General features: G+C 69.2%; 104 protein-coding genes, 1 tRNA gene and 3 pseudogenes (2 of these 108 cut by a window edge). 36 read left to right on the forward strand and 72 right to left on the reverse strand.

Going from position 1 to position 113,108, the window contains the following annotated elements; translation table 11 throughout:
* Positions 1–163, reverse strand: partial view of a translation initiation factor IF-3 gene (gene infC / locus ACT89H_RS13680; protein ID WP_083863358.1) — the beginning only. The gene continues 503 nt to the left of window position 1, outside the view; the window shows 163 of its 666 coding nt (coding positions 1–163); the start codon lies at positions 161–163; the stop codon falls past the left edge of the window.
* Between the two features lie 337 nt (positions 164–500).
* Between infC and ACT89H_RS13685 the strand changes: the two genes are divergently transcribed.
* Together ACT89H_RS13685 and ACT89H_RS13690 are read left to right on the forward strand one after the other, a co-directional pair.
* Positions 501–1,019, forward strand: coding sequence for a DinB family protein (locus tag ACT89H_RS13685; protein WP_445108967.1), 519 nt, complete (start codon positions 501–503; stop codon positions 1,017–1,019).
* A gap of 4 nt (positions 1,020–1,023) precedes the next feature.
* Positions 1,024–1,365, forward strand: a complete 342-nt coding sequence (locus ACT89H_RS13690; protein WP_397078091.1) for a DUF1844 domain-containing protein — start codon at positions 1,024–1,026, stop codon at positions 1,363–1,365.
* A gap of 230 nt (positions 1,366–1,595) precedes the next feature.
* On the opposite strand, the gene uvrA is transcribed toward ACT89H_RS13690, so the two are convergent.
* Positions 1,596–4,547 (reverse strand): excinuclease ABC subunit UvrA, encoded by a 2,952-nt coding sequence (gene uvrA, locus ACT89H_RS13695; protein WP_445108968.1) that lies wholly within the window; start codon positions 4,545–4,547, stop codon positions 1,596–1,598.
* A 334-nt stretch (positions 4,548–4,881) separates the two neighbouring features.
* A complete protein-coding gene (locus ACT89H_RS13700; protein WP_445109323.1) occupies positions 4,882–6,024 on the reverse strand; it encodes a beta-ketoacyl synthase N-terminal-like domain-containing protein in 1,143 nt (380 codons plus the stop codon).
* 279 nt (positions 6,025–6,303) lie between these two features.
* Between ACT89H_RS13700 and ACT89H_RS13705 the strand changes: the two genes are divergently transcribed.
* The 3 genes and pseudogenes from ACT89H_RS13705 (at position 6,304) to ACT89H_RS13715 (ending at position 10,417) form a co-directional block, all read left to right on the forward strand.
* On the forward strand, positions 6,304–7,653 hold the full coding sequence (locus tag ACT89H_RS13705; protein ID WP_445108969.1) for a diguanylate cyclase domain-containing protein: 1,350 nt from the start codon (positions 6,304–6,306) through the stop codon (positions 7,651–7,653).
* 10 nt (positions 7,654–7,663) lie between these two features.
* Positions 7,664–7,951: pseudogene (locus ACT89H_RS13710) on the forward strand (antibiotic biosynthesis monooxygenase family protein); the annotation flags it as partial.
* A gap of 168 nt (positions 7,952–8,119) precedes the next feature.
* Positions 8,120–10,417, forward strand: coding sequence for a HelD family protein (locus ACT89H_RS13715; protein WP_445108970.1), 2,298 nt, complete (start codon positions 8,120–8,122; stop codon positions 10,415–10,417).
* Between the two features lie 81 nt (positions 10,418–10,498).
* Here ACT89H_RS13715 and ACT89H_RS13720 read toward each other — a convergent pair whose 3' ends face one another.
* The 3 genes from ACT89H_RS13720 to ACT89H_RS13730 form a co-directional block, all read right to left on the reverse strand.
* Positions 10,499–10,951 (reverse strand): universal stress protein, encoded by a 453-nt coding sequence (locus tag ACT89H_RS13720; protein ID WP_445108971.1) that lies wholly within the window; start codon positions 10,949–10,951, stop codon positions 10,499–10,501.
* A 253-nt stretch (positions 10,952–11,204) separates the two neighbouring features.
* A complete protein-coding gene (locus ACT89H_RS13725; protein ID WP_445108972.1) occupies positions 11,205–11,618 on the reverse strand; it encodes a DoxX family protein in 414 nt (137 codons plus the stop codon).
* Between the two features lie 28 nt (positions 11,619–11,646).
* The gene (locus ACT89H_RS13730; protein ID WP_445108973.1) at positions 11,647–12,549 is read right to left on the reverse strand and encodes a DUF6597 domain-containing transcriptional factor; all 903 of its coding nucleotides are present in this window, start codon (positions 12,547–12,549) and stop codon (positions 11,647–11,649) included.
* A gap of 52 nt (positions 12,550–12,601) precedes the next feature.
* Between ACT89H_RS13730 and ACT89H_RS13735 the strand changes: the two genes are divergently transcribed.
* Positions 12,602–13,072 carry a VOC family protein gene (locus ACT89H_RS13735; protein WP_445108974.1) on the forward strand — a complete coding sequence of 157 codons (471 nt, stop codon included), beginning with the start codon at positions 12,602–12,604 and terminating at the stop codon, positions 13,070–13,072.
* A gap of 65 nt (positions 13,073–13,137) precedes the next feature.
* Here ACT89H_RS13735 and uvrB read toward each other — a convergent pair whose 3' ends face one another.
* Entirely contained in the window at positions 13,138–15,327 is a 2,190-nt protein-coding gene (uvrB, locus tag ACT89H_RS13740) for an excinuclease ABC subunit UvrB (protein WP_445108975.1), read from the reverse strand.
* Between the two features lie 481 nt (positions 15,328–15,808).
* On the opposite strand from uvrB, the gene ACT89H_RS13745 reads away from it, so the two are divergent.
* Together ACT89H_RS13745 and ACT89H_RS13750 are read left to right on the forward strand one after the other, a co-directional pair.
* Positions 15,809–16,459, forward strand: coding sequence for a ribonuclease FAU-1 family protein (locus tag ACT89H_RS13745; protein WP_445108976.1), 651 nt, complete (start codon positions 15,809–15,811; stop codon positions 16,457–16,459).
* A 57-nt stretch (positions 16,460–16,516) separates the two neighbouring features.
* Positions 16,517–17,041 (forward strand): ribonuclease FAU-1 family protein, encoded by a 525-nt coding sequence (locus ACT89H_RS13750; protein WP_445108977.1) that lies wholly within the window; start codon positions 16,517–16,519, stop codon positions 17,039–17,041.
* 57 nt (positions 17,042–17,098) lie between these two features.
* On the opposite strand, the gene coaE is transcribed toward ACT89H_RS13750, so the two are convergent.
* Positions 17,099–18,310 (reverse strand): dephospho-CoA kinase, encoded by a 1,212-nt coding sequence (coaE, locus tag ACT89H_RS13755; protein WP_445108978.1) that lies wholly within the window; start codon positions 18,308–18,310, stop codon positions 17,099–17,101.
* Positions 18,311–19,862: 1,552 nt separating this feature from the next.
* Here coaE and ACT89H_RS13760 point away from each other — a divergent pair.
* A complete protein-coding gene (locus tag ACT89H_RS13760) occupies positions 19,863–20,012 on the forward strand; it encodes a hypothetical protein (protein ID WP_445108979.1) in 150 nt (49 codons plus the stop codon).
* Positions 20,013–20,139: 127 nt separating this feature from the next.
* Positions 20,140–20,679: a hypothetical protein gene (locus tag ACT89H_RS13765; protein ID WP_445108980.1), complete on the forward strand. Its 540-nt coding sequence runs from the start codon at positions 20,140–20,142 to the stop codon at positions 20,677–20,679.
* Positions 20,680–20,745: 66 nt separating this feature from the next.
* Here the strand turns inward: ACT89H_RS13765 and rpsA are convergent, their stop codons facing one another.
* On the reverse strand, positions 20,746–22,212 hold the full coding sequence (gene rpsA / locus ACT89H_RS13770; RefSeq protein ID WP_039797295.1) for a 30S ribosomal protein S1: 1,467 nt from the start codon (positions 22,210–22,212) through the stop codon (positions 20,746–20,748).
* A gap of 241 nt (positions 22,213–22,453) precedes the next feature.
* On the opposite strand from rpsA, the gene ACT89H_RS13775 reads away from it, so the two are divergent.
* On the forward strand, positions 22,454–23,305 hold the full coding sequence (locus tag ACT89H_RS13775) for a class I SAM-dependent methyltransferase (protein ID WP_445108981.1): 852 nt from the start codon (positions 22,454–22,456) through the stop codon (positions 23,303–23,305).
* Here the strand turns inward: ACT89H_RS13775 and ACT89H_RS13780 are convergent.
* The 4 genes from ACT89H_RS13780 to ACT89H_RS13795 form a co-directional block, all read right to left on the reverse strand.
* Positions 23,283–23,591 carry a hypothetical protein gene (locus ACT89H_RS13780; RefSeq protein ID WP_445108982.1) on the reverse strand — a complete coding sequence of 103 codons (309 nt, stop codon included), beginning with the start codon at positions 23,589–23,591 and terminating at the stop codon, positions 23,283–23,285. The two genes, ACT89H_RS13775 and ACT89H_RS13780, sit on opposite strands and share 23 nt — an antisense overlap.
* Positions 23,592–23,693: 102 nt before the next feature.
* On the reverse strand, positions 23,694–23,852 hold the full coding sequence (locus tag ACT89H_RS13785; protein WP_445108983.1) for a type II toxin-antitoxin system antitoxin: 159 nt from the start codon (positions 23,850–23,852) through the stop codon (positions 23,694–23,696).
* A 12-nt stretch (positions 23,853–23,864) separates the two neighbouring features.
* The gene (locus tag ACT89H_RS13790; protein WP_445108984.1) at positions 23,865–24,749 is read right to left on the reverse strand and encodes an SPFH domain-containing protein; all 885 of its coding nucleotides are present in this window, start codon (positions 24,747–24,749) and stop codon (positions 23,865–23,867) included.
* Positions 24,750–24,830: 81 nt separating this feature from the next.
* Positions 24,831–26,192, reverse strand: a complete 1,362-nt coding sequence (locus ACT89H_RS13795) for an FAD-binding oxidoreductase (RefSeq protein WP_445108985.1) — start codon at positions 26,190–26,192, stop codon at positions 24,831–24,833.
* Between the two features lie 71 nt (positions 26,193–26,263).
* Here ACT89H_RS13795 and ACT89H_RS13800 point away from each other — a divergent pair, with 71 nt between their 5' ends.
* Positions 26,264–27,163 (forward strand): LysR family transcriptional regulator, encoded by a 900-nt coding sequence (locus tag ACT89H_RS13800; RefSeq protein ID WP_445108986.1) that lies wholly within the window; start codon positions 26,264–26,266, stop codon positions 27,161–27,163.
* A gap of 16 nt (positions 27,164–27,179) precedes the next feature.
* Here the strand turns inward: ACT89H_RS13800 and ACT89H_RS13805 are convergent, their stop codons facing one another.
* From ACT89H_RS13805 to ACT89H_RS13815, 3 genes are read right to left on the reverse strand one after another with little or no spacing between them, the layout of a single operon-like run.
* Positions 27,180–27,932: an amino acid ABC transporter ATP-binding protein gene (locus tag ACT89H_RS13805; protein WP_445109324.1), complete on the reverse strand. Its 753-nt coding sequence runs from the start codon at positions 27,930–27,932 to the stop codon at positions 27,180–27,182.
* Between the two features lie 32 nt (positions 27,933–27,964).
* Positions 27,965–28,924 (reverse strand): amino acid ABC transporter permease, encoded by a 960-nt coding sequence (locus tag ACT89H_RS13810; RefSeq protein ID WP_445108987.1) that lies wholly within the window; start codon positions 28,922–28,924, stop codon positions 27,965–27,967.
* A gap of 3 nt (positions 28,925–28,927) precedes the next feature.
* Positions 28,928–29,851, reverse strand: coding sequence for an ABC transporter substrate-binding protein (locus tag ACT89H_RS13815; protein ID WP_445108988.1), 924 nt, complete (start codon positions 29,849–29,851; stop codon positions 28,928–28,930).
* 571 nt (positions 29,852–30,422) lie between these two features.
* Between ACT89H_RS13815 and ACT89H_RS13820 the strand changes: the two genes are divergently transcribed.
* On the forward strand, positions 30,423–30,887 hold the full coding sequence (locus ACT89H_RS13820; RefSeq protein ID WP_445108989.1) for an SHOCT domain-containing protein: 465 nt from the start codon (positions 30,423–30,425) through the stop codon (positions 30,885–30,887).
* Between the two features lie 23 nt (positions 30,888–30,910).
* On the opposite strand, the gene ACT89H_RS13825 is transcribed toward ACT89H_RS13820, so the two are convergent.
* Complete coding sequence (locus tag ACT89H_RS13825) at positions 30,911–31,219, reverse strand: SHOCT domain-containing protein (RefSeq protein WP_445108990.1); 309 nt, start codon at positions 31,217–31,219, stop codon at positions 30,911–30,913.
* A gap of 9 nt (positions 31,220–31,228) precedes the next feature.
* Positions 31,229–31,681, reverse strand: coding sequence for a DUF6325 family protein (locus ACT89H_RS13830; RefSeq protein ID WP_445108991.1), 453 nt, complete (start codon positions 31,679–31,681; stop codon positions 31,229–31,231).
* A gap of 285 nt (positions 31,682–31,966) precedes the next feature.
* On the opposite strand from ACT89H_RS13830, the gene ACT89H_RS13835 reads away from it, so the two are divergent.
* From ACT89H_RS13835 to ACT89H_RS13860, 6 genes are all read left to right on the forward strand, one after another.
* Positions 31,967–32,446: a DUF7144 family membrane protein gene (locus tag ACT89H_RS13835; RefSeq protein ID WP_445108992.1), complete on the forward strand. Its 480-nt coding sequence runs from the start codon at positions 31,967–31,969 to the stop codon at positions 32,444–32,446.
* A 57-nt stretch (positions 32,447–32,503) separates the two neighbouring features.
* Complete coding sequence (locus tag ACT89H_RS13840; protein ID WP_445108993.1) at positions 32,504–33,937, forward strand: hypothetical protein; 1,434 nt, start codon at positions 32,504–32,506, stop codon at positions 33,935–33,937.
* 420 nt (positions 33,938–34,357) lie between these two features.
* Positions 34,358–36,013, forward strand: coding sequence for an ABC transporter substrate-binding protein (locus ACT89H_RS13845; RefSeq protein WP_445108994.1), 1,656 nt, complete (start codon positions 34,358–34,360; stop codon positions 36,011–36,013).
* A 3-nt stretch (positions 36,014–36,016) separates the two neighbouring features.
* A complete protein-coding gene (locus ACT89H_RS13850; RefSeq protein WP_445108995.1) occupies positions 36,017–37,021 on the forward strand; it encodes an ABC transporter permease in 1,005 nt (334 codons plus the stop codon).
* A complete protein-coding gene (locus ACT89H_RS13855; protein WP_445108996.1) occupies positions 37,018–37,869 on the forward strand; it encodes an ABC transporter permease in 852 nt (283 codons plus the stop codon). Before ACT89H_RS13850 ends, ACT89H_RS13855 begins: the two co-directional genes overlap by 4 nt.
* Complete coding sequence (locus tag ACT89H_RS13860) at positions 37,869–39,518, forward strand: dipeptide ABC transporter ATP-binding protein (RefSeq protein ID WP_445108997.1); 1,650 nt, start codon at positions 37,869–37,871, stop codon at positions 39,516–39,518. Before ACT89H_RS13855 ends, ACT89H_RS13860 begins: the two co-directional genes overlap by 1 nt.
* Positions 39,519–39,675: 157 nt before the next feature.
* On the opposite strand, the gene ACT89H_RS13865 is transcribed toward ACT89H_RS13860, so the two are convergent.
* The 7 genes and pseudogenes from ACT89H_RS13865 to ACT89H_RS13895 all read right to left on the reverse strand — a co-directional run.
* Positions 39,676–40,230, reverse strand: coding sequence for an amidohydrolase family protein (locus tag ACT89H_RS13865; protein WP_445108998.1), 555 nt, complete (start codon positions 40,228–40,230; stop codon positions 39,676–39,678).
* A complete protein-coding gene (locus tag ACT89H_RS13870) occupies positions 40,227–41,579 on the reverse strand; it encodes an LLM class flavin-dependent oxidoreductase (protein ID WP_445108999.1) in 1,353 nt (450 codons plus the stop codon). Before ACT89H_RS13870 ends, ACT89H_RS13865 begins: the two co-directional genes overlap by 4 nt.
* A gap of 7 nt (positions 41,580–41,586) precedes the next feature.
* Positions 41,587–42,894, reverse strand: coding sequence for an NtaA/DmoA family FMN-dependent monooxygenase (locus ACT89H_RS13875; RefSeq protein ID WP_445109000.1), 1,308 nt, complete (start codon positions 42,892–42,894; stop codon positions 41,587–41,589).
* A 21-nt stretch (positions 42,895–42,915) separates the two neighbouring features.
* Entirely contained in the window at positions 42,916–43,725 is an 810-nt protein-coding gene (locus ACT89H_RS13880; RefSeq protein ID WP_445109001.1) for an ABC transporter ATP-binding protein, read from the reverse strand.
* A complete protein-coding gene (locus tag ACT89H_RS13885; protein WP_445109002.1) occupies positions 43,722–44,855 on the reverse strand; it encodes a FecCD family ABC transporter permease in 1,134 nt (377 codons plus the stop codon). Before ACT89H_RS13885 ends, ACT89H_RS13880 begins: the two co-directional genes overlap by 4 nt.
* A 3-nt stretch (positions 44,856–44,858) precedes the next feature.
* Positions 44,859–46,034 (reverse strand): ABC transporter substrate-binding protein, encoded by a 1,176-nt coding sequence (locus ACT89H_RS13890; RefSeq protein ID WP_445109003.1) that lies wholly within the window; start codon positions 46,032–46,034, stop codon positions 44,859–44,861.
* Positions 46,035–46,791: 757 nt separating this feature from the next.
* Positions 46,792–47,061: pseudogene (locus tag ACT89H_RS13895) on the reverse strand (isocitrate/isopropylmalate family dehydrogenase); the annotation flags it as partial.
* A gap of 94 nt (positions 47,062–47,155) precedes the next feature.
* On the opposite strand from ACT89H_RS13895, the gene ACT89H_RS13900 reads away from it, so the two are divergent.
* Both ACT89H_RS13900 and trxA read left to right on the forward strand, forming a co-directional pair.
* Positions 47,156–47,686 (forward strand): 2'-5' RNA ligase family protein, encoded by a 531-nt coding sequence (locus ACT89H_RS13900; RefSeq protein ID WP_445109004.1) that lies wholly within the window; start codon positions 47,156–47,158, stop codon positions 47,684–47,686.
* A 47-nt stretch (positions 47,687–47,733) separates the two neighbouring features.
* Entirely contained in the window at positions 47,734–48,105 is a 372-nt protein-coding gene (gene trxA, locus ACT89H_RS13905; protein WP_039797275.1) for a thioredoxin, read from the forward strand.
* Positions 48,106–48,261: 156 nt separating this feature from the next.
* Here the strand turns inward: trxA and ACT89H_RS13910 are convergent, their stop codons facing one another.
* Positions 48,262–48,699, reverse strand: a complete 438-nt coding sequence (locus ACT89H_RS13910; RefSeq protein ID WP_445109005.1) for a 2-isopropylmalate synthase — start codon at positions 48,697–48,699, stop codon at positions 48,262–48,264.
* A 426-nt stretch (positions 48,700–49,125) separates the two neighbouring features.
* Between ACT89H_RS13910 and ACT89H_RS13915 the strand changes: the two genes are divergently transcribed.
* A complete protein-coding gene (locus ACT89H_RS13915; RefSeq protein WP_445109006.1) occupies positions 49,126–49,440 on the forward strand; it encodes a DUF6191 domain-containing protein in 315 nt (104 codons plus the stop codon).
* Between the two features lie 70 nt (positions 49,441–49,510).
* On the opposite strand, the gene ACT89H_RS13920 is transcribed toward ACT89H_RS13915, so the two are convergent.
* The 9 genes and pseudogenes from ACT89H_RS13920 to ACT89H_RS13960 form a co-directional block, all read right to left on the reverse strand.
* Complete coding sequence (locus tag ACT89H_RS13920; protein ID WP_445109007.1) at positions 49,511–50,005, reverse strand: beta-class carbonic anhydrase; 495 nt, start codon at positions 50,003–50,005, stop codon at positions 49,511–49,513.
* Positions 50,006–50,194: 189 nt separating this feature from the next.
* Positions 50,195–52,939 (reverse strand): DNA polymerase I, encoded by a 2,745-nt coding sequence (gene polA, locus ACT89H_RS13925; protein WP_445109008.1) that lies wholly within the window; start codon positions 52,937–52,939, stop codon positions 50,195–50,197.
* A 114-nt stretch (positions 52,940–53,053) separates the two neighbouring features.
* Positions 53,054–54,730: a DUF885 domain-containing protein gene (locus ACT89H_RS13930; protein ID WP_445109009.1), complete on the reverse strand. Its 1,677-nt coding sequence runs from the start codon at positions 54,728–54,730 to the stop codon at positions 53,054–53,056.
* 132 nt (positions 54,731–54,862) lie between these two features.
* Complete coding sequence (locus tag ACT89H_RS13935; RefSeq protein ID WP_445109325.1) at positions 54,863–55,558, reverse strand: ABC transporter ATP-binding protein; 696 nt, start codon at positions 55,556–55,558, stop codon at positions 54,863–54,865.
* A 186-nt stretch (positions 55,559–55,744) separates the two neighbouring features.
* Positions 55,745–56,677, reverse strand: a pseudogene (locus tag ACT89H_RS13940) (ABC transporter ATP-binding protein); the annotation flags it as partial.
* On the reverse strand, positions 56,674–58,089 hold the full coding sequence (locus ACT89H_RS13945; RefSeq protein WP_445109010.1) for a branched-chain amino acid ABC transporter permease: 1,416 nt from the start codon (positions 58,087–58,089) through the stop codon (positions 56,674–56,676). The gene ACT89H_RS13945 and the pseudogene ACT89H_RS13940, both read right to left, overlap by 4 nt.
* Positions 58,086–59,123, reverse strand: coding sequence for a branched-chain amino acid ABC transporter permease (locus tag ACT89H_RS13950; RefSeq protein WP_445109011.1), 1,038 nt, complete (start codon positions 59,121–59,123; stop codon positions 58,086–58,088). Before ACT89H_RS13950 ends, ACT89H_RS13945 begins: the two co-directional genes overlap by 4 nt.
* Before the next feature lie 93 nt (positions 59,124–59,216).
* Positions 59,217–60,458 (reverse strand): branched-chain amino acid ABC transporter substrate-binding protein, encoded by a 1,242-nt coding sequence (locus ACT89H_RS13955; RefSeq protein ID WP_445109012.1) that lies wholly within the window; start codon positions 60,456–60,458, stop codon positions 59,217–59,219.
* Between the two features lie 186 nt (positions 60,459–60,644).
* Entirely contained in the window at positions 60,645–61,262 is a 618-nt protein-coding gene (locus ACT89H_RS13960) for an ANTAR domain-containing response regulator (RefSeq protein WP_039797267.1), read from the reverse strand.
* A 225-nt stretch (positions 61,263–61,487) separates the two neighbouring features.
* On the opposite strand from ACT89H_RS13960, the gene ACT89H_RS13965 reads away from it, so the two are divergent.
* The 4 genes from ACT89H_RS13965 to ACT89H_RS13980 all read left to right on the forward strand — a co-directional run bounded on the left by ACT89H_RS13965 (position 61,488) and on the right by ACT89H_RS13980 (position 63,872).
* Positions 61,488–61,571: transfer RNA gene (locus tag ACT89H_RS13965), tRNA-Leu, on the forward strand.
* A gap of 340 nt (positions 61,572–61,911) precedes the next feature.
* A complete protein-coding gene (locus ACT89H_RS13970) occupies positions 61,912–62,424 on the forward strand; it encodes a monooxygenase family protein (RefSeq protein WP_445109013.1) in 513 nt (170 codons plus the stop codon).
* A gap of 246 nt (positions 62,425–62,670) precedes the next feature.
* Positions 62,671–63,291 (forward strand): arsenate reductase/protein-tyrosine-phosphatase family protein, encoded by a 621-nt coding sequence (locus ACT89H_RS13975; RefSeq protein ID WP_445109014.1) that lies wholly within the window; start codon positions 62,671–62,673, stop codon positions 63,289–63,291.
* Between the two features lie 155 nt (positions 63,292–63,446).
* Positions 63,447–63,872 (forward strand): hypothetical protein, encoded by a 426-nt coding sequence (locus ACT89H_RS13980; protein WP_445109015.1) that lies wholly within the window; start codon positions 63,447–63,449, stop codon positions 63,870–63,872.
* A 3-nt stretch (positions 63,873–63,875) separates the two neighbouring features.
* Here the strand turns inward: ACT89H_RS13980 and ACT89H_RS13985 are convergent, their stop codons facing one another.
* The 10 genes from ACT89H_RS13985 to ACT89H_RS14030 form a co-directional block, all read right to left on the reverse strand.
* Positions 63,876–64,688 (reverse strand): acyl-CoA thioesterase, encoded by an 813-nt coding sequence (locus tag ACT89H_RS13985; RefSeq protein WP_445109326.1) that lies wholly within the window; start codon positions 64,686–64,688, stop codon positions 63,876–63,878.
* 92 nt (positions 64,689–64,780) lie between these two features.
* On the reverse strand, positions 64,781–66,199 hold the full coding sequence (gene pyk / locus ACT89H_RS13990; protein ID WP_445109016.1) for a pyruvate kinase: 1,419 nt from the start codon (positions 66,197–66,199) through the stop codon (positions 64,781–64,783).
* A 172-nt stretch (positions 66,200–66,371) separates the two neighbouring features.
* A complete protein-coding gene (locus tag ACT89H_RS13995; RefSeq protein WP_445109017.1) occupies positions 66,372–66,509 on the reverse strand; it encodes a hypothetical protein in 138 nt (45 codons plus the stop codon).
* An 84-nt stretch (positions 66,510–66,593) separates the two neighbouring features.
* Positions 66,594–67,091 carry a TM2 domain-containing protein gene (locus tag ACT89H_RS14000; RefSeq protein WP_445109018.1) on the reverse strand — a complete coding sequence of 166 codons (498 nt, stop codon included), beginning with the start codon at positions 67,089–67,091 and terminating at the stop codon, positions 66,594–66,596.
* Positions 67,092–67,333: 242 nt separating this feature from the next.
* Complete coding sequence (lgt, locus tag ACT89H_RS14005; RefSeq protein WP_445109019.1) at positions 67,334–68,446, reverse strand: prolipoprotein diacylglyceryl transferase; 1,113 nt, start codon at positions 68,444–68,446, stop codon at positions 67,334–67,336.
* Between the two features lie 358 nt (positions 68,447–68,804).
* Positions 68,805–69,605, reverse strand: coding sequence for a tryptophan synthase subunit alpha (gene trpA, locus ACT89H_RS14010; protein WP_445109020.1), 801 nt, complete (start codon positions 69,603–69,605; stop codon positions 68,805–68,807).
* Complete coding sequence (gene trpB, locus ACT89H_RS14015; RefSeq protein ID WP_445109021.1) at positions 69,602–70,894, reverse strand: tryptophan synthase subunit beta; 1,293 nt, start codon at positions 70,892–70,894, stop codon at positions 69,602–69,604. Before trpB ends, trpA begins: the two co-directional genes overlap by 4 nt.
* On the reverse strand, positions 70,864–71,682 hold the full coding sequence (gene trpC, locus ACT89H_RS14020; RefSeq protein ID WP_445109022.1) for an indole-3-glycerol phosphate synthase TrpC: 819 nt from the start codon (positions 71,680–71,682) through the stop codon (positions 70,864–70,866). The genes trpB and trpC overlap by 31 nt, the downstream gene beginning before the upstream one ends.
* 183 nt (positions 71,683–71,865) lie before the next feature.
* On the reverse strand, positions 71,866–72,699 hold the full coding sequence (locus ACT89H_RS14025) for a TIGR02234 family membrane protein (RefSeq protein WP_445109023.1): 834 nt from the start codon (positions 72,697–72,699) through the stop codon (positions 71,866–71,868).
* Positions 72,696–74,255, reverse strand: coding sequence for an anthranilate synthase component I (locus ACT89H_RS14030; protein WP_445109024.1), 1,560 nt, complete (start codon positions 74,253–74,255; stop codon positions 72,696–72,698). Before ACT89H_RS14030 ends, ACT89H_RS14025 begins: the two co-directional genes overlap by 4 nt.
* Positions 74,256–74,723: 468 nt before the next feature.
* Between ACT89H_RS14030 and ACT89H_RS14035 the strand changes: the two genes are divergently transcribed.
* The 3 genes from ACT89H_RS14035 (at position 74,724) to ACT89H_RS14045 (ending at position 76,716) form a co-directional block, all read left to right on the forward strand.
* Positions 74,724–75,179, forward strand: coding sequence for a peroxiredoxin (locus tag ACT89H_RS14035; protein WP_445109025.1), 456 nt, complete (start codon positions 74,724–74,726; stop codon positions 75,177–75,179).
* Between the two features lie 327 nt (positions 75,180–75,506).
* On the forward strand, positions 75,507–76,061 hold the full coding sequence (locus tag ACT89H_RS14040; RefSeq protein WP_445109026.1) for a permease: 555 nt from the start codon (positions 75,507–75,509) through the stop codon (positions 76,059–76,061).
* A gap of 202 nt (positions 76,062–76,263) precedes the next feature.
* Positions 76,264–76,716, forward strand: coding sequence for a MarR family winged helix-turn-helix transcriptional regulator (locus ACT89H_RS14045; protein ID WP_445109327.1), 453 nt, complete (start codon positions 76,264–76,266; stop codon positions 76,714–76,716).
* Positions 76,717–76,788: 72 nt separating this feature from the next.
* Here ACT89H_RS14045 and hisI read toward each other — a convergent pair whose 3' ends face one another.
* From hisI to priA, 5 genes are read right to left on the reverse strand one after another with little or no spacing between them, the layout of a single operon-like run.
* The gene (gene hisI / locus ACT89H_RS14050; RefSeq protein ID WP_445109027.1) at positions 76,789–77,136 is read right to left on the reverse strand and encodes a phosphoribosyl-AMP cyclohydrolase; all 348 of its coding nucleotides are present in this window, start codon (positions 77,134–77,136) and stop codon (positions 76,789–76,791) included.
* 51 nt (positions 77,137–77,187) lie between these two features.
* On the reverse strand, positions 77,188–78,132 hold the full coding sequence (locus ACT89H_RS14055) for a TIGR03564 family F420-dependent LLM class oxidoreductase (protein ID WP_445109028.1): 945 nt from the start codon (positions 78,130–78,132) through the stop codon (positions 77,188–77,190).
* Between the two features lie 60 nt (positions 78,133–78,192).
* Entirely contained in the window at positions 78,193–78,966 is a 774-nt protein-coding gene (gene hisF, locus ACT89H_RS14060) for an imidazole glycerol phosphate synthase subunit HisF (protein WP_445109029.1), read from the reverse strand.
* 4 nt (positions 78,967–78,970) lie between these two features.
* Entirely contained in the window at positions 78,971–79,786 is an 816-nt protein-coding gene (locus ACT89H_RS14065; RefSeq protein WP_445109030.1) for an inositol monophosphatase family protein, read from the reverse strand.
* On the reverse strand, positions 79,783–80,514 hold the full coding sequence (gene priA, locus ACT89H_RS14070; RefSeq protein ID WP_445109031.1) for a bifunctional 1-(5-phosphoribosyl)-5-((5-phosphoribosylamino)methylideneamino)imidazole-4-carboxamide isomerase/phosphoribosylanthranilate isomerase PriA: 732 nt from the start codon (positions 80,512–80,514) through the stop codon (positions 79,783–79,785). The genes ACT89H_RS14065 and priA overlap by 4 nt, the downstream gene beginning before the upstream one ends.
* 181 nt (positions 80,515–80,695) lie before the next feature.
* On the opposite strand from priA, the gene ACT89H_RS14075 reads away from it, so the two are divergent.
* Entirely contained in the window at positions 80,696–81,196 is a 501-nt protein-coding gene (locus ACT89H_RS14075) for a nuclear transport factor 2 family protein (RefSeq protein WP_445109032.1), read from the forward strand.
* Between the two features lie 111 nt (positions 81,197–81,307).
* Complete coding sequence (locus tag ACT89H_RS14080) at positions 81,308–81,769, forward strand: hypothetical protein (protein ID WP_445109033.1); 462 nt, start codon at positions 81,308–81,310, stop codon at positions 81,767–81,769.
* Between the two features lie 38 nt (positions 81,770–81,807).
* Here ACT89H_RS14080 and hisH read toward each other — a convergent pair whose 3' ends face one another.
* From hisH to ACT89H_RS14115, 7 genes are all read right to left on the reverse strand, one after another.
* Positions 81,808–82,443 (reverse strand): imidazole glycerol phosphate synthase subunit HisH, encoded by a 636-nt coding sequence (gene hisH, locus ACT89H_RS14085; RefSeq protein WP_445109034.1) that lies wholly within the window; start codon positions 82,441–82,443, stop codon positions 81,808–81,810.
* Positions 82,440–83,060 (reverse strand): imidazoleglycerol-phosphate dehydratase HisB, encoded by a 621-nt coding sequence (gene hisB, locus ACT89H_RS14090; protein WP_445109035.1) that lies wholly within the window; start codon positions 83,058–83,060, stop codon positions 82,440–82,442. The genes hisH and hisB overlap by 4 nt, the downstream gene beginning before the upstream one ends.
* A gap of 38 nt (positions 83,061–83,098) precedes the next feature.
* Positions 83,099–84,232 (reverse strand): histidinol-phosphate transaminase, encoded by a 1,134-nt coding sequence (locus ACT89H_RS14095; protein ID WP_445109036.1) that lies wholly within the window; start codon positions 84,230–84,232, stop codon positions 83,099–83,101.
* Positions 84,229–85,566 (reverse strand): histidinol dehydrogenase, encoded by a 1,338-nt coding sequence (gene hisD / locus ACT89H_RS14100; RefSeq protein WP_445109037.1) that lies wholly within the window; start codon positions 85,564–85,566, stop codon positions 84,229–84,231. Before hisD ends, ACT89H_RS14095 begins: the two co-directional genes overlap by 4 nt.
* 225 nt (positions 85,567–85,791) lie before the next feature.
* Positions 85,792–87,423 carry a serine/threonine-protein kinase gene (locus ACT89H_RS14105; protein ID WP_445109038.1) on the reverse strand — a complete coding sequence of 544 codons (1,632 nt, stop codon included), beginning with the start codon at positions 87,421–87,423 and terminating at the stop codon, positions 85,792–85,794.
* Positions 87,424–87,522: 99 nt separating this feature from the next.
* Entirely contained in the window at positions 87,523–89,286 is a 1,764-nt protein-coding gene (locus tag ACT89H_RS14110; RefSeq protein WP_445109039.1) for a penicillin-binding transpeptidase domain-containing protein, read from the reverse strand.
* A 78-nt stretch (positions 89,287–89,364) separates the two neighbouring features.
* On the reverse strand, positions 89,365–90,225 hold the full coding sequence (locus ACT89H_RS14115) for an arylamine N-acetyltransferase family protein (protein ID WP_445109040.1): 861 nt from the start codon (positions 90,223–90,225) through the stop codon (positions 89,365–89,367).
* Between the two features lie 363 nt (positions 90,226–90,588).
* Between ACT89H_RS14115 and ACT89H_RS14120 the strand changes: the two genes are divergently transcribed.
* The gene (locus ACT89H_RS14120) at positions 90,589–91,767 is read left to right on the forward strand and encodes a winged helix DNA-binding domain-containing protein (protein WP_445109041.1); all 1,179 of its coding nucleotides are present in this window, start codon (positions 90,589–90,591) and stop codon (positions 91,765–91,767) included.
* Between the two features lie 318 nt (positions 91,768–92,085).
* Here ACT89H_RS14120 and nadC read toward each other — a convergent pair whose 3' ends face one another.
* The 3 genes from nadC to nadA all read right to left on the reverse strand — a co-directional run bounded on the left by nadC (position 92,086) and on the right by nadA (position 95,732).
* Positions 92,086–92,946: a carboxylating nicotinate-nucleotide diphosphorylase gene (nadC, locus tag ACT89H_RS14125; RefSeq protein ID WP_445109042.1), complete on the reverse strand. Its 861-nt coding sequence runs from the start codon at positions 92,944–92,946 to the stop codon at positions 92,086–92,088.
* Positions 92,947–93,010: 64 nt separating this feature from the next.
* Positions 93,011–94,579, reverse strand: a complete 1,569-nt coding sequence (locus ACT89H_RS14130; protein WP_445109043.1) for an L-aspartate oxidase — start codon at positions 94,577–94,579, stop codon at positions 93,011–93,013.
* Positions 94,580–94,688: 109 nt separating this feature from the next.
* Positions 94,689–95,732 carry a quinolinate synthase NadA gene (gene nadA, locus ACT89H_RS14135; protein ID WP_445109044.1) on the reverse strand — a complete coding sequence of 348 codons (1,044 nt, stop codon included), beginning with the start codon at positions 95,730–95,732 and terminating at the stop codon, positions 94,689–94,691.
* Positions 95,733–95,809: 77 nt separating this feature from the next.
* On the opposite strand from nadA, the gene ACT89H_RS14140 reads away from it, so the two are divergent.
* Complete coding sequence (locus tag ACT89H_RS14140; RefSeq protein WP_445109045.1) at positions 95,810–96,574, forward strand: NUDIX hydrolase; 765 nt, start codon at positions 95,810–95,812, stop codon at positions 96,572–96,574.
* Positions 96,575–96,975: 401 nt separating this feature from the next.
* Here ACT89H_RS14140 and ACT89H_RS14145 read toward each other — a convergent pair whose 3' ends face one another.
* The 3 genes from ACT89H_RS14145 to bioB are packed head-to-tail and all read right to left on the reverse strand — an operon-like array spanning position 96,976 to position 98,936.
* On the reverse strand, positions 96,976–97,629 hold the full coding sequence (locus tag ACT89H_RS14145) for a DUF2567 domain-containing protein (RefSeq protein WP_445109046.1): 654 nt from the start codon (positions 97,627–97,629) through the stop codon (positions 96,976–96,978).
* A complete protein-coding gene (gene bsaP, locus ACT89H_RS14150) occupies positions 97,629–97,856 on the reverse strand; it encodes a biotin synthase auxiliary protein BsaP (protein WP_445109047.1) in 228 nt (75 codons plus the stop codon). Before bsaP ends, ACT89H_RS14145 begins: the two co-directional genes overlap by 1 nt.
* A 33-nt stretch (positions 97,857–97,889) precedes the next feature.
* Positions 97,890–98,936 carry a biotin synthase BioB gene (gene bioB / locus ACT89H_RS14155; RefSeq protein WP_445109048.1) on the reverse strand — a complete coding sequence of 349 codons (1,047 nt, stop codon included), beginning with the start codon at positions 98,934–98,936 and terminating at the stop codon, positions 97,890–97,892.
* A gap of 103 nt (positions 98,937–99,039) precedes the next feature.
* Between bioB and ACT89H_RS14160 the strand changes: the two genes are divergently transcribed.
* Positions 99,040–99,624, forward strand: coding sequence for a TetR/AcrR family transcriptional regulator C-terminal domain-containing protein (locus tag ACT89H_RS14160; RefSeq protein WP_445109049.1), 585 nt, complete (start codon positions 99,040–99,042; stop codon positions 99,622–99,624).
* A gap of 80 nt (positions 99,625–99,704) precedes the next feature.
* Here ACT89H_RS14160 and ACT89H_RS14165 read toward each other — a convergent pair whose 3' ends face one another.
* From ACT89H_RS14165 to ACT89H_RS14205, 9 genes are all read right to left on the reverse strand, one after another.
* Positions 99,705–100,934 carry an MFS transporter gene (locus ACT89H_RS14165; protein WP_445109050.1) on the reverse strand — a complete coding sequence of 410 codons (1,230 nt, stop codon included), beginning with the start codon at positions 100,932–100,934 and terminating at the stop codon, positions 99,705–99,707.
* A 103-nt stretch (positions 100,935–101,037) separates the two neighbouring features.
* Entirely contained in the window at positions 101,038–102,387 is a 1,350-nt protein-coding gene (locus ACT89H_RS14170; RefSeq protein ID WP_445109051.1) for an LLM class flavin-dependent oxidoreductase, read from the reverse strand.
* On the reverse strand, positions 102,384–103,136 hold the full coding sequence (locus ACT89H_RS14175; RefSeq protein WP_445109052.1) for an ABC transporter ATP-binding protein: 753 nt from the start codon (positions 103,134–103,136) through the stop codon (positions 102,384–102,386). The genes ACT89H_RS14170 and ACT89H_RS14175 overlap by 4 nt, the downstream gene beginning before the upstream one ends.
* The gene (locus ACT89H_RS14180; RefSeq protein WP_445109053.1) at positions 103,112–103,975 is read right to left on the reverse strand and encodes an ABC transporter permease; all 864 of its coding nucleotides are present in this window, start codon (positions 103,973–103,975) and stop codon (positions 103,112–103,114) included. Before ACT89H_RS14180 ends, ACT89H_RS14175 begins: the two co-directional genes overlap by 25 nt.
* Positions 103,975–105,066 (reverse strand): ABC transporter substrate-binding protein, encoded by a 1,092-nt coding sequence (locus tag ACT89H_RS14185; RefSeq protein WP_445109054.1) that lies wholly within the window; start codon positions 105,064–105,066, stop codon positions 103,975–103,977. Before ACT89H_RS14185 ends, ACT89H_RS14180 begins: the two co-directional genes overlap by 1 nt.
* Positions 105,067–105,129: 63 nt before the next feature.
* Positions 105,130–106,293, reverse strand: a complete 1,164-nt coding sequence (locus ACT89H_RS14190) for an alpha/beta fold hydrolase (RefSeq protein ID WP_445109055.1) — start codon at positions 106,291–106,293, stop codon at positions 105,130–105,132.
* Between the two features lie 223 nt (positions 106,294–106,516).
* Positions 106,517–107,191: a dethiobiotin synthase gene (gene bioD / locus ACT89H_RS14195; protein ID WP_445109056.1), complete on the reverse strand. Its 675-nt coding sequence runs from the start codon at positions 107,189–107,191 to the stop codon at positions 106,517–106,519.
* The gene (locus tag ACT89H_RS14200) at positions 107,188–108,336 is read right to left on the reverse strand and encodes an 8-amino-7-oxononanoate synthase (RefSeq protein WP_445109057.1); all 1,149 of its coding nucleotides are present in this window, start codon (positions 108,334–108,336) and stop codon (positions 107,188–107,190) included. The genes bioD and ACT89H_RS14200 overlap by 4 nt, the downstream gene beginning before the upstream one ends.
* Positions 108,337–108,463: 127 nt before the next feature.
* On the reverse strand, positions 108,464–109,744 hold the full coding sequence (locus ACT89H_RS14205; protein WP_445109058.1) for an adenosylmethionine--8-amino-7-oxononanoate transaminase: 1,281 nt from the start codon (positions 109,742–109,744) through the stop codon (positions 108,464–108,466).
* Between the two features lie 351 nt (positions 109,745–110,095).
* Here ACT89H_RS14205 and glgX point away from each other — a divergent pair, with 351 nt between their 5' ends.
* Entirely contained in the window at positions 110,096–112,216 is a 2,121-nt protein-coding gene (gene glgX, locus ACT89H_RS14210) for a glycogen debranching protein GlgX (RefSeq protein WP_445109059.1), read from the forward strand.
* Between the two features lie 35 nt (positions 112,217–112,251).
* Positions 112,252–113,108 carry the beginning of a malto-oligosyltrehalose synthase gene (treY, locus tag ACT89H_RS14215; protein WP_445109328.1) on the forward strand. 1,552 nt of this gene lie beyond the right edge of the window, so the window shows 857 of its 2,409 coding nt (coding positions 1–857); its start codon is at positions 112,252–112,254; its stop codon lies off the right edge, out of view.

The raw sequence follows: 113,108 nt of genomic DNA on the forward strand, positions 1-113,108 counted from the left end.
CGAGGGCGACGCGTAGTGCATCTTCAACACGCACGATCCCAACCTGCTCGCCGCCAGGTCCGATGAGCCGGACCTCGGGAACACGGATGCGATCGTTGATGCGGGTCTCAGTGCTGATGGGGCCTCCTAGGTCAAGCGGTGTCGTCGGACGACCGCGCGCAATAACTGCAACCCCTGTTCAACACGAAGGCCCCGGTGCGGTATTCCGCGCACGGGGCCCGATGTCGACCGATCGCCGACCGCGAGCGAACTCGAGTCGACTCTCGCGCGGCGGGTTCTCCAGGAGAACCACAGCACGAGAAACCCGCCTCGAGGGCGGGTGACCGGACCGCTGGACCGTACGATCACTCGTCGGCAACGGTGGGAGTCGGGCTCCACTTATCAGCCCCGGGGTGGCCCCGGGGCGGTCGTCAGCGGAAAGTCTAACATTCCGTTCGGCTATCGCCGAATCGGGTCGAAAATACCTTGCCCGGCCACCAGAGGCGTGCCACGCTCGCCCGGTGCTCACACCACGCCGCGACCTGCTGCGATGGCAGTTCGACCTGACCTGGTCGCTCGCCGGGATCCACCTCGACGCGCTGACATCGGAGGATTTCCTCTGGGAACCCGCCGATCTCACCTGGACAGTACGCCCCGACGCCGACGGTGTATGGCGGCCGGACTGGGCCGACGCGGAGCCCGACCCGGTCCCCGTCCCGACGATCGGCTGGCTGACCTGGCACATCGGCTGGTGGTGGGGTACCGCCATCGACCATGTCGAGGGTGTCACCCCGCCCGCGCGGGAGGACGTGCACTGGCCCGGTGACGGCGCCGCGGCCGTCGCCTGCCTCCGCGAACTGCGCATCGAGTGGGAGCGGGTACTCGACGAGGCCGAGTTGGACCGGCCCTCCGCCTATCCGTGGCCCGCCGACGCGGGGCTGACCATCGCGCATCTGGCGGGCTGGGTGAACGCGGAGCTGATGAAGAACATCGCGGAGATCGGCCACCTCCGGATGCTCCGCGCGGCGTCGCTAGCCTGAAGGCATGACTGACGAGCTCGACGCCTCCGTACGCGAACTGGCCGACATCCCCGCGGTCGAGGTGATCAGCCGCGCCGCCGTGATGCTGATGAGTTCGGCGGCGGAGAAGCTCGGGCTCGCCGACGAGGACCCCGACACCAGCCCGCGCCGCGACTTGGACGAGGCGCGCCGCGTGATCACGGCACTGGCCGGACTCGTTACGGCCTCGGTGGAGTACCTGGGACCGCATGCGGGACCGATGCGCGAGGGGTTGCAGTCGCTGCAACGCGCCTTCCGCGAATCCTCCGCGCATCCCGACGAGCCCGGCAAGGGCCCCGGCGAGAAGTACACCGGCCCGGTGTACTGACCTCGACCGGCTCCCGGGCCGCGCGGTCGGCGACGACGCCGGGCACCCCCGCGCTGGACCATTGACCAGCCGGTGGCGGAGTCGCGCAGGCAGACCCGCCGCCACGTGCGCGCGTCGTTCGATGTGGTCCACGCCGAAGGAACTCGCCGAACTGGTCCACACCATCGCCAACCGCTGAACACAGAGCGGCGCGGCCCGGCACACCCGGATCGCGCCGCTCCGCAACAGCGTCAGCCGACCGCCGCGGCCTTCTTCGCAGGGCGCTTGGTGGCCTTGGCCGCGGTCTTCTTCGCCGGGGCCTTCTTCGCGGCGCTCTGCGGCGTGGGCGGCTGGTCCAGCACTTCCTTGAGGAACTGGCCGGTATAGCTGTGCGCTACCGCCGCGACCTGCTCCGGCGTGCCCGCCGCCACCACGGTGCCGCCGCCGGAGCCACCTTCGGGCCCCATGTCGATCACCCAGTCGGAGGTCTTGATGACGTCCAGGTTGTGCTCGATGACGATCACCGTGTTGCCCTTGTCCACCAGGCCGTTGATGACGTTGAGCAGTTTGCGGATGTCCTCGAAGTGCAGGCCCGTGGTCGGCTCGTCGAGGATGTACACCGTGCGGCCGGTGGACCGCTTCTGCAACTCGGCGGCGAGCTTCACCCGCTGGGCCTCACCACCGGAGAGGGTCGGAGCGCTCTGGCCGAGGCGCACGTAGCCCAGCCCGACGTCCACCAGGGTCTTGAGGTAGCGGTGGATCGAGGTGACCGGTTCGAAGAACTCGGCGGCCTCCTCGATGGACATGTCCAGCACCTCGGCGATGGTTTTGCCCTTGTAGTGCACCTCGAGGGTTTCCCGGTTGTAGCGGGCGCCGTGGCAGACCTCGCAGGGGACGTAGACATCCGGCAGGAAGTTCATCTCGATCTTCAGCGTGCCGTCGCCGGAGCAGGCCTCACAGCGACCGCCCTTGACGTTGAACGAGAACCGGCCGGGCTGGTAACCGCGCACCTTCGCCTCGGTGGTGGCCGCGAACAGTGTGCGGATCTTGTCGAAGACGCCGGTGTAGGTGGCCGGGTTGGACCGCGGCGTCCGGCCGATCGGCGACTGGTCCACCTGCACCAGTTTGTCCAGGTGATCGAGCCCGTTGACCCGGGTGTGCCTGCCGGGCACCTGCCGCGCACCGTTGAGCCGATTCGCCAGCACCGTCGCCAGGATGTCGTTCACCAAGGTCGACTTGCCCGACCCGGAGACACCGGTCACCGAGGTGAGCACGCCGAGCGGGAACGCGACATCGATGCCCCCGAGGTTGTGCTCGCTCGCCCCGACGACGGTGAGCTGCCGCTGCTTGGTGACCGGGCGACGCACCAACGGCACCTCGATACGCTCCCGGCCCGACAGATACGCTCCGGTGAGCGAGTTCGGATCGGTGAGCAATTCTTCGTAAGGCCCGCTGTGCACCACTGTGCCGCCGTGCTCGCCGGCCAGCGGGCCGATGTCGACCACCCAGTCCGAGGCGCGGATGGTGTCCTCGTCGTGCTCGACCACGATCAGCGTGTTTCCCAGATCGCGCAACCGCGTCAGGGTTTCGATGAGTCTGCGGTTGTCCCGCTGGTGCAGGCCGATGGACGGCTCGTCGAGCACGTAGAGCACACCGACCAGGCCGGAGCCGATCTGGGTGGCGAGCCGGATCCGCTGCGCCTCACCGCCGGAGAGGGTGGCGGCCGCGCGGGACAGCGAGAGGTACTCCAGGCCGACATCGAGCAGGAAGCCCAGCCGCGCCTGCACCTCGTTCAGCACGTGCCCGGCGATCGCCGCCTCGCGCTCTCCCAGGGTGAGCGAATTCAGGAACGCCGAGCACTCGCCGATGGACAGGTCACTGACGTCGGCGATGGACTTCTTGTCGCCGTTGGCGGCGATGGTGACGGCGAGGATCTCCGGGCGCAGCCGGGCGCCTTTGCAGACCGGGCACGGGATGTCCCGCATGTACCCGTCGTAGTGCTCTTTCATCTGCTCGGACTCGGTGTTCTCCAGGCGCCGCTGCAGGAACGGCATCACGCCCTCGAAGTCCGCGTAATACGAGCGTTTGCGGCCGTAGCGGTTGGTGTAGGAGACGTGCACCTGGTCGGCGCTGCCCTCCAGCACGGCCTTGCGCGCCTTCGGCGGCAGATCCCGCCACGGGGTGTCCATGGAGAAGCCGATGGAATCGGCGAGGCCGGACAGCAGCCTGGTGAAGTACTCGGCGGTCTGGCCGCGCGACCACGGCGCGATGGCACCTTCGTTCAGGCTCAGCGCCGGATCGGGCACCACCAGCTCCGGGTCGACCTCCTTGCGGATGCCGAGGCCGGTGCAGTCCGGGCAGGCGCCGTAGGGCGAGTTGAACGAGAACGAGCGCGGCTCCAGGTCCTCGATGTCGAGTGGATGGCCGTTCGGGCAAGCGAGGCGCTCGGAGAAGCGGCGCTCCCGGTCGTGCGCGTGCTCGTCGCGATCGACGAAGTCGAGCACCACGATGCCGTCGGCCAGGCGCAGCGCGGTCTCGATCGAATCGGTCAGGCGCTGCTTGGAACCCGGCTTGACCGCCAGCCGGTCGACGACGACCTCGACGTCGTGCTTCTCCTGCTTCTTCAGCTTCGGCGGATCGGTGAGCGGATACACCACGCCGTCCACCCGCACGCGGGAGTAACCCTGGGTGTTGAGCTGGTCGAACAGGTCGACGAACTCGCCCTTGCGGGTGCGCACCACCGGCGCGAGCACCTGGAAGCGGATCCCCTCGTCCATCGCCAGCACCTGATCGACGATCTGCTGCGGGGTCTGCTTGGCGATCAGCTCGCCGCATACGGGGCAGTGCGGAGTGCCCGCTCGCGCGTAGAGCAGCCGCAGATAGTCGTAGACCTCGGTGATGGTGCCCACGGTCGAGCGCGGATTGCGGTTGGTCGACTTCTGGTCGATGGACACCGCGGGCGAGAGACCTTCGATGAAGTCGACGTCGGGCTTGTCCATCTGACCGAGGAACTGCCGTGCGTACGCCGACAGCGACTCGACATAGCGCCGCTGGCCCTCCGCGAAGATCGTGTCGAAAGCCAGGCTCGACTTGCCGGAGCCGGACAGGCCGGTGAACACGATCAGGCTGTCGCGGGGCAGGTCGAGATCGACACCTTTGAGGTTGTGTTCCCGAGCTCCGCGCACAATGAGGCATTCCGCCACAGGCCGTCCCTTCTCCTTCGTGTTCGGCGTCCAGACATACCCCCGCCCGCCATGCTAGGCATGGGCACCGACAAGTTTCGCGGACCGCCCGTCACCTGGACGAATGGCGGGAACCCGGCGGCCGGACGTTACGGATGAGCCGGGAAAACAGGCCAGGACGCCTCCGTAGCATCGCCCGCCCGGCACCACAGGTCAACAGCGCGACACGATTCGGCATTCCGCTGGTCGCCGCCGTTACCGCGGGCAGGCCCGACGCAGCGGACAAGTGATCGGTCACCGGGGCCGACGGGCGCGCGGCCCGCACCCACCGGCCTCCGTCGTTGCGCCATGGCGGTCACGCGTCGCCGAGCACCACGGCCGAGTTGTTGCCACCCATGCCGAGGGAGAGCTTCACGGTGATGCCGCCCTCGAACGGCGCGGGGCCGTCCAGCAGCCGTGGATGCGCGGCAGCGACGATCGGGGCCGCGGGCACGATGCCGCGCTCGTAGCCGAGGGCGGCGACCGCGACCTCGACGGCGGCGGCCGCGCCCTGGCAGTGCCCCGCCAGCGGCTTCAGCGCGTAGATGTGCGGGCGGTCGGCGAACAGCTGCTCGAGCAGATGGTGTTCGGCCATGTCGCACTGCCGGGTTCCGGTGCCGTGCGCGTTGAAATAACGCACGTCGGCAGCGGTGACCTCCGCGGCGGCGAGCGCGCGGCGAGTGCAGTCGAGAATCTGCTCGTGCGTCGGGTCGACCGAGACCACGTGATAGGCGTCGTTAGACATAGCGCCGCCGAGCACGGCGGCGTAGGGCCGATCCACCGAACGGGTCAGCACGAACGCCACCGAGGCCTCACCCATGCTGAACCCGCGGCTACCCTCCTGGAAGGGCCTGCACGCGTCCAGGGGTTCGGCGTCGGTGACCGCGGCGCCGAGCCGCACGAAACTCTCCACCATGTCCGGGGTGGCCGACAGATCGGTCGCCACGACAACCACGTCGTCGGCCATACCGGCGTCCAGCCAGAGCTTCGCGGTGACGAGCGCGACGTTGGCGGAACTGCACGCGGCGGAGATGTTCATCGCCGGGCCGTGAAAGCCGAACTCCTGCATCAGCATCGAGACCGGCGTGGACGGCAGCAGCCGCAGATAGTCCCTGGACCGGCGGCGGCCCCCGTCGACGAGGTAGAAGTCGCGCCAGTTCACCACGTCCCCGAGCACGATGGCGTGCAGCAGGCCGACGGTGCGGCCGGGCCGCCAGCCCCGGTCGCCGGCGTCCGCGACGGCCTCCCGCGCCGCCTCGTGCACGGCTCGCCCGTACCGGCTCGTGCTGACCTCGGGGTCCCCGGCGTCGGGGACCAGCGCGACCCACGCGTCGTCGGCGCGGCCGGGCCCGTAGCCCGGTTGCAGGGACGCCGCCGACTTGCCGCTGAGCAAGCCGTCCCACAGCCGTTCACGTCCCCATCCGTATCCGGTGATCGCGCCGATCCCGGCGATGGCCATATGGTCTCGAGGCCGCCGCGAATCGGTGCGGAACCGCGTGGCGGTGTTCTGGTCGGCGCCCGGCATGTATCGCTCCTTCACCGGCTCACTGGGCGGGACCAACCGTCCGCCCCGCCTCGACCCAGAAACCGGTCTCTGCCATGATCACCGGATCCGGCCCGAGAACGTGCCGTTACTGTGATCGAAGCCATAGCGTGGACGATGTGATCTTGTCCACGTCGATACCAGAATAATCCCGTGTTCCAATGGCCATAATGGGGTCGATGATCGGGGGTTCGAGTGGGTGACGACGAGCTGGCCGCCGCGGTCGACGCCGCCGAACAGCTGGCCGCGCGCTACCGCTCTCTGGTCGAGCACACTCCGGACGGGATCTGCGTGCACGAACGCGGCCGGGTGGTCTACGTCAACCCGGCCACCGTCCGGCTGCTCGCCGCGGAGGACGCCGAGGAGATCATCGGCCGTCCGCTCACCGATTTCGTCCATCCCGCCTCGATCCCGGCGATGCTCGACCGCATCAGCACCCTCAGCACCGCGGGCGCGGCCTCGATCCCCACCGAGATGACCCTGATGCGGGTCGACGGCGGCACCGTCCCGGTGGAGACGGTGTCGGTGCTGACCGCCTGGCACGACCACCTCGCCTACCAGGTGGTCATCCACGACCTCACCGCCCAGCGGCACGCCGAGGCCGCACAGCGCAAGGCCGAGCACTACTTCACCACCGTCGTGTCCCAGTTGGAGGAGGGCGTCGTGGTGATCGCTCCGGAGGGCCGGATCGAGTCGATGAACCCGGCCGCCAAGCGGATTTTCGGTACCGAGGGACCCGACGGCATGGTCATCGGGCGCACCATCCAGTCGCTGCCGCTGGTGCTGCTGGACGTGAATGCCCAGCCGCTGCCGCCGAGCCGCCATCCGGTGGCGCGCACGCTGGCCACGGGCGAGACCATCACCGGCTATGTCTTCGGCGTCGACCGGGTGGACGGCCAGCGGCGCTGGCTGTCGGGCAGCAGCCGCCTGCTCAATCCCGGCGACCCGGGCTCGTCGGCGGTGTCCTCCTTCGCCGACATCACCGAATTCCGCGCCAGCAGAAGACAATTGGAGTACCAAGCCACGCACGACTCGCTCACCGGGCTGGCCAACCGCTCGCTGATCCTGTCCCAGCTGGCCGCCGCGCTGGCCAGTACCGAGGAACTGCTGCCGGTATCCACCGTGCTGTTCATCGACCTGGACGGGTTCAAGGCGATCAACGACACACTCGGGCACGCGATCGGCGATACCGTGCTGCAGATCGTCGCCCAGCGCTTGCAGCGCGCGCTGCGCGGCGACGACATCGTCGGCAGGCTCGGTGGCGACGAGTTCCTGGTCCTGCTGTCCGGCCGCACCCGCCGCGTCGACATCGCGGCACTGGTGAACCGACTGCGCTCCACCATGGCCGAGCCGATCATCGCACGCGGGCACCGGATCGAGGTGAACGCCTCGATCGGCGTCACCGAACTCGGGGTGGGCGACCGGCGCAGCCCGGAGGCGGTGCTGCACGACGCGGACCTGGCGATGTACCGTGCGAAGCCGCCCGGACGGCGAGAAGTCACCGTCACCAAGGGCCGCAGGCCCAACAGCACCCACGCGTCCTGACGAGTTCGCCATGATCATCGAACACGCACTGCTGCCGGTTCGCCCCGAACTGGCCGCCGATTTCGAAGCCGCATTCGCCGTGGCACGGCCGATCATCGAAGGCATGCCGGGCTTCCGGTCGCTGTCGCTGTCCCGCGGGGTCGAGTCGCCGGGCAGCTACCTGCTGCGGGTGGTATGGGACCGGCTCGAGGATCACGTCGCCGGATTCCGCGGCTCGCCGGAGTACCAGCGCTGGAAGGACCTGCTACACCACTTCTACGACCCGTTCCCGGTGGTCGAGCACTTCACGCCGGTGCAGCTCGCACCGCCCGCCGACCTCGCCTCCGTCCCGGCACCGGGGGCCTCACCTGCGGTTACGGCGAGTCCGTCGCAACCCCAGTAGACTCGACAACTCTGCTTTCCGTGCGCGCACCTGCCCGACCTCGGCGGCGTGCGCGCGCCTGTTCGCGGTGACAAGGAGTTCAGTTTGCCCGACCTCACTCAGGACCGTGCCGCCCATGACGGCACGCCCGAGCGGACCCGCGAAACCGATCAGGAGCAGGCCTACCTGTCGGTGCTGTACGAGCGGCTCGACGAAATGCGCGACTACGCGCGCAACCGGCTGCGCACCGTGCTGCTGGAGACCGGCGGTACCCCGCAGGCCCGCAGCGAACGGGAGTCGTTCACCCAGCTCTACTCCGAGGACCTGGCGAAATACGATGCCGCCGAGCACGGCCTGTGTTTCGGACGCATCGATCTGGACGGTGAGCAGGACGAGTATCGCTACATCGGCAGGTTGGGCATCCTCGACGAGAAAGACGACTACGAGAGCCTGCTGCTGGACTGGCGGGCCCCGCTGGCGCGGCCGTTCTACCTGGCCACCACCGCGGCGCCGGACGGTGTGACCAGGCGCAGGCACATTCGCTCGCGCAACCGCAAGGTGACCGCGATCAACGACGAGTACCTCGATCTGGAGGCCGCGCGCCGGGCGGGCGTCACCGACGCCGGCGGCGGCGTCGGCAGCGAGAGCGCGCTGCTGTCCGCGCTCAACGCCGCGCGCACCGGTCACATGAACGACATCGTCGAGACCATCCAGCACGAGCAGGACGCGATCATCCGCTCCGAGCACAAGAGCGTGCTCGTGGTGCAGGGCGGCCCGGGCACCGGCAAGACCGCCGTCGCGCTGCACCGGGCGGCGTATCTGCTCTACACTCACCGCCGGCAACTGGCCAAGAGCGGCGTGCTGATCATCGGGCCGAACGCCACCTTCCTCGACTACATCGGGCAGGTGCTGCCGTCACTCGGCGAGACCGGCGTGCTGCTGTCCACCATCGGCGATCTGTACCCCGGCGTCCGGGCCGCCCGCGAGGACTCGTTGCGCGCCGGCGAGATCAAGGGATCGCTGACGATACTCGAGGTGCTCAAGCAGGCGGTGCGCGATCGTCAGCAGGTGCCCGCCGAGCCGATCCGGCTGAGCTTCGACGGCTATCCGGTCGCGCTGGATCGCAAAATCGCCACCAAGGCCCGCGGACGCGCCCGCTCCTCGCGCCGCCCGCACAACCTGGCCCGGCCGATCTTCGCCGCCGCGGTGATCGACGCGCTGACCGATCAACTCGCCACCACCATGGGCGCCGACCTCTCCGGTGGGCCCAGTCTGCTCAGCTCGGCCGATCTCACCGAGATCCGCGACGAAATGCGCGCCGACCCACAGATCCAGGCGGCGATCGCGACACTGTGGCCGATCCTGTCCCCGCAGGAGGTCCTGGCCGACCTGCTCGCCGACCCGAAGCGGCTGGACCGGGCCGCGAGGTCGCTGGACCCGGCCGACCGCGCCGAACTGCTGCGGCCGGACGACGGGCGATTCAGCCCCGGGGACGCGCCGCTGCTGGACGAACTGGCCGAACTGCTCGGCGTGGACGACACCGAGGAACGCGAACGCGCCCGCCGCCGCTGGCGCGCCCGGATCGCCGAAGCGCAGGACGCACTGGACATCCTCACCGGCTCCGCGCCCCAGGATCTGGAGGACGACCTCGATCCCGAGATCCTGATGGCCTACGACCTGATCGACGCGAGCCAGCTGGCCGAGCGCCAGGACTTCCGCGCCCGTCAGACGACCGCGGAGCGCGCCGCGGGCGATCGCACCTGGACCTACGGCCACGTGATCGTGGACGAGGCGCAGGAACTATCGGAGATGGCCTGGCGCATGGTGATGCGACGGATCCCGAACCGGTGGGTCACCGTGGTCGGCGACGTCGCGCAGACCGGCGACCCGGCGGGCACCTCCTCGTGGCAGCGGATGCTCGAGCCGTATGTCGCCGCCCGATGGAAGCTCACCGAGCTCACCGTCAACTACCGCACCCCCGCGGAGATCATGGACGTGGCCGCCGACGTCCTCGCCACCATCGATCCGGCGGCGACCGCGCCGCGCTCGGTCCGCGAGACCGGCGTGGCGCCGCGCGCGTACCGGGTCGCGCCGGACGATGTGCGCGCGGAGGTGGCGCGGCTGGTCGGCACCGAGACGGGGCCGGGGACCACGGCGGTGATCGCGCCGCAGCCGCTGGCGGCACGGCTGGCCGACCTCGCAGGGGATGCGGTGCGGGTGCTGACCGTGCACGAGGTGAAGGGCCTGGAGTTCGACGCGGTCTACCTGGTGGAACCGCAGGACATCCTGGCCGAATCGCCACGTGGGCTCAACGATCTGTACGTCGCGCTGACCCGCGCCACCCAGCGACTCGGCGTCGTGCACAGTGCGGATCTACCCGGCGTTCTGCGCCGGCTGCGCTGAATCGCGAACACATCGGAACGACGAAAAGTCTTGTGCCGCATCGCCATTACTATGGCACGCGGCCTTGCTACCGCGCCGGACTCAGCGCACCGTGTGCACGATCAGGACGTCGGAGCGGGACTTGCGCGCCACGTCGGAGGGCACCGAGCCGAGCAGCCGTCCGGCCAGGGTGTTCAGGCCCCGGTTACCGACGACCAGCAGGTCCGCGTCGACCTCCTCGACCAGCGACAGCAGCGATTCCACCGGCTCGCCGACAATGGCGCGCTCGACGATGTCGACCGCACCCGCCGCGATCGCCTTCTCCCGCGCGATACGCAAGATCTCGGTGGTCGGCGCGGAACCGCGTACCTGGTAGGCCTCCTCCTTGAGCACGTCGGCCGCGGCAGCGACGTCGCGGTCGTCGGTCGGGTAGTACGCGCAGGCCACGACCAGGGTCGCGACGGAAACGCCGGCCAGGGCCCCTGCCTTCTCAACGGCGACATACGACGAGTCCGAGCCATCGGTGCCGACGACAATGGTCCGGTAGGCGGTCATCTCTCCTCCAACTATGCGGTGTGTCGGGTGCTGCGCACGGGTTCGCCCGATTCGACAGAGCGCAGGCGCGGCGACTGGGGTCGACCATAGCGGCAAGCGGTGTGGAAAATTAAGAAATCGCACGACATCGCACTCGGCCTTTCGGCCATTCCCCCGCGGATTCGCCTGGGAATACCGGAACGGCCGCAACATCTGTGATGTGCCACAACCGCTTCGAAGGGCGTTCGCGCAATATCAGCGCGCCGAGCGGGGACTAGAGGTCGAAAAGCGGCCGGGTGATGGTCAATCCGAGTTCGTCGACGTGCGCGAAGAACGCGAACAGCATGAGGGCCGCGCCCGCCAAGGCGACGTCCTTGTTGAAATGGATCATCTCGCCCTGCCTGGTCTGCGGATCGGACTCCTGCCAGAACCGGTGCATCACGGTCGCCGTCGGCAGCAACGCGACGACCAACAGTAGCGAACCGAGGTCGGCCCAGACACCCAGCAGCACGCTGAGGCCGCCCAGCAGAAACAGCGCGCCCGAGCCGAATACGGCGGCCTTCGCCATCGGGACGCCCTTGCTGCGCGCGTACCCCGCCATCGCCTGGGTCCGGGTGAAATGCCCGAGGGCGGAAGTCAGGAAAAGTAGTGCGAACAGCACTCGACCGATCAACACCACGACATCCATGTCCAACTCCTCGTCGGCTGTCCGGCAACTAAGCCCTCGTCGAGAGGACCTTGGCGGTGACCTCGTTGCGCAGGCGTAGGGAATTCTTGGCGTATTCCAGAGGTGCCATACCCACTTCCGCGGTGAACTCACGCGAGAAGTGCGCCTGGTCGAAATACCCCAGTTCCGTGGCCAACGCCGCGAGATCTTCGATCCGGCCTTTCGCGAGCAGATCGGCGCCGTCCTGCAATCGATAGCGCCGCAGTACCCATTTCGGCCCGGCACCGACGTAGCGGCGGAAAATGCGCTGCAGCGTGCGGGCGGGCACATCGAACCGCGCCGCGATCTGATCGACCCTGGTGAGTTCTTGGTCGGTGGCCATGGCGTCGATGATGCGCAGCACCAACCGATAGGTCGGGTCCTCGACCGCGGGGTGGTCGGCGAGGTATTCCGCGACGACGCGGCAGCGGCGCTCGACAGTCGGCGCCTCCAGCACTCGTTCGGCCAGGCCCGCGGCGTCGGGCAGCACGTCCACGAGCGGGACGGCGCGATCGCGGAACGAGCCGACATCGAGTCCGGTGAACGCGCCGAACCCGCCCGCACGGAAGCGGATGCCGAATGTCTCCCCGAGCCCGCTGAGTTCGCGAATGAACTTCGTGGTGGTCACACCGTTGACGAATCCTCCGGTGCGCGTGTCGGATCGCTCGAAGGTGACGTTCACGCTCGGATAGGACAGGACCTCCGCCCGATACGGCGGTCTGCCGCGCAGATCCCAGCACACCGCCCAATACCACTCGACGTAGCGGTCGACCGCGGGACTCGGCGGCAATCGGACCAGGGAGCGATGTTTCGCCTGCTCGTCCGGATGCAGAATGCCTTTCGTGTCCGCGGGCGCGAGGGGATTGCGGGCCCGTGGCGGCTCCGCGGCGGATGGTTCGGCGCTACGCGGCACGGTGTCGCTTTCTTACAAGACCCGCGGGCCCGGACCGGCGAGGGTAGTGGCCATGACGAACACCGTGAAACCCATTGCCGACGGCTATCACTCGATCACCTGTTTCCTCGCGGTCGGTGACGGCAACAAAGCGATCGATTTCTACACCGCCGTTTTCGATGCCGAGGTGATCACTCGCAACGACCTGCCCGACGGGCAGCCCGCGCACGCCGAACTGAAGATCGGCGACTCGACCCTGCAGCTGGGGCTGCCCATCCCGGACAACGGCGTGCTGGCGCCGAACGGGGAGTGGGTACACACCTCGATCGTGCATTACTGCCCCGATGTCGACGCCGTGGTGCGGCGCGCTGTCGAACACGGCGCCGGTAAGGTCGAGCAGCCGCAGACCTTCGTGACCGGCGACCGGTTCGGCGTGGTGATCGATCCCTTCGGCCACCGCTGGGTGGTGCTCACCAAGGTCGAAGACGTCTCGCGCGAAGAGGCCGAACGCCGGGTGAACGAATGGATGGCCACCCAGGCCTGACGGCCCGGCTGCCTCCGCGGTCGTTCCGGGAACGGCCCGCGGAGGCAGCGCCGCTTCGTTCCGGATCACCTCAACCCGGCGGCGTCCATGCCGCGCAATTCCTTCTTCAGATCCGCGATCTCGTCGCGCAACCGGCCGGCGAGCTCGAACTGCAACTCCCGAGCGGCGTTCATCATCTGTGTGGTGAGTTCCTGCACGAGCTCGGAGAGTTCGGCACGCGGCATCGACTTGACGTCGCGACCCTCGTACACGCCCGTGCTCACCGCCCGTCCGGGCTCACCTTGCGCACGCCTGCCGCGGCTGGCGTTGCGGCCGGAGCCGCCGACCTCCACCTCGGTTTCGTCGGCCTCGCGGTACACCTGGTCGAGGATGTCGGCGATCTTCTTGCGCAGCGGCTTCGGATCGATGCCCATCTCCTCGTTGTAGGCGACCTGTTTCGCGCGGCGGCGCTCGGTTTCGTCGATGGCGTACCGCATCGAGTCGGTGATCTTGTCCGCGTACATGTGCACTTCGCCGGAGACGTTGCGCGCCGCGCGGCCGATCGTCTGGATCAGCGCGGTGGTGCTGCGGAGGAATCCTTCCTTGTCCGCGTCGAGGATCGCCACCAGCGACACCTCGGGCAGGTCGAGACCCTCGCGCAGCAGGTTGATGCCCACCAGCACGTCGTATTCGCCGAGCCGTAGCTGCCGCAGCAGCTCGACGCGGCGCAAGGTGTCGATCTCGGAGTGCAGGTAGCGCACCCGGACCCCCAGCCCCAGCAGGTAGTCGGTGAGATCCTCGGCCATCTTCTTCGTGAGCGTGGTGACCAGGACCCGCTCGTCGCGCTCGGTCCGCTGCCTGATCTCGTGGATCAGATCATCGATCTGCCCCTTCGTCGGCTTCACCACGACCTTCGGATCGACCAGGCCGGTCGGCCGGATGACCTGTTCGACCACCTCGCCGCCGGTCTGCCCGAGCTCGTAGGGCCCGGGCGTGGCCGACAGATAGACCGTCTGCCCGATCCGCTCGGCGAATTCCTCCCAGGTCAGCGGCCGGTTGTCCACCGCCGACGGCAACCGGAAGCCGTATTCCACCAGGTTGCGCTTGCGGGACATGTCGCCCTCGTACATCCCGCCGATCTGCGGGACGGTGTTGTGCGACTCGTCGATGACGAGCAGGAAGTCCTCGGGGAAGTAGTCCAGCAGCGTCGCGGGCGCCGAACCGGCCGGGCGGCCGTCGATGTGGCGGGAGTAGTTCTCGATGCCGGAGCAGAAGCCGACCTGACGGATCATCTCCAGGTCGTACTGCGTGCGCATGCGCAGCCGTTGCGCCTCGAGCAGCTTGCCCTGGCGTTCCAGCTCGGCGAGCCGGTCCTCGAGCTCGGCCTCGATGTCGCGCACCGCGCGCTCCATCCGCTCCGGCCCCGCCACGTAGTGGGTGGCGGGGAAGATCCGCAGCGTGTCGACCTGGCGCACCACGTCGCCGGTGAGCGGGTGCAGGTAGTACAGCGCCTCGATCTCGTCACCGAAGAACTCGATACGCACGGCGAGTTCCTCATAGGACGGAATGATCTCGACGGTGTCGCCGCGCACCCGGAACGAGCCGCGGGTGAACGCCATATCGTTGCGGGTGTACTGCACGTCGACCAGCAGCCGCAGCAGCGCGTCCCGATCGATCTCGCCGCCGACCTGCAGCTGCACCGACCGGTCGAGATACGACTGCGGCGTGCCCAGGCCGTAGATGCACGACACCGAGGCGACCACCACCACGTCGCGCCGGGACAGCAGGCTGGAGGTCGCCGAATGGCGCAGCCGCTCGACGTCGTCGTTGATCGAGCTGTCCTTCTCGATGTAGGTGTCGGTCTGCGCGATGTACGCCTCGGGTTGGTAGTAGTCGTAGTAGGAGACGAAGTACTCGACGGCGTTGTTCGGCAGCATCTCGCGCAGTTCGTTGGCCAGCTGGGCGGCGAGCGTCTTGTTCGGTGCCATCACCAGCGTCGGCCGCTGCAACCGCTCGATCAGCCAGGCCGTGGTGGCCGACTTGCCCGTACCGGTGGCGCCGAGCAGCACCACGTCGCGCTCCCCCGCTGTGATCCTGCGCTCCAGCTCGGCGATCGCGGCAGGCTGGTCGCCCGCGGGCTGGTGCTCGCTGACCACCTCGAACCGGCCGCCGACGCGCTCGATCTCGCCGACCGGGCGGAACTCCGAGTGCGCGAGCGGCTGCTCGGCGGCCCGGTCCTCGAAGCCCTCCGCCGGAATCTCGGTTGCGAATGCCATGCTCACCAGCGTAGGCCCACCCACCGACAGATTCCCGTGGGCCAGGAGCGGCCGAACCGGGCGATAGCCTGAACACTCTCACTGTGCATCCGGTCACAGCACAGTCGGCGGCGACCGGCCGTCACCAGGGGCCACGAGCTCGCGCCGCCACGAAGCACCGAGAGATGAGCGAACCACCCGTCGGCCCTCACGAACACAGGGGATAGCGACACCGCGCGGTGGGTATACCGAAAGAACGCGCTGTCGAACACTTTCGGCGCAGCGGCGCGAGCCGGCCCCGATCGCTCTCGGCGGCAAGGAGTTCGGCGCTCCACCGCGTCCACACAGCCGCGTCACCGGGTCTCGGCGCACACCGGTACATGTCCGAAATGTCCGTTGCGGCAACAGGTTTCGTATCGGCGAACACCTTATCGCGAACCGCGCGAGCGCCCCGGCCCAGGTGTAACCTGATCTGGTTGTTCGGACGTGAAGGACAAGAGCCATGAGCGGTCTGATTCCATTGCTCGTCGCCGTGCCGGCTGTGACCGGCCTCGCCGGGTACGTCGCCAGAGACATCCGCGCGGTGGTTCCCTCCGTCGCCGGCGCCGCCACGGCCGCCCCACCGGGGCCGATCCCCGCGGTCAGACCGGCGCCGCATCGGCCGAAGGTGGAGTTCTTCAATCTGGCCGAACTCAGCAACACCGACGCCAAGGGCTTCGTCCGCCCGGTCGACCGCTTCCACGTCGAGCCGTGGGGCCTGTACATGGCACGCCGAGTCGGCGGACCGGATTCGTACTACCTCGAATCCTGGTTGCTGCCGGGCCTGTCGTTGCGCGCGACGCTGGCACGGACCAACCCGGCACACCACCGGGAACCGGTCTACCGCCTCGACGTCGGCGAGTTCACCCGGGTCGGCCAGAAGCGCTGGAAGGCGGTGGACCAGTACTTGTCCATCGCCGTGCGGCCCGGCGGCGGCGCCGAACTACTCGGCGTCGACGAGCTGCTCGCCGCACATGCCGCGGGACTGATCGACACCGCGCAGGCGCACCGGGCGTTCGAGCGGGCCACGGCCGTGCTGGACGGGCTGGCCGCCCACGATCACCGCGTGGAGAGCTGGCTCGCCACCCACGGCATCACCCTCACCTGGATGTAGCCCGCGGAGTACTGCGTCCGGCTCGACGCATCGGGAACGGCGGTAGATTCTTGATGCATGACGCAGGCACCCATCGTCGACGTGCACCGGCCCAAAGTCGAGTACTTCAACCTCGCGGACCTGACGAACACGGATCCGAAGGGCTTCGTGCGCCCGGTCGAGAAGTACCACGTCGAGCCGTGGGGGCTGTACATGGCGCGCACCTCGGATCACCCGCAGTTCCGCTACATCGAGTCCTGGTTGCTGCCGAAGCTGCACCTGCGCGCGACCATCTTCCACTATCTACCCGCGCATCGGCGCGACCAGGACTACTACCTCGACATCGGTGATTTCACCCCGGTCGCCCCGAAGAAGTGGAAGTCCGTCGATCACTACCTCGACATCGTGGTGCGCTCCGCGCGCGAGACCCAACTGCTCGACGTCGACGAGCTGATCGCGGCGCACGCCGCGGGCCTGATCAGCCTCGCCGACGCCGAGGCGGCCGTGCAGCACGCCACCGCCGCCATCGACGGCATCGCCGCCAACGGCCACACCCTCGAGGACTGGCTGGCGACCATGGACATCACGTTGACCTGGCTGTAGTCCCGCAGCTGCGCGCACCCGGCACGATCAGCGCGCTGAACAGCCTGGAGCGCATCGCTAGGACGCCGGCGAATCCCGCCAGGCGAGTGCCCGTGGGTACGCGGCGTCGAACCACGGCTCCTTGACATCGAGATAGGCCGCGGTCGCCTCCGCGCCCGTCAGCCCCGCCGCTTTGGCCTCACCCTCGCGCTTGACGGCGAGATACTCCGCGCGAGCCCCGGCGTCCGCGCGCAGCCAGTCCCGCAGCAGCAGTGCGTACTGCTGCCCGGGCGAGCCCTCCACGCGCACGTGCACGTTGGCCAACCGGCCGGGGTCGGCGCTCTGGTGGAAGCGCTTGCTCCACAGCGCGGCATTCACACCGGCGGGGTCTTGCGGGGTCGGCTTGGGATTGTCCTGGGTGGCCTCCGGCCGCGCCGGGAATCCCGCGGCGGCGATGGCATCGCGCAGGCCGTCGGCGGCGGCCAGGTCGGCGACCGTGATCTGGAGATCGATCACGTCGTTGGCGGGCAGACCCGGCACGGAGGTGGAGCCGACGTGGTCGATCCGGGATGCGGCGCTGCCGCAGGCCACCCACAGCCGGGCGATCAGCCGCTGCGCCTGCGCGGGCCACGCGGGATCGGCCGGCACGAGCCGGATGTCACCGCGGCGGGCGGACGTGCCGGCACGCAGGTTGCGTTCGAAGGGCACCAGGCGCTGCGCCCACAGCTCACGCACCTGCGCTTCGACCTCACCCGGCGCGCCACGGTTGTCCAGCAACACATCGGCAACGGCTCGGCGCTGTTCGTCGGTGGCCTGCGCCGAAATACGCGCACGCGCATCGGCTTCAGCGACACCGCGGAATTCCACCAAACGGCGAATTCGTGTTTCGGCGTCGACGTCCACAATGAGCACGAGATTCATCAGAGGCGCCAGGCCGTTTTCCACCAGCAGCGGAATATCCTGCACCACAATGGCGTCGGCGGGCGCGGCCGCGATCAATTCCGCGGTGCGTTTTCCGACGAGCGGGTGGATGATCGAATTCAGTTTCGCGCGCGCCGCGTCGTCACCGAAGGCCTTGGCCGCCAGAGCGGGCCGGTCGAGGCCGCCGTCGGCGGCGAGGATGCCTGCGCCGAACGCCTCCACCAACGCGGCCAGCCCTTCGGTGCCCGGCTCGACCACTTCCCTGGCGACGAGGTCGGAATCAATGACCACCGCGCCGAGATCGGCCAAGGTCCGGGCTACCGTCGACTTCCCCGCTCCCATGCCTCCGGTGAGGCCGATTCGTAACATTCGACCAGTCTCGCATCCGGGCCGCGCTCGGGCGTGCGCTGCCCCGTACGCGCCTCCGGCCGACCCGCCCCGGACGACGAGCAATCCGGCCGATTACCCGATGCGGTCGCGTATTCCACCACCCCGGAAGTCATTTGCCCGTTCCGTGACGATGCCGAGACCGATTCGCAACAATTCCGGATGTTTACCGTTCGGGCACGGTGACTTTCCGACACGCCGAGACAATTACTCGGGCAAAATACTCTGCCGCACAGTTTCGTTCCGCTAATCTTCGCCGTGGCGATCCAGGCCGACACCAGCGAAGCAAAGGAACACCATTGGGCACCAGAATCAACCAGGCGGGTCGCCACCGCCTGGGCATGGCGGGACGAGTGCACTGCATTCAGATCCCCGCTGTCGCGGCGGCGCTCGCCGAGCACCGCCGCTCTTGGTTCACCGCGTTCATCAGTCCCGCGCGGCACAGTTTCGCTGCCATGCGGAACCGTCCGGCCGCACCCGCGGTCCGGTGGGTACCTGCTACCGCAAGCTGAACCCGAGCTCGACGTGGCCCAGCCTCTCGCCAAGGCTGGGCCACTGTTTTGCATACCCACAGCCTGTGCGGTTCGCGGTACCCGACATCGCCGCGCCGAATGTAAGTACAGTTGCAAGATCGATCGCGGCCACGACAGTGGACCCGTCTCCGACGGAACTCCGCGTCGGTCATTCCGCAAGAGCGTCGCCGCCGCTGGATACGAAAGTCGAAGCAGAGCCACGCCGCAGCGGTTTCGCGAAGATGGACGAGTCGATTCGGCGCGAGCACGCCGCCGGCCCGCGCCACGCAGTACCAACCCACCGCGGTTTCCCTTTAATGGCGATCGCCGGAACACGCGGGAGACAGCGCCGAAATCCTTTTGATCTAGCGCACCCTTCCCACCTGCCCGTCACCCGAGCCGAAAAAGCATCGCCGGCCAGGCCATCGCCTTTGCCACGATGGGAAATCTCCGTTCACCAGCGGCCCCACCGTTTCGGATTCGCGATGTGGTGCACTCCTGGCTAACTATCCGAGCGAGTCAGCCCGACGTCACGCGTCACAGCAGCCGTACAGCTGCCTGCGCTCCGGTTCGTCCAGCACGGCCAGGGCGGGCACGTTACGGAATGCCTTTCACGACATCGCGCACGGCTCCGCCGAGCCCGGCCACCTCGGGGAAACATCCTCGGCGCGCCGGGGCGATTCCGGCTCGCCGACGCCGCTGCCCGACCCGACTGGCTAGAAGCCGAGGGAACGGACTAGATCGCCCATCTCGGCGCGGAACAGTTTCCCGGGTCCTGAGCGTGCCCGTACACCTCGAGCGCGATCGGTCCGTGTATCCGGCCCCACAGACGCAGAGCGAGCGCGAGCGCATCAGGTGGCAGATCCGGGAAATCGGACCGGACATGGTCGACCAGGCTCGCGTCGAAGTCGGTCCACGCGCGGTCCGCCGCGGATGGTCACCGAAGCACTGCGGCGGGGGCACCGGGTCACCGCCTTCACGCGCGACGCGGCACGTTTCCCCGCCCGCGGCGGCAGCGAGACGTGGGCGGTGGCCGACTGGCTGGACAGCGAGAGCATCTCCTCGGAGACCTCTCCGCCGAAGACGTCGCGGTCGCCATCGTCGACGAATCCATCGTCGACGAAGCCGAGCAGCCCCGTTTCGTTCAGCGCCGCTTCACCGTGGGTTACTGAGACCGGAGTCGTCTGCCGGAAAAGTCCGTCGCGGTTTCTGTCGTACCCCTCCGGCACACTAAGGGATGTCAGACGTCGATCCGGTTGCCACGCAAAGTAACCCGCAACCCGAGAGATAGGGGTCATCATGCCCGACGTCCTTGCTTCGACGCCCGACCGTCTCGCCGTGGATCACGAAGAACTCGTGGCCTTCGCGGCCGAGATCGAGCGGCACCGTGCCCTGCTGCGCCCGGCCGCGGAGGACTACCGGTGCCGCATGGCTCAGCGGATCGAGCACTTGGATCCGTCGGACCAAGAGCTGTTCCTGCGGCAGGCGGAGCAATTCGTCGTCTCGCTGCTGATCGACCCGATCCGGCACAGCACACTGGATGTGGCCGCTTATCGCGCGATCCGGGACGGCGCTCCCGTGCGCTTCGACGCCGAATGTCGTGCTTATGTCCTGCACCGGCCGGAACGGGAGCCGCTGGTGATCCGTCCCGGTATGCCGGAACATCGGCTGGGCGTCATCGCCCGGCTGGCCTCGCTCGGGTTGCGGCTCGAGCAGATTCAGGTCGTCGCGCTCACCACGGCGCAGATGATGGCGCCCCACGAGGCCGCACGGCCACCCGCGTACGCGCCCCGAGTGCAGCGGGGCACGACGAAGCCCTCGCGACACGGGAACGATTGAAACCCATCGAAACGACTGTGCCCCAACCGAATCCGGTTGGGGCACAGTCGTTCAGGCTATTGCCGATCAGGCGTTGCCGGACAGCTTCTCGCGCAGAGCCGCCAGCTGGGCGTCGCTGGCCAGCGAACCGCCGGCGGGCTCGGCCTGGCCCGCGGAGGACTGCGAACCGCTCTCGGACGAGTAGTTCGACGCGCCGCCGCCGTTCGCGGCCTCGGCCGCGGCGTCGGCCGCCATCTTCTCCATCTGCGCGGTGTGCATCTTGTGGCGACGCTCCGCCTCGGCGTAGCGGCCTTCCCACTCCTCGCGCTGCTTGTCGAAGCCCTCGAGCCACTCGTTGGTGTCGGGGTCGAAGCCCTCGGGGAAGATGTAGTTGCCCTGCTCGTCGTAGCTGTCGGCCATGCCGTACTTCGACGGGTCGAACTCGGCGTGGTAGTCCTCGTTGGCCTGCTTGAGGCTCAGCGAGATCCGGCGACGCTCCAGGTCGATGTCGATGACCTTGACCATCGCGTCGTCGCCGACGGCCACGACCTGGTCCGGAACCTCCACGTGGCGCTCGGCCAGCTCGGAGATGTGCACCAGGCCCTCGATGCCCTCCTCGACGCGGACGAACGCGCCGAACGGAACCAGCTTGGTGACCTTGCCCGGCACGATCTGGCCGATCGCGTGGGTGCGGGCGAACTGACGCCACGGGTCTTCCTGGGTCGCCTTCAGCGACAGCGAGACGCGCTCGCGATCCAGGTCGACGTCGAGCACCTCGACGGTGACCTCGTTGCCGACCTCGACGACCTCGGACGGGTGGTCGATGTGCTTCCAGGACAGCTCGGAGACGTGCACCAGACCGTCGACACCGCCCAGGTCGACGAACGCGCCGAAGTTGACGATCGAGGAGACCACACCCTTGCGGACCTGGCCCTTCTGCAGCTGGTGCAGGAACTCGCTGCGCACCTCGGACTGGGTCTGCTCCAGCCAGGCGCGGCGGGAGAGCACGACGTTGTTGCGGTTCTTGTCCAGCTCGATGATCTTGGCCTCGATCTCCTTGCCGACGTACGGCTGGAGATCGCGCACGCGCCGCATCTCGACCAGCGACGCCGGCAGGAAGCCGCGCAGACCGATGTCGAGGATCAGGCCGCCCTTGACGACCTCGATGACGGTGCCCTTGACGGCCTCGTCCTTCTCCTTGAGCTCCTCGATGGTGCCCCACGCACGCTCGTACTGCGCCCGCTTCTTCGACAGGATCAGGCGGCCTTCCTTGTCCTCCTTGGTGAGAACAAGGGCCTCGACCTCATCGCCCACGGAAACGACCTCGTTGGGGTCGACGTCGTGCTTGATGGAGAGCTCACGAGAGGGGATGACGCCTTCGGTCTTGTAACCGATGTCGAGCAGGACCTCGTCACGATCGACCTTGACGATGGTTCCTTCGACGATGTCGCCGTCGTTGAAGTACTTGATCGTGGCGTCGATGGCGGCGAGGAAATCCTCGGCGGAGCCGATGTCGTTGACGGCTACCTGCGGCGAGGTGACGGTGGTGGGCATGTGTCGGTTTGCTCCGGACGGATTGTGGTCGGTTGCGGACATTGGAACTTTCGGTACGCTGCGATCTCACCGCGAGGTGTGAAGACGGACACTTAGGAACGTACCGCACGCGACGCGCGTGAAACTCAGCACGGGTTGAACTCCGGTACGGCTGTACGGAAGACACTCGCGCGTTCAGCGTACGCGACCTCGGTCCGGGCGGGCAAACCGGTCGGGCCGCCACGCCGATAGTCTGATCGGCGTGTCGGAAGATCGCCATGCGCAAGCAAACGCACTGCTCGGAACGACGGGTACGGTGCGGACCCGGATCGGATCGGCGGCCAGCAGACTGGCCAGCAGGCGGTGGTGGGACGCCGACGCCGCGCAATACCACGAGACGCACGCGGATTTCCTCGGCGTGGACTCCCCCGGCGGCGAGTTCGTGTGGTGCCCGGAGGGCCTGCACGAAGGTGACATGCGATTCCTCGGCGACGTCACCGGCAAAGCAGTACTGGAGATCGGCTGCGGCTCCGCTCCGTGCTCGCGCTGGCTGGCGGGGCAGGGTGCGCGACCGGTCGGACTCGATCTGTCGCGCGGGATGCTCGAGCGGGGGCTCGCGGTGATGGCGCGCGGCGGTCCGCGGGTGCCGCTGGTGCAGGCGGACGCCGAGGCCCTTCCATTCGCGGACGCGTCGTTCGATCTGGCCTGCTCGGCGTTCGGCGCGGTGCCGTTCGTCGCCGATTCGGCGCTGGTGATGCGCGAGGTGGCGCGGGTGCTGCGCCCGGGCGGGCGCTGGGTGTTCTCGGTGAATCACCCGATGCGCTGGATCTTCCCGGATGATCCGGGTCCGGCGGGCCTGACCGCCACCATCCCGTACTTCGACCGCACTCCGTACGTCGAGGTCGACGGCGACGACGTGCCCACCTACGTCGAACATCACCGAACCATCGGCGACCGGGTCAGAGAGATCGTCGCCGCGGGACTGGTGCTGGAGGACATCGTCGAACCGGAATGGCCGGAGTGGCTCGACCGCGAATGGGGTCAGTGGAGCCCATTGCGCGGCGAGCTGTTCCCCGGCACGGCGATCTTCGTCACGAGGAAGTCCGGAGCGTGAGGCGACGATCCTCGACCAGCTCGAGCAGGGAGACCTCATGGCTGACCATCGTCATCTGCACCTGCGGCAGATCGTAGAGCTTGTGCAGTTCGTCCCGGAATGCCTCGGCCTCGGCCATGGTGTCGAAGTCCAGCTCGACGAGCACCCGGTTGGCGTTGTGCGTGAACCGTGCCACCCGGCAATTGCGGGCGCCCGCCTCCGTGAAGAAGCGCTCCAGACCGTCGAACCCGGACTTCCATGTCTCGTAGTCGCGGGCGGTGTCATCGATGCGCACGATCGTGGTCATGATTTCCCCTTTCGGTTCCGACGGGGGGGACATGTGCTGACACCTTGCCAGTCTTCGCGCCCTCGGGCCGGGGCACCATCTCTGATCGGTATCGAGGTCGTGTCACTGCGACTTCGGTCTGCGCCCGGCCTGCTCCAGCGCCAGGCGCAGCGCGTACTCGATCTGGGCGTTGATACTGCGCAGGTCGTCGGCCGCCCACTTCGCGATGGCGTCGTGGACGGCCGGGTCCAGGCGTAGCAGCAGTTTCTTGCGCTCGGCCACGGGCAGCCCGCCTCAGGAGTAGAGCGAACCGGCGTTGACGACGGGCTGGGTGGGACGATCACCGCACAACACGACGAGCAGGTTCGACACCATCGCCGCTTTCCGCTCCTCGTCCAGTTCCACCATGCCCTCCTGGGCGAGCCGCTCCAGCGCGAGGCCGACCATGCCGACCGCGCCCTCGACGATCCGGGTCCGCGCGGCGACCACCTGGGCGGCCTGCTGGCGGACCAGCATGGCCTGGGCGATCTCGGGTGCGTAGGCGAGGTGGGTGATCCGCGCCTCCAGCACCTCGATACCCGCCATCTCGGTGCGCTCGCGCAGTTCGACGGTCAACTCCTCGGCCACCTCCGCGCCGTCGCGCAGGCTGGTGCGGTCGGCCTCGTGGGCGTCGTACGGATGCGTCGTGGCCAGGTGCCGGACGGCCGCCTCGGACTGAGTCGCGACGTACTCCTCGTAATCGTCGACGGCGAAGGCGGCCTTGAAGCTGTCCACCACCCGGTAGACGACCACCGCGGCGATCTCCACCGGGTTGCCGTCGGCATCGTTGACCTTGAGCTTCTGCGTCTCGAAGTTCCGCACGCGCAGCGAGATGCTCTTGCGGTCGGTCAGCGGGAGCACCGAATAGAAGCCCGGCTCGCTCACCGAGCCGACGTAGCGGCCGAAGAACTGCACCACTTTGGCCTCGTTCGGGTTCACCACCGTCAGCCCGGTCGCGAGCAACAACAGGACGACGACAACGATCGTGGCCGCCACCGCACCGGCCACGGCGAGACCGTTGCCGTCCCTGGCGCCCGCGACGAAGCCGAGCGCCGCGCCGCCGCCGAACAGGACCGTGAGCACGAACCACCCCAGCAGCACCAGAAAGCCGTCGACATGGAACGCGGGTCGGAACTTCATGACAATCCTCCCAATATCAGAGTGATATCACGAAGATAGCATGGCGCTGCCGCGCCGCACCAGGGCACGGCAGCGGTGCGGTCACCCGGCGTCCGGCCGGATGTTGCGGTTGAAACGGAACAGATTGCGCGGATCGTGCTTCGCCTTGAGCGCGGCCAGCCGGGCGTAGGTGTCCGGCCGATAACCCGCGCGGGTCTGCGCCTCGTCCGCTTCCGCGCCCGCGCCGTAAAGGAAATTCAAGCTGTGCCCGAGCGTCCACGGCGTCAGCGCGGCACGGACCGCGGCACGGGTCGCGGCCTCCGCGGGGCCGGTGATGATTCGCACGATATAAGCAGCCTCGCGGTGGTCCACAGCGATGCCGGTATCGCTCGGGCGGGCCAGCCCGCCGCCGAGATGACGGACGTCGACGACCGCGCGCGCGCCGGAATCCGGGCCCGCGACGGCCAGCAGAGCCGCTGCCGTTTCATCGGTGAACTCGCCGAGCAATGCGTTGGTGGCGGCGTAGGCGTGGGGATGATCGGGGTCGCTGTGGATGGTGTGCGACTCGATGTACGGCATCGCGCGCAGATCGTCGGTCAGTCGTTCGCCGACCGCCCGCAACGGCGCGACCAGGCGTTCCCCTTCGTCCGCCGGACCGCTGTAGGCGATCCGGATAGAGGCGACGTACCGACCGCGCAGCGGGGCGGGCACCTGCGGGATGTCCGGGAAAGCGAGCATGGTGACCGTCGAGGTCAGCTCCTCCGGCACAGTCGCGGTCCATCGGCGCCACGCGTCCAGGGCCCGCTCGACCAGCGGCGTGTCGAACACCAACTGTCCGCCGTACACCGTGGTGACCGGCACCAGGCCGACCTCGAGCGCGGTCACGACGCCGAAGTTGCCTCCGCTGCCCAGCACCGCGCCGAACAGCTCGTCTTCCGGTGTCAGGGTGCGCGCCCTGCCGTCGGCGGTGACGAGCTCGATCGATCGCACGTACTCGGCCGCGTACCCGAACCGGCGCGCGAGCAGCCCGACGCCGCCGCCGAGCAGATAGCCGACCACGCCCACCGACGGCGACGACCCGTTCAGGGGCGCCAGCCCGTGCTCGGCCGCCGCTCGGACCAGCGCGTCCGCACGCACTCCCGCGCCGACGTGCGCGGTCCGGCGGACCGGATCGATCCGGATGCCTGCCATACGGTGGGTGCTGATCACCACGCCGCCGTCGGCGGCAACGGACAGCCCGTGGCCGGTGGCCTGCACGGCGATCGGCAGATCGTGACGGGCGGCGTACTCCACGGCCGCGCGTACATCCTCGGCGTGCACGGCGCCGACGATCAGCGCGGGCCGATGGGTGTAGGCGGTCTGGAATCCGGCGATCTCCGCGTCGTATCCGCCGTTACCCGGGCGGAAGACCGGACCGGTGAAGATGTCGCTGTTTTCTTCGATCTGTGCGGCGTTGTTTCCCATGGCTTCGACCCTGCCGGGCCGGGCAGAATAAGTAAAACAGATAGTTATTCTAGTTACTAGAATTATTGTTTATGGAATTGCGGCAGCTGCGATACTTCGTCACGGTCGCCCAGGAAGGAAGCTTCACCCGCGCGGCGGCGCGGCTGCACCTGGCCCAGCCCGGCCTCAGCGCCCAGATCCGGCAGTTGGAACGCGAACTCGGCCGGCCACTGCTCGACCGCGGCGGGCGCACGGTGACCTTGACCGAGGTCGGCGCCGCCGTCCTGCGACACGCGCAGGCTGCACTGGCCGCCGCCGAACAGATCACCCACACGGTTGACGAGTTCAGCGGGTTGCTGCGGGGCCAGGTCCGGATCGGCCTGATTTCGGGGGCGGCGGTCGAGGAGTTCGACGTCGCCGCCGTGCTCGCCGATTTCCACCGGGACCACCCGCGAGTCGGCATCAGCCTCACCGAGGACACCTCCGAGCGGATGCTCGCCGCGCTCGTCCGGGGTGAACTCGATATCGCGTTGATCGGAATGACCGGCGCGGACATCGCTCCGGGCATCGGCATCGAGGTGGTGCTGGAGACCGCCGTGGTGGCCGCGGTCGCGGCGGCGGACCTCGGCTACGGCGCCGAGATCCCGCTCACCACGCTGCGGGATCGTCCGCTCATCTGCCTCACCCCGGGTACCGGCATCCGCGGCGTCTTCGAGCGTGCTTGTGCGGCGGCGGGATTCGAGCCCGCGATCGCCTACGAGGCGGCGGCGCCCCCGCTGCTGCTGCGCCTGGCCGCACGCGGTCTCGGCATCGCGGTGGTGCCCGCGCTCACCGCCGAGGAGGCCGCGGCCTTCGGGGTGCGCAGCGTCCGCATCGTCGATCCGGAACCACGGGGTCGCCTCGCGCTGGCCTGGCGCGCCGACCGCCCCGCGAGCCCGGCGGCCGACGTGCTGCTCGGGCAGCTGCGCGGCGCGCTGCGCCCCGAGACGTGAGTCGGATCCACCCGGATCAGAGCAGTCGCGAGAGGAACGCCTTGGTGCGCTCGTACTGCGGATCGGCCAGCAGTTGCCGGGGCGGCCCGGCCTCGACGACCACGCCGCCGTCCATGAACACCAACTGGTCGGCGACCTCGCGGGCGAATCCCATCTCATGGGTCACCACGACCATCGTCATGCCCGACCGGGCCAGTTCCCGCATGACCGTGAGCACCTCACCCACCAGCTCCGGATCCAACGCGGAGGTCGGCTCGTCGAACAGCATGAGTTTGGGATCCATGGCCAGGGCACGCGCGATCGCCACGCGCTGCTGCTGCCCGCCGGACAGCTGTGCCGGGTAGGCGTTCGCCTTGTCCGCCAGCCCGACCCGGTCCAGCAACTCGCGCGCCCTGGTCACCGCCTCCGACTTCCGCACCTTCTTGACCTGTGTGGGCGCCTCGATGATGTTGTCCAGTGCGGTGCGGTGCGGGAACAGATTGAAATGCTGGAACACCATCCCGATCTCGCGGCGCTGCTCGGCCGCGTCGCGGGGGCGCATCTCGTAGAGCTTGCCGTTCTTCTCCCGGTAGCCCACGATCTCGCCGTCGACGTAGAGTCGGCCCGCGTTCACCTGCTCCAGGTGATTGATGCAGCGCAGGAAGGTGGACTTACCCGAGCCGGACGGCCCGATCAGGCACAGCACTTCGCCACGGCCCACCTCGAGGGAAACGCCCTTGAGCACCTGGAGGGCGCCGAAGTTCTTGCAGACCCGGTCGGCCAGGACCATCGGAGGGGCGGCGGTCTTCCCGACGTCCACGCTCATTTCGCCTTCTCCCCCTGCTGGGCGTCGGCGAGGTCCCGCAGCTGTTTGGTGGTCAGCGTGCGGGAGACGCCGCGCGAGTAGTAGCGCTCCAAGTAGTACTGCCCGATCATGAGCACACTCGTGATCGCCAGGTACCAGGTGGCGGCGACCAGCAGCAGTGGAATGGGCTGGAAGTTCACGCCGTAGATGTCGCGCGCCCGGCCGAACAGATCGGTGCTCAGCGGGATGCCGGTGACCAGCGAGGTGGTCTTCAGCATGCCGATGAGCTCGTTGCCGGTCGGCGGGATGATCACGCGCATGGCCTGCGGCAGCACCGTGCGGCGCATGGTCTGGCTCCAGGACATGCCGAGCGCGAACGACGCCTCCCGCTGCCCCTCACCGACGGAATTGATTCCGGCCCGGACGATTTCGGCCATGTAAGCGGCCTCGTTGAGCCCGAGGCCGAGCACGGCGAAGGCGAACGCGGCCTGCAGCTGCTGCACGTCGAGGTGGAAGAACTGCGGTCCGAACGGGACGCCGAGCTGGATCCGGCTGTACAGGGAGGGGACCAGCCCCCAGAACACCAGCTGCACGAACACCGGGGTGCCGCGGAAGATCCACAGGTACACCCACGCCGAGCTGCGCAATACCGGGTTCGGCGACAGCCGCATCACGGCCAGCACCGTTCCGAGGACGACCGCGATCGCCATCGCGCACACGGTCAGCTCGAGCGTCACGATCGCGCCGGCGGTGATCCTGGTGTCGAACAGGTATTTCCCGTAGGTGTCCCAGCGATAGGCCGGGTTCGTCGCGGCACCGTAGACGAAAAGCGCCACCACCGCGAGGATGACCACCGCCGCTATCCAGCGACCCGGCCTGCGCAGCGGAACCGCTTTGATCGGCTCCGGCTCCCGCGTCGAATCCGCTCCGCCGGGCCCGGGGTCGCCGGGCGCCGGCCGAGTGTCGTTGTCCGCCATCGATCAGCTCACAGCGCCGTTCACGACGGACTTGGTGATCGCGCCGTCGTGCACGCCCCAGTTCTTCGTGATCTCGGCGTATTTGCCCGTGTCGATCAGGTGCTGGACCGCCTTCTGCAACACGGCGGCCAGCGGCGCGCCCTTCGGCACCGCCCAGCCGTAGGGCGCGGAGTCGAACACCGGGCCCGCCGTCTCGATCTTGCCACCACTCTGCTTGATCGCGTACGCCGTCACCGGCGAATCGGCCGACATGGCGTCGACCTGGCCGAGCACCAGCGCGTTCGTGGCGGCGCTCTGCTCGTCGAACGACTTGATGTCGATGGCGGGTTTGCCCGCGGCGACGCACTTGGCGCTCTTGGCGGGCACCTCGTCGGTGTGCTCCACGGTGGTGGCCTGCACGGCGACCTTCTTACCGCAGGCGTTCTCCGGGTCGACCGGCTTGCCCTTCTGCTGGGCCCACTGGATACCCGCGTTGAAGTAGGTCGTGAAGTCGACCTGCTGCTCGCGTTCCTTCGAGTCGGTGATCGACGACATGCCCACGTCGTAGGTGCCCGCCTGGATCGAGGGGATGATCTTCTCGAACGCCGACTCGACGTACTCGGCCTTGACGCCGAGCACGGAGGCGACCGCGTCCATCAGGTCCACGTCGAAGCCGACGATCCGGCCGCCGGCGTCCTTGTACTCGTTCGGCTGGTAGGGAATGTTCACCCCGACGACGAGCCGGCCGGATTGCTTGATCTTGTCGGGCAGTTGCGCGGCGATCTCGTCGACCTTGTCCACCTGCACCTTTGCCACCGACGGTCCGGTGTCCTCGGTGTTCGTGGTACATCCGGTCAGCACCAGTGCGCCCGCGGCGAGCGCGCCCGCGGCGGCTCGCAGGGCGCGCCTGCCGAGAAACGAACGATCAGACACAGCAGTCCTCCACATTTTGGCTCCACGCAACCCGGGTGTCATCACCCGTTTGGCAATCTAAGCCACCAGGCCGCCGCGCGCTGGACCGTAATGCAACAGCAACACGAACTCGTCGCCCGGGCCCGGGGACTCGCGGCTCGCGGTGCACGCGGACGGCCGCCTTCACCAGAACCACTCCCAGCGCGGGGCGGACTGCCGTACCGGCGCCGGCGCGGAATTCTCCGGCAATCTTGACGCCGCTTGCGCCAGCGCCGATGATTATTTGCCGGTCTTTTAGGACGGAAGAGTTGCCCGGTGCGTCGGCTGAAGCGAGCGACGTGTCCGGACACTCGAAAATAGATGTGCCCGGAATATTCGAGCGACACCGCGCCGGTGAGCCGCTGCCCTTTCGGAAGCCTCTCGCCGACGCCCGCCCAGCACCGATGCGGTTCGGCCGACCGAACGAATAGGCGTACGACAGACAAAGCCCGGCAAGCGCAGAGAAAGGTTTGTTTTCCGGCCACCGGGCCGTCCGACGGCCCGATCCAGAACACGGTGAGCCGCGACTTCCGAATATGCCGCGGGCTCACCCGAGGAGGTTCACATCATGGATTCGTTCTGGGACTACGTGTGGTACACGATCCTCGTATTCGCTTTCGTGGCATACCTGATCGTGCTGTTCCAGATTCTGGTCGATCTGTTCCGCGACCATTCCGTCTCCGGCGTCGCCAAAGCGGTGTGGGTGGTCGCCCTGGTCGTGTTCCCTTATCTCACGGCTTTGGTCTACCTCGTCGTCCGCGGCCGGGGCATGGCGTTGCGCGCCCAGCGGGCCCAGGCCGAGGCGAAAGAAGCCACCGATCAGTACATCCGGGAGGTCGCGGGCAAGTCCCCCGCGGAGAGCATCGCCGACGCCAAAGCGCTCCTGGACTCGGGCGCGATCACCGTGGCCGAGTTCGAGCAGCTCAAGGCTCGAGCACTGGCGGGCCAACACGGGCCCGCGCCGCAAACGGGCGCCGCGCCGACGCCGCAACCGAGCGGTGCGCCGCCCCCGGCCGCTGGCACGGTGAGCTGAGCCGGGACGCCGGCTCGGCGCGCTCAGGAAGCGAGGATGCGGGCTTTCTCGGCCTCGAATTCGGCGTCCGTGAGCACGCCCTGCGCTTTGAGTCCAGCGAGTTCCTTCAACGCCGTGATCCGGTCCATGCCCGCACCGCCGTCGCTCGGCGGGGCGGGCATGGGCTGTGGCGCGGCGGCTTGCGCGGCATACTGTTGCGCATACGGGTCGTACTGCGCCTGCTCCTGCGCTGCCCAGCGTTGCCCCTGACGTCGGGAGACGCGGTTGGAGACGGCGGTCGCGGTTCCGGCGACCATAGCGGTGCGGGCGACGCCGCGAAGCAATCCTGGCATGACGGTCTCCTATCGACTCTCTGCCTCGAGGGCATCCAAGGACGACAAGATGCTCTGCACGGGGATACGTCCGGAGGCTACGAGTTGAGCGCCGTTGCGGCGCAGCGCGGACGCGAACGGCGCCGCCCACCGGTTCTCGTAGACCAGGATCGCGGCCGAGCATCCCGGTTCGAGCGCGGCCCCGGCTTCCCTGCGGTCGGTCTCGTCGAGCAGGCCCGAACCCGCCTCCGCGAACAGGGTGATGTCGAAGTCCCCTTCCAGGCCCATGTCGGCGATGTCGATTCCGGACAGGGAACCGTCGGTGTCCTTGCGGACGAACGCCAGATCGAGCACCCGGACGATGCCCCGCTCGGCGAGATCCACCAGCATGGGCAGGGCCGAGCCGTCGGGGGGTCGATCCGGGGGAAATTCGATAACGAGATAGTCAATGGGCCCTATCGCGTCGATATCGGTACCGGTCACCGAAGCCTCTTTTCCGTTGCGAAACGACGAAATCCGTTCGAATCGGAACGCCATGCCGGCCGACCTTCCGCCGATCACCCGGAATACGCACCGGCATCCCGAATTCGAGAATGGCAACCGCGAACCGGGTAGCCACCCTGATGCTAATCTCAGTGATAGCGTACGCCGCCGACCGCCACCCGGTCGCGAAACCTTCGGCCCGGCCCGGACCTTCAGGCCCGAAGCCCGCTCCGGCATGGCGCGCATTCCATGTCGATACGAATTCGTCGCGAAAGGGAACCGCACATGTCGCAACACAATCCGAGCGACCGGGAAAACCATAGCGTCCGGCAAGGAATCGCCGCAGGCACATCGATCGCGGCCGCCATCATACTGACCACCCTCGGATTCCTTCAGCTGTTCCAAGGAATCTCCGCGGTGGCCCAGGACGAGCTCTTCATCCAGGGTCAGCAATACACCTTCGAATTCGACTTCACCGCATGGGGGTGGATCCACATCGCGCTCGGTGTGGTGATGGTGATCGTGGGCATCGCCCTGATGACCGGCGCGACCTGGGCGCGCGTGTCGGCGATCGTGATCGCGGCCCTGTCGATCATCGCCAACTTCCTGTGGCTGCCGTACTACCCGGTGTGGTCGATCGTGATCATCGCGCTCGATGTCGTGGTGATCTGGGCCGTGACGACGTGGAACCCGGAGACGACGTTCCAGGGGCCGGGACCCGCCCGCGGTCCGGGAGCGCCGCCCTCCGGATCGGCGACGGTCTGAGCAGCGCCGCCACGGTCGCGTACCGCCGCCCGAATCCGCTCCTGCAGTGAGGGACCCATGGATTCCAACGCGAGTGACAATCCGCCGCCAGGCCCGCTGAACACGGACGAACGAGCCGAGCTCGAGCGGCTGCGCACCGAGGTCGCCGCACTGCGGACCGAGGTGCGCGGTGCGCCGCCGCGGCGGGTGGGGCGGCACGCGTGGCGGTGGACCGCGGTGGCGATCTTGACGGTGCTCGTCGCCGTCCTCGCGTTCACCACGGTGCTCGCGCGGTTCGTGCGCGGCGAGATCCTCGACACCGACCGCTACCTGAGCACGGTGGCGCCGCTGGGATCGGATCCGGCGCTGCAGACCGAAGTCGCCCACACGATCACCGACGAGATCTTCGCCCGCGTCGACATCGAGGGCCTGACCGCGGACGCGCTCGCCGCGCTGACCGACGTGGTCCCGGCGACCGCGAACCGGCCGCGGGTGGACCGGGCGGTCGAGGGGCTGGCGCCGGTGATCACCCAGCAGGCGCGCGGTTTCGTCGACGACACCGTGCTGTCGTTCGTGCGCAGCGACCAGTTCGAGGATCTGTGGGTGCAAGCCAACCGCGCCGCCCACACCGCGCTGGTGGGGGTGCTGACCGGCCACATCGGCCCGCAGTCGGTGACCGTCGACGAGAACGGCACGGTGACCCTCTCCCTGCGCACGGTGATCGAGAACGTGAAAGCCCGGCTCATCGATCGCGGTTTCACCTTCGCCGAGAAGATTCCCGCGGTCGACAAACAGTTCGTCTTGTTCCGGTCGCCGGAACTGGTGCGGGCACAACGGGCGGTCGACAACCTCGACAAAGCTTCGGCAGTGCTGCCGTGGGTGACGATCGCGGCCGCGGTGGCCGCGATCGCCGCGGCACCCGTCGGCCGTCGCCGCCGCGCCCTGGTCTTCGTCGGACTCGCGCTGGCGGTGGGCATGCTGATCCTGGCGATCGCGCTGATGATCGCCCGGGCCTTGTATCTGGACAAAATGCCGCCCGACGTGCTCTCACCGGACGCGGCCACCGCCATCATCGACACGGTGCTGGTGCCGCTGCGGACCGCGCTGCGCGGAGTCGCCGTGCTCGGCCTGGTGATCGCGCTGGGCGCCTACCTCACCGGCGGCTCGGCCTCGGCCACCGCGGTGCGCCGCGGATTCGGGCGCGGCATGGACGCGATACAGCACCTGCGGCGTTCGCGTCCACCGAACCCAGTGGAGAGCTGGGCTTTCCGGGCGCGCGCCGCACTGCGCTGCGCGATCATCGGCATCGCCGCTGTGCTGCTGGTGTTCTGGCGCTACCCCACCGGTCTCGTTGTGGTGTGGATCCTTCTCGGCGCGCTGCTGGCGTTGCTGCTGCTGGAACTGTTGATTCGTCCCGCTCGCGCCTGGCCGCAGGCCGAGCCGGAGGCGGAGGCGGAGGACGAGACCGCCACCGGTCCCGGAGCGCCGCGCTCGGGCTCGGCGACGGCGTGAGCAGCGCCGCCGGTCGGGTTCGGCCACCGACGCTGAACCGGGCGCGGTCGCGGCGACCGGCCGGTTGCTCGACCGCACGGTGATCCCGTTCCGCTGTGCGGGGACCGGCATTCCTCGTTTCACGAAAACTGAACGATTCTCGAAGACGAGCTTGGTTGTTCCGGCTACCGGCGCTGTGCAGACTGCACTGTGGATCGCCGGTGCGGTCCGCTGTCCGTCGAGCGGTGAAGGAGCGTGACCATGCGATTCGCGGTGTCCACGCGCTCGGCGGCACGGCAGGTGTTCGTCGACTGTTGTCGCTGAGGCGAACCACTCCGCGCACCGCCCCGGACGGTTTGTTCCCGGGGTTCTCGGCCACCACTTCGCAACGTTCCACGGCATTCGCCGCGGGGGACGGCCACTCGTCAGGAGTTTTTTCAGATGTCATCACGCAGGTTCTCGAGGGCGGCGGCGCTCGTCGCCGTCACCATCACCGCCGCGGTGCTGGCCGGCTGCGCGGCGCCGGCCAACCGGGTCGCGGGACGCGACGACGGCGGCACGCCGGTCACGGGCGGGACATTGCGGTTCGCGGTGCTGGACGCACCGGCCAACCTCGATCCGCACTCGGGCAGTTCCTACCCCGAATCGCTGATCACCAGCAATATCACCGACAAGCTGACCTACCAGAACCCCGAGACCGGCGCCATCGAACCGTGGCTGGCCACCTCATGGGACATCGATCCCGAGCTCACCCGATTCACCTTCCATCTGCGCGACGACGTCACCTTCAGCGACGGGTCGAAATTCACCGCGGATTCGGTGAAGGAGAATTTCGACCTGCTCGGTTTCGGCAACAAGGAACTCGGCATCGTGCCGGTGACCGCGTACTGGGTCGGCTACTCCGGCACCCGCGTGCTCGACCCGCGCACCGTCGAGGTCACCTTCACCCGCGCGAACGCGGGATTCCTGCAGGCGCTCTCGCTCTACTTCTCCGGCATCCTCGGGCACACCACCCTGCAGCTGCCCAAAGAGCAGCGCAGTCTGCCGCAGAATCTGGTCACCACCGGGCCTTTCACCGTCACCGAGCACGTATACCAGCAGAAGACGGTGCTGAAGAAGCGTTCCGGGTACAACTGGGCGCCTGCCGGCCGCAAACACAACGGCGAGGCGTATCTGGACGCGGTGGAGATCTCGGTCATCCCGGAGGCCGGTGTGCGCACCGGGGCGCTGCGAGCCGGCCGGGTGGACGCGATCCTCGATGTGAACAACACCGACGAGGCACCGCTGACCCGCGAGGGCTACCGGATCGTGCCGCAGCTCATTCCCGGCCGCGACATCGCCTTCGACTTCAAGACCGATCTGTTCCCGACCAACGACCGCACGGTGCGCGAAGCGGTCAAGCTGGCCTGGAATCGCGACGCGCTGAGCAAGACCGTGCTCACTCCGAGCTACAAGGTGTCCAGTTCGGTGCTGTCCGAACGGGTGCCCGGCTACGTCGACTTCTCCGCCACGCTGAAGCAGGACCAACGCAGGGCCGAGCAGATCCTCGAGGACGCGGGCTGGCGTAAGGGCGCCGACGGCATCCGCGTCGACCGCGACGGCCGCAGGCTGGAACTGGCGCTGATCGGCATCAACAACCTGGTGAACAACAAGCCCGCCTACGAGCTGATCCAGCAGGACCTGCGCAAGATCGGCGTCGACCTGAAGCTGAACGTGCTGCCGATCCCCGACTACCAGGCCGCCATCACCCAGCCGCAGCGCTGGAACATCCAGGTGGCCAACCAGAGCCGCGCGGACGTCGCGGTGCTCGAACAGCTGTACTCGCCGCAGTTCGGCAACATCGCCAAGCTGGCCCCGGGCGATCCGGTCTACCAGCAGGCGATCGACACGCTCAGCGCGCTCAGCAAGACCATCGACCCGCAGCGGCGGGCGGCCGCGGCCCAGGCTGCGCAGCGGTTCCTGCTGGAGGATCAGGTGCTCACCGTGCCGGTGTACAACCCGGCCCAGGTCACCGCGGCGAATCCGAAGGTGCACAACGTGGGCTACGAGGCGCAGTCGCGCAACGTCTTCTACGACACCTGGATCGAGCCGAGGTAACCGATGCTCCGCTATGTGCTGGCCAAACTCGGCCAAGCGGTGTTCGTGGTGTGGGGCGCCTACACCGTGACGTTCGTGCTGCTGTACGTGCTGCCTTATGACGCGGTGGATCTGTTGTTCGACCCCACCCAGGGTGACCTCGTCACCGAGCAGGACAAGCAGAACGCCAGGGAGTACTACGGACTCGACCACGATCTGGTCGGCCAATACCTGAACCGTCTGTTCGCGGCCGCCCGCGGTGACTTCGGGGCGTCCACCCGCACCGGAGAGCAGGTGTGGCCGCTGATCATGTCGGTGCTGCCGCAGACCGCCCTGCTCGCCGCCTGCGCGCTGGTGCTGGCGGTGCTGCTGGCCCTCGCGGTCACGCTGATCTCCGCCTACACGCGCGTGCGGTGGCTGAGCGACCTGCTCGCCGCGCTGCCCGCGGCGGGTGTGTCGGTGCCGGTGTTCCTGGTGGGACTGGCGATTCTGCAAGTGTTCTCGTTCCAGCTCGGCTGGTTCCCGCCCATCGGTAACGACGGCTTCGCGGCGCTGGTGCTGCCCGCGGTGACCCTCGCCATCCCCGTCGCGGCGCCGATCGCCCAATTGCTGCTGGAGAACGTCACCAGCGGCCTGCGCTCCGGCTACGTGACCGTGTCGGTGGCCAAGGGCGCGACGCGGCTGTGGGTGCTGGTGCGGGACGTGCTGCGGAACGCGGCGCTGCCCGCGCTGACCATCGGGGGCGTGACGTTCGGCAACCTGCTCGCGGGCGCGGTGATCGTCGAGACGGTGTTCTCCCGCTCCGGTCTCGGCAGGCTCACCGAGACCGCGGTGCGCACCCAGGACGTGCCGCTGGTGCAGGCGGTGGTGGTGTTCGCGGCGCTGGTGTTCGTCACGGTCAACTTCGTGGTGGATCTGCTGTATCCGCTGCTGGACCCGCGCCTGCGCAGCCGGTTGCGCCTGTCGACGCGCAAGTCACAGGCCCCGGCGTCCACCGCGCGGCCAGTCGGGCAGGAGGTGACCGCGTGAGCGCGCCGACGGCATCGGCTCACACCGTGACCCGGTGGCCGCGGCGGCTGCTCCTGGCCGCGGCGGCCGCCCCGGGGCTGACGCTGGCCTGGCTGGTCGTCGGCGTGGTGCTGGCCTGGGCGGTGCTGCCGTCCTGGTTCACCGGCCACGATCCCCTAGACGGTGACTCGTCGGTGAGCTTCGCCCCACCCGGCCCCGCCCATCCGTTCGGCACCGACCGGCTCGGACGCGATCTGCTGGCCCGCGCGATCTACGGCACCTCGACCACGGTGAGTGCGACGCTGCTCGCCGTCGCGCTCGGTTTCCTCATCGGCGCCGCGATCGGCCTGTTCAGCGGCTTCGTCGGCGGCCGGATCGACGCGGCGATCATGCGCTGCGTGGACGTGCTGCTGGCCATTCCCGGCCTGCTGTTGGCCATGACGGTGGTCACCGCGCTCGGCTACGGCACGGTGAACATCGCCGTCGCCGTCGGTGTTTCGGCGATCGCGGCGTTCGCCAGGGTGATGCGGGCGCAGGTGCTGAAGGTCGCGGCCAGCGACTACGTCGAGGCGTCCTATGGAGCCGGTGCGGGCTTCGGGCGGGTGATGCTGCGGCACGTACTGCCGAACTCGGTGTCGGCGGTGCTCGCGCTGGCCGCGCTGGAGTGCGGCTCCGCCGTCCTGGCCGTGGCCGCCCTCGGCTTCCTCGGCTACGGCGCGCCGCCACCGCAGCCGGAGTGGGGCCTCGCGGTGGCCGAGGGCCGCGACTACCTGGCCACCTATCCGTGGATTTCGATCCTGCCCGGCGTGCTCATCGCCGTGGTCGTGTTGTCGGCCAACAGGATCGGCCGATCGTTGGGAGAATCGTGATGGGTACGAACGAACCGCTGCTGCGCGTCGACGACCTGCGGGTGCGCTACCGGTCCGCGCACGGCTACGCCGTCGACGGGGTGTCCTTGGCCGTGTCCCCCGGCGAATTCGTCTCCATCGTAGGCGAATCCGGCTCGGGCAAGAGCACCACCGTGCACGCCGCGCTGCGGCTGCTGCCGGACTCGGCCCTGGTGCGAGCGCGGGCGCTGGAACTCGACGGCCAGGACGTCGCACGGTGGCGGGAACGCAGGCTGGCGCGGCTACGCGGCCCGTTCGTCGGATTCGTCCCGCAGGACCCCGGCACCTCGCTGAATCCGGTCAAACGGGTGGGGACCCAGGTCAGCGAGGCGCTGCGGCTGCATCGGCGCGTCGACGGCGCCGCGGCCCGCGAGCTGGCCGTCGCGAAGCTGGAACTCGCGGGATTGTCCGATCCCGAGCGGGTGTACCGGCAGTATCCGCACGAGCTGTCCGGCGGCATGAAGCAGCGGGTGCTGATCGCGATCGCCCTCGCCAACGACCCCGCCCTGCTGGTGGCCGACGAACCGACCTCGGCACTGGATGTGACGGTGCAGCAGGTCATCCTGGACCATCTGGCGCGGTTGCGCGCCACGCTCGGCCTCGGAGTGCTGCTGGTCACCCACGACCTGGGCGTGGCCGCCGAGCGCTCGGACCGGTTGATCGTCATGCGCGACGGGCGCATCGTCGAGGAGGGCGCGACCGCGGGAATCCTCGCCGCGCCCCGCACCGCGTACACCCGCGAGCTGGTCGCCGCAGCACCCTCCCGGCACAGCGAACCGCTCACGTCGACCGGCACCACCGCCCGCAGGACACCCGACCGCGGCTCGGTTCTGCTCCGGGTGCGCGCGGTGGCCAAGACCTTCGGCGGGCAGGTCCGCGCGGTGGACGACATCTCCCTGGACGTCGTCGCGGGATCGACCCACGCGGTGGTCGGCGAGTCCGGCGCGGGCAAGTCCACGCTGGCCCGGATCACGGTGGGACTGACCGCACCGGACACCGGGGAGGTCCTGTTGCGCGGCGAGCGGATCAGCGGATTGTCCCGCAGGCAGTTGCGGCCGATCCGGCGCGAGATCCAGTTCGTCCACCAGAACCCGTATTCCTCCCTCGACCCGAAGTTCGACGTCGAGACGATCATCGCGGAGCCGCTGGTGTCGCTCGGACTGCTGCCCGACCGTGCCCGGCGGCGACAGCGGGTGGTCGAACTGCTGGACGCGGTGGCACTGGACCGCTCGCACCTGCGCCGCAGGCCCGCCGAACTGTCCGGCGGGCAGCGGCAGCGGGTGGCGATCGCCCGCGCTCTGGCCGCCGGACCACGGATGCTGGTGCTGGACGAAGCGGTCTCGGCGCTGGACGTGTCGGTGCAGGCGCAAATCCTGCAGCTGCTGGTCGATCTCCAGCACGAGCAGCGGCTCACCTACCTGTTCATCACCCACGATCTGGGCGTGGTGCGGCTGATCGCCGACGACGTCACAGTGATGCGTGGCGGGAGAATCGTGGAATCGGGTCCGGTGGCGGCCGTTTTCGCCGAGCCGTCGGCGGAATACACGCGGCAGCTGCTGGCGGCGGTCCCCGGGGCGCCCGCGCCGAAGTCGGAGACCCCCTTGCCTGCAGGCACGCTGTCGCCCGCTTGATCCCGCACCGAATCGTGCTGATCGTGAGCATTTCCGCCATCACTGCCGAGGCCGATGATCGTGATCCGGAACAGGCGGCGAAAGCGAGGCAGTCGTATAGGACATCCGACGTCTTATCCTGTTGCGGGATCTGGCCGAACGCACGACCATGACCGGGCTACCTGCTGGTGAAGCCGCGGCCGAGCGAGACACCTGGCTGTCCGGCGGCCGCGCCCACCGCGTCGGACCCTACGGCGAAGACCGGGTGCACGAAAACCGGAACGCCCAGCGCCGCGGCCGCTTCGAAGGTGGGGCGGGTGACCGCGGCCCCGGCGTACTCCCCGCGCCGGTAGGAATCGACCACGATCCCCGACAGCCCGAGCCGCTCGATCGCGTGCACGGCCTGCTCGGCTCCCGCCGCTCCGGCGAAGGCGTCGACGGTCGCCAAGCCACCGAGCAGCGGACGATGCGCGGCGACCAGCTCAGCCAAATACTCGTTGACGCGATCGATCTGCTCGGTGGCGATGTCGGCGTCCGGTCCGAACAGCAACTCGGTCGGCGCGCCGAGCACCCGCTGCGCCACGCCGCCGTCGCGGGTGAACGCCACCAGCGCGTCGACGTCGTCGAGCGCCGCGAACGGCCCGGTCGCGCGGGCGACGGCCGGGGCGATCTCCCGCCACCAGGGCGGACGGAAATGGCTGTGGAAGTCGATCACCGGCGGTGCGTCGGTCATTGGAGTGCTCCTTGTTCGGCGGTGGCGTAGCGGCCGGCTGGGCGCGGCAGGCCCAGGCGAGCCCGCAGCGTGGATTCGGCGTATTCGGTGCGGAAGAGCCCGCGACGCTGCAACAGCGGCACGACGTGGTCGACGAAATCGGTCAGCCCTTGGGGGTATACGGCGAATTGCAGGTTGAATCCGTCCGCCGCTCCCGCCTCGAACCACTGCTGGATCGAGTCGGCAATCTGCTCGGGGCTGCCGACCAGGTCGCGATGATAGGCGCCGCGATCGAGCAGTTCGCGCACGGTGTGCGGGCGCGAACGCAACAGATTCCGCACGGCTTCGGTGAACCCCTCCGAACCGTAGGTGCTCCCGACCGGCGGCAGCAGTTCGGGCGGGACGGGATCGTCCAGCGACAGCGATGACGCGTCGATGCCGAGGAATGCCGCGAACCCGCGCAGGCGGTCCTCGACCGGGATCAGGGCGTCCAGATCCGCCTTGCGTTGCCGTGCCTCGGCTTCGGTGCCGCCGACGATCGGATTCAGCCCGGGCAGGATCTTGACCGACTCCGGCGATCGCCCGTGCCGCACGGCGCGGCGCCGGATGTCGGCGGCGAACTCGATCGCCTGCGGTAGCAGATGCTGAGCGGTGAACACGGCGTCGGCGAACCGGGCGGCCAGTTCTCGCCCGCCCTCGGAGCCACCGGCCTGCACGATCGGCAACCGGCCCTGCGGCGGACGGGGCAGCTGCAACGGACCGGCGACGCTGAAGTGCTCGCCACGGTGATCGATCCGATGGATGCGCGCAGGGTCGGAAAACCGTCCGGACGCCGGGTCGGCCACCAGCGCCTCGTCCTCCCAGCTGTCCCAGAGCGCGTGCACCACCTCCACGGCCTCGGCCGCCCGGTCGTAGCGGTCCGCGCGGGCGGGCAGCACCCGTTCCGGATGTCCCTGTCCGGCGCCGAAATTCGCCGCCGCTCCCGGATCCCGCGTCGTCACCACGTTCCAGCCGACCCGGCCGCCGCTCACGTGATCCAGCGAGGCGAATGTGCGGGCGATGTGATACGGCTCCTGGAAGGTCGCGGTCGTGGTCGCGATGAACCCGATCCTCTCGGTGGCCGCCGCCATGACGGCCACGGCAACGGCCGGATCGAGGCCGGCGATCGGCATGGCCGAACCGCCGCCCTTCAGCAGCACGGCGTCGGAGAGGAACACCGCGTCGAGGAGCCCGCGTTCGGCTTCCCGCGCCACGGCGCGCAGATGCTCGGGATCGATGAGTGCGCGGGGGTTCCCGCGCGGTGACCGCCATGCCGCCGGATGCGCGCCCGCGGCGAGCAGGTTGACGTTCAGGTGCAACTGTCCGCTCATCGACCGGTCACACCGCCTGCGCGATCGACGGCGGCTCGACGCGGTATCGCGCGGTCCCGGGCGGCAGGCCGAGATTGCCGCGCAGCGTGCACGATTCGTATTCGCCGCGGAACAGCCCCCGCTTCCGCAGGATCGGAACGACGTGCTCGGTGAACGCTTCCACCCCGCCCGGCCCTTGTCCCGGCATGACGACGAATCCGTCCGCGCCGCCCTGCCGGAACCAGGTGGCCAGCCGATCGGCGACCTGTTCCGGGGAGCCCACCGCCCGGCCGTGCCCCGCCGAGCGCTGCTGCAACCTGATCAGCTCGCCGACGGTCCAGCTCTCCTCCACCGCGAGATCGCGGAACACGCCGTAGCGGCTCTGCCTGCCCTGGATCGAGGCGACCGGGGGCAGCAGCGCCTCGGGGATGACGTCGTCGAAGTCGAAGGCGGACAGATCGATGCCGGCGAGCTGACGTTCCAGCGCGACCCGGGAGGCGTCGCTGTAACCGGCCTCGAACAGTTCCTCGTCCAGCCGGCGCGCCTCGGCCTCGGTGCCGCCGATCGTCGTGCTCACGCCGGGCAGCACCAGGATGTGGCTCGGATCGCGGCCGACGGCGGCGGTGCGGGCCTTCACCTCGCGGTAGAACCGCTGCGCCCCGGACAGGGTCTGCTGGGCGGTGTACACGCCTTCGGCGAACCGCGCAGCGAACGCGATCCCGTCCGCCGAAGACCCGGCTTGGAACAGCACCGGCCGCCCTTGCGGTGAGCGCGGCAGCGGCAGCGGTCCCTGCACCGTGTAGAACTCGCCGCGGTGGTCGATCGGGCCGCCCTGCACCCCGTCGCGCCAGGAATCCCACAGGCGCGTGACCACCGAGACGTGCTCGAGCCCTTGCCGGTAGCGGTCGGCGTGCGCGGGCAGCGGGGCGGCGCCGAAATTGCGCTCGCCCACCGCGGACGTGACCGCGTTCCAGCCCACCCGGCCGCCGGACAGGTGATCCAGCGATTGCAACTGCCGGGCCAGGTTGAACGGCGCGGTGAAGGTCGTCGACACCGTCGGCACCAGTCCGATGTGCCGGGTGACCGCGGCGAGGGCTGCGAACAGCGTGATCGGTTCGGGTTTGGCGCCGAGCTCGGTGTCGGAGCTCAGTCCGTCGGCGGCGAACAGCAGATCGAATCCCGCGGCCTCGGCGGTTCGGGCCAGATTCGTGTAATGAGCGAGGGTGTCGGCCTGGTGGCGGACGTCGCCGGCAACGAGTTGCCCCGGCAGGGCATTGCCGGGGGCGTTGGTCAGCAGTCCGAGCCGCAATCGATGCGGCGAAGCGTTCGAGGACACGGCGTCTCCAGGGAAGGGGTTTCAGGCGGCGGTGGCGTTCTCACCGAGCGGAAGTTCGGCGTCCGGATGGTCGATCGGCACCACGTGCACCGCGCCGTCGGCGTGGAAGGTGCTCACCTCGATGCCGTAGACGTCCGCGATGAGCTCGGGCGTCAGCACCTCCTCTGGCGTGCCGACCGCCCGCACCCGGCCGCTTTCCAGGAACGCGATCCGGTCGCAGTAGCGCGCCGCCTGACTGAGGTCGTGGATGGCGATTATCGCGGCCACCCCCGCGGTCCGGGTGATCCGGCGGGCCAACCGCAGCGTCTGCAACTGATATTTGATGTCCAGCGCGCTGGTGGGTTCGTCGAGCAGCAGGATGTTCGGTTGCTGCGCCAGCGATCGGGCGATCAGCACACGCTGCGCCTGCCCGCCGGACAGTTCGGTCACCGATCGGTGCGCCAACGGTCCGAGTCCGAGCAGGTCGATGGCACGGTCCACGTGGCGCCAGTCCTCGGCGCTCGGGCGGGCCCCGAAATGCGGGGTGCGCCCGAGCACCACGGCCTCGCGTACATCCAGCTCGAAGGACACGTCGATCGTCTGCGGCACGTAGGCCACCAACCGAGCCAGCTCCCTGCGGCTCAGCGCGGCGAGGTCCACCTCGCCGTTCCAGACCAGGCGCCCCGAACTCGGGTTGTGGATGCGCGCGATGTTCTTGAGCACGGTGGACTTGCCGGATCCGTTCGGCCCGAGCAATCCCAGCAGTTCGCCACGCTCCGCCCGCAGGCTCACCCCGTGCAGGATCGCACGGCGTCCGTATCCGAAGCACAGGTCCGTGATCTGCAGCGTCATGCGGTCGTCCTTCGTTTGGCGAGAATGAGGTAGAGAAACACCGGCGCGCCGATGAGCGCGTCGACGATGCCGACGGGAATCACCGCCGGATTGAGCACCGCTCGGCCCGCGGAATCGGCCACGATCAGCAGCAGCCCGCCGGTGATCGCCGAGAACGGCAGCAGGAAGCGGTGATTGGCGCCGATGAGCAGCCGGGCGATGTGCGGCGCGACCAGGCCGACGAAACCGATGATGCCGGTGAAGCTGATGGTCACCGCGGTCAGCACGACCGCGAGGCCGAGCAGCCACAGCCGGGTTCGCGTCACCGGGACGCCGAGGCTCTTGGCCGCGTCGTCGCCGGCGAAGGCGATCGCGTTGAGCGCTCCGGCGCGGCGCTGCACGAGCGGGTAGGTGAGCGCGAACAGGATTCCGACGATGACCACCTCGTGCCAGACCGCCCCGTTGACCGAACCCCACATCCATTGCGCGATCAGGGCGAGGGTCTCCTGGTCAGCGGTGAACTGCAGAACCGAGGTGGCGGCGGTGAAGAACTGGGTGACGGCGATGCCGAGCAGGATGAGCGTCGAGGGGTCGGTGTTCCTGCTCGCCGCGAGCGCGAGGACGAAACCGGAACTCACGATCGCGACCGCCAGCGCGCCGAGGACCACCCAGACGTCGCTGGACAGGCCCGCGAATCCGTCGCCCGCGAAGACGATCGCATAGGAGGCGCCGAAGGCGGCGGCCGGGGCGATGCCCAACGTGTAGGGGCTGACCAAGGGGTTGCGCAGCAGGCCTTGGAACAGCACGCCCGCCACCGCCAGCGCGGCGCCCGCCACGAGGCTGAGCAGCACCCGCGGTACGCGCAGTTCCCAGACCTGCAACCACAGCCGGGCGGTCGCGGTGTCGGGCGCCGACGCGGCCGTCGCCTTCGCCCACAGCGCCGATACCGCGTCGCCTACGCCGACGATGTCGCCGCCCACGGTCAACGCCCAGATGGCCAGCAGCGCCGTCAGCACGACGCCGATCGCGATCATCGAACGACGCCCGGTATCGGACCGGGTGACCGCGCGGTAGCGCGACAGCAATCCCGAAAGCGCCGACCCTGCCGGAGATTCGGTGGCAGCGACTTCCCGTTGCACGGTGTCGGACATCGCTCACGCCGTCCGATGGTGGTGGAAGTACTCGGTGTCGGGAATGTACGCGGTGTGCTGATACTCCTCGACCCAGCTGCGGAAGTATGCCTGCTTGTCGACCCCGGCGAAGCGTTCGGGATACAGCCAGCTCGCCAGGTACAGCGCGCCGACCCACTTGGAGGCCGAGCTGATCAGGTAGTTGTTGGTGATCCAGAGATTGTCGCTACGAATCGCCTTCAGCTCCGCGAAGCCGGGCCGGGCCAGGATCGAGCGCGCTGTGCTCCCGAATCTTTCCCGTGACCAGGGCTGATAGAAGCCCTGCGGCAGCCCCTGCACGCCGTTCTTGATGATGAAGTCGGGATCGCGCGCGACGATGTCGGCGGGTTCGACGGTGATCTCGTTCCAGCCGAGCCCGCCGTTGATCTGGATGTCGGCGTAGATGTTGCGGCCACCGGCGTATCTGATGACCCAGTCCCAGCCGCCGGGAACCCCGGCCACGAAATCCACCGCGCCTTCGAAATAGACCCGTTTCTTCTGCTGTTCGGCCAGACCGTCCAATCGCTCCCGCAGCACCTGCTCGATGGCCGCCGGAATCGACTCGCGGTATTTCTTCGCCTGCTCCTGCGTGCCGAACAGTGTGCCGAGCAACTCGGTATTGACCGTGGAGAATCGCGGCTCCCAGGCGGTAAAGACGATCACCTTGATGCCGAAGGGCGCGAGTTTCGCCTCCGCTTCCTGCCAGGGACTGTTGCTTCCGGTCAGCAACACGTCCGGGTTGAGCGCCAGAATCCGGTCGTAATTGAAGCCACCGGTGGTGCCGGCGATGAGCTTGTCCGCGGAGATGCCGCGGAAGCTGTCCCAGTACCCCGACCACCCCTCGGTGGTGATCTGGCTCGCGGTCGCCCCGACGATCCGGTCCTGACCGCCCACCGCGCGGACCAGCTCGAGAATGTACTGGTTACCGCCGAGGCCCGACAGGACGCGCCGGACGGGCAGGTTCAGCTCGATCGTGCGTCCGGTCTCGTCGACGATCTTCGTGACCGGTCCGGCCGCGGCGCTCGACGCCGCATCGGTGCCGGTCCCGCAGGCGGCGAGCGCGGTGGTGCTCGCCGCGACCGCCGAGAGCGTGGCAAGCCGGCCGAAGGAACGCCTGCTCAACGTTCCGGGAATAGTCGGCGAACCGATCGGTGGTGCCATTCGTGATCTCCTCGGAAATGCGCACTGCGCCGAAATGAACTCGGACGCGGGGAAACTGTTGCGAATCATGCGCGGCGTCATCACGCCGCCGCAACGATTGCTCTCGCGTTGATCGAAAAATGTTGCGGTCCGCCGGATCGACTGCGGAAAAAATGGGCGCGTCGAATAGAGCACCTGTCTATTGCGATCACCCGGCGACTCCCGCGCCGAAGAAGAAATCGCGTGAACTATTCCCGTATCAATCTTCGAGAGCTTCGCCGGGAATTCCGTCCTCGATTTCAGCGGCGCCGGCCCGCAGGGCTCGCCACCGCGCCACGCACCCGGCTTACCCGTCCCTCGGAGACATGCCACCGCGAGCGGCCTGCTCCTGTGAGCCGCCGTGGTCACCGGGCCGGACTCGCCGACCTGCGGCATCGCGCCCGCTGACGTGGGCGCCGATCTACAGCTACCGCAACCAGGAGTGCCTACGCCGACAGCTTTCGCACCGATGTCAGCGACAACACCGTCGAGGATCCGCGGATCGCGGGTGGACGCATCGCCGACTCATTCCCGGCGCCTCGGCGCTGACGGCGTGGCGAATGTCCCCGTGCACCACGAGCACTCCTTCCCGGCGGACCGAACGAGTCCAGTATCGAAGCGCGGTCCGAGCCGAGCAAGGCAGCTGAACTACGAGGTTCGTTCAGTTTTCCTAATGCGTCTTTTTTCCTGATGCGTCTTTCCTGATGCGTCGCGGCCACGGACGCGCCTGCCGCGCCGACTACCTGTGGTGCACCCTGGCGCACACCTGCTCGGTGAATTCGCTGGTGGATGCCAGTCCCCCGAGGTCGGCGGTGGCGATGCCCGCCTCGAAGGTCGCGGCGACGGCCCGTTCGATCCGCTCGCCCGCCCGGGCCAGGGTCACCTCGGCGTCCCGGGTCGCCAGCCAGCGCAACAGCATCGCCGACGACAATTGCAATGCCGCCGGGTTCGCCCGGTTGCGCCCGGCCGGCGCGGGCGCCGCGCCGTGCACCGCCTGGGCCCGGAGTCGGTTCGCGTCGTTCACCGGAACATCCTCCCGCCGTCGTGCCCCGCCGCCGGAACCGGCCCGCGGACACGCCGGTTGCGGTTACCTTCGGGAGACCATGGTGCAGTCGGTCGAACTACTCCTCGACGAGGCCGCCGACACAGAGCTCCGCCGCCAATGGCAACTGCTGGTGGATGCAGGCGTGCCGAGCCTTGGCGTGCGCACCGACGAATCCAACCGTCCGCACATCACCGCCGGGGTGGCCAGGCAGATCTGGCCGCGCATCGAGCAGGCACTGGACGAGCAGGCCTTCGCACCGATCCCCGTCCGGCTCGGTGGACTGGTGGTCTTCGGCGCCCGGCGTCCCATCCTGGTCCGCCTGGTCGTCCCGTCCGAGGCGCTGCTCGCGCTGCACCGCCGGATCTTCCACACGATCTCCCCGTGCCCCGGTGTCCCGGCCAACCTGCATCCGGACGCGTGGACCCCGCACATCACCCTCGCCAGGCGGGTGCCCCCGCACCAGCTCGGCGAGGCCATCCGTGCCATCGCGCGGGATCGGGATTTCCCCGCCACGGTGGTGGGTATCCGCCGATGGGACGGGGATCAGCGGCGCGAGTGGCCGGTAGGCCGGGTCCGCCGTGGAAGATAACCGAGGCAGCCCGCGTTGTAGCGAGCACACCGAACCGAGAGGACGTCATGGCCACCCAGACGCTGACCCAGCACAATTTCGATGAGGTAGTCACCGGAAACGACGTGGTACTCGTCGATTTCTGGGCCGATTGGTGCGGCCCGTGCAAGAGTTTCGCACCGACTTTCGAGGCCTCTTCCGACAAGCACCCCGACGTGGTGCACGGGAAGGTCGATACCGAATCCGAGCAGGGCCTCGCGGCGGCTGCCAACATCCGCTCCATCCCGACCATCATGGCTTTCCGGGAGGGCGTGCTGGTGTTCGCGCAGCCCGGCGCGCTGCCGCCCGCGGCGCTGGAGGATCTGGTGACCCAGGTCAAGGCGCTGGACATGGACGAGGTGCGCAAGCAACTCGCCGAGCAGCAGCAGGCCGGAAAGTAACGCGTGGCGCGGTAACGCACAGCGCCCCAAGGGAATTCGCTCGGGCCCGGATACGGACACGCGAAAGCGGCAGTCCGTGTCCGGGCCTGTTGCGCGTCCGGAGGCCGGGCTCCGGCCTCCGGGTGGCACCTGCCGCCGCGTGTCCGGAGCCCGATGTCAGGACGCGCCGAGCAGGTTGACGCCCGCGATCATGGCGCGGACCGTCGACTCGGCGCCGTCGTCGGCGATAGCCGCGCCCCAGCCGCGCCTGCCGTCGCATTCACACTGAACGAAGGTGGCGGTGCCGTCGGCGGTGCGCCGCTGATGGAATTGCAGGATCTCGACGGGGTAGCCCTCCTCGTAGAGGGCCGAGGTCATCGCCGCGACCGGGCTGCCGGTGGCGACGACGGTCCGCAGATGCCCGGCGAACTCGAGGGTGGCGGTGAACTCCGCGGTCCGGCTGCCCGCGGGCGACCACTCGCCGAGACGAATGGGGCCGCCGTGTGCGCAGTACCGGCTGTGGAACTCCGCCGAGGTCAGCCCGGCGGTTTCGGCACGTAGGCCCTTGGGAGCGGCGGCGTGGAACATATCTGTATCAAGAGTCAGGATGGTCATTGAAAGTAGGTCTTCCCGGAGAATGTCGTGGCTCAGTTGACAGAGGGGACCAGCACTAACAAGTGGAAATGCCCGCAGCGAGGGGGCCGGCCCGAATCAGACCCCGCTACGGCGGGCTACTACGAGGACTCGGGGAAGCGGCGCCACCATCGCGGTGAGCGGAAGTAGCTCGGCGCGAACCTCGGACACGGAGGCGGTAGCCCGCGTAGCCACGGAGGGCCCGATGAGCGACGCCGAGAGCAGAGCGCTGTCGCGGTCTGCGACATGGAGCGCTGCGCTGCGGCGGTCGGCGGGATTCGGCACGGCATCGAGGATAGGCACATCGCGTCGCGATGGCAACCACATTCGATGCCCGATTTGTCTACTGGCGAGTACTATCCGCGCAGTTCAGGACGGTGCGGCAGCGGAAAGGGTAACGTCGGTGACATGGGTCTCCTCGTGGCGATGACCATCCCGGGTCTGGCCGTCCTGCTCATCCTGTTCGCCTTCGCCGAAGTCGCCTGGAACAAGTTCACCGGCAGCCGCGTGCTGCCCTGGACCCGCAAGCGGTCGGGGCGCCCGGTCGCGGCGGCGGGGTTCGAAGAGGTCACGGCGGTTTTCCAGGGCGGCAAACAGCACGAGTTCGAGCAGCGGATCACGACGCTGATGCACCGGGAGGACGCATCCGACGGCGCGCCGCCGCGTGACGCGGTGGATCTCGGCGCCGGTTCGGCGCGCCTGATCGCAGCTCCGCCCTCGTGAAATACGCCACAACGCAGGGTGATCCGAGCGCTGGCACCCGAATCTTCCTGCGGCAGCGGGAAATTCACCCCTACCGGGGGAGCACCTCGTTCAGCTTTCCGGTGGCGACATCGAAGACGAAGCCGCGGATCGAGTTCTTGTGCGGCACGAACGGGCTGGCGAGGATACGTGCGATGGATTGGCGCACATCGGTTTCCAGATCCGAAAAGGCTTCCGGCGCCCACTCGGGCTTGATGCCGGTCTCCTCCTGGATGCTCGCCTTGAAATCGTCGTCGGTGAAGGTGAGCATGCCGCAGTCGGTGTGGTGGATCAGGATGATCTCCCTGGTCCCGAGCAGCCGCTGGCTGATGGTCAGCGAGCGGATCTCGTCGGCGGTGACGACGCCGCCCGCGTTTCGGATGACGTGCGCCTCGCCCTCGGCGAGGCCGAGCGCGCCGTAGACGTTGAGCCGCGCGTCCATGCACGCGACCACGGCCACCCCCTTGGCGGGCGGCAGCGGCAGCGGGCCTCGGAAGGTGCTCGCGTACGCCGCGTTGTTCTCCAAGTACTCATCGGTGACAGTCATGGGCCATCCCTGCGCTCGGTATGCGTGAATCCCTATGTATCGACCAGCCCCACGGTAGATGGCCGCGCGGCATGGGACCTGGGTCCCGTTCACCGTGATTCGTTTACTTGCGCGATGGTAGCTCTCCGACTGCGGGATGCCGGGCCCGTGCGGTGGGCCCGGCATGTCGGTGCGGTGGGCTCGCGCCGGTCAGTGCGCGGCGGAGTCCCAGCTGCGGCCGACGCCGACCGACACCTCCAGCGGCACCGAGAGGTCGAGCGCCGAGGACATCTGCTCGCGCGCCAGCGCCTCGAGCGTCTCCCGCTCCCCGTCGGCGACCTCGAACAGCAGTTCGTCATGGATCTGCAACAGCATTCTGGAGCGCAGGCCCGCCTCCCGCATCGCGCGGTGCACGTTGATCATCGCCACCTTGATGATGTCGGCCGCGGTGCCCTGGATGGGGGCGTTGAGCGCCATCCGTTCGGCGGCCTCCCGGCGCTGCCGGTTGCTGGAGTCCAGATCGGGCAGGTAGCGGCGGCGGCCGAACAGCGTCTCGGTGTAGCCGACCTTGCGCGCCTGCTCCACGACCTCGTACAGGTAGTCGCGGATGCCGCCGAAGCGGGCGAAGTACACCTCCATCTGCTCCTTCGCCTCGGTGGTGCTGATCTTCAGCTGCGCGGACAGACCGTAGGAACTCAACCCGTAGGCCAGGCCGTAGGACATCGCCTTGATCCGGCGGCGCAGTTCCGGGCTCACCTCGGAGATCGGGATGTCGAACGCTTTCGACGCCACGAAGCTGTGCAGGTCTTCGCCGGAGTTGAACGCCTCGATCAGCCCCTCGTCCCCGGACAGATGCGCCATGATCCGCATCTCGATCTGGCTGTAGTCAGCGGTCATCAGCGACTGATAGCCGGAGCCGACCACGAAGGTGTCGCGGATCTGCCTGCCGGTGTCGGTGCGGATCGGGATGTTCTGCAGGTTCGGCTCGGTCGAGGACAGCCGACCGGTGGCCGCGATCGTCTGATTGAACGTGGTGTGGATGCGGCCGTCCTCGGCGACGCATTTCAGCAGGCCGTCGACGGTGACCTTCAGGCGGGTGGCGTCGCGGTGGGCGAGCAGGTGCTCCAGGAACGGGTGCTGCGTCTTCTCGTACAGCGACTCCAGCGCGTCGGCGTCGGTGGTGTAGCCGGTCTTGGTGCGCTTGGTCTTCGGCATGTCCAGCTCGTCGAACAGCACCACCTGCAACTGTTTGGGCGAGCCGAGGTTGATCTGCTTGCCGATCACGTCGTAAGCCGCATCGGCCGCCTCGGCGACCCGGTCGGCGAACTGCCGCTGCAACGTCTCCAGCTGATCGGTGTCCACCGCGATGCCCGCCTCCTCCAAGGTGGACAGCACACCCAGCAGCGGCAGCTCCATGTCCGCCAGCAGCGGGGTGGACTCGATCTGGGCCAGCTCCCGGTCGAGCGCGTCGGCCAGGTCGGCGACGGCACGCGCGCGCAGCATCTGCGCCCGCGCCAGTTCGGCGTCGACAGCGTCCTCGTCGTCGAGCAGCGACAGCTGCGCGGTCTCGCCGGACTCGGCGCGCAGCTCCCGGTGCAGGTAACGCAGCGACAGGTCGTCGAGGTTGAACGTGCGCTGGCCCGGACGCACCAGATACGCCGCCAGAGCGGTATCGCTGGTCAGCCCGCCGAGAGTCCAGCCGCGGCCGCGCAAGGCGTGCAGGGCAGCCTTGGCCTCGTGCAGCGCCTTCGGCACGGCCGGGTCGGCCAGCCAGGCGCCCAGCGCCGCCTCGTCCTCGGGCGTGAGCACTGTGACGTCGATGTAGCCGCTCTCCCCGTCACCCGCGGCGATGGCGAGCGCGCGCACGTCGCCACCGGCCGGAGAGCCTGAGCCGACGATCGAGACGCCATGGCGCGCACCGGCTTCGGCGTGCTCGGCGAGCCACCCCGCGACCGCGCCGATCTCCAGCGCGCCGCCGCTGATCGCGAAACCGGCCTCCGCCTCCGGCTCCGGCGGAGCCAGTGTCTCGAACAACCGGTCACGCAGCACGCGGAACTCGAGATCGTCGAACAGCTGATGGATCTTCTCGCGATCCCACGGCCCCTGCGCCAACTGGTCCGGGGTGTACGGCAGTGGGACCTCCCGCATCAGCTCGGTGAGCTGCCGGTTGAGCACCACGCTGCTCAGACTGGCCCGCAGCGCGTCGCCCACCTTGCCCTTCACCTGGTCGACCTTCTCGACCAGGGTGTTCAGGTCGCCGTATTCGCGGATCCACTTGGCCGCGGTCTTCTCGCCCACGCCGGGAATGCCGGGCAGGTTGTCACTCGGGTCACCGCGCAGCGCCGCGTAGTCGGGGTACTGGTCGGGGGTGAGGCCGTACTTGGCCATCACCTCTTCCGGGGTGAACCTGGTCAGGTCCGATACGCCCTTGCGCGGGTACAGCACGGTGACGTTCTCGTTCACCAACTGGATGGAGTCCCGGTCGCCGGTGACGATGAGCACGCGGAAACCCGCGGCCGTCGCCTGCGTGGTGAGCGTGGCGATGATGTCGTCGGCCTCGACGCCCTCGATCGCCATCACCGGAATGCCCAGCGCGCCCAGCACGTCCTTGGTCAGTTCCACCTGGCCGCGGAACTCGTCCGGTGTGGTGGTGCGATTGGCCTTGTACGCCGGATACGCCTCGGCGCGGAAGGTCTGGCGCGATACGTCGAACGCCGCGGCCACATGCGTCGGCTTCTCGTCGCGCAGCAGGTTGATCAGCATCGCGGTGAAGCCGTAGACCGCGTTGGTGGTCTGCCCGGTGACCGTCTTGAAATTCTCCGCCGGGAGCGCGAAGAACGCGCGATAGGCGATCGAATGCCCGTCCAGCAACAGCAACGTCGGCCGGTCTCCCGAGCCGGGATCGCCGGAACCGGACGCGGGAGCAGGACGCGGAGCGGTCGTGGGTGAACTCACGCCCCAGAGTCTAGGGACCGGCACCGACAAGGCGTTAGGCCGACACCCGGCAGCCGGAGCCGCCGGGACCGGATTCCGATCCGCGGGGCGCGAGTACCGATCCGCCGCACGCCGTCACAGCGTGCCGGCCAGTTCCCGCAGCACCGGCAGGCTCACCGATCCGGACCCGAGTACCACATCATGGAAGGCCTTGAGGTCGAAGTCCGCACCGAGCCGCTCGGTGGCCGCCACCCGCTGGCGCAGGATCTCCAGCTGCCCGATCTTGTAGCCGACCGCCTGCCCCGGCATGGCGATGTAGCGGTCCACCTCCACGGTGATCTCGGCCGGCCCGATCGGCGCGTTGGCCACCATGAAGTCGATGGCCTGCTGCCTGCTCCACCCTTTGGCGTGCAGGCCGGTGTCGACCACCAACCGGCAGGAGCGCCAGGAATCGCCCGCCAGCATGCCCAGGCGACCGAGATCGTCCTCGTACAAACCCATTTCATCGGCCAGCCGCTCGGTGTACAGCGCCCAGCCCTCGACGAACGCGGTGTTGGCGAAGGATTGGCGCTGGAAACGCGGCAGGTGGTCGAGTTCGTTGGCGATGGTCAGCTGGAGATGATGGCCGGGAATCGCCTCGTGGTAGGCCACCGACGCGGTCTCGAAGCGTCCCCGGCCGGTGGGATGGTGCCGGTTGACGAAATACGTGCCCGGCCGCGACCCGTCGGCGGCGGGCGGGAAATAGTACGCCGCAGGCGAATCCGCGGCCAGGAACTCCGGCACCGGGACGATGTCGCAGGATTCCTTCGGCACGCGTCCGAACCAGTTCCCCATCTCGGCGGTCGCCAGGGCCAGGGCCCGGCGGGCGTCGAACATGATCTGTTCGGCGTCGTCATAGCGCAGCGCGGGATCGTCGCGCAGGCGGGCGAAGATCTCGCCGAGATCGCCGGTGCCGAACAGGCGCGCGCCCACCGTCGCGTACTCCTCGCGCAGCTTCGCCAGCTCGGTGAGGCCGAGTTCGTGGATCTCGTCGGCGCCGAGATCGGGCAGCGTGGTGTGGTGGCGCAGCAGCCGCCGGTAGATGTCCTCGCCGTCGCCGCCGAGCCAGCACAGACCCGGCTGGTCGTCGGGACGAGCGGCGGGCAGCAGTTCGTCGTACAGCGCATCCCGGTAGAGCTGGAACGCGGGCCGGATGACCTCGCGCGTCACCTCGGTCAGTTCCGCGCGCCACGCGGCCTCGCCGTCCCAGCCCACCGGACCGGCGAAGGTGACGAAGGGATCGGCGGCCACGTCGGAATCCAGATAGCCGTCCAGCTGGTTGAGCGAGCGCTCGATGGCGATCCGCGCGGGCGTGCGGCCCGCGGCCAAGCCCGCGCGGAACCGCTCGACGGCCTGGCCGAGCATGTCCCCGAACCGGCGGTAGCGGCGCACCAGCGCCAGCGCGTGCTCCGGCCGCGGCGCGTTCGTCTGCGGGGCCACCATCAGCACGGCCGCGTGTACGCCGTTCATCTGATCGGAGGCCAGCTCCACCGGCCGCCATTCCAGATGCTCGACGGCGCCGTGCAATTCGGTGCGCAGCAAGCTGCGGGTGATGCGGTCGGCCTGGCTCAACCCCTCGGCGTCGAGCGCGTCGACCGCGCGCAGCAGATCACGCCAGGTCGACAGCAACCGCTGTTCGGCGTCGACGGACAGATCCTCGATCCGATCGTCGAAACGGCGGTCGCCGAGCAGGGTAGCCTCGCTCGGCGCCGCCTCGAGCACACTGTCCCAGTACCGCTCGGCCAAGCTCATCAACTCGTCGTGACGATCCATGGTCACGATCATGCCTCGAGCCCGGCGGCGCGGCACCGGACTCGGCAGCGAGCCCAGCGCAGCCGCCCAATTGCAGTCGGACGCAGTCCGTCCTCAGTCCCGCGCATGGCCTGAGCGAAGGCGGAGGTACGCCTAGCCCATGCCGAGATACGCCGATTTCACCGCGGGATCGGTGAGTAATTCCGCGCCGCGGCCGGTTTTGGTGACCTCACCGGTTTCCATGATGTAGGCGCGGTCGCTGCGGGCCAGCGCCTGCTGCGCGTTCTGCTCGACCAGCAGCACCGTGGTGCCCTGCTGGTTGATCTCGCCGATGATCCGGAAGATCTGCTGGATCACCATGGGCGCCAACCCCATCGACGGTTCGTCGAGCAGCAGCAACCGTGGCCGCGCCATCAGCGCGCGGGCGATGGCCAGCATCTGCTGCTCACCGCCGGAGAGCGTGCCACCGACCTGCTTGCGTCGCTCGAGCAATCGGGGAAAGAGCTCGAACACCCACTCCAGCGTCCGGTCGTAGTCGGCCTTCTGCCGGAAAACTCGTCCGTAGCAACCCATGTCGAGGTTCTCCTGCACCGTCATGCCGGGGAAGACGCCCCGGCCCTCGGGCGCTTGGATCAACCCGTGCAGCACCCGTTCGTGCGCCTTCATCTGGGTGATGTCGCGGCCCTCGAACAGGATCCGGCCCCGCGTCAGCGGCAGCAACCCCGACATGGCGCGCATCGTGGTGGTCTTCCCCGCGCCGTTGGCGCCCAGCAGGGTGACCAGTTCGCCCTCCGCGACGGTCAGCGAGATCCCGTGCAGCGCTTGGATTCTGCCGTAGTTGACGACCATGTCCTCGACTTCGAGCAGTGGCGTGCCCGTCGCGGGCTCACCCGTCGCGGCGGCCACCGGCTCGGTGACCGCCGCTTTGCCGAGCGGGACCGCCTCCGGCTCCGGCCCGGACGGCGCGACATTCCCGGGCTCGCCGGCTTCGCCTGCGGCGCTGACGTTTTCGATCGCTTCGGGATCCGGCACGCCGAGATACGCGGCGATCACGGCGGGATCGGCCCGGATGTCCGCGGGCAGGCCGTCGGCGATCTTGCGACCGAACTCCAGCACCACGATCCGGTCGGTCACGCCCATGACCAGCCGCATATCGTGCTCGATGAGCAGCACGGTGAAACCGTCGTCGCGGATCTTGCGGATCAGGTCCATGAGCGCGAATTTCTCGCTCGGATTGAACCCGGCCGCGGGCTCGTCCAGGCACAGCAGCTTCGGCTCGGTGGCCAGCGCGCGGGCGATCTCCAGGCGACGCTGGTCGCCGTAGGACAGATTGCGCGCCTTCTCCACCGCGCGCGGGGCGATCCCGACGAATTCCAGCAGCGCCATCCCGCGCTCGATGGCGTCGCGTTCCTCGCGCCGATGCCGCGGGGTCCGGAACACCGCGCCGGGCACCGAGGTCTTGTGCCGTGCGTCGGTGCCGACCACGACGTTCTCCAGCGCGGTCATCTCACCGAACAGGCGCACGTTCTGGAACGTGCGGGCGATGCCGAGCCGGGTGATCGCGTTGCGCTTGGTCTTGGTCAGTGGTTGGCCGTCGAAGTACACCAGCCCGGAGGCGGGCTGGTAAACGCCGGTGATCGCGTTGAAGCAGGTGGTCTTGCCCGCGCCGTTGGGTCCGATGAGACCAAGGATCTCGCCGCGGCGGATCTCGAAGCTCACCTGGTCCAGGGCGGTGAGGCCGCCGAAGGTCACCGTGAGCCCCTCGGTGCGCAGCAGTGGCTCGCCCACCGCGGTCTCGATACCGCGGCGCGGGGCGACCACTTCCGCGACGGTCTCGGCGTCGGCGAGTTCCGGGATCACCTGGGTGACGTCGACGGTGCCCGCGGACTCCGCCGGTGGTTCGGCCGCGTAGCCCGCGACCATGTCCTCGTTGTCGAACAGCGCGTCGCCCGCGCCCGGCCCGGTCATCGGCCCGCTCCGATCGGCTCGGCCGCGGCCGGTCTGCGCACGGCCAGGTACACCTGCCTGCCGTAGGTGAGCAGTTTCTGCCGCACCGGGAACAGACCCTGCGGACGCAGAATCATCATCACCACCAACGCGATACCGAAGTACAGATATTTGAGGTCGCCCAGCGATTGCGCGCCGCCCTTGCGGAACAGCAGCACGCTGCCGAGCAGCAGCAGCGCCAGCACGCCGGTCACCACCATCGCGGTGATCATGCCGCGCCGTGGCCACCCGCCCAGCCGACCGGCCCACAGCCGCCAGGCGACGATCAGCGCGACGAACACCGCGACATCGATCGCCAGCAGGATGTACCCGGTGGACTCGTTGATCACCAGGTTCACCGACTGCAGCCGCGCGGGCAGATAGGCGATGACGAACGCGCCGAAGATCACGCCCAGTTTGTTGCCCTGACCGCCGATGACCACCGCGCACAGGAACAGCATCGAGTTGATGATGTTGAACCCGGTGGGATTGATGAACTGCACCTGCCCGGCGTAGATCGCACCGGACATGCCGCCCACCGCGGCGCCGATCATGAACGCCCACAGCTTGAACTTGAACGTGGGCACGCCCATGATCTCGGCCGCGTCCTCGTCCTCGCGGATGGCGACCCAGGCGCGCCCGACCCGGCTGCGCTCCAGGTTGCCGACCACCAGCAGCACGATGACCACCAGCGCCATGCCGAACCAGTACCAGTAGGTGCCGTAGCCGGCGCGGTCGAGCAGGTCGGCGCTGTCCGGATTCCCGCTGTTGCCGCCGGAGAACACGCCTTCCGGCTTGCTCGCGGACGCGCCGACGTGCGGGTATGCGACACCGGACAGCCCGAGGCTGCCGTTGGTGATGTCGCTGAGGTTCTCCGCGAGCAACCGGACGATCTCACCGAAGCCGAGCGTCACGATCGCCAGGTAGTCGCCGCGCAGGCGCAGTGTCGGCGACCCGAGGATCAGACCGGACACCGCGGTCACCGCGACCGCGATCGGCAGGCAGGCCAGCCAGGCCCACTTCGGATCGAGCCAGCCGCCGGTCTGGTTCCACGGGCTGTCCGGGCTGGTGAGCAGCCCGACGGTGTAGGCGCCGACCGCGTAGAAACCGACGTAGCCCAGGTCGAGCAGGCCCGCCTGCCCGACCACCACATTGAGTCCGATTGCCAGCAGAGCGTACATCGCGACCTGTGCCATCACCAGGCCGAAGTTGTAGGAAGGGGTATTCAGCAGCGGCGGCGGAAACAGTGGAAGCAAGGCGAGCAGAAGGAGGATCGGGACGCCGACGCCCCACTGCGCGGGCCTGCTCAGGCCGTCCCACCAGGTGCGGATCGCATCCCCGAGGCCGCGGCGGGCGGTGTCCGGCGTGGACGCCGTCTTGGTCGTGTCGGTCATGCGCGCGCCCTTCCGAGACTCTCGCCGAGGATGCCGGTCGGGCGGACCATCACTACCAGAACGAGCACCACGAACGCGACCACGTCACGCCACTCGGTGCCGAACAGCATCTGGCCGTACTGCTCCACCACGCCGAGCAGCAGACCGCCCAGCAGCGCGCCGCGCAGGTTGCCGATACCGCCGAGTACCGCGGCACTGAACGCCTTGATACCGAGGATGAATCCGCCGGAGTAGATGATCCCGTTCGGGATCTTGAGCGTGTACAGCATCGCCGCCGCGCCCGCGAGCACGCCGCCGATGAGGAAGGTCAGCATGATGACCCGCTCCCGCGAAACGCCCATCAGCGTCGCGGTGTCGGGATCCTGCGCCACCGCGCGGATACCGCGCCCGAACTTGGTCCGGTTGATCAGCACTTCGGTGACGATCGCCAGCGCCACGGCCGCGATCACGATGAGCAGCATGATGTTGGTGACGTTCGCGCCGCCGAAACTGAACTGCACGGTGGGCTCGACGAGCCGGATGGCCTGCTGCGCGTTGGTGCCGCCGAGATCGGGGCGGATCTTCGGCAGCACGAAGTGCACCAGTTCCTGGATGACGAACGACATGCCGATCGCGGTGATCAGGAAGGCCAGCGGTTTGGCGCCGCGCTTGCGCAACGGACGATAGGCCACCCGCTCCAATCCGACTGCCGCACCCCCGGATACGAGCATGCCCACGACCATCGCCAAACCCAGATACACGACGGTGAGCGCGACGCCCTGAGTGTAGGCGTCGGGGCCGGCCGTGAATCCGAAGATCATCAATCCGATCAACTGGCCGAACAATCCGAGCATGAAAATTTCCGAGTGGGCGAAATTGATCAGGCGCAATACGCCGTAGACCAGGGTGTAGCCCACGGCGACCAAAGCATAGATGGCGCCGTAGGTCACCCCGTCGACGGTCAACCGCCAGAAATTATCGATCAGACCCTGGTAGTTGAAGTCGATCGAACCGGCCGCGAGTTGTATCCCACCGGCCAATACCGTTTGTTCCATTGATTGTCGCCCTCATCCATTCGCCCACCGAACAACAGCACGTACGGGGATTCGGCGGAATCCCCGTACGTGCCGTGCGCCCGGTATCCGGGACTACTTGACCTCGTACACCCAGATCAGCGCATTCGACAGCTCACCGTTCGGATTCCACTTGTACTGACGCGCGAGGCCGGCACCGTCGTAGGTCCGCACATATTCCAGCAGGTCCGGGCGGGTGACCTTCCCGCTGTCGATGCCCTTGGCCAGGATCGTGGTGAGGTCGTAGGCCTCCACCGAGTAGACGCCCGGCGCCTGACCGTTGAGCGCCTTGTAGTCCGTCGCGAACTTCTCCGGGGCGGGGCCACACGGGCAGGACAGCTTCGCGCCCTTGGCGGCGCTGCCCGCCTGGGCGACGAACTGCGGGTCGTTGGTGCCGTCCGCGGAGACGAACACGGCCTTCACGCCACCGGACTTCAACTGCTGGGCCAGCGGCGCAGCCTCAGAGTAGTAGCCGGAGTAGAAAATGGCGTCCGGATTCGCGGCCGCCACCTTGGTGACCGTCGCGGAGAAATCCTTGTCGCCCTTCTTGATGCTGGCCGCGCACGCAGGGTCGGCGGCGGCCCCCAGGCCATCGGTGATGGACTTCGCCAGGCCGGTGCCGTAGTCGGTGTTGTCCTGGATGACGCAGACCTTCTTGTAGCCGGCGCTGTTGACCAGATACTTCGCCACCGAGGGACCCTGTACGTCGTCGTTGGCCAGACCGCGGAAGAAGGTGGTCCAACCGTTCTGGGTCAGCGTCGCGTTGGTCGCCGACGAGGTGACCGAGACCAGCCCCGCGTCGCTGAGAATCTTGCCGGTCGCCTTCGTCTCCCCGGAGAAGGCGGGACCGACCAGGCCGATGATCGAGCGGTCGTTGACGATCTGCGGGATCACCTGGGTGGCCTTCTGCGGGTCACCCTCGGTGTCGAACTGCTTCAGCTCGATCTTGCACCCGGGGTTGGCCTTGTTGTGCTTGTCCAAGGCCAGCTTGACGCCGTTGACGATATTGATGCCGAGCGCGGCGTCGGGGCCGGTCAGCGCACCCGCCATCGCGATGGCCGTGCCGGGTGCGCAGGTCGCCTTGCCGTCGCCCGCGGGGTCGGCCGCCGTCGCCGCGTCGGCCTTCGGCACTTCCTTGCCCTGCTGGTCGACCTGCAGAACCGGCTGGATGGAGAGGCCGCCCGCCCCAGTGGTACCCGAGGAATCCGAACCGCTGCTGGTGGATTTGTCGCTACAACCGGTCAGCACCAGCGCGGCGGCAGCGCCGACGGCCAGAACAGCTCGCGTCGAGCGACTGCGCCATGTCGAACTAAGCACGTTTCACCTCATCTAAGTTCTGTGCTCCCCCGGGATCGCCGAGGAGGCCGACTCACATCAGCCCGGTCAGAACATAGCGTCGGTACGTTAGTTCCGCATCACATTCGGATCATGCGCGCGACATCGTTTCGAATTCTTCTTCACGACTACGTTTCGTCCGCGTAAATTCTTTCGCGACGTGCACCGTCACTTCGGCGTCAGGTTCTCCAGCACCACCTCGGCGACGGCCTTCATCGTCGTGCGACGGTCCATTGCGGTGCGCTGAATCCACTTGAACGCCTGCGGCTCCGAAAGGCCCTGCGTCTGCATCAGCACACCCTTGGCACGCTCGACGAGCTTGCGCGTCTCGAGTCGCTCGGCGAGATTCGCGACCTCGCTCTCCAGCGCGGTGATCTCATGGAAGCGGCTGGCCGCCAATTCGATGGCGGGCACCAGATCCGATTTCGTGAACGGCTTCACCAGGTAGGCCATCGCACCCGCGTCACGCGCCCGCTCCACCAGATCGCGCTGGCTGAACGCGGTCAGGATGACCACCGGGGCAACGCGTTTCGACGCGATCTCCGCGGCAGCATCGATGCCGTCGCGGCGCGGCATCTTCACGTCCATGATCACCAGATCGGGCCGGTGCTCGACGGCGAGGTCCACCGCCTGCTGGCCGTCACCCGCCTCACCGACCACCTGATAGCCCTCTTCGGTCAGCATCTCGACCAGATCCATGCGAATGAGCGCCTCGTCCTCGGCGACGACGACCCGCTTCGCCCCGGCATCCTTCTTGGTGCCGGCGCCCCCAGCTGCTGTGCTCATAGGTAGACCCCTCTGGTTCCGATGCCCTGTACCCGACCCGACCAAAGGAAAGCCGCGCTCGCACGGGGTGAGCGCAGGCCGTCCCTCGGGCTGTCGAGTGATGTAAAGAGTACCTTTCACTTCTGCATAGAACGCATATACCCTGCGCAAACCGTGCCCTGGCACCGCTCGGACCAACCCATTTCCGTCCACGCCACCCGACCCGCTATAGTTTTCATCCGGTGCGCCGAGTTGGCGGAACTGGCAGACGCGACGGTCTCAAAAACCGTTGTCCGAAAGGACGTGTGGGTTCGAGTCCCACACTCGGCACTCGCTCCCGGGTGTCCCCCGCTCGCGGGGGACGCTCGTCGTTTCTTCTGTAGTTGCAACCCCAGCCCCGCTCGGCGGGGATTCGCCCCTCGACCCCCCAATGTGCGTGGTTACGTCAGGTGGGCATCCTCCGATTCGGGGCGCCGCCGACTAAATCGTCGCTCGCGACAGGCTGGCAGAGGGTGGCTGTGGCAGGGGACCACGTGCCGGCAATCGGCGGCGGAACTCGACGGCGGGGGCGATCTCGGATCACCGACGTTCCGTCTTCGCCGAACCGAATCACGTGTCGGATCGTTGTTCCATCGGGCGGCATTCGGCGTCCGGGTAGCGGAGGAATGCGATGCGAGTGAACAGGACCACCGTGGATCTGTCCGAGTATCCGGATCTGGTGGTCATCTATATCGGCATGCGGGTGCGGCGGCCACGGGGGATGCTGCGACTGCTCGGACTGGGGCCGAAACTCTATCGCTCGCACAAGGATCGTCCGGAGGGGTTGCTGCTGCACGAGGACCTCGTGTGGGCACTGTTCCCGCCGCACTGGGGGGCACGGCAGTACTGGCGCGACCTCGACAGCCTCGAAGCCTGGACCCGGACGACGCCGCATCGGGAATGGTGGCGCAAGTTCCTGCGCGACTCGGGCGGCACCGGCTTCTGGCACGAGGCCTACTTCGCCCGTGGCGGCATCGACGCCATGTACGACGACATGGACCCCGCGACGGGACTCGCGCGGTTCGCACCCGTGGTCGCCTCCCGTGGTCAGCGGTTCTCCACCCGCGGTCGCGTCCAGGGCAGGCCGGCCGAGGTGGAACCCGTGGTGAGCGAAAACGGTTACTACAGCGGCGAATCCGAGTAGTCTGCGCGCGCCGTCATATCACGGGCCAATCACAGGTGCAGCGTTTGAATGCGTGCGCGCCGGGGTACAGCCATGAGGACAATCGAACAGCACCACTCCACGAAGTGACGCACGTCGCAGGCCACAGGCCCGAAACGGCGCACTTCGTGTACGGCGCACAACGAGCAGATGAATATGTTGTTCCCACCTGTGGGACTAATGCCTCAGAACCTTCTGATAGCTTCCGCGCCGTTTATTGTTATCGGCATGCACGTCCTGTTCGTCTGCAACGGCAACGTTTGCCGTTCGGTGATCGCCGAGCGGCTCACGCGCGCCCTCGCGGTCGAACACGATCTCCCTTACCTCACCGCCGAAAGCGCGGGAACCCGTGCGCTGGTGGGATTTCCCGTCGAGCCGCTCGCCGCGCAGACCATCACCGGGCTGGGCGCCGACGCGAGCGACTTCCGGGCGCGTCGCCTGAAGCCGGAGATGGTCGACAAGGCCGACCTGGTCCTCACGATGACCGAGCCGATCCGTGACCAGGTGGTCGACCTGGCCTTCGGCGCCGGAGCGCGCACCTTCACGCTGCTGGAGGCCCACCGCATCGCGCACGTCACCGGCGCACGGACGGTCGCCGAATTGCACCGGGCGCGCAACGATCTGTCGCTGGTCGGCCGGGAGAACATCGCCGACCCGGTCGGGCTGTCCGCCCAGGCGTTCTGCGAAGTCGGCGACCGCATCGCCGAGGCACTGGTACCGCTGCTGCTGGCGCTCGCCCCGCACGAACAGCCGCGCTGGCCGCACGACGAACGCCGCGGACTGGTCATCCGCCCCGGTGGCGGACCGGCGCCCCTGGCGACATTCCTCGCCGCCCAACGCACCCGGTGACCGCCGGAGAAAACCACACGCGATAGCGCACTCGGCGCCGTCGCGTGTCGAACCTGTTATCAACGGGCTGTGTTCATTTCCGCATCGGACGCACTAAACTCCCGCCGGACAACACTCTCCGCCCGTTGCTGGTTCGACACAGGACAGGAATCGACATGCCGAAACGCATTTCGGATGTTTCGCTCCATGTTTATGTGACACCGGAAACTCTCGAACGCGTCGTCGACACCGTGCGCGAGGTGGTCGACGACCACCTCCTCGACCGGGACGTGTTCGCTTGGCGCTTCACCCTGCCGGTCGACGCCGACGACCCGGCCCACGCGGCTCTGGAGAGCCGCTGCCCCACGGATCCGTCCGGCGGCGGCTGCGACCACCGCAGCACCTACGAGATCGCGCTCAGTTTGGTCGGCGCACCCGACCAGTTGACCGACGACCACATGGCCGCGTTGGAACGGCAACTGCTGCACCGAATCTCGGGGCTGGCGCGGACCGAGCCGAGAGCGGACATCCCGGTCTCGATCCGCGCATCACAACGCACCGACGTCGATCTCGACATCGATCGCGATCTCGAACTGCTGTAGACCTCAGCGCCGCGCGGGGAAGTGGCGGATGAGTCCCTCTTGCACGGTCGTGGCCAGCAGATCGCCGGTGCGGGAATAGAAGCGACCGGTCGCCAGGCCACGGGAGCCTGCCGCCACCGGCGATTCGGTGCAGTACAGCGCCCACTCGTCGAAACGGAACGGGCGGTGGAACCAGATCGAGTGGTTGACCGTGGCCGCGACGATGCGATCCAGACCCCACGACAGCCCGTGGGTGGTGATAATCGAGTCCAGCACCGTGGTGTCGGACGAATAGCCCAGCGTCGCCACATGGATCAGCGGATCGTCGGGCAGCCTGCCGTCCGCGCGCATCCACACCCGGTTGTGGTTGAGCCGCTCCCCCGTGCCCTTGAGAATCCAGGCCGGATCGTTGGTGTAGCGCATATCGATCGGATGGGGTGCCTTGACGAACATCTCCAGCTTGTCTTCCAAGCCTTCGAAGCTCTCCTCCACCCGCGGCAGGGTCTCCGGGTCCGGCACCTCCGGCTGGGCGTGCGCATGCTCGAGCCCGCTGCCCCAGTCCTGGAACGCGGCGAGCATGACGAACAGTTCCTGGCCGTCCTGGCTGGCGGTGACCGTGCGGTTGGCGAACGCCCGGCCGTCGCGCTGCCGATCCACCCGGTACTCGATCGGCTTCTTCACGTCGCCGCCGCGCACGAAATGCGCGTTCACCGCGTGCACCGGACGGTCGCCGACCGTCCGGCCCGCCGCGATGATGGCCTGCGAGACGAGCTGACCACCGAAGGTACGGCTCCACACCTTCTCCGGGTGGTGGCCGACGAACACGTCCTCATCCATCTGCTCGAGCTCGAGCAGGCCGAGCAGCACCTCCAGGTCGGAACGCTGCGCGGGCTCCGCGACGTCCACGAAGCTGCTCAGGGAAGCACTCACTAGTGGTCCTCCTCACCGATTCGGTGAACGTGGATCAGGTTGGTGGACCCGACGGTACCGGGTGGCGACCCGGCCACGATGACCACCAGGTCCCCCTTCTGGTATCGGTCCATCGACAGAAGTGCTACATCCACCTGGTGGATCATCGCGTCGGTGCTGCTCACGGTAGGCACGATGAAGGTCTCGGTGCCCCAGGTCAGCGCCAGCTGGCTACGGACCTCCGGCAGCGGGGTGAACGCCAGCAGCGGCAGCGGAGTGTGCAGGCGGGCCAGGCGGCGCACCGTATCACCCGACTGGGTGAACGCCACCAGCGCCTTGGCGTTGAGCCGCTCGCCGATGTCGCGGGCGGCGTAGGAGATCACGCCGCGCTTGGTACGCGGCACGTGGGTCAGCGGCGGCACCCGGGTCGACTCGGTCTCCACCGCGTGCACGATGCGCGCCATCGTGCGCACCGTCTCGATCGGGTACTTGCCCACCGAGGTCTCGCCCGACAGCATCACCGCGTCGGCACCGTCGAGCACCGCGTTCGCCACGTCGGAGGCCTCGGCGCGGGTGGGGCGGGAGTTGTCGATCATCGATTCCAGCATCTGCGTGGCGACGATGACCGGCTTGGCGTTCTCACGGGCCATCTGGATGGCGCGCTTCTGCACGATCGGCACCTGCTCGAGCGGCAACTCGACGCCGAGGTCACCGCGCGCGACCATCACCGCGTCGAAGGCCAGGACGACGGCCTCCAGGTTGTCGATCGCCTCCGGCTTCTCCAGCTTGCCGATCACCGGCACCCGGCGGCCCGCCCGGTCCATCACGTCGTGGACCAACTCGACGTCCGACGGGGACCGCACGAACGACAAGGCGATGAAATCCACGCCGAGCTTCAGCGCGAACTCCAAGTCCTCGATGTCCTTCTCCGAGAGCGCGGGGACCGACACGTCCATGCCCGGCAGCGACACGCCCTTGTTGTTGGAGACCGGCCCGCCCTCGGTGACCCGGCAGACCACGTCGTTGCCGTCGACGCGGGTGACGATGAGGCCGACCTTGCCGTCGTCGACCAGCAGGCGATCGCCGGGCTTGGCGTCCTGCGCGAGTTCCTTGTAGGTGGTGGACACGCGGTCGTGCGTCCCGTCGATGTCGTCGACGGTGATGCGGACCTCTTCACCCGTCGCCCAGACGGTCTTGCCTTCCAGGAAGCGGCCCAGGCGGATCTTGGGACCCTGCAGGTCGGCGAGAATGCCGACCGCCCGGCCGAGGTGGTCGGAGGCCTGACGCACCTTCTTGTAGTTCTCGGCATGGTCGGCGTGCTCGCCGTGGCTGAAGTTCAGCCGAGCCACGTCCATGCCGCTCTCGACGAGTTCGCGGATACGGTCCTCGGTGGCAGTGGCCGGTCCGAGCGTGCACACAATCTTCGTCCGTCGCATCACGGGTAGAGCCTAGTCCCGCTCGGTGCACAGGTCCCGCCGTGGCCACTGTGAATCCTTGGTGAAAAAAATGAACGACTGTTCCGTAATACGTACAAACGGACATTCCGCATGCGGCATGGCGGGCCCGACCGGATTCCCGGCCGGGTCTGCCCGAATCCGGGGATCAGGCAGGTCACCCGTAGTACGGCGCCGCGACCCGTAGAGCGCGACGAAGTCGAAGGTGGGTGGCGACGGGCGGGTACGACATGCCGAGCGCCTGCGCCGCCGCCCATTGCCCCGTGGCGATGCTCAGGATAGTGGCGTGCACCACTGCGGCCGGCGTACCCGCCGATGTCGAGGCCGAATACCCGAGAGGCGGCATTTCCCGCCTCTCGGGCTGTCGATACCGCGGCGGTCAGTCGCGCAGCGGACGGCCTTGCGCATCGGGAACCTTGCCGACCAGCATCAAGATGCCGTCGATAAGACCCCAGATGCTGCCGAGACCACAGGTCACGATCGTGACCACCAGCTGGGCGATGCCCAAGCCGGTGTATCCGAGGTAGAAGCGGCCGACGCCGAAACTGCCGAGGAAGATCTGCAGCAGGCCCGCGACCAGCTTCTGCTTGTCCGACAGCGGAACACCGAACGGATCGCGGCCCCAGGGCGCCTCCGGGTCGTTCGGGTTGTAGCCCTGGGGGCCGACCGGGTACGGCGCGGGCGGGTAGCCGCCCGGCTGCTGGCCGTAGCCGCCGACGGGCTGGCCGTACTGCGGCTGCTGGTTGTAGGGGTCCGGCGGCGGGCTGTACTGCGGCGGGCTCTGCTCATCCAGCGGCTTGCTCAGGTCAGGGCCGGTTCCGGGCGGGCCGTACTGCGGGCCCCCGGCGCCCGGATTCTGCTGATAAGGGTCGGTCACCTATGTCCTCCTCATTAGTGCGGGCACCCTCTTGTCGGCCCCCGGCCTCGCTGGATCGCCGAACCGCGGCTCGTGACGATCACGAGTCATTGTCACCGGGAACGACCGGGTTGTCGCCCCAGGAGCATTCGGCCCTCCCCGTAGTTATCGCGATGGGTCACCCGACCGTTGCCGCACAGGAGAATCGACCACCGCCCGCGACCGAACACGCCGGCGCGGGCGGGTCCCGACCCGCGCCGGGATCAGCCCTTGTCCGACGCGGCTTTGTCCGAATCCGCGTCGTTCGAACCGTTTTCGGAGTCCCCGGAACGCCCGCTCGGCTCGGTAGCGGAGGTCTCGGATGTGTCGCCGGCGGACCCGGTCTTGTCGACCGCGCCCGAAACCTGCTCGGTCGGCGCCGCTGCGGCGGCGCGCAGCGCGCGGAGCTGCCACGGCCACGGCCGGGGGCTCGCACCCGGCTGCAACTGCTCGGGCGTCTCACGTCCCTTGGTGGCGAACACGAAGTAGGCGATCGCGGCCAGGAACACCAGGGCCGAGGTGAACGAGTTGATCCGGATGCCCGCGATCTTCGTCGCCTCGTCGGCGCGCATCAGTTCGACGAAGAACCGTCCGAAGCAGTATCCGGCGACGTAGAGCGCGAACAAGCGTCCGTGGCCGATCCGGAAACGCTTGTCCACCAACACCAGCAGCACGACGACGAGCAGGTTCCACAGCAGCTCGTACAGGAAGGTGGGGTGCACGATCTTTTCGACCACGCCGGTGGAGGCGCCGTTCATCATGTCGAGCTGTCCGCCGTCGCCCACCCGCCGGTAGATCTCCAGGCCCCACGGCAGATCGGTCTCGCGCCCGTAGAGCTCTTGGTTGAAATAGTTGCCGAGCCTGCCGATGGCCTGCGCCAGCAGGATCGGCGGTGCGACCGCGTCACCCAGGGCGGGCAACGGGATCCGGTACACCCGGCAGCCGATCCACGCCCCGATGCCCCCCAGCAGCACCGCACCCCAGATGCCGAGCCCGCCTTGGTAGATCTTCAGCGCGTCGATCGGATGCCCGTCCGCGCCGAAGTATTTCTGCCAGTCGGTGGCCACGTGGTAGAGCCGGCCGCCCACCAGGCCGAACGGCACGGCGAACATCGCGACGTCCAGGATCGCGCCGGGCTGGCCGCCGCGGGCGCGCCAGCGCCGTTCGCCCCACCAGATCGCCACGATGATGCCGAGGATGATGCACAGGGCGTACGCCCGCAGCGGGAACGGACCGAGCTGCCAGACGCCGCGCGCGGGGCTGGGGATGTAGGCCAGCACGGCGCCGCTGACGCCGCCGTCGGCCAGGACACTGTCTGCGAGGACTCGTAACGTCACGGGGCCACCGTAGCGGAGATGCCCGACGGCCTCGCCACCACCGCACCACCCGCACAGGTCAGGGCTTGCCTGCGCGGCACCGAGCACGCCCGTGCTGAGCCCGATCGGCTATCCCGGACCGGGTGACGATCCGCCCGCGCCCGCCGGAAAGAGATCCGCCGCGGACCACCGCTCGGGCCGAGGAGATTCGGAGGTCCGCGCGGCGCTCGACACCGCCGACCGGCCGGCTAGGTGTAGCCTCCGCTGCGGCCATGCGCGGACTGAGGACGGACTACGTCCGGCTGCGCCCGTTAGGCGTACCTCCGCCTTCGCTGCGGCCATGCGCGGACTGAGGACGGACTACGTCCGACCGCGCCCGTTAGGACGCGACGGTCGCCGACCGCACGCCCTCGGCGAGTTCCGTGGTGAGTGCCCGCACGGCGTCCAGCCCCCGGTCCACCGCGGTCACCAGCGCCGAGCCGACGATGACGCCGTCGGCGTAGGACGCGATCTCGGCGGCCTGCTCGCCCGAGCGGACGCCGAGGCCGACGCCGATCGGGATGTCGGAGTGGGCGCGGATCCGCGCGCACAGCGCCGGCGCTGCCGATGACACCGCGTCCCGCGCTCCGGTCACGCCCATGGTCGAGGCCGCGTAGACGAAACCGCGGCTGGCCTCGAGCGTCTTCACCAGGCGTTCCTCGGTGGACGACGGCGCGACCAGGAAGATGCGGTCCAGGTTGTGCGTGGACGAGGCGACGAACCAGTCGTCCGCCTCCTCCGGGATCAGGTTCGGGGTGATGATGCCGGCGCCGCCCGCGGCGGCCAGATCCCGCGCGAACCGATCCACGCCGTACTGGAGCACGGGATTCCAGTAGGTCATCACCACGGCCTCGCCGCCGGCGCCGGTGACCGCCTCGACCACCGAGAACACGTCGCGCACTCGCACGCCGCCGCGCAGTGCCTGCTCGGCGGCCGCCTGAATGGTCGGGCCGTCCATCACGGGATCGGAGTAGGCGACGCCGACCTCGACGATGTCGCACCCGGCTTCGACCATCGCACGCACGACCTCGATCGAACCGGCCAGGTCGGGGTAGCCCGCGGGCAGGTAGCCGATCAGCGCGGCGCGACCATCGGCGCGGCAGGCGGCGAAGGTGTTCGCCAAGCGGGACTGCTGGCTCATCGGGCCTCCTCCTTCGACTCGTCGAACAGCCCGAACCACCGCGCTGCCGTGTCCATGTCCTTGTCGCCCCGCCCCGAGAGGTTCACCAGAATGATCGCGCCAGGACCGAGTTCCTTGCCCAGTTGCAGAGCGCCTGCCACCGCGTGCGCCGACTCGATCGCGGGGATGATGCCCTCGGCGCGGCTGAGCAGCAGCAAGGCGTCCATCGCTTCGGTGTCGGTGATCGGACGGTATTCGGCGCGGCCGATGTCCTTGAGGTAGGCGTGCTCGGGACCGACGCCCGGGTAGTCCAGGCCCGCCGAGATCGAATGCGACTCGATGGTCTGGCCGTCCTCGTCCTGCAACAGGTACGAGTAGGCCCCCTGGAACGCCCCCGGTGTTCCGCCGGTGAACGTGGCCGCGCGCCTGCCGGTGTCGACGCCGTCACCGGCCGCTTCGTAACCGATCAGCCGGACGTCGGGGTCATCGAGGAACGCGTGGAAGATGCCGATGGCGTTGGATCCGCCGCCGACGCAGGCGACGACCGCGTCGGGCAGCCTGCCGGTGGAGGCCTGCACCTGGACGCGGGCCTCCAAGCCGATGATGCGCTGGAAATCGCGCACCAGCATCGGGAACGGATGCGGGCCCGCGGCGGTGCCGAAGCAGTAATAGGTGTTGTCGGCGTTGGTCACCCAGTCGCGCAGTGCCTCGTTGATGGCGTCCTTGAGCGTCTGCGAACCGGAGGTCACCGAGATCACCTCGGCGCCGAGCAGGCGCATCCTGGCCACGTTGAGGGCCTGGCGCGCGGTGTCGACCGCGCCCATGTAGACGACGCAGTCCAAGCCGAGCAACGCGCAGGCCGTCGCGGTGGCGACACCGTGCTGGCCGGCGCCGGTCTCCGCGATCACCCTGGTCTTGCCCATTCGCTTGGCGAGCAGGGCCTGGCCGAGCACATTGTTGATCTTGTGCGAGCCGGTGTGGTTCAGGTCTTCGCGCTTGAGCAGGATGCGCGCGCCGCCCGCGTGCTCGGCCAGCCGCTTGCACTCGAACACCGGCGACGGGCGGCCGGTGTAGTCGCGCTGCAGCCGGTCGAGCTCGTTGAGGAAGGAGTCGTCGATCCGGGACTTCTCGTACTCGGCAGTGACCTCCTCGATGACGGCCATCAACGCCTCCGGCACGTGCCTGCCACCGTAGACGCCGAAGTGCCCGCCCACGTCGGGCTCGTGACCGCTGCGCTGAGCGATGCCGTCGCTGGCCTGAGGTACCGCCGCCACGCCGGTCACCGGCCCCGCCGTGCGGGCTTCGGGCACGACGGGTGGGTGCCCGCAGTCACCAGCTCGGAGACCGCCGCGCGGGGGTCGCCACTGGTCACCAGGCCCTCGCCGACGAGGACGGCGTCCGCGCCCGCGCCCGCGTAGGCCAGCAGGTCGGCGGTGCCGCGGATGCCGGACTCGGCGATCCGGATGACCTCGGTGGGCAATCCGGGCGCGATCCGCGCGAACACGTCGCGGTCGACCTCGAGCGTCTTGAGGTTGCGGGCGTTCACGCCGATCACCGACGCGCCCGCCTCCAGCGCGCGGTCGGCCTCCTCCTCGGTGTGCACCTCGACCAGCGCGGTCATGCCCAGCGACTCGGTGCGGTCGATCAGGGAGGACAGCACGTCCTGTTCCAGCGCCGCGACGATCAGCAGGATGACGTCCGCGCCGTGCGCGCGCGCCTCGTGGATCTGGTACGGGCCGACGACGAAGTCCTTGCGCAGGATCGGGATGCTCACCGTGGCGCGGACCGCGTCGAGGTCGTCGAGCGACCCGTTGAAGCGGCGGCCCTCGGTGAGCACGCTGATGATCCGCGCGCCACCGTCCTCGTAGGCCTTGGCCAAACTCGCCGGGTCCGGGATGTCCGCCAGCTCGCCCTTGGACGGACTTGCTCGCTTGACCTCGGCGATCACGCCGATGCCGTCCTCGAGCAGCGCCGCGCGGGCGTCCAGCGGCGCGGGCGCCGCCGCGGCGGTCGCCTTGACCGCCTGGAAGTCCACCAGGGCTTCCCGAGCGGCCACATCCGCGCGGACCCCGTCGAGAATCGAGTCGAGTACCGTCATCTGGCTCGAATCCTTTCTGGGGAGACGGACTTGCTACCTGAGAATCCCCCCAGGCGCTGTCTCACCGATGCTGTCAAAGAATAAATGGACCTACCGGGCGCGTTTGCGCCGGGGCTGCGGTTGAACCATGTGGAAGGGCGCTGCGCAAGGTGGCACCCGCCACACCTGCCGCGCGCAGACAGATCAGCGTCCACGTCGGCCTGCCTCACCGGGGCCGGAATCCTCCGGCGGAGCCGGCCCGGCCGGGGGTTCGTCGGTCGGGTCGGTGCCCGCGTCCAGCGCGTCCCACAGCACGCGCTCGGACAGCTGCGGTGCGGACCCGTCGTCCGAGGACCGGGCGCGCCGCTGCGTGACCTCCGCCGTGGCGGCGGCGCGCCGGAAGACCGGGTTGTCGTACTTGCCGGACAGCCGCGCCTGCTCGGCGCGCATGCGCGTCAGCAGCGCACCCGCACCGAACGCGGCGATCGCGCCGAACAGCGCGAGCGCGGCGGGGAACGCCGACGTGGTCGCCGTCTCGACCTGCGCACGTGCCGGGAGTTCGGCGAGCTTCGCGGCCCGCTCGGCGATCTTGCCCGAATCGGTCAGCAGCGCGAACGCCGGCACGGCGGCCACCGCGGCGACCAACGCGATCAGCACGCCGACCACGCGGCGCACCCAGCCCTTGGTGGCCGCCACGGCCGCGATCGAGGCGAGCAGGACCAGCGCCAGCGGCGTCAGCGCGCCGAACCATACGCCGCCGTTCAGGTGGTCGGTGCGGGGCTGGGTGAGACCGTCCGACGAGCTGACCGTCACCCACGTCATCCGGGACGACGCCCAGAGCGCGGCGGCGGCGACGGCGAGCAACACCACCGGGACAACGGGGCGGTTGCGGCGCGAATCGCCTTCCGTGCTCGCCGCTGCGGCGGCTGCGGCCGAACCGTCCTCCACTGGAACGGCTTCCGGACGCGCCGCAGCGCGGGAGTCCGGAGCCGGTCCCCGCGCCCGGCCCGGTTCGTCGCCGGTATGGGCGGCCGTCATCGCGCTGCGCCGCCCGCCGCACCGGGTTCTGTGCCGTAGGCCCGCACCGTTCCGGCCGCCGCGATGGCCTTGAGCACCGCCATCGCCTTGTTGCGCGATTCCACGTCCTCGTACTCCGGATCCGAGTCCGCGACGACACCCGCGCCCGCCTGCACGTAGGCCGTGCCGTCCTTCAGCAACGCGGTGCGGATGGCGATGGCGGTATCCGCGTCACCGGCGAAGTCCAGGTACCCGACGACGCCGCCGTAGACGCCGCGCCGGGTCGGTTCGAGTTCCTCGATCAGCTCCATCGCGCGCACTTTGGGGGCACCGGACAGGGTGCCCGCGGGGAAGCACGCCCGCACCGCGTCCAGCGCGATCCGGCCGGGCGCCAACCGGCCCGACACCGTCGACACCAGGTGCATGACATGGCTGTAGCGCTCGATGTGCCGGTAGTCGGTGACCCGCACGGTGCCCGGCTCGCACACCCGGCCCAGGTCATTGCGGCCGAGATCGACGAGCATGAGGTGCTCGGCGTTCTCCTTCTCGTCGGTGAGCAGGCCCTTCTCCAGCAGCAGGTCCTCCTCCTCGGTGGCGCCGCGCCAGCGGGTACCCGCGATCGGATGCGTCGTCGCCACACCGTCTTTCACGGTGACCAGCGATTCCGGGCTGGAGCCGACGATGGAGAACGCGGTGCCGCCCGCCCCGTCGGGGATGTGCAACAGGTACATGTACGGGCTCGGATTCGACGCGCGCAGCATCCGGTACAGGTCGATCGGCGCCCCGTCGTAATCCATCTCGAAACGCTGGGACAGCACCACCTGGAACGCTTCGCCCGCCTCGATCTCCTTGACCAGGCGGCGCACGCCCGCGCCGAACTCCTCGGTGGTGCGCCGGCGCCGGTACCGCGGCTCCGGCCGGTCGAACACCGACACAGTGGAGTCGGCGGGCGCGCCGAGCGCGGCGGTCATCCGGTCCAGCCGGGCCACCGCGTCGTCGTAGGCCTCGTCGACGCGCTCGGCGGTGCCGTTCCAGTTCACCGCGTTGGCGATCAGCGTGATCGCGCCCTCGTGGTGGTCGAACGCGGCCAGATCGGTGGCCAGCAGCAACACCATCTCCGGCAGCCGCAGATCGTCCAGTGCCAGGCTGGGCAGCCGCTCTATCCGGCGCACCGCGTCGTAGCCGAGATATCCGACCATGCCGCCGGTCAGCGGCGGCAGCCCGGGCAGACGCTCGGTGCGCAGCAACTCCAGCGTCTCCCGCAGCGCGATCAGCGGATCGCCGCCGGAGGGCGCATCGGCCGGGACGCTGCCCAGCCAGGCCGCCGCGCCGTCCACCACGGTCAGCGCCGAGGGGCTGCCCGCGCCGATGAACGACCAGCGCGACCACGACCGGCCGTTCTCCGCGGACTCGAACAGGAAGGTGCCTGCTCGGTCGCCCGCGAGCTTGCGGTAGGCCGACAGTGGAGTCTCCGAATCCGCCAGCACCTTCCGGGTGACCGGCACCACACGGTGCTCCGCGGCCAGCTGGTGGAACTGTTCGCGGGTCGTGGTGGTGGGGGTGGATGCGCCTGGCATGCACTTATCATCCCAGGCCGGACCGACCGGTCAGTGAGCGGTGCCGGTCACGCGAGGAGGGACGCGACAAACCCGGCAATTCAGGTCGACCGTTCGGTTCCCACGCGGTCGCCGGAGGTGTGCGGCGCTCACTACACTCGCGGCGTTCCACGTCGCATGCGGTAACCGATCTCGATACGCCATAGCACTGGAGTCGCTCGACAAGAACCGCTTCCGCGACGAATACGCCGCGCACGACCGCATCGAAGAGCTGAGGCCGTTCCTGCCCGGCCCACGGCATCCTCGATGTGCTGGCGATCAAGAACTCTGAGGTGGCGGCCCTCATCGGCGCGTAGCCGCCCTGCCCCGGCTCGTGCCCGATGCACGACGCCGCGATCGGATCGCAGGCGGCGTATGGCGGGCACGAGCAACAGGTCCACCGCGCACGAAATACCCGATTCGACCGGCCGCGCGGTAGTGTTCCCGGGTATGCAGCAAGGACAGCTCGCCCCCGATTTCGAGCTTCCCGACCAGTCCGGCACTCCCCGCTCGCTCGGCGCGCTGCTGGCGGACGGCCCTCTGGTCCTGTTCTTCTATCCCGCGGCAAACACACCCGTCTGCACGGCCGAGGCCTGTCACTTCCGTGACCTCGCAGCCGAATTCGCCGCGCTCGGCGCCACCTGTGTCGGCATCAGCACCGACAAGGTGGACACCCAGGCCGGGTTCGCCGAGAAACAGCGCCTCGGCTACCCGCTGCTCTCCGATGTCGACGGCGCCGTCGCCGCGAAGTTCGGGGTCAAGCGCGGGCTGCTGGGCAAACTCGCTCCGGTGAAGCGGCAAACGTTCGTCATCGACACCGACCGCACCGTCCGCAAGATCATCACCGGCGAGCTGCGCGCCGCCGTGCACGCCGACGAAGCACTGAACTACCTGCGCAATCGCTAAATGCGCGCTGTCGGACATCCTCCGTCTTCGGCCTTGCGCACGGCCGCAGCAAAGGCGGAGGTACGCCCGACAGACGCAGCCGGACACAGTCCGCCCTCAACCCCGCGCACGGCCGCAGCGAAGGCGAAGTACGCATAACGGGCGCAGTCGGACACAGTGCGTCCTCAACCCTGCGCACGGCCGCAGCGCAGGCGGAGGTACGCATAACAGGCGCAGCCGGACACAGTCCGCCCTCAACCCCGCGCACGGCCGGAGCGAAGGCGGAGGTGCGCCCTGATCCGCGCGCCGTGGCCGCTGCCCGATGACGGCGCGGCTTAGGCTGGACGCATGACTTCGACCGAGCTGCAGCCGGGCAAGCGCAAACCCGCGGCAGCCGTCTGGCGCACCCGGCTCATCCTCGGCGCCGCGGTTCTCGCGGTCCTGGTCGGCGCCTACTTCGTGCTGTCCGCGTTCATCCCGCGCTGGTGGGCGCAGCGAGTCGGGTCGATGGTGCACGGAAGCTTCGCCAAGGGCATCGGCTGGGGCCTGTTCTACGGTGGATTCTGCACGGTCGTCACGCTTTTCCTGTTGCTGTTCGCCGTGCTGGTATGGCGGCGCAAGGCAGGCAGGTTTCTGGCCGGTGCGGCCGCGGTCGTCGCGATCGTGTGCGCGATCCCCAACCTGATGACGCTCACCATCGTCCTGGGCAACAGCAGCGCCGCCCACGCGGGTGAGCGGATCCTGGATGTCGACGCGCCCGCGTTCCGTGGCGCCGCGCTCACCGGCGCCGTCATCGCGACGCTGCTGTTCCTCGTCGCCGTGGCGCTGTTGCTGCTGCGCAGGTGGCGGCGCACGCACCCGGCCACGGCCGAGGTCCAGGACACGCCGCCCCGACAGGTGTGAGTGAACTCACCTCATGCGGCATCTTTATGACGGTCGAGCGAAGTCGTGGCAAACTCGATGTCGCGGGTGACTGTGCACAAGTTTTTCGGCAATCACGTAGAACAACGAACAAAACCACGTCACTTGGCTCGAGAGAAGGCACACAGTGACGAAGTGGCTCGACCCGGTCGAACAGCGCGCGTGGCGTGCGATCGTGGCGCTGATGACGCGGCTGCCGAGCGCTCTGGACACCCAACTACAGCGCGAGTCCGGCGTGACGCATTTCGAGTACTGCGTACTCACGCTGTTGTCGGAGGAACCGGGCCATCGCCTGCAGATGAGTGAGCTTGCCCACAAGGCAAATGCATCGCTATCGCGGTTGTCGCACGTGGTATCCAAGCTGGAACGCATGGGCTGGGCGCAGCGTTCGGCCACGGCCGGGCGGCGCGGCGTACACGCGGTACTCACCGACGACGGGTACCTGAAAGTTGTCGAGGCCGCACCCGGATATCTGGAGGTCGTGCGGCACTTGGTCTTCGACGGCCTGGACGAGTCGCAGAAGGCGCAGGTCGCCGCACTCGGCGAGTTGCTGGCCGAGCGACTGGCCGACGCACTCGATCGACTCGGTGAACTCACGCCCACGAGCCGGGACGACCAGCGGCCCAGCGGGTCCTAGGCGTACCTTCGCCTTCGCTGCGGCCATGCGCGGGACTGAGGACGGAATATACGATCCTGACTTCCCGCTGGTTCAGGAGCGCGCGGCCAGGAGCACATCCGAGTCGAAGCAGGTGTGCGTGCCGGTGTGGCAGGCCGCGCCTTCTTGATCGACGATCAGCAGGATCGTGTCGCCGTCACAGTCGAGTCGCACTTCGTGCACGTACTGGGTGTGGCCGGAGGTCTCCCCTTTCACCCAGTACTGCCTGCGGGAACGCGAATAGTACGTGGCCTTACGGGTTTCCAGCGTGCGCGCCAGCGCCTCGTCGTCCATCCACGCGACCATCAGCACGTCGCCGGTGGTGCGTTCCTGCGCGACGGCCGAGACCAATCCGGCGTCGTTGCGCTTGAGGCGGGCGGCGATGGCGGAGTCGAGACTCATAGCACCGTTATAACAGGGACGCCCGCGAGCGAGCGCGCCCGGAGTGCACGATCAGACCACGCGGGAGCGCTGTAGCTCGCCGAGCACCTCCCAGGTGCGCCGTTGGTCTTCGGGGGTGGTCAGATCGGTCTGCGAGAACACGACCTCCGTCGCGCCCGCCGCGAAGTACTCCGCGACGCGGGCCGCGATCAGTTCTTCGTCGCCGATCACGACGAGTTCCGCCGCTCGCGACGCGCCGGACAGCTCGATCACCCGGGCGTAGGACGGGATGGCGTCATAGAACGCGGTCTGGGCCGCGGCGGCCGCACGCGCGGCGTCGAGATCGGCGGTGACCACGCCCGGGACCAGGACGGTGATCCGCGGCGCGGGCCGCCCGGCCCGCTCGGCCGCGGCGGTGAGCGGGGCGACGATGTGCTCGGCCAACGCCTTCGGGCCGACCAGGAAGGGCAGGGTGCCGTCGGCCAGCTCGCCCGTGACGCGCAGTGCCTGCGGGCCCATGGCGGCCACCAGGATCGGCGCCGGCGGGCGCGCCCCGGCCACCGCGGCGGGCAGCGGGGCGGCGGCGGTGAGCGTCTCGCCGTGGAAATCCACCGTGCCGGTGTGCAGTACGGTGCGCAACGCGGTGAGGAACTCGTGCAGCCGGGTGATCGGCCGGTCGAACGGTTCACCGAACGCCGCTTCGGCAAGGGATTTCGCGCCGAGGCCGAGCCCAAGGGTGAACCGGCCTCCGGTGGCCGCCTGCGTGGTCTGTGCCTGGCCGGAGATCAGCAGCGGATGACGCGCCGTGATCGGCACCGCGGACGTGCCGACCGCGAGTCCCGGCACGGCGCGGCCGACGATCCCGGCCAGCGCTATAGCGTCGTGGCTGAACGTCTGGCCGAACCACACCGACGACACTCCGGCGGCGGCCGCGGACGCACCCAGTGACACCGCCGCGTCCACGGCATTGTCGGTGGCGTCGAGAGCGAACGGGGACAGCGCGATTCCGATGGTCATGCCCGATACAACCGCACCGAGTCGCTCCGCCTTCCGTAGCGGCGGAAATCCGCCAATCGGCTACCGGATGACGATCTTCTCCGCCCGCATCGCCTCCTTGACCTGGCCGATGGTGAGATCGCCGAAGTGGAACACACTGGCCGCGAGCACCGCGTCGGCGCCGGCGTGCACCGCCGGGGCGAAGTGCTCGACCGCTCCGGCGCCGCCACTGGCGATCACCGGGACGGTGACCGCCGCCCGCACGGCACGGATCATCGACAGGTCGAAACCGGCTTTGGTGCCATCGGCGTCCATCGAATTGAGCAGGATCTCGCCGACCCCGAGTTCGGCGCCGCGCACGGCCCATTCGACGGCATCGATGCCGGTGCCGCGTTTGCCGCCGTGGGTGGTCACCTCCCACCCGGAGGGGGTGTCCGGCTGCCCGTCGGGCACGGTGCGCGCGTCCACCGACAGCACGATGCACTGGGAACCGAACCGCTCGGACATCTCGCGCAGCACTTCCGGCCGCGCGATCGCGGCGGTGTTCACCGAGACCTTGTCCGCGCCCGCGCGCAGCAGGCGATCCACGTCCTCGACCGTGCGCACCCCGCCGCCGACGGTGAGCGGGATGAAGATCTGCTCGGCGGTGCGGGTCACCACGTCGATCATGGTGCCGCGGTCGCCGGTGGAGGCGGTCACGTCGAGGAAGGTCAGCTCGTCGGCGCCCTGCGCGTCGTAGAGTGCGGCCAGTTCGACGGGATCACCCGCGTCGCGCAGGTTTTCGAAGTTGACGCCCTTGACCACGCGTCCCGCGTCGACGTCCAGACACGGGATCACCCGTACGGCCAACGTCATTGCCTCACCCTTTCTCCGCGGTCGCCGGATCGGCGACCGTGCAGATCATGTCGAGCAGTTCGTCGTGCACGCCGGGCGCGGCCGCGAGCACGGAGCCGGAGCCGATGGTCCACGGCTTGCCCACCAGATCGGTGACCACGCCGCCCGCCGCGCGCACCAGGGCGACGCCCGCCGCGTTGTCCCAGGGATGGTGGCCGAACACGATCGCGCCGCCGAGCACCCCCGAGGCGGTGAACGCCAGATCTATGCCGGTCGAGCCGTGCATGCGCACCCGGGAGGACAGTCTGCTCAGCGGGCCGAGCAGGTCGAAACGGAACTGGCCGGGGATGCGACCGTGCGAGTCGACGTTGAACGCTCCGAAACCGATCATCGCCTCGGCCAGCTTGCCGCGCGGCAGCGGTGGCAGCGCTCGCCCGTCCAGCAGCACGGGGCCTCCGGCCATGGCGGCGTAGCGGCGGCCGAGCAGCGGCAGCCAGGTCAGCCCGAGCACCGGCTCGCCGTCGCGGACCAGCGCGAGCAACATGCCCGAAAGCGGATGTCCGGACGAGTAATTGAAAGTGCCGTCGATCGGGTCGAGCACCCACGCGGTGCCCGAGGTGAGCTGCGGTCCGCCGAACTCCTCACCGTGCACCTCGATGCCGGTGCGCCTGCGCAGCTCGGCGGACACGGTGCGCTCCAGCTCCAGGTCCAGTTCGGTGGCAAAGTCGTTGCGGCCCTTGGCGACCGCGCTCGGCGCGCCGATGCCCTCGATGAACCGCGAGCGTACCGAGTCCAGAACCTCGCTCGCCTCCGCGAGCAGTGTCGACAGCGATGGGGTCATCTCACCGCGGCCAGCGCCTCGGGCAGGGTGAACCGGCCCGCGTAGAGCGCCTTGCCGACGATCGATCCCTCGACGCCTTCCGGCACCAGTTCGGCGATCGCGACCAGGTCCGCGATGGTGGAGACGCCGCCGGAGGCGATCACCGGGGCGTCGGTGGCCGCGCACACCTCGCGCAGCAGGTCCAGGTTCGGGCCGGTGAGCGTGCCGTCCTTGGTCACGTCGGTCACCACGTAACGCGAGCAGCCGTCGCGCTCCAGGCGCTCGAGCACTTCCCACAGGTCGCCGCCGTCGCTGACCCAGCCGCGGCCGCGCAGCCGGTGCTCGCCGTCGACGAGGCGCACGTCCAGTCCGACGGCGATGCGCTCGCCGTGCCGGGCGATGGCCTGCGCGCACCAGACCGGGTCCTCCAGCGCGGCGGTGCCGAGATTGACCCGGGCGCAGCCGGTGGCCAGAGCCGCCTCCAGGCTTTCGTCGTCACGGATGCCGCCGGACAGTTCCACCTTGACGTCGAGTTCGCCGACGACGCCCGCGAGCAGTTCCCGGTTCGAGCCGCGCCCGAAGGCCGCGTCCAGGTCGACCAGGTGCACCCATTCCGCGCCGGCTTCCTGCCAGGCCAGCGCCGCCTCACGCGGCGAGCCGTAGCTGGTTTCGCTTCCGGCTTCTCCTTGTACGAGGCGCACGGCCTCTCCGTTGGCGACATCGACGGCGGGTAGCAGCACAAGACTCACGAGAGCAGCCTAGTGGTTACCCGGCCACGTCCGAGTGCAGGGCCTGGGCGGATGGGACCTCGATCACGGATTCGGATCGGGCGTGAGCCGGTGGCCGCCAGACTTGTTGGCGCAACCCACTATCCGTTAAGTTGGAAACGCCAACGTTGGCTATGCCAACATTTTCGGAAAGGTTCCTGCCATGCGCACATTCCGGCTCGCCCTCCCCCTGCCGACCGCGTTCACCGCCGCCTCCGCCACCGCGACGCCGACGGCCGAACTGCGCGAACTGCTGGACCGCCGGCAGATCACCGCCCTCGTCGACCGACTCGGCCGCGCTCTGGACGAGGGACGCTTCGACGACCTGCGGGCGATCTACACCTCCGACGCGACCGCGACGACGCCCGGCGGCACGGCCGAGGGCCGCGACGCACTGATCGCCCAGGCGAGCCGCAACCACCCCGAGCGCCTGCGCATCCAGCACGTCATCGGCAATGTGCTGATCGACCTGCGCGGCGACACGGCGGAGGTACGGGCCAACCTGATCGCCACCTTCGCGCTCGCCGGCTCCGCCGGGACGGTTCCGCAGCCGGTCTACACCCTCGGCGAGGTCTACCGCTTCGACGCGATCCGCACCGGCGAAGGCTGGCGCCTGTCCCGGGTGGAGACCACCCCGATCTGGTCCACCGGCACGCGCCCGTGATCAGCGCGCTGCGAGCCCGGTAGGTCGGCGTGCTCCGGGCGGCGCGGGCGGTATCGTCTCCGCTCGGCGACCACCCCCGGTCGCCGCGTCCATTTCGCACCGAGGAAGTGCATGTCCCGATCCAAACTCGCTGCCGTTCTGTTGCTTTCGGCAGCCGCCTGCTCCGCGGCCTTCGTCGCCGCACCCGCCGCCACCGCCGCGCCGCCCGAGGAGGCGCGCCTGGCGGGATGCGAATTCGGTTTCGCCGCAGCGACCTACGACTACGCACGGTTCGGCGACCACGCCCGGCGGATGCTCGAGCTCAGCACCGGGGAATTCCGGACCGAGTTCGAGAACTTCCGCGCCAACATCCAGTCGAGCGCGCAGGCCGCGCACATTCGCGCCGAGGCCAACTCGGCCGATTGCCGCATCGTCTCCGGCGACGCCGACCGCGCCGAGGTGGACGTCGACGTGGTGCGGACGGTGACCAGTGACGAGACCGACGGTCTGCCGCAGACCAACCGCATGTCGATGACCGTGACGGTGGACCGCGTCGACGGGCGCTGGCTGGTCAGCAAGGTCCGCAAACACTGACCGGGCGGCCGGTCCCGCGCTCGGTGCGCGGGACCGGTCTACAGCGCGTTCACCCAGTTGCGCAGCAGGTGGGCGCCCGCGTCACCGGACTTCTCCGGGTGGAACTGGGTCGCCGACAGCGGACCGTTCTCCACCGCCGCCAGGAACGGCACTCCGTGCTCGGCCCAGGTCAGCTTGGGTGCGGCGAAGTGCTCCCCGGGCGGCAGATCCCAGGTCTGCGCGGCGTAGGAGTGCACGAAGTAGAACCTGGTGTCGGCGTCGAGGCCGGCGAACAGCACGCTGTCGTACGGGGCGGCGACGGTGTTCCAGCCCATGTGCGGCAACACCGGCGCGGACAGCCGTTCGACCGTGCCGGGCCATTCGGCGCACCCGTCGGTCTCCTCGCCGAACTCGACGCCACGCTCGAACAGGATCTGCATGCCGACGCAGATACCGAGCACCGGACGCCCGCCGGCCAGCCGCTGACCGATCAGGCGCTCCCCCCGCACCCCGCGCAGCCCCGCCATGCAGGCGGCGAACGCTCCGACGCCGGGGACAACCAGGCCGTCGGCGGCCAGCACCGCCTCCGGGTCCGCGGTCACCTCGACCCGCGCGCCCGCCCTGGCCAGCGCCCGCTCGGCGGAGTGCAGATTACCGGATCCGTAGTCGAGCAGGGCCACGGATTTCGCGTTCACAGTGTTCCCTTCGTCGACGGGATCCCGCTCACCCGAGGATCGAGTTCCACCGCGGTGCGCAGCGCACGCGCCACCGCCTTGAATTCGGCCTCGGTGACGTGGTGCTGGTCGCGGCCGTAGAGCACCCGCACGTGCAGCGCGATGCGCGCGTTCAGCGCGATCGACTCGAAGACGTGGCGGTTGAGCACCGTGGAGTACGGCGCACCGGGCCCGGCACCGGGAATCACCGTGTGCAGCAAGTGATCCGGCTCCCCCGTGTGCACGCAGTAGGGGCGGCCGGACACGTCGACCGCGGCGTGCGCCAGCGTCTCGTCCATCGGGATGTAGGCGTCGCCGAACCGGCGGATGCCCGCCTTGTCGCCCAGCGCCGTGCCCAGGGCCTGACCGAACACGATCGCGGTGTCCTCGACCGTGTGATGCGCCTCGATCTCGATGTCACCCTCCGCGCGCACGGTCAGGTCGAAACTCGCGTGCGCGCCGAGCGCGGTCAGCATGTGGTCGTAGAAGGGGACGCCCGTGGCGATCTCGGTCTTGCCGGTGCCGTCCAGATCCAGTTCGACGACGATGCTGGATTCCTTGGTGACCCGCTCCACCCGGGCGGTCCTACTCATGCTCATGTCCAATCGAGTCGTCGCCGGGGTTGTCCGGCGCTGGTTCATCGCGGCGCCAGGTCGGTGTCCGCCAGCAGCGCACTGACCCGCAGCAGTTCGTCGTTCTCGGCGGGGAGGCCGATCGTGGTGCGGAGGTAGCCGGGGAGGCCGACGTCACGGATCAGCACGCCGTGGTCGAGATAGCGCTGCCAGCTGGCCGCCGCGTCGGTGAAGCGGCCGAACAGCAGGAAATTGGCGTCGCTGGGGACCACGTCGTACCCGAGCTCCCGCAGCGCCGCCGCCACCCGGTCACGCTGCGCGGCCAGTTCGGCGACGCTGCCGAGGGTCTCGTCGGCGTGCCGCAGGGCCGCGCGCGCGGCGGCCTGCGTGACCACCGACAGGTGGTAGGGCAGGCGCACCAGGAGCATCGCGTCGATCACCGCGGGGGCGGCGACCAGATAGCCGAGCCGCCCGCCGGCGAACGCGAAAGCCTTGCTCATCGTCCTGGTCACCACGAGTTTCGCGGGGAACCGGTCGATCAGCCCGATAGCGCTGGGCTGCGCGGAGAACTCGCCGTAGGCCTCGTCGACCACCACGATGCCGGGGGCGGCCGCGAGAATGCGCGTCAACTCCTCCTCCGGGATGCTGTGCCCCGTCGGATTGTTCGGGCTGGTCACGAACACCACGTCCGGCCTGCGCTCGGCGATGGCGGCCAGAGCGTGCTCGATGTCGAGGGAGAAGTCGGCGTCGCGCTTCGCCTCGATCCACTCGGTGTCGATGCCCTCGGAGATGATCGGGTGCATCGAGTACGAGGGCACGAATCCCAGGGCGCTGCGGCCCGGCCCCCCGAAAGCCTGCAACAGCTGCTGCAGGATCTCGTTGGAGCCGTTGGCCGCCCAGACATTGCCGGTCTGCACCGCGACACCGGTCTGCGCGGCCAGATACCGCGCCAGGTCGGTGCGCAGCGCGACGGCGTCGCGGTCCGGGTAGCGGTGCAGGTCCGCGGCGGCCGCCCGGATCGACTCCGCGACGTCGTCGATCAGCGCCCGGCTCGGCGGATGCGGGTTCTCGTTCGTGTTCAGCTGCACGGGAACCGTCAATTGCGGTGCGCCGTAAGGCTTCTTGCCGCGCAGGTGCTCCCGCAACGGCAGCTCGTCCAAGGTCAGGTCCGCGCCGGGCGCGCTCACCGCGCGGGTCACGACAGAGCCTCGAAACGCGCCTGCACGGCCTGCCCGTGCGCGGGCAGGTCCTCGGCGTTCGCCAGCGCCACCACGTGGCCGGCGACATCCTTCAGCGCCATCTCGGTGTACTCCACGACGTGGATTCCCCGCAGGAACGTCTGCACGCTCAGGCCGGAGGAGTGCCGCGCGCAGCCCGCGGTGGGCAGCACGTGGTTGGAGCCCGCGCAGTAGTCACCGAGGCTGACCGGCGCGTACGCGCCGACGAACACCGCGCCCGCACTGCGCACCCGGGCCGCGACCGCGGGCGCGTCGGCGGTCTGGATCTCCAGGTGCTCGGCGGCGTAGGCGTTCACCACGCGCAGGCCCTGCTCGATGTCGTCGACCAGGACGGTGCCGGATTGCTTGCCGCGCAGCGCCTCACTCACCCGGTGGGCGTGCTTGACCACGGCCAGCTGCGTGGTCAGCGCGACGTCCACGGCGTCGGCCAGGCGCTCGCTGTCGGTGACCAGCACACTGGCGGCCAAGACGTCGTGCTCGGCCTGGCTGATCAGGTCGGCGGCGACATGCACCGGATCGGCGGTCGCGTCGGCGAGAACGGCGATCTCGGTGGGCCCGGCCTCCGCGTCGATGCCGACCAGGCCGCGGCACAGCCGCTTGGCCGCGGTGACGTAGATATTGCCCGGCCCGGTGATCAGATCCACCGGTTCCAGTTGCGCGCCGTCGGTGTCGACGCCGCCGTAGGACAGCAACGCGACGCCCTGGGCGCCGCCGACCGCCCAGACCTCGTCGACGCCGAGCAGGTGCGCCGCGGCCAGGATGGTGGGGTGCGGCAGCCCGCCGAACTGCGCCTGCGGCGGCGAGGCCACCACCAGCGAGCCGACGCCCGCGGTCTGCGCGGGCACCACGTTCATCACGACGCTGGACGGGTACACGGCGTTCCCGCCCGGCACGTACAGGCCGACTCGCTCGACGGGCACCCAGCGCTCGGTGACGGTGCCGCCGGGCACCACCTCGGTGGTCTTGTCGGTGCGCCGCTGGTCGGCGTGCACCGTGCGCGCTCTGGCGATGGATTCCTCCAGCGCGGCGCGGACCGCCGGATCCAGCCGCTGCAGCGCTGCCTCCAGCTCGGCCGCGGGCACCCGCACCGTCGCCGGGATCACCCCGTCGAAGCGCTCGCCGAACTCCAGCGCCGCCGACACACCGTGATCACGGATCGCCTCGACCACCGGACGCACCTGATGCAGCACCGAGTCCACGTCGACTCCCCCGCGCGGCAGCGCGGCGCGCAGCTCGGCGACGGAGGGAGTGCGACCGCGCAGATCGACGCGGGCGAGCTCGATGCGGGGTGTCATGTGGTGTCGGTCCTTGTCTCCAGCAGATTCCGCAACAGGAAAGTTGCCGCTACCAGCCTAATGGGCCGACGCGAGCCGTTATCCGCGTGGTCCGGGCGGCGCGGCCGCATCGCAACCGTGTTCGCAGGGGCGTGCCGAGGTGTGGCGTCGCTCGCGTCGATCGAAAGGGGTGTGGATGTCGCCTGTCACGGGTGACGAGATCCAGCGCAGCGTTGTGTCCGAAGGTCAGCGGGTGTCGCTGTCGATGAGGGAAGACCCGTTGCCGGGGTTGATCAACCGCAGCGTCACCGCCTTGTTCCGGCCGCCGTAGGTCACGCTGGCGACATTGACATCCACCGAACCGTCCGCGTTGGTGCCCGAACCGCCACCCGCCGCGTCGACGGTGTTGAATGCCGTCACCCGGTTCTGCGTCCAGTAGTCCTCGAAGGCTTGCTGGCTGCCGTATACCTGCTGGGCAGCGGGGGTCAGCTGTTTCCAGGCAGCGGAGAAGCTCAGATACGTGAGGTTGTTGTAGAAGTTCACCACCAGATCGATGGATTGCCGCGGATCGGCCTTGCCGACGCTCTTCGTCTCCCCCACCGGGGCGGCCGCCGACGTCGTGTTGCCGCCCGGACGCGTCGATGCCACCACCGACGAGGTGCTGCCCGGCGCCGCGTTGGTGCCCGAGCCCGACGAACTCATCATGTTCACCGTGATGGCCACCACCACGGCGACCGCGCCGATCAGCGCGCCGATCAGGATCGCGCGGCGGGTGCCGCCGGAACCCCGCTTCGGCATCGGGCGCGGCTGTGCCATGGTGCGCGGATGCGCGGCGGTGTCCGGCTGCACCGGCGGTGCCGGGGCGGGATGGGAACGCGGCCGGCGTTCGGCCGGCGGGTAGGGCGCCGCGGGCATCACCGAAGGCCGCAGCTCACGGGTCGCCGATTCGGACTGGCCCGCCCTGGGCCGGGCGAACGCCTCGCTGGCCGGCACGAACCCGGCGGCCACCGGGGCTGGACCCGCGTCGGCGAACGCAGCGAGGTGCTCGCGCGCCGCCCGCATGCTCGGACGCTCGCGCGGCTCGGGACTGAGCAGGTCGAGCAGGAAATCGGTGGCCGGACCGGCGTTGCGCGGTTCGCTCAGCTGACCGTTCGCGGCGGCGTAGAGCACCGCCAGCGGATTGGAACCCGCGCCGTAGGGCGGTTGACCCTCGAGCGCATGGAACAGCGTGGCGCCCAGCGCGAACACATCGGAGGCGGGACTGGGATCGGAGCCGCGGGCGACCTCGGGCGCGAGGTAGGCGGCGGTGCCGCAGATCAGCCCGGTCTCGGTGAGCGTGACGTCACCGGTGGCGCGGGAGATGCCGAAGTCGGTGATCTTCACCGTGCCGTGATCATCGAGCAGGATGTTGCCCGGTTTCACGTCGCGGTGCACGATGCCCGCCTGGTGCGCGGCGATCAGCGCCGAGGCGACCTGCTCGCCGATCCGCGCCACCTGGGTCAGCGGCAAGGTGCCCTGAGCGGCGATCACGGCGGCGAGGCTCTTGGACTCGAGGTACTCCATCACCAGGCAGGGGTCGCCCTCGTGCTCGGTGATGTCGAACACGACGATGGCGTTCGGATGCTGGAAACGGGCGGCGTTGCGGGCTTCTCGGATCGCGCGCTGACGCACCACGTCGCGTTCGGCCTCGGGCAGGCTCGGCTGGATATGGATCTGCTTGACGGCTACGGAGCGCTGGAGGCGTTCGTCGACGGCACGCCAGACCACGCCCGTGCCGCCGCTACCAATCCGCTCGACCAGGCGGTAATGCTCCGCGATCAACTGACCGGTATCGATGGCGCCTACTCCGAACCTTCTCGAAATCGTGACATCCCGCATATTGATTACTCAAGCGGTCCGGGGATGAGTGTAGCGGGCGCCGGAATGCTCGCACGCGCCAGCCGTGCCTTCTCGCCACCCCGAATCGCCCGAAACGGACTATCCGCGGGCTCGCAGCATCCGGCCCGCTGCCTCCACCGCCGGGGCCGAACTGCCCGCGTCGCTGACGAACACCGAAAAGGCCAGGTCACCGTCGATGCCGACGAACCAACCGTGTGCGTGGGCGTCATCGATGTACTCGGCGGTGCCGGTCTTGCCGAGCAGACCGGGAATATCGCGCAATTGGGTCGCGGTGCCGCCGGTGATGGTCTCGCGCATCATGGCTTTCAGCTGGTCGTCGACCTGCGGCGGCAGCGCTTGCGAGGCGCGGTCCGGGGTGCCCGGCCGGCCCGCGACCACCGTGGGCGCGGGCACCGAGCCGCGGGCGATGGACGCGGCGACCAGAGCCATGCCGAACGGCGACGCTGTCACCTGCCCTTGACCGATCGCCGATTCCACACGTAACGCCGAGGTATCGGCCGCGGGCACCTTCCCCGTGACAGTGGTCAGGCCCGGTGTGACGTAATCGATGCCGAGGCCGAGCTGCGCGGCGGCTTTCGTCAGCGCGTCGGCGGGCAACTGCACGGCGAGGGCGCCCATCGTGGTGTTGCACGACCGGGCGAACGCGGTGTGCAGCGGCACCGAGCCGAGATCGAAATTGTTGTCGTTGGGGATACGGCGACCCTCGATGTTCGCGGTACCGGGGCAGGGCAGCACCGTGTCGGGCGTGACGGCTCCGGCCTGCAACGCGGCGGAGACGGTGACCGTCTTGAACGTCGAACCCGGCGGGTAGAGGCCGGTCAGCGCGATCGGGCCCTGCGCGTCGGCGGCGGTGTTCTGCGCGACCGCGACGACCTCGCCGGTCGACGGCCGCAGGACGACGATCGCGGCGGGCTGGGCGACGGGGGCGAGCGCCGCCTCGGCGGCGCGCTGCAAGCCGAGATCGAGGGTGGTCGCGATGTCGGCGGTCGGTGTGGGATCTGTTCCGGCGACGCGCTCGGTGCCCTGCGGCGTCTGGGCGCGCACGGCCCACCCGGCGTGCGCGTCGGCGGACTGCTGCCACAACTCGGCCAGTCCGGACAGGGTCGGGGCGGCCAGAGCCTTGTCGGTCGTCAGCAGTCGGGTCTGCGGCGAGAGGGTGACTCCGGGCAGTGCGCTCAGACGGTCTCGAATCGGGGCGAGATCGGTCTCGCGCAGGGTGATCGCGGTGATCGGCTTTCCGTGCGCCGCGGCCAGTTCGGCTTGCACCGACTGGGGCGTGAGACCTGGCGCGAGGGGACCCAGCAGATCCGCGACCGCGGAGAGGTCGGCACCGGGGCCGACGTTCACCAGCGTGACGATCTGCTCGGTCATCAGCTCGCCGCCCGCGGCATCGAGGATGCGGGCAGGCTGCGGGTAGACCCTGCTGTAGCTCAACGGCCCCGCGGCGAGTCCGGGGGCGACGGTGGCGGGATCCCACTTCACCCGCCATCCGTTCCCATCGTCGCGCGCGGAGCCGTTGGTGGTGTAGGTCCACTCCGACTTGCCGCCCGCGCCCAGCTTCCAGGTGGCGGCCAAGGCGAAACCGTTCTCGTCGACCGAACGGACGTCGAAGCGCACGTCCTTGCCGAGCCCCTCGTACAGCGCGCCGAGGGTGTCGGCGGCCAGGGCCGGATTGTCGGTGAGCGCGGCCGCCGCGGCGATATCGTCGCGGTTCAACGCCTCGGCGAACTGCGCGGCCACGGTGTCGGGCTGATCCGGGCCGGACGAGCAGGCGGCGAGCACGAGCAGCGGTGCGGCGAACAGGACGAGGGCTTTCCGGTTGGTACGCACCCCGACGACCATAATGGGCGCGGTCGGATATCGTCCGCCGATAGCCCATGCGCCGACCGCGGCGACGAAGACGCCGACCGGATCGCGATGTCAGTCCCGGGACCACCCGCCCTGCGCGAGCACGGCGGCGTCGGCGTCGGCGAGATCGATGTCGAACACGTCGGCCAGGACCTTGGGCAGCTCGGTGGGCTCCAGCTCCCTGGTGGCACCCGTGCCGTCCGGATACTCGGTGACGAGCACGGTTCCGTCCAGCACGTAGTGCACGTCCGGGTGGAAGCGCTGCACCAACGGCCGGGTCGTGAACGGGGAACGCGGCGAGGTCGACACGAAGTGGTTGCCGACGACGTAATCGATCCCGTACTGCGGATTCAGGGTGAAACTGTATCGGTCGATCCACCCGTCGCGGCCGAATTGGTGCAGCACCCACAGGTCGGAATCGAGCTCGCCGCGCCTGCACTCCAGCCGGAACCGCCATTCGCCGCCGGTGAATTCGCCCGCGGACAATTCGAACGGCACGAGCGGTCCGGCGCCGAAACCGACGTCGCACATCCAGACCCGGTCGTCGGCGGCGGTCGTCACGTGCAGCAAGGCGTGGGTGGCGGGCCGCGGCGCCGTGCCAGCGCCCATGCTCACGCGCCCGCTGAGGCCGGTGACGCCGAACCCGAGCCGTTCCAGGGCCGCCGCGAACAGTCCCACGTGCTCGTAGCAGTAGCCGCCGCGGCGGCGCCGCACGAGTTTGTCCTGCACACTCGCCACGTCGAGGGGGATCGAGCGGCCCAGGATGATCTCCAGGTTCTCGAACGGGACCGAGGTGGTGTGCGCCCGCACTACCTCGTGCAGCGTCCGGACGGTCGGGGCGCGCTCGCCGTCGAAGCCGATCCGCGCCAGGTAGGCGTCCAGATCGAGATCCGCTCCGTTCCAGTGGTGAGCCGGGTGGGCGAGCTTGCTCATCGGTCCTCCGCTTCGTCGTCGGTTCTCTCGGACAACGGCGTCGGAAGGCGACCGTGTTCCCGCACTTCGCGCCCGGCGGGGCAGGCGGTGCGGTGACGACCCCGTGCGGGACGTCGACGCACCGTACGTCCATGCGAGCCGCGCAGTGCGGGCGAGCGTTCGGCATAGGCGAGCGGGCAGTGGACAGGCGGGCAACCACCCGCGTCGCGCTCGATCTGCGCGGGCAGCGCCACCGCCGGCCGCCGACGCGGGTGCGTGCGGCCCGGCGGCGACCGAGGCCGTCCGCGATGCCTGCCGGACGCCGCGCCCGGCCGCGGATCGCTTCGGCCGCTGATCCGATGTCGCGAACGCTACGATTCGCCTATGCGTTCGATTGATGCCGCCGAGCGGCGCGCTCGGCTGGCGGTGCGACACCGGCTGGCCACCCGGGAGCGGACCGGGCAGGTCGCGGAGATCGCCCGCTCGCTGGTCGCTCTGCACGCGACCGATCCGGCCACCGTCTTCCTCTCCGTCGCGGCCCGCGCCGAGGGGCTGACGCCCGCGGATGTCGAACGAGCCCTCTACGACGACCGTTCGCTGCTGCGGATGCTCGCCATGCGCCGCACCATGTTCGTCGTGCCGGTGGAGCTGGTTCCCGTCCTCCAGGCTTCGTGCGCGGACGCGCTGGCGCACAAGCAGCGGCGCACCTACGGCAAGTACCTGGAGCAGGCGGGTATCGGGGACGGCGATGTGCGGCGCTGGTGGGCGGAGGTCGAGACCGAGACACACAAGGCATTGCTCGATCGCGGCGCGGCGACCGGCGCACAGCTCGGCAAGGACGTCCCGCGCTTGCGCACCCAGGTGAACACCGCGCCGGACAAGGCGTATTCGAAGCCGACGAACATCACCACCTGGGTGCTGGTGACGCTGGGTTGCGAGGGCCGCATCGTCCGCGGACGGCCGAACGGCAGCTGGACCAGCAGCCAGTACACCTGGGCGCCGATCGAGTCGTGGCTGCCGGAGGGCGTTCCCACCCTCCCGGCCGCCGAAGCCCGCGCCGAGCTGGTCCGCCACTGGTTGCGCGCGTTCGGTCCCGCTCCGGTGTCCGATATCAAGTGGTGGACCGGATGGACGCTCGGCGAGGTGCGCGCCGCGCTCGGCGCGCTCGAGCTGGTCGAGGTCGACCTGGACGGCGGGACCGGAGTGCTGCTGGCCGACGACGTGGAACCGGTCGCCGCCCCGGAGCCGTGGGCGGCATTGCTCCCCGCCCTCGACCCGACGCCCATGGGCTGGCGGGCACGGGAGTGGTTCCTCGGCCCCCACGCCCCGAACCTGTTCGACCGCAACGGGAATATCGGACCCACCGTGTGGTGGGACGGGCGCATCGTGGGCGGCTGGGCACAGCGCGGCGACGGCGAGATCGTCTACCGCCTGCTCGAAGACGTGGGAGCAGACGCCGGAGCCCGGATCGCCGCCGAAGCGCAACGGGTCGGCGAGTGGTACGGCGACGTGCGCGCCGTTCCCCGTTTCCGGACACCGCTGGAACGCGAACTCACCGCATGAGCGAGAGGGCCTGCTTCGCCGGTAGCTTGGGCGACAGGGAGATTCGCGGATCGATCAGGCGATCCGCCGCTATCGGTCGATCTTGCCTCGCGCGTGCGCCGGATTCTTCGCGCGCAGCATCGCCGACGTCGCCCACCGCCGGATCCCGGGCTCGCGTTCGCGGCAGGCGCACGGCGCACCATGGTGCGCGAACAGCTGACGCGGCGACGTTCCGGAAGTCCAGCGCTGTGTCGCCGAGCGCCTGGACGGTAATCCGGGGTTCTGCGCCGGAGGGCGAACCAGCCGGGTGTCCGGCCGAGTGGTTCGGGGAGGCCGGACCTACATGTCCAGCCCGAGGTCGAGGACGCGGACCGAATGGGTGAGGGCGCCGACGGCGAGATAGTCGACGCCGGTGCGCGCGTAGTCGGCGGCGACGTCCAGGCTCAGGCCGCCGGAGGACTCCAGTTTCGTCCGCGGGGACGCGGCGTTGCGGCGTTGCACGGCCGCCTGGGTCTGCCAGAGCGGGAAGTTGTCCAGCAGGACCAGTTCCACGTTCTCGGCGAGCACGGCGTCGAGCTGTTCGAGGCTGTCCACCTCGACCTCGCAGGCGACATCGGGGGCGGCAGCGCGGACCGCGCGCAATGCCTCGACCACCGACCCCGCGGCGACCACGTGGTTGTCCTTGATCAAGGCGGCGTCGCCGAGACCCATGCGGTGGTTGACCCCGCCGCCGACCCGCACGGCGTACTTCTGCAGCGCGCGCAGTCCGGGCAGCGTCTTGCGGCTGTCCCGGATGCGGCAGTGGGTGCCCGCGACGGCGTCCACCCAGGCGGCCGTCGCCGTCGCGACACCGGACAGATGGCACACCAGGTTGAGCATGGTGCGTTCCGCGGTGAGCAGCCCGCGCGTGGGCGCGATCACGGTCAGCACGGACTGTCCCGGCGACACCCGGGTGCCGTCGGCGACGCGGTCGGTGATCTCGTAGGCGTCCGCGCCGATCACCTCGTCGAGTACCAGCAGACCGGCGTCCAGCCCGGCCACGGTCCCCGGTTCGCGCGACACCACCGACGCCTTGATCACCGCGTCGGCGGGCACGGTGGCCGTCGTCGTGACGTCCGGGCCGTAGCGCAGGTCTTCGTCCAGCGCGGCGCGGATGACGCGCAGCACCTCGTCGCGATCCAGGGCGGCATCCAGAGTCATCGAAGCGTTCCTTTCTCGCCGAGCGGGCCGGTGGATGGCCGGACGCCCCGTTCGGCGCAGGTGGTCAGGGAATGGGCGCGTACGCGGGTACGCCGTCGCCGTTCAGCCGGATCGGCAGGCTGTGGCGGAGTCGGGGCACGGCGTCGGGGTGATCCGACCGGGTGTGACAACCACGGCTCTCGGTGCGGGCGAGGGCCGCAAGCAGCAGGGTGCGGGCGGCGAGAGTGAGTGCGGCGTCCTCGATTCCGGCGATCGGATGGGTGGCGGCGGTGCGCGTGTCGCAGCTGGTGACCACGTCGCCGAGCCGCTTGAGCGCTTCGGCGAGGCCGGCGCGGTCGCGCACCACCGAGGCGTGCGTGGTCATCAGACGCTGCACCATGTCGCGGTCGGCGTATTCGGCGACGCGAGCGGGGATCTCGCTCACCCCGGCGCGCTCGCCGAGCCGCTCGGCGGCGGCCGCGCCGGCGCGCTCGCCGACCACCAGTCCCTCCAGCAAACTGTTGGAGGCCAGCCGGTTCGCCCCGTGCAGGCCGGTGCGCGCGACCTCACCGGCCGCGTACAGACCGGGCACCGCGGTACGGCCGTGGGTGTCGGTGACGACACCCCCGCACTGGTAGTGCGCGGCCGGTGCGACCGGGATGAGATCGGCGCGCGGATCGATGCCCGCCGCCAGGCAGGAGGCGGTGATCGTCGGGAACCTTTGCGGGAAACCGTCGATCGAGCGCGCGTCGAGATAGACGTACTCGGTGTCCAACGCCCGCATACGCGCGGCGATGGCGCGGGAGACGACATCGCGGGGGGCGAGATCACCACGCGGATGCACTCCCGCGGTCACCGGATCGCCCGCGGGGTCGACCAGCGTCGCGCCTTCGCCGCGCACCGCTTCGCTGATCAGCGGCCTGCGGCCGATGCCGCCCGGGGTGTAGAGCACGGTCGGGTGGAACTGCACGAATTCGAGATCGGCGACGACGGCGCCGGCCCACAACCCGAGCGCGATGCCGTCCGCGGTGGCGCCCGGCGGATTGGTGCTCAGCGCGTACAGCCGGCCGAGTCCGCCGGTGGCCAGCAGAACCGCGGGCGCGTGGACGACGCCGAATCCACGCTCCGACACCGCGACCACACCCCGCACACCGTTCGGCCCGGTGACGATCTCACCGACGGCCGTGCCGAACAGCACCGGCAAACCCGCCTCGTTCAGCGCCCGCTGCACCTCCGCGCCGGTGGCGTCGCCCCCGGCGTGGATGATCCGGCGGGTGCTGTGCCCGGCCTCGCGGGTCCGCGAGATCTGGCCGTCGCGGCCGAGGTCGAAGACCGCGCCCAGGTCGGTCAGCGCGGCCACCGCGGTCTGCCCGCCCGCGACGATGGAGCGCACGGCGTTCACGTCGCACAGTCCGGCACCCGCGTCCACGGTGTCGTGCACATGTGATTCGACCGAGTCACCGTGCGGCGCCACGACGGCGATGCCGCCCTGGGCGTACTGGGTGGACGTATCCGTCGGCCCGCCCTTGCTGAGCGTGAGCACCCGCAGGCCGCGCAGTGACGCGGTGCGCGCAGCGGTCAGTCCCGCGACGCCACCACCGATCACGACCAGATCGGCCTCGGCCTCCCAGTCGATCGAAACCCGGGTTGTCATCGGCCCGCGCCTCTCTGTCTTCCGATCCGCGAACGTGCTCCGGCGCGGGCGCGGTGATCAGCGCATCGCACCGGAGAGCGATTCGCCGCCGCGAGGGCAGCGGTCGGACTCATTCACCGCCGCCGGGATTGCCGATCGCGATCATCCGCTGCACCGACGCGCGGCCCAGCGCGGCGGTTTCCGGATCGACATGGACCTCGTCGCGGCCCTCGGCCAGGCAGCGCAGCAGCGCCGCCGGGGTGATCATCTTCATGTACTTGCACGACGCCCGGTCGTTCACGGCCTGGAAGTCGATACCCGGGGCCGCCTTGCGCAGCTGGTGCAGCATGCCGACCTCGGTGGCCACCAGCACCTGATTCGACTTCGCCGCCTTGGCCGCGTCGATCATGCCTCCGGTGGACAGGATGTGGACCCGTTCGGCCGGGAACGCGCCCTCGCCCGCGAGGTACAGCGCCGAGGTGGCGCAGCCGCATTCGGGGTGCACGAACAGTTCCGCGTCCGGGTGGGTGCGCGCCTGCTCGGTCAGCTCGTCGCCGTTGATGCCCGCGTGCACGTGGCACTCACCCGCCCAGATGTGCATGTTCGCGCGGCCGGTGACCCGCTTGACATGGGCGCCGAGGAACTGGTCCGGCAGGAACAGCACCTCGCGGTCCGGATCGATCGATGCCACTACGTCCACCGCGTTGGAGGAGGTGCAGCAGATGTCGGTGAGCGCTTTCACCTCGGCCGTGGTGTTCACATACGACACGACCACCGCGTTCGGGTGCTCGGCCTTCCAGGCCCGCAGCTCGTCGGCCGTGATCGAATCCGCGAGCGAACATCCCGCACGCTGATCGGGGATCAGCACGGTCTTCGCCGGGCTGAGAATCTTGGCGGTCTCGGCCATGAAGTGCACGCCGCAGAACACGATGGTGTCCTCGGGCGCCGCGGCCGCGATCCGCGACAGCGCCAGCGAGTCGCCGACGTGGTCGGCGACGTCCTGGATCGCCGGCAGCTGATAGTTGTGCGCCAGGATCGTCGCGTTGCGTTCCCTGGCCAGTCGCTCGACTTCCTGCGCCCATTCCGGCCCAGCCTCGACACCCGCGAACCCGGAGGGTCCGTCGAACACCTGCCCCATCAGCGGGGGCGCCGGTTTCGCACCCGTCGTCGCCATGGATGGCTCCCTTCCTCGTGCGGTCGGCTACGCCGCCGATTCGCACCGAACCAGGTTTTCGACTTACAATCGAAAACGTGACCCATGGTAGCACCATCCACGAATCGCTCACCGCGGTGTTCCAGGTTCGCCGCTTCCCCAGGAACATCGCCGCAGGTCACACTCCAGCCGACCGCGCCGAAGGCATGCTGCGCCGTTGCCCACCCGACCAGCGGACCGAACTCGCGGTGTTGCTGTGGGAACGCGCGCTGGACCCGCAGAAGGGCACCTGGTCGCTGCCCGGCGGACGCCTCGGCGACGACGAGGACCTCGACGCCTCCGCCCGCCGCCAGCTCGCCGAGAAAGTCGACGTGCGCGAACTGAGCCATCTGGAACAGCTGTCGGTGTTCAGCGCCCCCGACCGGGTGCCGAGCCCGCGCCGCATCGCCTCGGCCTACCTCGGATTGGTCCCCCTGACCGCCGACCCCCACCTGCCATCGGACACCACCTGGCACCCGGTCTCGGCACTGCCGGACATGTCCTTCGACCACCGCACCGTGGTCGATCACGCCCGCGCCCGGCTGGCGGCGAAACTGTCGTACACCAACATCGCCTTCGCGCTCGCGCCGGACCGGTTCACCATGTCCACACTGCGCGAAATCTATTGCGCCGCCCTCGGTTACGACGTGGACCCGACGAACCTCCAGCGAGTTCTCTCCCGCCGCAAAGTGATCACCCCCACCGGGGCCACCGCCGCCCCCGGCCGCGCGGGCGGCCGCCCCGCCGCGGTGTACCGCTTCACCGACTCCGGCCTCCGCGTGACAGACGAATTCGCGGCGCTGCGCCCACCCGGTGCTTCGTGACCGGCCCCGCCACGCTACTCGGCCGTGGCTTTGCGATGCTTACCCCGGCGGCGGTACTGCCGCCTACTCGGTATGGGCCGCGCGGCATTGCTGCGCCGCAGCGCATCTCGCCGCCGCCACGCCGCCAGATCGGCCCGTTCGCTCTCCACAGCAGACGCCTCGGCTGCCATCCGACGCGCGATTGTCATCGCCCGGGCCCCTTTCGACGATTTCTCGGCCACTGCGGCGGCTCACCGTATCCCCGGAGAGCGCGTCGCATCCACTCGTTTTCCCGGGCCGGGTAACCGGAGCGTGATCACACGGCACGCCCGCGACGGCGAGGCGGTCAGGCGGTTTTCATCTGCGAACGGGCGGCGGAGCCTCGGTAGCCTTCCGAGCGCGGCGACGTGCCGGACGACGCGTCAGCGCCGTTGCCGGTATTCCGGCAGCGAATATCCTTCCGCGGCAGGCTCGTAGCCACCATAGGGCAGCTCGCCACCGCTCGCGGCGTCACCAACGGGAACGAAGGCGCCCCGGCCGTCGAAGGCTTCCTCTTCCGTCCGGGCGGCGCGGCGCCCGGAGCCGAGGTCCTCCGACGTGCTCAGCGCGGCGAGCAGCAGCATGACGAACGACGCGATCAGCGGCTGCACGATCAGCGCGAGATCACTACCCAATTCGATCGGCAGTGTGACGATCTGACCGACCGGCGGGTCGTGCGGGCGCGGATGCGACCACTCGGCGACCTGCTCCCCCACGCGGGCCATCGCTACCGCGCCCACGCCCGAACCGATCAGCAGGCCCAGCTGCAGCAGCGGTCCGCGCGCCGAACGCCGACGCCACACGGCCAGTGCGCAGAGCAGGCCGAGTATGCCGCCCGCGAGCACGAACAACGCCAGCGCGTCGAACTGATGCGTACTCTCCCCGGTCAGCGCGACCCCGCGACCCGGCTCGACCACGAGCAACCGCTCGGTCGGCGCGAGCAGGCCCCAGCCGACGCCCGCGAGGGCGCTCACCGCTACCACGGCGACAACGACCACCGCCGCCGCTCGCACCTCACCCCGCAACGGCGACGCCACTAGCGGCGTTCCAGTTCGGCCGAGTCGATGACGCCGTGCCGGGAGCATTTGGCCCACCAGCCGTCCGGGCTCACCTGCACGATCATGCGGCGCCCGCACTGTTCGCAGAAGCGCGGCGGCTCCAGGCCGAGCGCGGCGGCGACCGGGATCGCATCGTCGAGGCCCGGTACGACTCGCTTGCCGGTGAACGGGTTGTAGCGCTCGTCCATATCCATGACAGTACTCATGCTCGCCTGCCTCTTCGTCGCAACCGAGCCGGGTCAGAGGGTTTCGTTGAGCGCCTTGATCGGCATCTTCAGCTCGCCGAGCAGATCGAGGTCCTGTTCGGCCGGGCGGCCGAGGGTGGTCAGGTAGTTGCCGACGATGACGGCGTTGATGCCGCCCAGGATGCCCTGCTTGGCGCCGAGATCACCGAGGGTGATCTCGCGGCCGCCCGCGAAGCGCAGCATGGTGCGTGGCAGCGCGAGCCGGAACGCGGCCACGGCGCGCAACGCGTCGGACGCCGGGAGCACCTCCAGGTCACCGAAGGGCGTGCCCGGCCGCGGGTTGAGGAAGTTCAGCGGCACCTCGTCGGGTTCGAGTTCGGCCAGGTTCGCGGCGAACTCGGCGCGCTGTTCCAGCGTCTCGCCCATACCGAGGATGCCGCCGCAGCAGACCTCCATGCCCGCTTCGCGGACCATGCGCAGGGTGTCCCAGCGCTCCTCCCAGGTATGCGTGGTGACCACGTTCGGGAAGTAGGACCGCGAGGTCTCCAGGTTGTGGTTGTAGCGATGCACGCCCATGGCGGCCAAGTGGTCGACCTGCTCCTGGGTGAGCATGCCCAGCGAGCAGGCGACCTGGATGTCCACCTCGTTGCGGATCGCCTCGACTCCGGCGGCCACCTGGGCCATCAGGCGCTCGTCGGGACCGCGCACGGCCGCCACGATGCAGAACTCGGTGGCGCCGGTCTTCGCGGTCTGCTTGGCGGCCTCCACCAGGCTCGGAATGTCCAGCCACGCCGCTCGCACCGGCGACTGGAACAGGCCCGACTGCGAGCAGAAGTGGCAGTCCTCCGGGCAGCCGCCGGTCTTGAGGCTGATAATGCCCTCGACCTCTACCTCGGGACCGCACCACCTCATGCGCACCTCGTGCGCCAGGGCCAGCAACTCCTCCAGCCGGTCGTCACCGAGGCGTAGCACCTCCAGGGTCTGTTCCTGGTTCAGTCCTACCCCGCGCTCCAGCACCTGCTCGCGGGCGATCGACAAGATCTGCGACGTCCCGACCTTCGTCGGTCCTGGCGCTGTGGTGTCTACAGGTGCCTGGGTCACTGCACGAATCCCTTCGTCCGGCCGAGGTGGCCGTGCAACTTGAACGGTGTTCAGGCTAGGGTAGCGGTAGGAGTGAGTCAAAGCACGACGGGAAGGGCATCGAGTGCAGCTGCACCGGGCGGACGTGGTCGACGGCGCCATCGCGATTCTGGACCGATACGGCTTGGCCGACCTCACCATGCGCAGGTTGGCCGGTTCGCTCCAGGTCCAGCCGGGCGCGCTGTATTGGCACTTCCCCAACAAGCAGGCGCTGCTCGGCGCGGTCGCGGACCGGATCCTCGCGCCCATGGAGGATCCGATCGAAGCCGAGGAATGGTCCGGGCAGATCACCGAACTGGCCCACCGGCTGCGCGACTGCCTGCTGGCCTATCGTGACGGCGCCGAAGTGGTGTCGTCGACCTACGCTTCCCGGCTCACCACGAGCAAGGGCCGAGAACGCTTGGTGAGCGCGGCCATCCGCGCGGGCATGCCGCGTCCGGAGGCCGAACTCGCGGCGTTCACGCTGCTGTACTACGTGCTCGGTGAGACGGTGGACGAGCAGTCCAGGATGCAACTGGATTCCGCGGGCGCTCTGCCCGAGGGCGCCTCGCCGCTGGAGGAGACCACCGACGCCACCGCCCGTTTCGACTTCGGCTTGCAGTTGTTCGTCGCGGGCGTACGGCACCTGCTGGGCACCCACGTCCGCTGACGCGGTGGGCTGCCCGGCCGCCCGGGCTTTCCGCTGCCGCCGGTGCCACCCCCGCGTGACCGCGACGCACATGCCGGGGTCTACCCGGTCTCGGCGACGGGCTGCCGCCGCGCCGGTGGCCCGACCACGCCGGGGAACCAGCGATGCATCGTGTACGCGCCCGCCGCGGCGGTGAGCGCGAGAGCGACGGCCGCCGCGCCGAGGACGGTGACGGCGCTGATCGCGCCGACCGCCACCGGCCCGGCGAACATGCCCAGGTCGTGGGTGAGCCGCCAGGCGCCGAGGAACTCCGCGCGCCGCCCGTCCGGCGCGACGTCCGCGCCGACCGTCATGATCAGCCCGTTGCTCATGCCGTTGGCCAGCCCCAGCAGTACGGCGGCACAGCCCAGACCGAGCACCGACGACGTGCACGGCAGCGCGCCGAAACCGGCGGCGAACAGGAGCATCGACGGCACCCCGGTCGCCCGCCTGCCGTAGCGGTCCAGCCACACTCCCGCCGGATACGACAGCAGCACGTCCACCGCACCCGCCACGCCGAACACCAAACTGGTGGTCGACGCGCTCATCCCGATGTGCGCGGCCCACAGCGGCAGCAGCGCCAGGCGCGCCGCCCGCGCCGCGCCGACCAGCAACGCGGCCAGTCCGAGCGTGCCGAGGGTTCGGCGGTGCTCGACCACGATCGCTGTCAGGGCCTGCGGCGCGCCTGCCCCGCCCGACACCTCGGGCGATCGGATCGCGGCCATGGCCGCGCCGGCGAGCACCGTGGTCACCAGTTGCAACCACAGCGCGCCATTGGGACCGAGCGAATGCACCACGGCCGCACCGAGAAACGGCCCGCAGAAGAATCCCAGCCGCATCGAACCGGCCAGCGTCGACATCGCGCGCCCGAGATCGTCGGCGGGCACCACGGCCACGAGATAGGACTGGCGAGCCAGACCCCACACCGCGCCCGCGGCGCCGTTGAGCAGCATCCCCAGCGCGAGCACCCCGACATTCGGGGCGACGATCGCCGCGAGCACACCGATCGCCCCGAGCACCGAGCCCACCGCCAGCGCGCCGCGTTCGCCGATCGTGGCGACGACCCGTCCAGCGGGCAGGTCGGTGAGCACCATGCCCAACCCCGACAGCGCGACGACGATTCCGGCGAGCCCGGCCGAGGCTCCCAGATCCAGTGCGCGCAGCGCGTACATCGGCGCCGCCGCGCCGGACCCGATGCCGTACACCACCATCGGCACGAACACCGTCCAGGTCAGCGACCGCAATCGCACCCCGCCGACGACTCCGCCCGCTACGACGGACCGCCGGCTCATCGCACCACCGCACGAGACCGGGACCGATCGCGGCCGGCCCGCCGGCACCTGCCGCGCTCGATGACCGGCGCCCCGGTGCGACAGTCGCTTCCGTCGGTGCCGCTCACCGGGCCAGCGCGGGCTGCCGGGCGAAGCGGCTGTCGGGGCGGGGCAGGCCGAAGTGGTCGCGCAGGGTGGTGCCGGTGTACTCGGTGCGGAACAGCCCGCGCTCCTGCAGGATCGGCACGACCGTCTCGGCGAAGATCTCCAGTCCACCCGGGTAGTACGGCGGCATCACATTGAACCCGTCGGCGGCGCCGTTGCGGAACCATTCCTCGATGGTGTCGGCGACCTGCTCGGGAGTTCCGGTGAACACCCGGTGCCCGCGCGCACCGGCGAGGCGGTGCAGCAGACCGCGCAGGGTCGGTCGTTCGCGCTGCACGATGCCCGCCACGACCTGCAACCGGCTCTGCCCGTTGTCGGTCACGTCGCCCGCCGAGTCGAACAATTCGACCGGAATGGGCTCGTCCAGCCGCAAGTGCCGCAGGCTGATTCCGGCGATGCCCTCCAGCTGTGCCAATCCGTACTCGGGCACGGTCAGCTCGTTGAACTCCTGCTCCAACTTCTTGGCCGCCGCTTCGGTGTCGGCGATGAACGGGCTGATCCCGGGCAGGATCTTGACGTGCTCGGGGTCGCGCCCGAAGCCGCGCGCCCGTTGCTTGATGTCGGCGTAGAACGCTTGGGCGTCGGTGAGCCGCTGGTGCGCGGTGAAGATCGCCTCGGCGTACTTGCCCGCGAACGCCCGTCCGTCGTTCGAGGCGCCCGCCTGCACCAGCACCGGGTGCCCCTGCGGGGTGCGTGGCGCGGTGAACGGCCCGCGCACCCGCAGATGTTCGCCCGCGAAGTCGATCCGGTGGATCTTGTCCGGGTCGGCGTACACGCCGGAGGTCCGGTCCAGGACGATGGCGTCGTCCTCCCAGCTGTCCCACAGCGCGACCACGGCGTCGACGAATTCCCGAGCGCGGGCGTACCGTTCGGCATGGACGGGATGCTCGGCCAGGCCGAAGTTCGCCGCGGCGAGATCGGTGCCGGTGGTGACGATGTTCCAGCCCGCCCGGCCGCCGGAGATGTGGTCCAGCGTGGAGAACAGCCTGGCCAGGTTGTAGGGCTCGTAGTAGGTGGTGGACGCGGTGGCGATGAGGCCGAGATGCGTCGTGGCCGTGGCGATCGCGGTGAGCAGGGTGATCGGCTCCAGGCCGGAGGCCGCGTTGTGCCGGACGTCGGTGCGCAGGGCGGGTCCGTCGGCGAAGAAGACCGCGTCCAGTTTCGCCGCTTCGGCGGTGCGTCCGATCTCCTGGTAGTAGGCGACGTCGTAGATCCGCTCGGGGCTGCTCCACGGATGCCGCCAGGCCGCCTCGTGGTGGCCGGAGGGATAGATGAAGGCGTTGAGGCTGAGTCGGCGCGGCGCGGTCATGAGGCTTTCCTCTCGTCGGTGGGCGCGTCGGCGATGTCGACGCCCAGGCTGGCCAGCAGCAGGGAGCGGTGCCGCAGGAACGCGGGATCGCCGTGCCGGCGCGGACGCTCCAGGTCGATGCGCTGGTCCACCGCGATGCGCCCGTCCTCGAGCACCAGGACACGGTCGGCCAGCAGCACCGCCTCGTCCACGTCGTGGGTGACCAGCAGCACGGCGGGCCGATGCCGGGCACACAGATCCTGCAGCAGTACGTGCATCTTGATCCGGGTCAGCGCGTCCAGCGCGCCGAACGGCTCGTCCGCCAGGAGCAGCTCGGGTTCGCGCACCAGCGAACGAGCCAGCGCGACGCGCTGCTGCTCGCCGCCGGAAAGTTCCTTGGGCCAGGCTTTCTCCCGGCCCGCGAGCCCGACCTCGGCCAGCGCCGCGCGACCGCGACCGGCCGCGTCCGGACCGCCGAGGCCGAGGGTCACGTTGTCGAGCACCCGCACCCAGGGCAGCAACCGGGAGTCCTGGAACACCACGGAGCGCTCGGTGGGCACGCTCAAGTCACCGGAACCCGGTACGTCGTGATCCAATTCGGCCAGCGCCCGCAGCAGCGTGCTCTTCCCCGAGCCACTGCGGCCGAGCAGCGCGACGAATTCGCCGCGGGCGATGTCGATATCGAGATCGCGCAGCACCACCCGATCGCCGAAGCCGCGGCGCAGCCGCCGGGCGCGAACGACGTTCAATCCCCGAGTGTCTGTCGCCATGACAGCGCCTTCCTTTCCACCGCGCGCACCAGGAGGTCGCCGAACAGGCCGAGCAGGCCGTAGATCACCAGGCCGACCACGATGATGTCGATCTGGCCGTAGGTGCGGGCCTGGGTCATCAGGTAACCGATGCCGCTGGTGGCGTTGACCTGTTCCACCACGACCAGTGCCAGCCACGAGATGGTGACGGCCAGCCGCAGGCCGGTGAAGAAACCGGGCAGCGACCCCGGTAGCGCGATCCGGCGGATGAATCCCCACCGCGACAGACCGACGGTCTGGGCGAGTTCCACGTACCTGGCATCGACGCTGCGCAGGTGCGCGTGCGTGTTCAGGTAGATCGGGATCGCCACGCTGGCGGTGATCACCACCAGCTTCATCTGTTCGCCGATGCCGAACCACACGATGAACAGCGGGATCAGCGCGAGCGTCGGAATAGCGCGCTTGATCTGGATCGGCCCGTCCACCAACGCTTCACCGATCCGGCTCAGCCCGGCCACCAGCGCCAGCACCAGACCGATCGCGACACCGAGCCCGAGCCCGATCGCGGCGCGCTGCACCGAGGTCAGCAGATTGCTCTGCAGACGGCCGTCGGCGAGCAGGTCACCGGCGGTCTCGGCGACCGTCCACGGGGCGGGCAGGGTCTCCGGATCCAGAGTGCCCGTGGCCGAACCGGCCACCCACGCGGCGATCAGCAACACCGGTCCCACCGCGATGCCGAAGGGGATGGGGCGGCCGGGGCCGAGGCGTGGCCGGGACGACCTGCGTTTCGCCAGTATCGGTTCCGTCGCGGAGCGGCCGAGGCCGAAGCGGCGCAGCACCGCGGCGTCGATGGTCGCCATCAGCGTGCCTTCGGCTCGAACGACGCGCCGCTCTCGGTGACCGCTTGCGTGATCGCGGCGTCGAAGCGCAGGTCGAAGCCGTTGGCCGCCTGCACCTTCTTGGGCAGTTCACCCGCCTTGGCGATGGCGTCGATGGTGGCCTGCTGCCGGTCGACGAGCTGCTGGTCCAGATGCGGGAAGACGTAGGTACCCAGCGATTCCACGATGCGCTTGGCGTCGTCGGCGCTCACCTTCTGGTTGTCCACGTAGTACCGGCGCGCCCAGTCCTCCGGGTGGGTGTTGGCCCACTGGTAGGCGCGGACGAACGCGCCGACCAGCGCCCGGGTGGCGGCCGCCTTCGCGGGATCCCGGACGACGGCGCGGCGCGCGTACAGGTAGGCCAGGCCGCCGTAGAGGCCCGCCGTCTCCGAATCCGGGACCAGCGAGGCGCCCGGCGTGCGCAGGAACCGGGTGACGTTCGGCTCGATCAGCGGCGCCACGTCGACCTGGCCGGTGCGCACGGCATCCGGGAACTCGGCCAGTTGCAGCCGGATCAGCTGCACATCGGAGGTGGTGAGCCCGGCCTTGTCGATGGCGCGCAGCACGGCGGCCTGCTGGGCCGTGCCTTCGGCGTAGGCGATCTTCTTGCCTTTCAGCTCCGCGAGCTTCGTCACCGACTGCCCGGGTGCCACCGCGAGTTTCAAGGCGGTGGTGCTGCTCTGATAGGACGCGACGATCGGAACGTCCTGCCCGGCCACCAGCGCGTGGATCGGCGGGACGTCACCGACCTGCGCGACGTCGGCGGCGCCGGCGCGGAACGCCTCCAGAATGGCGGGGCCGCCGATGAAGTTGGCGAACTCCACCTTGAACGGCAGCTTGTCGAGCTCGCCGGACAGGCGCAGCACCGATTGCAGGCGCTCGGACTGGTCGGCGACCACGAGAGTGGTGCCGGCGGGAACCTCGGTGGGCAGTGGTCCGTCGGCGGTGGGACCGACCGGCTTGTCGTCCTTCGCGCAGCCGGAGAGTCCGAGAGTCGCGACGGTCGCCACGGCGAGCAATGCGGCGGTCGCGCGGCCGCGGAGGCCGGACCGGAACGTAGTTGGTCGGAACATAGGCGAATTAGAACAAGACGAAACCGGCGCGAAAACGGTTTGTCTCAGCCTGGTTCGAACCCCTCAGCGCGGCGGCGCGGCCACCGTCGTCGACCGGGCCTGCTGCTGATAGCGCTGCACGAACGGCAGAATCTGCTGTTCGATCGCCGTATTGTATTCCCGGGGCCGCTGCATCGGATTCGCGTGCCCGGTGTTTCGCGCCAGTACCACCAGCAGCGTGCCGTCCACCCCGCCCGACCGCTCGATCAGCACCCGGTGGGAGTACTCGACGTCGACCACGCGGTCGGCGCTCGCGTCGCGCGGCCGGATGAAGACGATGGCCGGCCGCGGTTTGTCCGCCACGGGCTGGGCCAGAGCGCGCAGGTCGTCCGCCGCGCCACCGGCCACGATAGCGGTGAACTGCGACTCGATCAGACCGTTGCTCGCCGCGTCGCGCGAGACGATCTTCTCCCGCATCACTTCCGCCAGCACCTCGCCCAGCTTGCCGAACCGGATGCCGGGCAGCCGGTGGCCCCGGTCGAGGAAACGGTCCCGGCGCACGTAGGTCTCCACGGCCAGCCGCAGCGCGCGGCTTTCCCGCGCGCCGGGCAGCCAGCCGATCCACCGCAGCATGTCCGCACCGCGCCCGCGGCTTTCCGGGCGCACCGCGTTCAGGTCGACCGGCGTGCAGTCCAGGATCACCCCGACCAGCCTGCGGTCGCTGTCACGGTGGATGTGTCGGGCGACCTCCAGCGCGATCACCCCGCCCATGCTGTGCCCGACGAGCACGACGTTGCGCAGGCCCGACAGCTCGGCGGCGCGCACGACGAGGTCGGCGATCACCTTGGTGTCGATGCCTTGATTGTCGTAGCGGATCGCCCACACCATGCCCATTCCGCGCAGCGCGGGCAGCGCGGCGGCGGTGTCACTGGCGTCGAGCCCGCCCAACCCGACCAGATCCACCACCACGGTGTCCCAGTTCTGCGGGTCCACCGGCGGGGCGACGGGCAGGATGGCGGGCTCGGTGCGCGCCAGTCGCGCTTGTTCCGGCGCGACATCGTACTTCCAGTACTGCGCGAACACCATGAGTCCGGCCAGCAGCAGTGCGGCCACCCGCAGCAGCGTCACCCTGGTGCGGCGCAACGTCTTCCACCCGTGCCCCAGGCTCGTGTCCCGCAGCCGAGCTCGGCGTCGCGCGTCGTCCCAGTCGGAGACGGTGGACGGGTGCCGGGCGTCCATCGGCGACATCCATCCCACTGTAGGCACGGGTGCGGACGGTCGCCATGAACCCGCCATCGCTCCGCGTGCCGCCGCCGTGATGGCCGGTAGTTCGCCCAGCGAGATCCGCCAACCGTTCGTTGTCCTCGGCAGCGATTCGGGCGGCGACGCTGGTGCACCGCCCTTCGGTATCCCGCAGTAGGTAGCTGATCGTCTGCTCGCCGGTGGCCCACACCGCGGGCACCCCCGCTGTTCAGCGGAAAGGCGACCAGGCGGGCTCGAACCATTTCGGAGCGGCGGCGGTGAATCGCGCACGCTCCCAGCCACCCGCGCCTTCCGGCACCGAACCCACCAGGTCGACGCCGGTGACGCGAGGCAGGTCGGTGCGGTTGCACGCGGCGGCGAGATCCGGCTCGGCCGGCCAGGAACCGATCACCAGGCCCGCGCATCGCACGCCCGCCGCGTGCAGTGCGCGGGTGGTGAGTTCGGTGTGGTTGAGCGTCCCCAGCCCGGCCGCGGTGACCACTAGGACGGGTGCGCCGAGTTTCTGGGCGAGATCGAGCAGGGTGAAATCGCCCAGGCGCACCAGCAATCCGCCCGCGCCTTCGACCAGGACGAGGTCGGCGTCGGTCAAAGTCTCGACGGCGGAGGCGGTTTCGGCGAGCGTCAGCTCCGGCAGCCCCGCTCGCCGGGCGGCGGTGTCGGGCGCGAGCGGGTCCGGGTAGCGGGCGAGTTCGAGCGTCCGGGTGACGCCGGACAGCCGCTGGATCTCCGCGAGATCACCGGGTTCGCCGACCGCCACACCGGTCTGGCCCGGCTTGCACACGGCCACCGAACGGCCGGTCGCCAGCGCCGCGGCGGCGACGGCCGCGGTGACGACGGTCTTGCCGACGTCGGTGGAGGTTCCGGTGATCAGCAGGACGGTCACGCGGGCACCGCCTCCCGCGCCTGCGCCAATACTTCGCCGAGCGCCGTCGCGATGGAATCGAGTTCGGCCGCGGTGAGATTCGCCCGCGCGGTCAAGCGCAGCCGCGACGTGCCTTCCGGGACCGTCGGCGGACGGAAGCAGCCGACATCCAAGCCGCGCGCCCGGCACGCCCGAGCGGCGTCGAAGGCCACCTGCGCCGGACCGAGCACGACCGACACCACCGCCGAAGGCGGCGCGGGCACACCGGCGATCCGGGCGATGTCCGCGGCGTGGGCCAGCACCCGCTCGGCCAGCTCCGGTTGCGCGCGCAGCACTCGCAGCGCGGCCCGCGCGGCGCCGACGGCGGCCGGCGCGAGACCGGTGTCGAAGATGAACGTGCGCGCGGCGTCGATCAGGTGGGCGCGTACCCGCGCACTGCCCAGCACCACACCGCCCTGCGCGGCAAGGGATTTCGACAGCGTCGCGGTGATCACCAGGTCCGGCGATCCGGCCAGGCCCGACTCGTGCACCAGTCCACGCCCGCCGGCGCCGCGCACACCCAGGCCGTGCGCCTCGTCCACCACGAGCACTGCCCCGTTGGCCCTGGTCACCCGATGCAGTTCGGTCAGCGGAGCGAGATCGCCGTCGGCGCTGAACACCGAATCGGTGAGCACCAGCGCACGTTCCTCGGTGCGTGCCGACAGCAGCCGGTCCACCGCCGCGACGTCGCGATGCGGCGCGATCTCCACCCTGGCGCGAGAGAGCCGGCACGCGTCCACCAGCGACGCGTGACTGTCCGCGTCGGAGACCACCAATGATCCGCGCCCGGCCAGCGCGGTCACCGCGCCGAGGTTGGCCGCGTATCCGGAGGAGAACACGAGTCCCGCTTCGGCGCCGACGAATTCGGCCAGCTCGGTCTCCAGCATTTCGTGCTCGGTGGTGGTGCCGGTGACCAGCCGCGACCCGGTCGACCCCGCACCCCAGCGGCGCACCGCCTCGATCGCGCCCTCGATCACCTCGGGGTGGCGGACCAGGCCGAGATAGTCGTTGGAAGCGAGATCGATCGACGGCGCGTGCGGGGCGCGCGGGCGCAGTTCACGGCGCAGTCCCGCGGCCACCCGAGCGGAAGTGCGTTCGTCCAGCCAGCTCAACGGATCGGTAGTCACAGCTCCGCAGCATACTTGAACACCGTTCAGGACACCCGCCCACAGGTTCGCCGGTACCGTTGGGCCCCTCGTCGGCGGTGTCACCGGCCCGCGGTGACAAGCTGCACCGGGGAGGAATGCGGAAGCCTCACCGGCCGTTCTGCGCGGCGACCGCGGCGCGCATCCCGGCGGCGATCGTGGCGATGTCGCCGGAGGTGCTGATGAACGGCGGCATGGTGTAGATGAGATTGCGGAACGGACGCAGCCATACCCCGGCCGCCACCGCGGCGTCGGTCGCGGCGCGCATGTCGACCGGGCGGTCCAGCTCGATCACCCCGATCGCACCGAGCACGCGCACCTCGACCACGCCCGGCAGATCACGCGCCGGGCCCAGGCCCGCCGCCAGCTCCGCCTCGATCCGGGCCACCTCGCCGCGCCAGTCGCGCGACAGCAGCAACTCGATCGACGCGACCGCGACCGCGCAGGCCAGCGGATTGCCCATGAACGTGGGTCCGTGCATGAGCCCGCCGTGCGCCGCGCTGATGGTCTCGGCGATCCGCGTGGTGCACAACGCGGCGGCGAGGGTGAGGTAGCCGCCGGTCAGCGCCTTGCCCACGCACATCACATCCGGGCTCACCCCGGCCGAGTCGGCCGCGAAAAGCGTTCCGGTGCGGCCGAATCCGGTCGCGATCTCGTCGAAGACCAGCAACACGCCGTGTTCGTCGCACAGCCGGCGCAGATCGGTGAGATAGCCGGGATGGTGCCAGCGCATCCCGCCCGCCCCCTGGACGACCGGCTCCACGATGACCGCCGCGAGTTCACCCGCGTGCGCGGCGATCATGCGCTCCAGTTCCGCCACGTATTCCAGGTGGTAATCGCTCGGCGGCACCGGCGCGAACAGCTGGTTCGCCAGGATGTCGGTCCACAGCGAATGCATGCCGCCCTCGGGGTCGCACACGCTCATCGGGGTGAAGGTGTCGCCGTGGTATCCGCCGCGCCAGGTGAGCAGGCGCCGCTTCTCCGGTTTGCCCAGTGAACGCCAGTACTGTAGGCACATCTTCACGGCGACCTCGACCGACACCGAGCCGGAGTCGCACAGGAACACCTTGTCCAGCCCGGCCGGTGTCGATTCGACCAGCAACTCGGCCAACCGGGCCGCGGGCTCGTGGGTGAGCCCGCCGAACATCACGTGACTCATCCGCCGCGACTGCTCGACCAGCGCGGCGTCGAGCACCGGGTGCCGGTAACCGTGGACGGCGGCCCACCAGGAACTCATGCCGTCGACCAGCTCGCGCCCGTCGGCCAGGGTCAGCCTGGTGCCCGCGGCGCCGGCCACGACCAGCGGTTGGGTCGTCGCGGGGAAGCCGCCGTACGGATGCCAGACGTGCTCGGCGTCGAGGGCGGTGATCTCGTCGGGGGTCAGTGCCACAGGAATCCTCGCGTCACGGCCCCGATCGCCGGGGCGGCTTGAACGCCGTTCAAGTTAGCATCCGAGCTGCGCCGGACCGCAGGGGCGGGCGAAGTTCGGCCGTTCCCACACCTGGTGGCGCTTCCTGGACCGGCCCGCCGACGCGCCGTCGTGCACGCTGCGCGCCCCACGCTCCGGCGACCACGGCCGGTGATCCAGCTCTACCCGAACGAACGCGGCTGGGACGCCACCGACGTACTCGGCACTCGCACCCGTCGCCGATGATCCGGAAAAAGCCTTCGACCTCGCTCGATCCGCTCGGTCACAACCACCGGCACAACGGAGGACCCGGCTGACGCTACTGTCGTTGCCATGGCTCAGCCCGATGCAGCGCCCGGTGACGGGCCACCTCTGGGTGTCTGGCCCGGCACCGCCTATCCCCTCGGGGCCACCTATGACGGCGCGGGCACCAATTTCTCGGTGTTCTCCGAGGTCGCCGACGCGGTCGAACTCTGCCTGATCGACGGGGACGGCGCCGAGACCCGGATCGCGCTCGACGAGGTCGACGGCTATGTCTGGCATGCCTACCTGCCCGGGATCGATCCCGGGCAGCGCTACGGATTCCGGGTGCACGGCCCGTACGACCCCGACCAGGGGTTGCGCTGCGACCCGAGCAAGTTGCTGCTCGATCCGTACGGCAAGGCTTTCGACGGCGACTTCGACGATCACCCCTCGCTCTACACGCACGGGCTCGACTCGCTCGGCCACACCATGACCGGCGTGGTGATCAATCCCTACTTCGACTGGGGCGCCGACCGCGCGCCCAACCGGCCCTACCACGAGACGGTGATCTACGAGGCGCACGTCAAGGGCATGACGATGACGCATCCCGAGGTGCCGCAGGACATCCGCGGCACCTACTCCGGCATCGCGCACCCGGCGATCGTCGACCATCTGAAGGGGCTGGGGGTCACCGCGATCGAGCTGATGCCGGTGCACCAGTTCCTGCACGACCGTGTGCTGCTCGATCTGGGACTGCGAAACTACTGGGGCTACAACAGCTTCGGCTATCTCGCGCCGCACAACGAGTACGCGACGATGGATCGCGCCGGGTCGGCGGTCACCGAGTTCAAGGCGATGGTGCGCGCGCTGCACGCCGAGGGCATCGAGGTGATCCTCGACGTGGTCTACAACCACACCGCCGAGGGCGACCACCGCGGCCCCACGATCGGATTCCGCGGCATCGACAACGCCGCCTACTACCGCTTGGTCGACGACGACCCGTCGCACTACATGGATTACACGGGCACCGGAAACAGTCTCAACGTGCGCCACCCGCACACCTTGCAGCTGATCATGGACTCGCTGCGCTACTGGATCCTGGAGATGCACGTCGACGGCTTCCGCTTCGATCTGGCCGCGACGCTGGCGCGGGAACTGCACGACGTGGACCGGCTGTCGACGTTCTTCGACCTGGTGCAGCAGGATCCGGTGGTGAGCCAGGTCAAGCTCATCGCCGAACCGTGGGACGTCGGCGAGGGCGGCTACCAGGTGGGCAATTTCCCCGGTCTGTGGACGGAGTGGAACGGCAAGTTCCGCGACACGGTGCGCGACTACTGGCGCGGCGAACCGGCGGCGCTGGGCGAGTTCGCCTCCCGGCTCACCGGCTCGTCGGACCTGTACGAGGCCACCGGCCGCAGGCCGAGCGCGAGCATCAACTTCGTCACCGCGCACGACGGGTTCACGCTGCGGGATCTGGTGTCCTACAACGAGAAGCACAACAAGGCCAACGGTGAGGACAACCGGGACGGCGAGAGCTGGAACCGCTCCTGGAACTGCGGTGTCGAAGGTCCGACCGACGATCCCGACATCCTCGCCCTGCGCGACCGGCAGAGCCGCAACCTGCTGGCCACGCTGATGCTCAGCCAGGGTGTGCCGATGCTCGCGCACGGCGACGAGATGGGCCGCACGCAGCACGGCAACAACAACGTCTACTGCCAGGACTCGCCGCTGGCCTGGATGGACTGGTCGCTGCGGGTGCAGAACGCCGATCTGCTCGAATTCACCCGGGCGGTGGTCGCGCTGCGCACCGCGCACCCCGTCTTCCGGCGCCGCCGCTTCTTCGCGGGCGGCCCGATCCGTTCGGCGGACAACGCCCGCGACATCGCCTGGCTCACCCCCTCCGGCGAGGAGATGACCGGGGCGGATTGGGACAGCGGATTCGGCAAGTCGCTGGCCGTCTATCTCAACGGCGAGGCGATTCCCGAGCCGGGCCCGCGCGGCGAGCGGATCACCGACGACTCGTTCCTCTTGTGTTTCAACGCCCACGACGCGGCTATCGATTTCGTGCTACCGAGCACCGGCGAAGGCGCGGAATGGTCTGTGGCACTGGACTGTTCGATGCCGACCGGCCTGGCGGAGGCCGGGTATTCCGGCGGCGCCACCGTCACCGTCGAAGCCCGCTGTCTGCTCGTCCTCCGCCAGGCCGCCTGACCCGAATGCCGATGAACGCACCTGATCCCACCGAGATGTACGTGACCGACCCGGTGTCCCTGCGACGCAGACCCGCCCGCCAGACGACGATCCGCAGCGCCTACCGGCTCCAGCTGCGACCGGACGGGCTGACCTTCGCCGAGGCCCGCGCCATCGCCGAATACCTTCAGCAACTGGGCATCTCCCACCTGTACCTGTCGCCGATCATGACCGCGGCCCACGGCTCCACGCACGGTTACGACGTCACCGACCCGACCACGGTCTCCGCCGCCCTCGGCGGGCCGACGGGGCTCAAGGCCCTCGCCGACGAGGTACGCAGCCGCGGTATGGGACTGATCGTGGATCTGGTGCCCAATCACGTCGGCGTCGCCGATCCCCGCCAGAACGCCTGGTGGTGGGACGTGCTGCGGAACGGCCGGGAGTCGCGGTTCGCGCGGTATTTCGACATCGATTGGAGCCAGGGCAACGGCGCGGGCGGCCGGCTGGCGCTGCCGGTGCTGCAGAGCGAGAACGACCCGGCCGCGTTGACCGTGGACCGCTCCGGCGCCGAGCCCATGCTCGCGCTGCACGATCTGCGTTTCCCGATCGCGCCCGGCACCGACGGCGACAACGCCCTGCGCATCCACGACAAACAGCACTACCGGCTGGTGAGCTGGAAAGCCGGGCTGTGCACCTACCGGCGGTTCTTCGCGGTCAGCAGCCTGGCCGCGATCCGTCAGGAGCACCCCGAGGTCTTCGAGCTCACCCACCGCGAACTCGCCGCGTGGTGCGAGCACGACCTGATCGATGGCGTGCGGGTCGACCATCCGGACGGTCTGGCCGATCCCGCCGGCTACCTCGCCCGGCTGCGCAGGCTGATCGGCCCGCGCCGGCTGCTGCTGGTGGAGAAGAT

The organism is Nocardia aegles (assembly GCF_052545135.1).

Excerpts from the sequence above, each read along its gene's own strand:
- ACT89H_RS13725 (WP_445108972.1), bottom strand. The coding sequence starts at position 11,618 with ATGGATGTCGTGGTGTTGATCGGTCGAGTGCTGTTCGCACTACTTTTC.
- ACT89H_RS13790 (WP_445108984.1), bottom strand. The coding sequence starts at position 24,749 with ATGAAGTTCCGACCCGCGTTCCATGTCGACGGCTTTCTGGTGCTGCTG.
- ACT89H_RS14190 (WP_445109055.1), bottom strand. The coding sequence starts at position 106,293 with ATGTCGCCGATGGACGCCCGGCACCCGTCCACCGTCTCCGACTGGGAC.
- ACT89H_RS13985 (WP_445109326.1), bottom strand. The coding sequence starts at position 64,688 with ATGGATGAGGACGTGTTCGTCGGCCACCACCCGGAGAAGGTGTGGAGC.
- ACT89H_RS13690 (WP_397078091.1), top strand. The coding sequence starts at position 1,024 with ATGACTGACGAGCTCGACGCCTCCGTACGCGAACTGGCCGACATCCCC.
- ACT89H_RS14040 (WP_445109026.1), top strand. The coding sequence starts at position 75,507 with ATGACTTCGACCGAGCTGCAGCCGGGCAAGCGCAAACCCGCGGCAGCC.
- ACT89H_RS13835 (WP_445108992.1), top strand. The coding sequence starts at position 31,967 with ATGTCGCAACACAATCCGAGCGACCGGGAAAACCATAGCGTCCGGCAA.
- ACT89H_RS14120 (WP_445109041.1), top strand. The coding sequence starts at position 90,589 with ATGCGTTCGATTGATGCCGCCGAGCGGCGCGCTCGGCTGGCGGTGCGA.
- ACT89H_RS14035 (WP_445109025.1), top strand. The coding sequence starts at position 74,724 with ATGCAGCAAGGACAGCTCGCCCCCGATTTCGAGCTTCCCGACCAGTCC.
- ACT89H_RS13920 (WP_445109007.1), bottom strand. The coding sequence starts at position 50,005 with ATGACTGTCACCGATGAGTACTTGGAGAACAACGCGGCGTACGCGAGC.
- ACT89H_RS13820 (WP_445108989.1), top strand. The coding sequence starts at position 30,423 with ATGGATTCGTTCTGGGACTACGTGTGGTACACGATCCTCGTATTCGCT.
- uvrB (WP_445108975.1), bottom strand. The coding sequence starts at position 15,327 with ATGGCATTCGCAACCGAGATTCCGGCGGAGGGCTTCGAGGACCGGGCC.
- ACT89H_RS14105 (WP_445109038.1), bottom strand. The coding sequence starts at position 87,423 with ATGCGGGATGTCACGATTTCGAGAAGGTTCGGAGTAGGCGCCATCGAT.
- hisF (WP_445109029.1), bottom strand. The coding sequence starts at position 78,966 with ATGACGTTGGCCGTACGGGTGATCCCGTGTCTGGACGTCGACGCGGGA.
- ACT89H_RS14030 (WP_445109024.1), bottom strand. The coding sequence starts at position 74,255 with ATGCCAGGCGCATCCACCCCCACCACCACGACCCGCGAACAGTTCCAC.
- ACT89H_RS14185 (WP_445109054.1), bottom strand. The coding sequence starts at position 105,066 with ATGTTCCGACCAACTACGTTCCGGTCCGGCCTCCGCGGCCGCGCGACC.
- ACT89H_RS13800 (WP_445108986.1), top strand. The coding sequence starts at position 26,264 with ATGGAATTGCGGCAGCTGCGATACTTCGTCACGGTCGCCCAGGAAGGA.
- ACT89H_RS14180 (WP_445109053.1), bottom strand. The coding sequence starts at position 103,975 with ATGGCGACCATCGACGCCGCGGTGCTGCGCCGCTTCGGCCTCGGCCGC.
- ACT89H_RS13825 (WP_445108990.1), bottom strand. The coding sequence starts at position 31,219 with ATGCCAGGATTGCTTCGCGGCGTCGCCCGCACCGCTATGGTCGCCGGA.
- ACT89H_RS14025 (WP_445109023.1), bottom strand. The coding sequence starts at position 72,699 with ATGACGGCCGCCCATACCGGCGACGAACCGGGCCGGGCGCGGGGACCG.
- ACT89H_RS14130 (WP_445109043.1), bottom strand. The coding sequence starts at position 94,579 with ATGACAACCCGGGTTTCGATCGACTGGGAGGCCGAGGCCGATCTGGTC.
- ACT89H_RS14045 (WP_445109327.1), top strand. The coding sequence starts at position 76,264 with ATGACGCGGCTGCCGAGCGCTCTGGACACCCAACTACAGCGCGAGTCC.
- ACT89H_RS13915 (WP_445109006.1), top strand. The coding sequence starts at position 49,126 with ATGGGTCTCCTCGTGGCGATGACCATCCCGGGTCTGGCCGTCCTGCTC.
- ACT89H_RS14170 (WP_445109051.1), bottom strand. The coding sequence starts at position 102,387 with ATGACCGCGCCGCGCCGACTCAGCCTCAACGCCTTCATCTATCCCTCC.
- ACT89H_RS13945 (WP_445109010.1), bottom strand. The coding sequence starts at position 58,089 with ATGACCGACACGACCAAGACGGCGTCCACGCCGGACACCGCCCGCCGC.
- glgX (WP_445109059.1), top strand. The coding sequence starts at position 110,096 with ATGGCTCAGCCCGATGCAGCGCCCGGTGACGGGCCACCTCTGGGTGTC.
- ACT89H_RS14175 (WP_445109052.1), bottom strand. The coding sequence starts at position 103,136 with ATGGCGACAGACACTCGGGGATTGAACGTCGTTCGCGCCCGGCGGCTG.
- ACT89H_RS13735 (WP_445108974.1), top strand. The coding sequence starts at position 12,602 with ATGACGAACACCGTGAAACCCATTGCCGACGGCTATCACTCGATCACC.
- bsaP (WP_445109047.1), bottom strand. The coding sequence starts at position 97,856 with ATGAGTACTGTCATGGATATGGACGAGCGCTACAACCCGTTCACCGGC.
- ACT89H_RS13815 (WP_445108988.1), bottom strand. The coding sequence starts at position 29,851 with ATGTGGAGGACTGCTGTGTCTGATCGTTCGTTTCTCGGCAGGCGCGCC.
- ACT89H_RS13935 (WP_445109325.1), bottom strand. The coding sequence starts at position 55,558 with ATGGTCGTCAACTACGGCAGAATCCAAGCGCTGCACGGGATCTCGCTG.
- ACT89H_RS13805 (WP_445109324.1), bottom strand. The coding sequence starts at position 27,932 with ATGGTCCTGGCCGACCGGGTCTGCAAGAACTTCGGCGCCCTCCAGGTG.
- ACT89H_RS14075 (WP_445109032.1), top strand. The coding sequence starts at position 80,696 with ATGCGCACATTCCGGCTCGCCCTCCCCCTGCCGACCGCGTTCACCGCC.
- ACT89H_RS13860 (WP_445108997.1), top strand. The coding sequence starts at position 37,869 with ATGGGTACGAACGAACCGCTGCTGCGCGTCGACGACCTGCGGGTGCGC.
- rpsA (WP_039797295.1), bottom strand. The coding sequence starts at position 22,212 with ATGCCCACCACCGTCACCTCGCCGCAGGTAGCCGTCAACGACATCGGC.
- ACT89H_RS13845 (WP_445108994.1), top strand. The coding sequence starts at position 34,358 with ATGTCATCACGCAGGTTCTCGAGGGCGGCGGCGCTCGTCGCCGTCACC.
- ACT89H_RS13795 (WP_445108985.1), bottom strand. The coding sequence starts at position 26,192 with ATGGGAAACAACGCCGCACAGATCGAAGAAAACAGCGACATCTTCACC.
- ACT89H_RS13980 (WP_445109015.1), top strand. The coding sequence starts at position 63,447 with ATGCCGAAACGCATTTCGGATGTTTCGCTCCATGTTTATGTGACACCG.
- trpA (WP_445109020.1), bottom strand. The coding sequence starts at position 69,605 with ATGAGCCAGCAGTCCCGCTTGGCGAACACCTTCGCCGCCTGCCGCGCC.
- ACT89H_RS13900 (WP_445109004.1), top strand. The coding sequence starts at position 47,156 with ATGGTGCAGTCGGTCGAACTACTCCTCGACGAGGCCGCCGACACAGAG.
- ACT89H_RS14110 (WP_445109039.1), bottom strand. The coding sequence starts at position 89,286 with ATGGTCGTCGGGGTGCGTACCAACCGGAAAGCCCTCGTCCTGTTCGCC.
- ACT89H_RS14080 (WP_445109033.1), top strand. The coding sequence starts at position 81,308 with ATGTCCCGATCCAAACTCGCTGCCGTTCTGTTGCTTTCGGCAGCCGCC.
- coaE (WP_445108978.1), bottom strand. The coding sequence starts at position 18,310 with ATGTTACGAATCGGCCTCACCGGAGGCATGGGAGCGGGGAAGTCGACG.
- ACT89H_RS13870 (WP_445108999.1), bottom strand. The coding sequence starts at position 41,579 with ATGAGCGGACAGTTGCACCTGAACGTCAACCTGCTCGCCGCGGGCGCG.
- ACT89H_RS13950 (WP_445109011.1), bottom strand. The coding sequence starts at position 59,123 with ATGGAACAAACGGTATTGGCCGGTGGGATACAACTCGCGGCCGGTTCG.
- ACT89H_RS13750 (WP_445108977.1), top strand. The coding sequence starts at position 16,517 with ATGACGCAGGCACCCATCGTCGACGTGCACCGGCCCAAAGTCGAGTAC.
- hisB (WP_445109035.1), bottom strand. The coding sequence starts at position 83,060 with ATGAGCATGAGTAGGACCGCCCGGGTGGAGCGGGTCACCAAGGAATCC.
- ACT89H_RS13890 (WP_445109003.1), bottom strand. The coding sequence starts at position 46,034 with ATGGCACCACCGATCGGTTCGCCGACTATTCCCGGAACGTTGAGCAGG.
- trxA (WP_039797275.1), top strand. The coding sequence starts at position 47,734 with ATGGCCACCCAGACGCTGACCCAGCACAATTTCGATGAGGTAGTCACC.
- ACT89H_RS13720 (WP_445108971.1), bottom strand. The coding sequence starts at position 10,951 with ATGACCGCCTACCGGACCATTGTCGTCGGCACCGATGGCTCGGACTCG.
- ACT89H_RS13840 (WP_445108993.1), top strand. The coding sequence starts at position 32,504 with ATGGATTCCAACGCGAGTGACAATCCGCCGCCAGGCCCGCTGAACACG.
- hisD (WP_445109037.1), bottom strand. The coding sequence starts at position 85,566 with ATGACACCCCGCATCGAGCTCGCCCGCGTCGATCTGCGCGGTCGCACT.
- ACT89H_RS13850 (WP_445108995.1), top strand. The coding sequence starts at position 36,017 with ATGCTCCGCTATGTGCTGGCCAAACTCGGCCAAGCGGTGTTCGTGGTG.
- ACT89H_RS13960 (WP_039797267.1), bottom strand. The coding sequence starts at position 61,262 with ATGAGCACAGCAGCTGGGGGCGCCGGCACCAAGAAGGATGCCGGGGCG.
- ACT89H_RS13885 (WP_445109002.1), bottom strand. The coding sequence starts at position 44,855 with ATGTCCGACACCGTGCAACGGGAAGTCGCTGCCACCGAATCTCCGGCA.
- ACT89H_RS14055 (WP_445109028.1), bottom strand. The coding sequence starts at position 78,132 with ATGACCATCGGAATCGCGCTGTCCCCGTTCGCTCTCGACGCCACCGAC.
- trpC (WP_445109022.1), bottom strand. The coding sequence starts at position 71,682 with ATGACGGTACTCGACTCGATTCTCGACGGGGTCCGCGCGGATGTGGCC.
- ACT89H_RS13930 (WP_445109009.1), bottom strand. The coding sequence starts at position 54,730 with ATGGATCGTCACGACGAGTTGATGAGCTTGGCCGAGCGGTACTGGGAC.
- ACT89H_RS14165 (WP_445109050.1), bottom strand. The coding sequence starts at position 100,934 with ATGAGCCGGCGGTCCGTCGTAGCGGGCGGAGTCGTCGGCGGGGTGCGA.
- ACT89H_RS13865 (WP_445108998.1), bottom strand. The coding sequence starts at position 40,230 with ATGACCGACGCACCGCCGGTGATCGACTTCCACAGCCATTTCCGTCCG.
- ACT89H_RS13765 (WP_445108980.1), top strand. The coding sequence starts at position 20,140 with ATGCCCGACGTCCTTGCTTCGACGCCCGACCGTCTCGCCGTGGATCAC.
- ACT89H_RS14065 (WP_445109030.1), bottom strand. The coding sequence starts at position 79,786 with ATGACCCCATCGCTGTCGACACTGCTCGCGGAGGCGAGCGAGGTTCTG.
- ACT89H_RS13880 (WP_445109001.1), bottom strand. The coding sequence starts at position 43,725 with ATGACGCTGCAGATCACGGACCTGTGCTTCGGATACGGACGCCGTGCG.
- ACT89H_RS13970 (WP_445109013.1), top strand. The coding sequence starts at position 61,912 with ATGCGAGTGAACAGGACCACCGTGGATCTGTCCGAGTATCCGGATCTG.
- ACT89H_RS13780 (WP_445108982.1), bottom strand. The coding sequence starts at position 23,591 with ATGACCACGATCGTGCGCATCGATGACACCGCCCGCGACTACGAGACA.
- nadC (WP_445109042.1), bottom strand. The coding sequence starts at position 92,946 with ATGACTCTGGATGCCGCCCTGGATCGCGACGAGGTGCTGCGCGTCATC.
- ACT89H_RS13910 (WP_445109005.1), bottom strand. The coding sequence starts at position 48,699 with ATGACCATCCTGACTCTTGATACAGATATGTTCCACGCCGCCGCTCCC.
- ACT89H_RS13745 (WP_445108976.1), top strand. The coding sequence starts at position 15,809 with ATGAGCGGTCTGATTCCATTGCTCGTCGCCGTGCCGGCTGTGACCGGC.
- ACT89H_RS13810 (WP_445108987.1), bottom strand. The coding sequence starts at position 28,924 with ATGGCGGACAACGACACTCGGCCGGCGCCCGGCGACCCCGGGCCCGGC.
- ACT89H_RS14115 (WP_445109040.1), bottom strand. The coding sequence starts at position 90,225 with ATGAGCAAGCTCGCCCACCCGGCTCACCACTGGAACGGAGCGGATCTC.
- hisI (WP_445109027.1), bottom strand. The coding sequence starts at position 77,136 with ATGAGTCTCGACTCCGCCATCGCCGCCCGCCTCAAGCGCAACGACGCC.
- ACT89H_RS13700 (WP_445109323.1), bottom strand. The coding sequence starts at position 6,024 with ATGGCCATCGCCGGGATCGGCGCGATCACCGGATACGGATGGGGACGT.
- ACT89H_RS13975 (WP_445109014.1), top strand. The coding sequence starts at position 62,671 with ATGCACGTCCTGTTCGTCTGCAACGGCAACGTTTGCCGTTCGGTGATC.
- nadA (WP_445109044.1), bottom strand. The coding sequence starts at position 95,732 with ATGGCGACGACGGGTGCGAAACCGGCGCCCCCGCTGATGGGGCAGGTG.